At 50.3% G+C, this 115,343-nt stretch carries 102 protein-coding genes, 1 tRNA gene and 3 pseudogenes (2 of these 106 running past the window's edge); 43 read left to right on the top strand and 63 right to left on the bottom strand.

What is annotated here, in order from left to right; genetic code table 11:
- From P4D80_RS05480 to P4D80_RS05465, 4 genes are all read right to left on the bottom strand, one after another.
- Window positions 1-197, bottom strand: the 5' portion of a protein-coding gene (locus P4D80_RS05480; RefSeq protein WP_421657920.1) for a YdcF family protein. The gene continues 595 nt to the left of window position 1, outside the view; only the first 197 of its 792 coding nucleotides appear in the window; its start codon is at window positions 195-197; its stop codon lies off the left edge, out of view.
- Between the two features lie 174 nt (window positions 198-371).
- Window positions 372-1,217: an MBL fold metallo-hydrolase gene (locus tag P4D80_RS05475; RefSeq protein WP_421659488.1), complete on the bottom strand. Its 846-nt coding sequence runs from the start codon at window positions 1,215-1,217 to the stop codon at window positions 372-374.
- A 46-nt stretch (window positions 1,218-1,263) separates the two neighbouring features.
- Window positions 1,264-1,671 (bottom strand): aspartate 1-decarboxylase, encoded by a 408-nt coding sequence (panD, locus tag P4D80_RS05470; protein WP_421657918.1) that lies wholly within the window; start codon window positions 1,669-1,671, stop codon window positions 1,264-1,266.
- Between the two features lie 291 nt (window positions 1,672-1,962).
- The gene (locus P4D80_RS05465; RefSeq protein ID WP_421657917.1) at window positions 1,963-2,475 is read right to left on the bottom strand and encodes an inorganic diphosphatase; all 513 of its coding nucleotides are present in this window, start codon (window positions 2,473-2,475) and stop codon (window positions 1,963-1,965) included.
- Between the two features lie 547 nt (window positions 2,476-3,022).
- Here P4D80_RS05465 and P4D80_RS05460 point away from each other — a divergent pair.
- The 3 genes and pseudogenes from P4D80_RS05460 to P4D80_RS05450 all read left to right on the top strand — a co-directional run bounded on the left by P4D80_RS05460 (window position 3,023) and on the right by P4D80_RS05450 (window position 4,255).
- The gene (locus P4D80_RS05460; protein ID WP_421657916.1) at window positions 3,023-3,265 is read left to right on the top strand and encodes a hypothetical protein; all 243 of its coding nucleotides are present in this window, start codon (window positions 3,023-3,025) and stop codon (window positions 3,263-3,265) included.
- 53 nt (window positions 3,266-3,318) lie between these two features.
- Window positions 3,319-3,479, top strand: a pseudogene (locus tag P4D80_RS05455) (iron uptake porin); the annotation flags it as partial.
- A gap of 59 nt (window positions 3,480-3,538) precedes the next feature.
- Complete coding sequence (locus P4D80_RS05450) at window positions 3,539-4,255, top strand: molybdopterin-dependent oxidoreductase (protein ID WP_421657915.1); 717 nt, start codon at window positions 3,539-3,541, stop codon at window positions 4,253-4,255.
- A 6-nt stretch (window positions 4,256-4,261) separates the two neighbouring features.
- Here P4D80_RS05450 and P4D80_RS05445 read toward each other — a convergent pair whose 3' ends face one another.
- The 3 genes from P4D80_RS05445 to P4D80_RS05435 all read right to left on the bottom strand — a co-directional run bounded on the left by P4D80_RS05445 (window position 4,262) and on the right by P4D80_RS05435 (window position 7,362).
- On the bottom strand, window positions 4,262-4,984 hold the full coding sequence (locus P4D80_RS05445) for a response regulator (RefSeq protein ID WP_421657913.1): 723 nt from the start codon (window positions 4,982-4,984) through the stop codon (window positions 4,262-4,264).
- A gap of 422 nt (window positions 4,985-5,406) precedes the next feature.
- A complete protein-coding gene (locus P4D80_RS05440; RefSeq protein WP_421657912.1) occupies window positions 5,407-6,609 on the bottom strand; it encodes an argininosuccinate synthase in 1,203 nt (400 codons plus the stop codon).
- Window positions 6,610-6,792: 183 nt separating this feature from the next.
- Window positions 6,793-7,362, bottom strand: a complete 570-nt coding sequence (locus tag P4D80_RS05435; RefSeq protein ID WP_421657911.1) for a glyoxalase-like domain protein — start codon at window positions 7,360-7,362, stop codon at window positions 6,793-6,795.
- Window positions 7,363-7,618: 256 nt separating this feature from the next.
- On the opposite strand from P4D80_RS05435, the gene P4D80_RS05430 reads away from it, so the two are divergent.
- The 3 genes from P4D80_RS05430 (at window position 7,619) to P4D80_RS05420 (ending at window position 10,325) form a co-directional block, all read left to right on the top strand.
- A complete protein-coding gene (locus tag P4D80_RS05430; RefSeq protein WP_421657910.1) occupies window positions 7,619-8,296 on the top strand; it encodes an RNA polymerase sigma factor in 678 nt (225 codons plus the stop codon).
- Between the two features lie 87 nt (window positions 8,297-8,383).
- The gene (locus tag P4D80_RS05425; RefSeq protein WP_421657909.1) at window positions 8,384-9,481 is read left to right on the top strand and encodes a tetratricopeptide repeat protein; all 1,098 of its coding nucleotides are present in this window, start codon (window positions 8,384-8,386) and stop codon (window positions 9,479-9,481) included.
- Window positions 9,468-10,325 carry a DNA-methyltransferase gene (locus P4D80_RS05420; RefSeq protein WP_421657908.1) on the top strand — a complete coding sequence of 286 codons (858 nt, stop codon included), beginning with the start codon at window positions 9,468-9,470 and terminating at the stop codon, window positions 10,323-10,325. Before P4D80_RS05425 ends, P4D80_RS05420 begins: the two co-directional genes overlap by 14 nt.
- 8 nt (window positions 10,326-10,333) lie before the next feature.
- On the opposite strand, the gene P4D80_RS05415 is transcribed toward P4D80_RS05420, so the two are convergent.
- From P4D80_RS05415 to P4D80_RS05395, 5 genes are all read right to left on the bottom strand, one after another.
- Complete coding sequence (locus tag P4D80_RS05415) at window positions 10,334-11,476, bottom strand: hemolysin family protein (RefSeq protein WP_421657907.1); 1,143 nt, start codon at window positions 11,474-11,476, stop codon at window positions 10,334-10,336.
- Window positions 11,477-11,996: 520 nt separating this feature from the next.
- The gene (locus tag P4D80_RS05410) at window positions 11,997-14,753 is read right to left on the bottom strand and encodes a hypothetical protein (protein ID WP_421657905.1); all 2,757 of its coding nucleotides are present in this window, start codon (window positions 14,751-14,753) and stop codon (window positions 11,997-11,999) included.
- A 68-nt stretch (window positions 14,754-14,821) separates the two neighbouring features.
- On the bottom strand, window positions 14,822-15,256 hold the full coding sequence (locus P4D80_RS05405; RefSeq protein WP_421657903.1) for a heavy metal-responsive transcriptional regulator: 435 nt from the start codon (window positions 15,254-15,256) through the stop codon (window positions 14,822-14,824).
- A gap of 303 nt (window positions 15,257-15,559) precedes the next feature.
- On the bottom strand, window positions 15,560-15,862 hold the full coding sequence (locus P4D80_RS05400; protein ID WP_421657902.1) for a hypothetical protein: 303 nt from the start codon (window positions 15,860-15,862) through the stop codon (window positions 15,560-15,562).
- A gap of 44 nt (window positions 15,863-15,906) precedes the next feature.
- Window positions 15,907-16,284, bottom strand: coding sequence for a histidine kinase (locus tag P4D80_RS05395; protein ID WP_421657900.1), 378 nt, complete (start codon window positions 16,282-16,284; stop codon window positions 15,907-15,909).
- A gap of 641 nt (window positions 16,285-16,925) precedes the next feature.
- Between P4D80_RS05395 and P4D80_RS05390 the strand changes: the two genes are divergently transcribed.
- Window positions 16,926-17,543 carry a hypothetical protein gene (locus tag P4D80_RS05390; protein WP_421657898.1) on the top strand — a complete coding sequence of 206 codons (618 nt, stop codon included), beginning with the start codon at window positions 16,926-16,928 and terminating at the stop codon, window positions 17,541-17,543.
- A 203-nt stretch (window positions 17,544-17,746) separates the two neighbouring features.
- On the opposite strand, the gene apcB is transcribed toward P4D80_RS05390, so the two are convergent.
- Window positions 17,747-18,259 carry an allophycocyanin subunit beta gene (apcB, locus tag P4D80_RS05385; RefSeq protein ID WP_421657897.1) on the bottom strand — a complete coding sequence of 171 codons (513 nt, stop codon included), beginning with the start codon at window positions 18,257-18,259 and terminating at the stop codon, window positions 17,747-17,749.
- A 393-nt stretch (window positions 18,260-18,652) separates the two neighbouring features.
- On the opposite strand from apcB, the gene glnA reads away from it, so the two are divergent.
- The 4 genes from glnA to P4D80_RS05365 all read left to right on the top strand — a co-directional run bounded on the left by glnA (window position 18,653) and on the right by P4D80_RS05365 (window position 22,840).
- Window positions 18,653-20,071 (top strand): type I glutamate--ammonia ligase, encoded by a 1,419-nt coding sequence (gene glnA, locus P4D80_RS05380; RefSeq protein WP_421657896.1) that lies wholly within the window; start codon window positions 18,653-18,655, stop codon window positions 20,069-20,071.
- 237 nt (window positions 20,072-20,308) lie between these two features.
- A complete protein-coding gene (locus P4D80_RS05375; protein WP_421657895.1) occupies window positions 20,309-21,211 on the top strand; it encodes a ferritin-like domain-containing protein in 903 nt (300 codons plus the stop codon).
- Between the two features lie 135 nt (window positions 21,212-21,346).
- Window positions 21,347-21,835 carry a YbjN domain-containing protein gene (locus P4D80_RS05370; protein ID WP_421657894.1) on the top strand — a complete coding sequence of 163 codons (489 nt, stop codon included), beginning with the start codon at window positions 21,347-21,349 and terminating at the stop codon, window positions 21,833-21,835.
- Between the two features lie 249 nt (window positions 21,836-22,084).
- Complete coding sequence (locus tag P4D80_RS05365) at window positions 22,085-22,840, top strand: lipoate--protein ligase family protein (RefSeq protein WP_421657892.1); 756 nt, start codon at window positions 22,085-22,087, stop codon at window positions 22,838-22,840.
- A gap of 316 nt (window positions 22,841-23,156) precedes the next feature.
- Here the strand turns inward: P4D80_RS05365 and P4D80_RS05360 are convergent.
- The 4 genes from P4D80_RS05360 to P4D80_RS05345 form a co-directional block, all read right to left on the bottom strand.
- Window positions 23,157-23,227, bottom strand: a tRNA-Gly gene (locus P4D80_RS05360).
- 236 nt (window positions 23,228-23,463) lie between these two features.
- Complete coding sequence (locus tag P4D80_RS05355; protein ID WP_421657891.1) at window positions 23,464-23,793, bottom strand: HesB/IscA family protein; 330 nt, start codon at window positions 23,791-23,793, stop codon at window positions 23,464-23,466.
- Between the two features lie 340 nt (window positions 23,794-24,133).
- Window positions 24,134-24,550 carry a phosphomannose isomerase type II C-terminal cupin domain gene (locus tag P4D80_RS05350; protein WP_421657890.1) on the bottom strand — a complete coding sequence of 139 codons (417 nt, stop codon included), beginning with the start codon at window positions 24,548-24,550 and terminating at the stop codon, window positions 24,134-24,136.
- A gap of 392 nt (window positions 24,551-24,942) precedes the next feature.
- Window positions 24,943-26,763 carry a phosphodiester glycosidase family protein gene (locus P4D80_RS05345; protein WP_421657889.1) on the bottom strand — a complete coding sequence of 607 codons (1,821 nt, stop codon included), beginning with the start codon at window positions 26,761-26,763 and terminating at the stop codon, window positions 24,943-24,945.
- 681 nt (window positions 26,764-27,444) lie between these two features.
- Between P4D80_RS05345 and P4D80_RS05340 the strand changes: the two genes are divergently transcribed.
- On the top strand, window positions 27,445-32,118 hold the full coding sequence (locus tag P4D80_RS05340; RefSeq protein ID WP_421657888.1) for a glutamate synthase-related protein: 4,674 nt from the start codon (window positions 27,445-27,447) through the stop codon (window positions 32,116-32,118).
- Window positions 32,119-32,709: 591 nt separating this feature from the next.
- On the top strand, window positions 32,710-36,699 hold the full coding sequence (locus P4D80_RS05335) for a magnesium chelatase subunit H (protein WP_421657886.1): 3,990 nt from the start codon (window positions 32,710-32,712) through the stop codon (window positions 36,697-36,699).
- Window positions 36,700-37,211: 512 nt separating this feature from the next.
- On the opposite strand, the gene P4D80_RS05330 is transcribed toward P4D80_RS05335, so the two are convergent.
- The 3 genes from P4D80_RS05330 to P4D80_RS05320 all read right to left on the bottom strand — a co-directional run bounded on the left by P4D80_RS05330 (window position 37,212) and on the right by P4D80_RS05320 (window position 40,961).
- Window positions 37,212-37,715, bottom strand: coding sequence for a hypothetical protein (locus P4D80_RS05330; protein ID WP_421657885.1), 504 nt, complete (start codon window positions 37,713-37,715; stop codon window positions 37,212-37,214).
- 507 nt (window positions 37,716-38,222) lie between these two features.
- Window positions 38,223-39,491: a hypothetical protein gene (locus P4D80_RS05325; protein WP_421657884.1), complete on the bottom strand. Its 1,269-nt coding sequence runs from the start codon at window positions 39,489-39,491 to the stop codon at window positions 38,223-38,225.
- 378 nt (window positions 39,492-39,869) lie between these two features.
- The gene (locus P4D80_RS05320; RefSeq protein WP_421657882.1) at window positions 39,870-40,961 is read right to left on the bottom strand and encodes a tetratricopeptide repeat protein; all 1,092 of its coding nucleotides are present in this window, start codon (window positions 40,959-40,961) and stop codon (window positions 39,870-39,872) included.
- A 443-nt stretch (window positions 40,962-41,404) separates the two neighbouring features.
- Between P4D80_RS05320 and ggt the strand changes: the two genes are divergently transcribed.
- The gene (ggt, locus tag P4D80_RS05315; RefSeq protein WP_421657881.1) at window positions 41,405-43,258 is read left to right on the top strand and encodes a gamma-glutamyltransferase; all 1,854 of its coding nucleotides are present in this window, start codon (window positions 41,405-41,407) and stop codon (window positions 43,256-43,258) included.
- Between the two features lie 117 nt (window positions 43,259-43,375).
- Here ggt and P4D80_RS05310 read toward each other — a convergent pair whose 3' ends face one another.
- Both P4D80_RS05310 and P4D80_RS05305 read right to left on the bottom strand, forming a co-directional pair.
- The gene (locus tag P4D80_RS05310) at window positions 43,376-43,558 is read right to left on the bottom strand and encodes a hypothetical protein (protein ID WP_421657880.1); all 183 of its coding nucleotides are present in this window, start codon (window positions 43,556-43,558) and stop codon (window positions 43,376-43,378) included.
- A 112-nt stretch (window positions 43,559-43,670) separates the two neighbouring features.
- Window positions 43,671-44,702 (bottom strand): M28 family peptidase, encoded by a 1,032-nt coding sequence (locus tag P4D80_RS05305; protein ID WP_421657879.1) that lies wholly within the window; start codon window positions 44,700-44,702, stop codon window positions 43,671-43,673.
- Between the two features lie 7 nt (window positions 44,703-44,709).
- Here P4D80_RS05305 and P4D80_RS05300 point away from each other — a divergent pair, with 7 nt between their 5' ends.
- A complete protein-coding gene (locus tag P4D80_RS05300; RefSeq protein WP_421657878.1) occupies window positions 44,710-44,883 on the top strand; it encodes a hypothetical protein in 174 nt (57 codons plus the stop codon).
- A 36-nt stretch (window positions 44,884-44,919) separates the two neighbouring features.
- On the opposite strand, the gene P4D80_RS05295 is transcribed toward P4D80_RS05300, so the two are convergent.
- Together P4D80_RS05295 and P4D80_RS05290 are read right to left on the bottom strand one after the other, a co-directional pair.
- Window positions 44,920-45,771 (bottom strand): Npun_R2479 family HD domain-containing metalloprotein, encoded by an 852-nt coding sequence (locus P4D80_RS05295; protein WP_421657876.1) that lies wholly within the window; start codon window positions 45,769-45,771, stop codon window positions 44,920-44,922.
- A 369-nt stretch (window positions 45,772-46,140) separates the two neighbouring features.
- Window positions 46,141-48,390 (bottom strand): SUMF1/EgtB/PvdO family nonheme iron enzyme, encoded by a 2,250-nt coding sequence (locus P4D80_RS05290; RefSeq protein ID WP_421657875.1) that lies wholly within the window; start codon window positions 48,388-48,390, stop codon window positions 46,141-46,143.
- A gap of 130 nt (window positions 48,391-48,520) precedes the next feature.
- Between P4D80_RS05290 and P4D80_RS05285 the strand changes: the two genes are divergently transcribed.
- Together P4D80_RS05285 and P4D80_RS05280 are read left to right on the top strand one after the other, a co-directional pair.
- Window positions 48,521-48,748: a hypothetical protein gene (locus tag P4D80_RS05285; protein ID WP_421657874.1), complete on the top strand. Its 228-nt coding sequence runs from the start codon at window positions 48,521-48,523 to the stop codon at window positions 48,746-48,748.
- The gene (locus P4D80_RS05280) at window positions 48,702-49,724 is read left to right on the top strand and encodes an IS630 family transposase (RefSeq protein ID WP_421657872.1); all 1,023 of its coding nucleotides are present in this window, start codon (window positions 48,702-48,704) and stop codon (window positions 49,722-49,724) included. The genes P4D80_RS05285 and P4D80_RS05280 overlap by 47 nt, the downstream gene beginning before the upstream one ends.
- 345 nt (window positions 49,725-50,069) lie before the next feature.
- Here P4D80_RS05280 and P4D80_RS05275 read toward each other — a convergent pair whose 3' ends face one another.
- The 8 genes from P4D80_RS05275 to P4D80_RS05240 all read right to left on the bottom strand — a co-directional run bounded on the left by P4D80_RS05275 (window position 50,070) and on the right by P4D80_RS05240 (window position 58,443).
- Entirely contained in the window at window positions 50,070-51,062 is a 993-nt protein-coding gene (locus P4D80_RS05275; RefSeq protein ID WP_421657871.1) for an aldo/keto reductase, read from the bottom strand.
- 226 nt (window positions 51,063-51,288) lie between these two features.
- On the bottom strand, window positions 51,289-52,449 hold the full coding sequence (locus P4D80_RS05270) for a cob(I)yrinic acid a,c-diamide adenosyltransferase (protein ID WP_421657869.1): 1,161 nt from the start codon (window positions 52,447-52,449) through the stop codon (window positions 51,289-51,291).
- 117 nt (window positions 52,450-52,566) lie between these two features.
- On the bottom strand, window positions 52,567-52,986 hold the full coding sequence (locus P4D80_RS05265; RefSeq protein ID WP_421657867.1) for a hypothetical protein: 420 nt from the start codon (window positions 52,984-52,986) through the stop codon (window positions 52,567-52,569).
- Window positions 52,987-53,079: 93 nt separating this feature from the next.
- Window positions 53,080-54,561, bottom strand: a complete 1,482-nt coding sequence (locus P4D80_RS05260) for a hypothetical protein (RefSeq protein WP_421657866.1) — start codon at window positions 54,559-54,561, stop codon at window positions 53,080-53,082.
- 600 nt (window positions 54,562-55,161) lie between these two features.
- A complete protein-coding gene (gene glmM, locus P4D80_RS05255; RefSeq protein ID WP_421657865.1) occupies window positions 55,162-56,724 on the bottom strand; it encodes a phosphoglucosamine mutase in 1,563 nt (520 codons plus the stop codon).
- A gap of 351 nt (window positions 56,725-57,075) precedes the next feature.
- Window positions 57,076-57,369, bottom strand: a complete 294-nt coding sequence (locus P4D80_RS05250; protein WP_421657863.1) for a hypothetical protein — start codon at window positions 57,367-57,369, stop codon at window positions 57,076-57,078.
- 45 nt (window positions 57,370-57,414) lie between these two features.
- On the bottom strand, window positions 57,415-58,017 hold the full coding sequence (locus P4D80_RS05245; protein ID WP_421657862.1) for a DUF3177 family protein: 603 nt from the start codon (window positions 58,015-58,017) through the stop codon (window positions 57,415-57,417).
- 204 nt (window positions 58,018-58,221) lie between these two features.
- The gene (locus P4D80_RS05240; protein ID WP_421657861.1) at window positions 58,222-58,443 is read right to left on the bottom strand and encodes a Calvin cycle protein CP12; all 222 of its coding nucleotides are present in this window, start codon (window positions 58,441-58,443) and stop codon (window positions 58,222-58,224) included.
- A 489-nt stretch (window positions 58,444-58,932) separates the two neighbouring features.
- On the opposite strand from P4D80_RS05240, the gene P4D80_RS05235 reads away from it, so the two are divergent.
- The gene (locus tag P4D80_RS05235; RefSeq protein WP_421657859.1) at window positions 58,933-60,180 is read left to right on the top strand and encodes an FIST signal transduction protein; all 1,248 of its coding nucleotides are present in this window, start codon (window positions 58,933-58,935) and stop codon (window positions 60,178-60,180) included.
- A gap of 5 nt (window positions 60,181-60,185) precedes the next feature.
- On the opposite strand, the gene P4D80_RS05230 is transcribed toward P4D80_RS05235, so the two are convergent.
- Together P4D80_RS05230 and P4D80_RS05225 are read right to left on the bottom strand one after the other, a co-directional pair.
- On the bottom strand, window positions 60,186-60,527 hold the full coding sequence (locus tag P4D80_RS05230) for a Dethiobiotin synthetase (RefSeq protein ID WP_421657858.1): 342 nt from the start codon (window positions 60,525-60,527) through the stop codon (window positions 60,186-60,188).
- A gap of 42 nt (window positions 60,528-60,569) precedes the next feature.
- Complete coding sequence (locus P4D80_RS05225; protein ID WP_421657857.1) at window positions 60,570-62,234, bottom strand: C39 family peptidase; 1,665 nt, start codon at window positions 62,232-62,234, stop codon at window positions 60,570-60,572.
- A 334-nt stretch (window positions 62,235-62,568) separates the two neighbouring features.
- On the opposite strand from P4D80_RS05225, the gene P4D80_RS05220 reads away from it, so the two are divergent.
- Both P4D80_RS05220 and P4D80_RS05215 read left to right on the top strand, forming a co-directional pair.
- Window positions 62,569-62,991 carry a VOC family protein gene (locus P4D80_RS05220; protein WP_421657856.1) on the top strand — a complete coding sequence of 141 codons (423 nt, stop codon included), beginning with the start codon at window positions 62,569-62,571 and terminating at the stop codon, window positions 62,989-62,991.
- Window positions 62,992-63,049: 58 nt separating this feature from the next.
- On the top strand, window positions 63,050-63,448 hold the full coding sequence (locus P4D80_RS05215; protein WP_421657855.1) for a cupin domain-containing protein: 399 nt from the start codon (window positions 63,050-63,052) through the stop codon (window positions 63,446-63,448).
- Here the strand turns inward: P4D80_RS05215 and P4D80_RS05210 are convergent.
- Window positions 63,430-63,609: a hypothetical protein gene (locus P4D80_RS05210; protein ID WP_421657854.1), complete on the bottom strand. Its 180-nt coding sequence runs from the start codon at window positions 63,607-63,609 to the stop codon at window positions 63,430-63,432. The two genes, P4D80_RS05215 and P4D80_RS05210, sit on opposite strands and share 19 nt — an antisense overlap.
- Window positions 63,610-63,701: 92 nt before the next feature.
- Window positions 63,702-64,142, bottom strand: a complete 441-nt coding sequence (locus P4D80_RS05205) for a secondary thiamine-phosphate synthase enzyme YjbQ (RefSeq protein ID WP_421657853.1) — start codon at window positions 64,140-64,142, stop codon at window positions 63,702-63,704.
- 265 nt (window positions 64,143-64,407) lie between these two features.
- On the opposite strand from P4D80_RS05205, the gene P4D80_RS05200 reads away from it, so the two are divergent.
- From P4D80_RS05200 to P4D80_RS05190, 3 genes are all read left to right on the top strand, one after another.
- Complete coding sequence (locus tag P4D80_RS05200) at window positions 64,408-64,899, top strand: ABA4-like family protein (protein WP_421657852.1); 492 nt, start codon at window positions 64,408-64,410, stop codon at window positions 64,897-64,899.
- A gap of 174 nt (window positions 64,900-65,073) precedes the next feature.
- On the top strand, window positions 65,074-68,490 hold the full coding sequence (locus tag P4D80_RS05195; protein ID WP_421657850.1) for a PAS domain S-box protein: 3,417 nt from the start codon (window positions 65,074-65,076) through the stop codon (window positions 68,488-68,490).
- A 40-nt stretch (window positions 68,491-68,530) separates the two neighbouring features.
- The gene (locus P4D80_RS05190) at window positions 68,531-69,679 is read left to right on the top strand and encodes an alanine--glyoxylate aminotransferase family protein (RefSeq protein ID WP_421657849.1); all 1,149 of its coding nucleotides are present in this window, start codon (window positions 68,531-68,533) and stop codon (window positions 69,677-69,679) included.
- Between the two features lie 117 nt (window positions 69,680-69,796).
- Here the strand turns inward: P4D80_RS05190 and P4D80_RS05185 are convergent, their stop codons facing one another.
- Window positions 69,797-70,297, bottom strand: coding sequence for a pentapeptide repeat-containing protein (locus tag P4D80_RS05185; RefSeq protein WP_421657848.1), 501 nt, complete (start codon window positions 70,295-70,297; stop codon window positions 69,797-69,799).
- Window positions 70,298-70,374: 77 nt separating this feature from the next.
- Between P4D80_RS05185 and P4D80_RS05180 the strand changes: the two genes are divergently transcribed.
- The 3 genes and pseudogenes from P4D80_RS05180 to recG all read left to right on the top strand — a co-directional run bounded on the left by P4D80_RS05180 (window position 70,375) and on the right by recG (window position 74,899).
- On the top strand, window positions 70,375-71,358 hold the full coding sequence (locus P4D80_RS05180; protein ID WP_421657846.1) for a 2-hydroxyacid dehydrogenase: 984 nt from the start codon (window positions 70,375-70,377) through the stop codon (window positions 71,356-71,358).
- Window positions 71,359-71,426: 68 nt separating this feature from the next.
- Complete coding sequence (locus P4D80_RS05175) at window positions 71,427-72,296, top strand: hypothetical protein (protein ID WP_421657845.1); 870 nt, start codon at window positions 71,427-71,429, stop codon at window positions 72,294-72,296.
- Between the two features lie 42 nt (window positions 72,297-72,338).
- Window positions 72,339-74,899: pseudogene (gene recG, locus P4D80_RS05170) on the top strand (ATP-dependent DNA helicase RecG).
- Here recG and P4D80_RS05165 read toward each other — a convergent pair.
- Complete coding sequence (locus P4D80_RS05165; RefSeq protein ID WP_421657843.1) at window positions 74,896-76,581, bottom strand: ATP-binding protein; 1,686 nt, start codon at window positions 76,579-76,581, stop codon at window positions 74,896-74,898. The pseudogene recG and the gene P4D80_RS05165 overlap by 4 nt on opposite strands.
- Window positions 76,582-76,930: 349 nt before the next feature.
- Window positions 76,931-79,978 (bottom strand): PAS domain S-box protein, encoded by a 3,048-nt coding sequence (locus P4D80_RS05160; RefSeq protein WP_421657842.1) that lies wholly within the window; start codon window positions 79,976-79,978, stop codon window positions 76,931-76,933.
- Window positions 79,979-80,317: 339 nt separating this feature from the next.
- Between P4D80_RS05160 and P4D80_RS05155 the strand changes: the two genes are divergently transcribed.
- Window positions 80,318-80,707 carry a hypothetical protein gene (locus P4D80_RS05155; RefSeq protein ID WP_421657841.1) on the top strand — a complete coding sequence of 130 codons (390 nt, stop codon included), beginning with the start codon at window positions 80,318-80,320 and terminating at the stop codon, window positions 80,705-80,707.
- Between the two features lie 568 nt (window positions 80,708-81,275).
- Here the strand turns inward: P4D80_RS05155 and P4D80_RS05150 are convergent.
- The 4 genes from P4D80_RS05150 to P4D80_RS05135 form a co-directional block, all read right to left on the bottom strand.
- Window positions 81,276-81,740, bottom strand: coding sequence for an RNA recognition motif domain-containing protein (locus P4D80_RS05150; RefSeq protein WP_421657840.1), 465 nt, complete (start codon window positions 81,738-81,740; stop codon window positions 81,276-81,278).
- A 48-nt stretch (window positions 81,741-81,788) separates the two neighbouring features.
- Complete coding sequence (locus P4D80_RS05145) at window positions 81,789-81,980, bottom strand: hypothetical protein (RefSeq protein WP_421657839.1); 192 nt, start codon at window positions 81,978-81,980, stop codon at window positions 81,789-81,791.
- Window positions 81,981-82,451: 471 nt separating this feature from the next.
- Window positions 82,452-83,999, bottom strand: a complete 1,548-nt coding sequence (gene trpE / locus P4D80_RS05140) for an anthranilate synthase component I (protein WP_421657838.1) — start codon at window positions 83,997-83,999, stop codon at window positions 82,452-82,454.
- Window positions 84,000-84,141: 142 nt separating this feature from the next.
- Window positions 84,142-84,462, bottom strand: coding sequence for a DUF6464 family protein (locus P4D80_RS05135; RefSeq protein WP_421657837.1), 321 nt, complete (start codon window positions 84,460-84,462; stop codon window positions 84,142-84,144).
- A gap of 204 nt (window positions 84,463-84,666) precedes the next feature.
- On the opposite strand from P4D80_RS05135, the gene miaE (P4D80_RS05130) reads away from it, so the two are divergent.
- The 4 genes from miaE (P4D80_RS05130) to P4D80_RS05115 all read left to right on the top strand — a co-directional run bounded on the left by miaE (P4D80_RS05130) (window position 84,667) and on the right by P4D80_RS05115 (window position 87,229).
- Complete coding sequence (miaE, locus tag P4D80_RS05130) at window positions 84,667-85,140, top strand: tRNA isopentenyl-2-thiomethyl-A-37 hydroxylase MiaE (protein ID WP_421657836.1); 474 nt, start codon at window positions 84,667-84,669, stop codon at window positions 85,138-85,140.
- Window positions 85,082-85,234: a tRNA isopentenyl-2-thiomethyl-A-37 hydroxylase MiaE gene (miaE, locus tag P4D80_RS05125; RefSeq protein ID WP_421657835.1), complete on the top strand. Its 153-nt coding sequence runs from the start codon at window positions 85,082-85,084 to the stop codon at window positions 85,232-85,234. Before miaE (P4D80_RS05130) ends, miaE (P4D80_RS05125) begins: the two co-directional genes overlap by 59 nt.
- A gap of 125 nt (window positions 85,235-85,359) precedes the next feature.
- A complete protein-coding gene (locus tag P4D80_RS05120; protein WP_421657834.1) occupies window positions 85,360-85,854 on the top strand; it encodes a GNAT family N-acetyltransferase in 495 nt (164 codons plus the stop codon).
- A 763-nt stretch (window positions 85,855-86,617) separates the two neighbouring features.
- On the top strand, window positions 86,618-87,229 hold the full coding sequence (locus P4D80_RS05115; protein WP_421657833.1) for a glutathione binding-like protein: 612 nt from the start codon (window positions 86,618-86,620) through the stop codon (window positions 87,227-87,229).
- Between the two features lie 126 nt (window positions 87,230-87,355).
- Here P4D80_RS05115 and P4D80_RS05110 read toward each other — a convergent pair whose 3' ends face one another.
- Together P4D80_RS05110 and P4D80_RS05105 are read right to left on the bottom strand one after the other, a co-directional pair.
- A complete protein-coding gene (locus P4D80_RS05110; RefSeq protein WP_421657832.1) occupies window positions 87,356-87,565 on the bottom strand; it encodes a hypothetical protein in 210 nt (69 codons plus the stop codon).
- 501 nt (window positions 87,566-88,066) lie between these two features.
- Complete coding sequence (locus P4D80_RS05105) at window positions 88,067-88,882, bottom strand: hypothetical protein (RefSeq protein WP_421657830.1); 816 nt, start codon at window positions 88,880-88,882, stop codon at window positions 88,067-88,069.
- A 375-nt stretch (window positions 88,883-89,257) separates the two neighbouring features.
- Here P4D80_RS05105 and coaD point away from each other — a divergent pair, with 375 nt between their 5' ends.
- Window positions 89,258-89,821, top strand: coding sequence for a pantetheine-phosphate adenylyltransferase (coaD, locus tag P4D80_RS05100; RefSeq protein ID WP_421657828.1), 564 nt, complete (start codon window positions 89,258-89,260; stop codon window positions 89,819-89,821).
- A gap of 5 nt (window positions 89,822-89,826) precedes the next feature.
- Window positions 89,827-90,456, top strand: a complete 630-nt coding sequence (locus P4D80_RS05095; protein WP_421657827.1) for a hypothetical protein — start codon at window positions 89,827-89,829, stop codon at window positions 90,454-90,456.
- A 6-nt stretch (window positions 90,457-90,462) separates the two neighbouring features.
- Here P4D80_RS05095 and P4D80_RS05090 read toward each other — a convergent pair whose 3' ends face one another.
- Both P4D80_RS05090 and P4D80_RS05085 read right to left on the bottom strand, forming a co-directional pair.
- Window positions 90,463-90,672 carry a hypothetical protein gene (locus tag P4D80_RS05090; RefSeq protein ID WP_421657825.1) on the bottom strand — a complete coding sequence of 70 codons (210 nt, stop codon included), beginning with the start codon at window positions 90,670-90,672 and terminating at the stop codon, window positions 90,463-90,465.
- A gap of 403 nt (window positions 90,673-91,075) precedes the next feature.
- Window positions 91,076-92,464: a glutamine synthetase family protein gene (locus P4D80_RS05085; RefSeq protein ID WP_421657824.1), complete on the bottom strand. Its 1,389-nt coding sequence runs from the start codon at window positions 92,462-92,464 to the stop codon at window positions 91,076-91,078.
- Between the two features lie 423 nt (window positions 92,465-92,887).
- Between P4D80_RS05085 and P4D80_RS05080 the strand changes: the two genes are divergently transcribed.
- Window positions 92,888-93,193, top strand: a complete 306-nt coding sequence (locus P4D80_RS05080) for a GNAT family N-acetyltransferase (protein WP_421657822.1) — start codon at window positions 92,888-92,890, stop codon at window positions 93,191-93,193.
- Window positions 93,194-93,285: 92 nt separating this feature from the next.
- On the opposite strand, the gene P4D80_RS05075 is transcribed toward P4D80_RS05080, so the two are convergent.
- The 3 genes from P4D80_RS05075 to P4D80_RS05065 all read right to left on the bottom strand — a co-directional run bounded on the left by P4D80_RS05075 (window position 93,286) and on the right by P4D80_RS05065 (window position 95,194).
- Window positions 93,286-93,828: a zinc-ribbon domain-containing protein gene (locus tag P4D80_RS05075; protein WP_421657820.1), complete on the bottom strand. Its 543-nt coding sequence runs from the start codon at window positions 93,826-93,828 to the stop codon at window positions 93,286-93,288.
- A gap of 288 nt (window positions 93,829-94,116) precedes the next feature.
- Window positions 94,117-94,863 carry a helix-turn-helix transcriptional regulator gene (locus P4D80_RS05070; protein ID WP_421657818.1) on the bottom strand — a complete coding sequence of 249 codons (747 nt, stop codon included), beginning with the start codon at window positions 94,861-94,863 and terminating at the stop codon, window positions 94,117-94,119.
- 169 nt (window positions 94,864-95,032) lie between these two features.
- Window positions 95,033-95,194: a hypothetical protein gene (locus P4D80_RS05065; protein ID WP_421657817.1), complete on the bottom strand. Its 162-nt coding sequence runs from the start codon at window positions 95,192-95,194 to the stop codon at window positions 95,033-95,035.
- 530 nt (window positions 95,195-95,724) lie between these two features.
- Here P4D80_RS05065 and P4D80_RS05060 point away from each other — a divergent pair.
- The 3 genes from P4D80_RS05060 (at window position 95,725) to msrB (ending at window position 97,740) form a co-directional block, all read left to right on the top strand.
- On the top strand, window positions 95,725-96,258 hold the full coding sequence (locus tag P4D80_RS05060; RefSeq protein ID WP_421657816.1) for an AI-2E family transporter: 534 nt from the start codon (window positions 95,725-95,727) through the stop codon (window positions 96,256-96,258).
- Window positions 96,255-96,785, top strand: a complete 531-nt coding sequence (locus P4D80_RS05055) for an AI-2E family transporter (protein WP_421657815.1) — start codon at window positions 96,255-96,257, stop codon at window positions 96,783-96,785. Before P4D80_RS05060 ends, P4D80_RS05055 begins: the two co-directional genes overlap by 4 nt.
- A gap of 460 nt (window positions 96,786-97,245) precedes the next feature.
- Complete coding sequence (gene msrB, locus P4D80_RS05050; RefSeq protein ID WP_421657813.1) at window positions 97,246-97,740, top strand: peptide-methionine (R)-S-oxide reductase MsrB; 495 nt, start codon at window positions 97,246-97,248, stop codon at window positions 97,738-97,740.
- Between the two features lie 304 nt (window positions 97,741-98,044).
- Here msrB and P4D80_RS05045 read toward each other — a convergent pair whose 3' ends face one another.
- The 6 genes from P4D80_RS05045 to P4D80_RS05020 all read right to left on the bottom strand — a co-directional run bounded on the left by P4D80_RS05045 (window position 98,045) and on the right by P4D80_RS05020 (window position 102,417).
- Window positions 98,045-100,465, bottom strand: a complete 2,421-nt coding sequence (locus P4D80_RS05045; protein WP_421657812.1) for a ligase-associated DNA damage response DEXH box helicase — start codon at window positions 100,463-100,465, stop codon at window positions 98,045-98,047.
- Window positions 100,466-100,497: 32 nt separating this feature from the next.
- Window positions 100,498-100,647 carry a hypothetical protein gene (locus tag P4D80_RS05040; RefSeq protein WP_421657811.1) on the bottom strand — a complete coding sequence of 50 codons (150 nt, stop codon included), beginning with the start codon at window positions 100,645-100,647 and terminating at the stop codon, window positions 100,498-100,500.
- A gap of 96 nt (window positions 100,648-100,743) precedes the next feature.
- Window positions 100,744-101,103 (bottom strand): hypothetical protein, encoded by a 360-nt coding sequence (locus tag P4D80_RS05035; protein WP_421657810.1) that lies wholly within the window; start codon window positions 101,101-101,103, stop codon window positions 100,744-100,746.
- Between the two features lie 222 nt (window positions 101,104-101,325).
- Entirely contained in the window at window positions 101,326-101,511 is a 186-nt protein-coding gene (locus P4D80_RS05030; protein WP_421657809.1) for a hypothetical protein, read from the bottom strand.
- A gap of 14 nt (window positions 101,512-101,525) precedes the next feature.
- Window positions 101,526-101,831, bottom strand: coding sequence for a Uma2 family endonuclease (locus tag P4D80_RS05025; protein WP_421657807.1), 306 nt, complete (start codon window positions 101,829-101,831; stop codon window positions 101,526-101,528).
- 280 nt (window positions 101,832-102,111) lie between these two features.
- Window positions 102,112-102,417, bottom strand: a complete 306-nt coding sequence (locus P4D80_RS05020) for an HNH endonuclease (RefSeq protein ID WP_421657806.1) — start codon at window positions 102,415-102,417, stop codon at window positions 102,112-102,114.
- A gap of 50 nt (window positions 102,418-102,467) precedes the next feature.
- On the opposite strand from P4D80_RS05020, the gene P4D80_RS05015 reads away from it, so the two are divergent.
- From P4D80_RS05015 to P4D80_RS05000, 4 genes and pseudogenes are all read left to right on the top strand, one after another.
- Window positions 102,468-102,668 (top strand): hypothetical protein, encoded by a 201-nt coding sequence (locus P4D80_RS05015; RefSeq protein WP_421657805.1) that lies wholly within the window; start codon window positions 102,468-102,470, stop codon window positions 102,666-102,668.
- Between the two features lie 199 nt (window positions 102,669-102,867).
- Window positions 102,868-103,110 carry an AbrB/MazE/SpoVT family DNA-binding domain-containing protein gene (locus P4D80_RS05010; protein WP_421657804.1) on the top strand — a complete coding sequence of 81 codons (243 nt, stop codon included), beginning with the start codon at window positions 102,868-102,870 and terminating at the stop codon, window positions 103,108-103,110.
- Window positions 103,104-103,451, top strand: a complete 348-nt coding sequence (gene mazF / locus P4D80_RS05005) for an endoribonuclease MazF (protein ID WP_421657803.1) — start codon at window positions 103,104-103,106, stop codon at window positions 103,449-103,451. The genes P4D80_RS05010 and mazF overlap by 7 nt, the downstream gene beginning before the upstream one ends.
- 331 nt (window positions 103,452-103,782) lie before the next feature.
- Window positions 103,783-104,754, top strand: a pseudogene (locus P4D80_RS05000) (SMP-30/gluconolactonase/LRE family protein).
- Here P4D80_RS05000 and cydB read toward each other — a convergent pair.
- Window positions 104,729-105,742, bottom strand: a complete 1,014-nt coding sequence (cydB, locus tag P4D80_RS04995) for a cytochrome d ubiquinol oxidase subunit II (RefSeq protein WP_421657802.1) — start codon at window positions 105,740-105,742, stop codon at window positions 104,729-104,731. The pseudogene P4D80_RS05000 and the gene cydB overlap by 26 nt on opposite strands.
- A gap of 3 nt (window positions 105,743-105,745) precedes the next feature.
- Window positions 105,746-107,191 carry a cytochrome ubiquinol oxidase subunit I gene (locus P4D80_RS04990; protein ID WP_421657801.1) on the bottom strand — a complete coding sequence of 482 codons (1,446 nt, stop codon included), beginning with the start codon at window positions 107,189-107,191 and terminating at the stop codon, window positions 105,746-105,748.
- A 451-nt stretch (window positions 107,192-107,642) separates the two neighbouring features.
- Between P4D80_RS04990 and trmFO the strand changes: the two genes are divergently transcribed.
- A complete protein-coding gene (trmFO, locus tag P4D80_RS04985; RefSeq protein WP_421657800.1) occupies window positions 107,643-109,001 on the top strand; it encodes an FADH(2)-oxidizing methylenetetrahydrofolate--tRNA-(uracil(54)-C(5))-methyltransferase TrmFO in 1,359 nt (452 codons plus the stop codon).
- 38 nt (window positions 109,002-109,039) lie between these two features.
- On the opposite strand, the gene P4D80_RS04980 is transcribed toward trmFO, so the two are convergent.
- On the bottom strand, window positions 109,040-109,279 hold the full coding sequence (locus P4D80_RS04980) for a hypothetical protein (protein WP_421657798.1): 240 nt from the start codon (window positions 109,277-109,279) through the stop codon (window positions 109,040-109,042).
- Between the two features lie 557 nt (window positions 109,280-109,836).
- Here P4D80_RS04980 and P4D80_RS04975 point away from each other — a divergent pair.
- On the top strand, window positions 109,837-110,091 hold the full coding sequence (locus P4D80_RS04975) for a hypothetical protein (protein ID WP_421657797.1): 255 nt from the start codon (window positions 109,837-109,839) through the stop codon (window positions 110,089-110,091).
- On the opposite strand, the gene P4D80_RS04970 is transcribed toward P4D80_RS04975, so the two are convergent.
- The 4 genes from P4D80_RS04970 to hpsA all read right to left on the bottom strand — a co-directional run.
- The gene (locus P4D80_RS04970) at window positions 110,057-110,650 is read right to left on the bottom strand and encodes a pilus assembly FimT family protein (RefSeq protein ID WP_421657796.1); all 594 of its coding nucleotides are present in this window, start codon (window positions 110,648-110,650) and stop codon (window positions 110,057-110,059) included. The genes P4D80_RS04975 and P4D80_RS04970 overlap by 35 nt on opposite strands.
- 38 nt (window positions 110,651-110,688) lie before the next feature.
- Window positions 110,689-111,765: a prepilin-type N-terminal cleavage/methylation domain-containing protein gene (locus tag P4D80_RS04965; RefSeq protein ID WP_421657794.1), complete on the bottom strand. Its 1,077-nt coding sequence runs from the start codon at window positions 111,763-111,765 to the stop codon at window positions 110,689-110,691.
- Between the two features lie 73 nt (window positions 111,766-111,838).
- A complete protein-coding gene (locus P4D80_RS04960; RefSeq protein WP_421657793.1) occupies window positions 111,839-112,672 on the bottom strand; it encodes a prepilin-type N-terminal cleavage/methylation domain-containing protein in 834 nt (277 codons plus the stop codon).
- Window positions 112,673-112,704: 32 nt separating this feature from the next.
- Window positions 112,705-115,343 carry the 3' end of a hormogonium polysaccharide biosynthesis protein HpsA gene (gene hpsA, locus P4D80_RS04955; protein WP_421657792.1) on the bottom strand. 3,112 nt of this gene lie beyond the right edge of the window, so only the last 2,639 of its 5,751 coding nucleotides appear in the window; the start codon falls outside the window, past its right edge; it ends in the stop codon at window positions 112,705-112,707.

The raw sequence follows: 115,343 nt of genomic DNA, 5'->3' as shown, positions 1-115,343 counted from the left end.
AATTCGAGCGATCGCACCAGCCAACTACTCACCCAACCATTACTTCCCCCCAACAGAATGACCAACCCCAGCAAAATAGGAATCACGGCCAGGCGGGGATGTTTCCAAATGACAACCAGTGCCAGAATGAACAGTAAGCACGCCAGCCCCAGGGGATAGAGAAAGAGGGGGAGAAGTTTTGAGAGGAAAAGAAACATAGTAGTCTGCCAAGCAGATTTTGAAAGGTTTGCAACCCTTCAAAACCCCCTTAAATTGGTTTTTTCAGGTTTAGATACCAGGCCAAATTCCTTTGGTGAACCAATAGTTTAGGAGCTGGAAGTTAAGAATGGCGAATTAAGAGTTCAATCTTCCAACTCATAACTCATAACTTCTCAAACCACTGGCAAAATCATCCCTTCCCTTGCCAGGATACTGTTTGGAAACACAGCCTGTACCTGGGCTTCTACCTCATCTAAAAAGTCATCCGTATGATTGGGGTCATGGTGGAAGATGACAGCCTTCCTGACCCTGGCTGCCTTCGCTAACTTCACCGCTTCCTGCCAGGTGGAGTGTCCCCAGCCAACTTTAGGAGACTTGGGATCGTGATACTCTTCATCGGTGTAGCAGGCATCGTAAATCAGGATGTTGGCGTCACGGGCAAGATGCAGCAGGTTTTCATCCATGCGATCGGGGAAGTGTTCCGTATCGGTGGCATAAACAACGGTACGCCCCTGCCAGGTAACCCGGTAGCCCATGGCGGTGTTCGGGTGGTTGAGCGGGCCCGTTTCGATGGTGATGTCATCAATATTCATGACATCGCCGGGGAACAAATCGTAAAATTTAAGGTCAGATTGCATAACCTGCATCGGAACCGGGAAGTTGGGATGCAGCATCTGGTCATGCAAGCGCTGCTTCATCGTTGCCCCATTGGGGGCGATCGCCCCATAGATATGGAAACAGTTCCCTCGAATAAATGCCGGTTTGAAGAAAGGGAAGCCCTGAATATGATCCCAGTGAGAGTGGGTGAAAAACATGTAGGCTTCAATCGGCAGGTGCTTCATCAGATGCTCACCCAGAACCCGCAAACCCGTACCGCCATCGAAGATCAGCCGTTTCCCTGCTACCCGCATCTCAACACAGGAGGTATTGCCGCCGTAGCGCACCGTTTCGCTGCTGGGAGCCGGTATACTGCCGCGCACGCCCCAAAATTGGACGACAAAATCGGGGGGGTGGCTCATCTCTTCGGTTCCTCCATATTCACCCCCTGTATTTGGTGCAGGTGAGTCAAGCTTTGACATTGTTGGTCAGGTGTTCTTCTGTTAAGAGGTCTGTATACTGCCGAACTTCTATTAGACGGTTGTGGCTGTCTACCAAAACAACGCTTGGAGAATGGGTTGCCAGCTCCTGGGGCGAAAGCTGAGCATAGGTCATAATGATGACGCGATCGCCAGGCATTCCTAAACGGGCAGCCGCCCCATTTAGCTCAACGGCCCCTGAACCCGCAGGGGCCGCGATCGCGTAGGTAATTAAACGCTCACCATTCGCCACGTTCACAACCTGAACTTGCTCGTAGGGAAGAATTCCCGCCGCGTTTAATATCGTCTCATCAATACTTATGCTACCCACATAGTTTAGGTTGGCAGCAGTCAGCGTGCAATTATGTATTTTGGAGAGTAGGAGCGTTCGCTGCATAGTAGAAAGGGTTTCGGTCAAGAGATGCACAAGCCTGGCTGTTGGATTCGTCTATCGGTGTGTTGACGCAACTTGCTATTTTGTGTATACCAGCTTTGTTGGAACAGTCAGGAATTGTGATTAATTTATGAAAGAATAAGAAACTCCTTCATAACCAATTTATCGAGTTGAGGCTGAAAACGGAAAAAACAGTGTGTCCGTAGCCATAAGCCGATGGCAAAGTCCAACAGATGGCTAACTACGGACACACAAGCGAGAAATGTCAATCAAGCTGACAGCGCTAGTTCCAGCTTATTTACTGCCTGCTTTGATACATTTCTCTACCAGGGGCATAACCTGATCTACATCTTTCCAGCCTAAGATTTCAGTTACTTTCTTCTCCAGGTTCTTGTAAGACCGAAAGAATTCCGCAATTTCATCCAGCCGGTGAGGGGCAACATCAGACAGGTTCTTAACCTGGGTGTACCGGGGGTCTTTGTCGGGAACACAAAAGATTTTCTCATCGCGATCGCCCCCATCAATCATCTCCAGCATGCCGATGGGACGAGCTGCAATGATGCATCCGGGAAAGGTGGGCTGATCCATCAACACCATGCCATCTAAAGGATCACCGTCATCTGCCAGCGTGTTGGGCACAAAGCCGTAGTCATAGGGATATTGCACAGAGGAATAGAGAACGCGATCGAGGGCAAATGCGTTCAGATCTTTGTCGAACTCATACTTATTTTTACTCCCGGCAGGGATCTCGATCAGGACATTTATCAAACCGGGTTTGGGTTGGGCAGGAATACGGGTTAAGTCCACAGACAGTTCTCCAAACTAGCGAGGGATTCGGGGACAGGGGAAATAGCCACCTCTGCTCCCCGAATAGCATTTTACGGGAAGACGGAATCAAGCGGTGTTTTGCCGCAGCCACTGGGACCGACGAATGAAACGAATTCCCCTCAGCAATTGAGAAGGTGATCTCATCAATAATTCGTCGAACTCCACCTTCAACTGGATATTCCAGCCCAATTCGATCAAATTCCAAAATGGAAGGCTTCTCGACTTCAACTGTTCTATCCAGTGATTGCGGTTGAACCATGACCGTTGTTCTCCTTACTCAAACTGCACAGAAATAAAACAAGTAAATATATCGGAAGGAACAACCTCACTTAAAAAACTCGCGAATGATACTGAGTAATTCAGTTACCAGCCTGGACTTGTGGAATCCAAAAATATTTTTGGGGGTGGAGGGGGTGAAACCCCCTGCCTGGGGGCACAGCCCCCACTCTCCCGTTTACAAATTAATGATGACTACCTACTTACATCAAGAAAGCAATATATTCGTGTTGTGCTCTGTGGTGTGAGGATGATGAAAATCAATTCTGGAATAGCAAACTTGCTCAAGGCATTTCTGGTTGCACCTCCAATGGCAGTTGTCTGTTTATGCCTATCGACAAAAGAATTAGCTTTAGACACTGAAACAATCGATTCAGACCCCCTCAATTCCATTGCGGTTTCAAGCCTGAGTAGCGAAGAGGACTATGCGACCGAGAGCATGCTGCAACTAACATCGGTTTCTCAATTAACGGATGTCAGACCAACGGATTGAGCATTGCAGGCATTGCAATTTTATTTATTAGAATTAGAGAATCTTGATAATTTACGGATGTCAGACCAACGGATTGGGCATTCCAGGCATTGCAATCTCTAGTTGAGCGGTATGGTTGCATTGTTAGGTTATCCTGACAAAAACCTATCGGGGAAACCGGGCCCTCAGTCGTTATGAATTTGCTGCCGGTTTGAGTGCCCGCTGCGTCCGCCGACAATCATGCGTTTACTCTTGCCCTCCAAAGCACCCGTCGATTGTAACACCCTGACCCCAATGTCCCCTGACTCTCCCCAATCTTCCTCACGCCGAAGCTTCCTCCGTATTGCTGGGATGACTGGAGCGGGCTGGCTTCTGGGCACCTCCGGGCTGACCTTACTGGAAAATCCGATTGGTAAGATCTTCACGCCCTTGAATGACCGATTGGACGCATTGCTGCTGAATCCCCAGAAACCTGTGCCGGAATTTTCAATCCGCGAGATCGAGCCGGATGCGTTAATAGTGAATACCTTCCGATTTACACCCACGATTGATCCGGAGACGTTTCGGCTGGTTGTGGGTGGAGAAGTTCACAATCCGCTTCAGCTCGACCTGAAATTCGTCCAGAGCATGCCCTTCACTTCAATGGTGATTCGCCATGTGTGTGTGGAAGGGTGGGCGGCGATCGTCCAGTGGGGAGGGGTACCCATGCGAGAAATTATTCGTCTGGCGCAACCCAGGAATGGAGTCCGCTATGTCTACTTTGAGTCGGCAGATGGCTACTACGAAAGCTGGGACCTGGCCTCTGTAATGCATCCTCAGACACTGCTGGCCTATCAGAAAAATGGGGAGCCTTTGCCAGTTGAAAACGGGGCTCCCCTGAGGCTGGCAGCACCGATTAAGCTGGGTTACAAGCAGAGCAAGTGGGTAACTCGAATCATGCTGACCAGCCGGCTATTGCCCCAAGTCGGTTACTGGGAAGACCAGGGGTACGAGTGGTTCGCAGGACTGTAAGCAGGACTACCCGACTAAACCAGCCCGCAGAGCCCGAACGGCAGCCTGAGTGCGGTCATCAGCACAGAGCTTGTTGAGGATGTTGCGGACATGGGTTTTGACTGTGCCGACGGTGATATAGAGCTTTTCAGCGATCGCCGCGTTGCTGTGCCCATCCACAATCAATTGCAACACTTCCAACTCCCGTTCAGTCAAGGGGTAAGCCTCCAGCATCTGGCTATACTCTGGTTCAGCTGCGCTGATGGTAACCGTATCTGCCTCCACGTGATCGCTAGGAGTTGACTGACGAGCTTGTTGAAGGACAATTTTGGCGATCGCCGGGTCAATCCAGGAGTTGCCCTCGCTGGTCACTCTCAAAGCTTCTGCCAGACTATCCAGGCTCACATCCTTCATACAGTAAGAATCCGCTCCGGCAGCAAATGCCGCCATGACGACCTCTTCACTGTCCTGCAAAGTCAGGATCAGCACCTTTGTCGCTGTCTTTGCTGGGTCATCAGCCTCTGCCTGAAATTTTCTGAAGCGACGAGTTAACTCCACCCCATCCATATCAGGCAGACCAATATCGACGATCGCAACATTCGGCGTTGTTGTTTCCAGCAATTTCAATCCGTCTGTTGCATTCGCTGCTTCGCCAATCACCTGGAACCCTTCTCTTTGTTGGAGGGCCGTTCGCATTCCAACCCGGGTCAGGTCGTGGTCTTCAATTATAGCGATGCGAATATCTTCCATAAACTGGATTCCTCAGATCCAAAAACTTGCAGAGTCAGGGCACGCCATATTGAAATTCTAGTAAGCATAAACCTATTTAGTTTTTGCTTATAGCCATACCTGAATTTTTTGCTGATATAGAAAATCTCAGACATCCATCTTTATGGCATCTATCCCAAGTTAGGGGCTAAATTATCTACCTGTAGCGGGATAGAAACTTTTAACCACAGGGAGTAAGCGCGGGGGAGAGGGAAGCAAGAAGAAGAGAAGACGAAAGGGGAAGGGAGTGTGTAAATAATAGAGTGATGGAGTGAAGAAGTGAGGGGGAGGGAAATACCTTATTACTTCATTACTCGACTACTCGATTACTCCTTCACACCCCTACCCTCCCACTCATTCGCCCATCCACTCAGCCACTCATCCAGCTCTCAACCTCTTACCATTTACTGTCGCAGCTTTTGGGACCAGACACGAGTGGGCAGCCCCCAAACGTAGATGAAACCCTCGGCGGCTTTGTGATCAAAGGTATCTTCTGCACCATAGGTTGCCAGATCGGGTGTGTAAATGGAGTAGGCAGATTTGCGCCCAACCACGATCGCATGCCCTTTGAATAACTTCAGGCGAACAGTTCCAGAAACACGCTCCTGGCTCTTTTTCACAAACCCATCCAGGGCATCTCTCAGCGGGCTGTACCAGAGACCGTTGTAGATAATCTGGGAATAGGTTTCTTCGATGCCACGTTTGTAATGGAGTAAATCGGCTGTCAGGGTCAAGCTCTCCAAGTCGCGGTGGGCCTGAATCAGGACTGATAAGGCGGGTGTTTCGTAGACCTCCCGTGACTTGATGCCAACCAGGCGGTTCTCAATCATGTCAATGCGACCGACGCTGTGTCTTCCAGCGATTTCGTTCAGTTCGGTGATGAGGGCAACGGGATTCAGGGTTTTGCCGTTGAGGGTTGTAGGAATTCCCTGTTCAAAGCCAATTTCCACGTATTCGGGCTGGTCGGGGGTCTGGGCGATCGCAGCCGTCATCTCATACACTTCTTCAGGCGGTTCTGTCCAGGGGTCTTCCAGAGGGCCAGCCTCAATTGCCCTGCCCAACAAGTTCTTATCAATGCTGTAGGGAGAAGACTTTTTGACAGGAGCCGGAATCCCAAATCGCTCACCGTAGGCAATGGTTTCCTCCCGACTCATGCCCCACTCCCGGGCCGGAGCCAGCACTTTTAGATTTGGATTGAGGGCAGAAATGGAAACGTCAAACCGCACCTGGTCATTTCCCTTGCCGGTGCAGCCGTGGGCTACGGCATCGGCACCATACTCCTCAGCTGCCTCAACCAACAGCTTGGCAATCAGGGGACGAGCCAGCGCAGTTGAGAGGGGATATTGATTTTCATAAAGAGCATTGGCCTGAATAGCAGGGAAGGCATAGTCCTTTACAAAGCTTTCTGTTGCATCAATAACCAGCGAAACTTCGGCTCCCGATTTCAAAGCCTTTTCCTTAACGGGGCCCAGTTCGGCTCCTTGTCCCAGATCGGCGGCTAGGGTGATGACCTCCTCCACTCCCCATTCGTGCTTGAGATAAGGGATACAGACAGATGTATCCACTCCGCCAGAGTATGCCAGTACAACTTTTTTGGCGCGTCCCATGACTTTTTCGGTCCTGTCAAAACAACTGAATCCTCATTATGCAGCGAACGATCGCCAATTCTTGTCAGAGAGCGTACAGAACCGAAGTCTTACAATGGTTTTCCCGTTAAGTTAGCACCGTTGTAAAGAGGCTAGGGGCTGGAGGTTAGGGGTGAAGTGGATTATTTGAAAACGACCTTTAATTTAGTTTGAGACTTCTGCCATCTCAACCACATTACCTGCATAGTCCTTGACGAGAAAGTTGAGCGGCTTTTCACGTAAAATTTTGTACTTCATACCTCGCATCTGGATCCTCAACAGAATTTGCTCCAGGCAATCCCGGTCAAAGCAAACATGCCTCTGGCGATTTTTCTCGCCCAGGCTGGCGCCGGAGATGACGTGGAGTTGGCTGTTCTTCTTTAGCTTGTACCAGAGGCCATCGGAGGTATTGGCCGCTCCAATCGTTGAACGACTAACGGCGGGTGAGGCATAGAGGGGGTCAATCGCCGCTGTCCCTAGGCTCTGTTCATAGTTGTAGTAATAGTGCAGAGGGACATCTGCTACGGGCAGTTCTAGCTCGCCTTCGTAGAGCTGGCGGGCAAGCTCCATATCTGACACCATGACGGTATAAACTTTGGGCGCACTGGTCAGAAACATCCACATAGCAACGGCATAAGCGCCCAGCAACATCACCATGATTCCCTGGGTCGAGAATAGGGAATCCAGTCCTGGAATAAATGCGCCAAAAAGCGAGGATGAGGTCAGGAGAGTCATGCCGCTGAAATTAAACATTTGTCGATGAGTCGTTAGGATGAATGGCTACCAATAGGAATGAGTATATGGCAGAGCAATATTGTTAAGCACTTTAGCCTATTCTATCAAGAGGGTTTTGGAGAAGAGGGATTAGTGAAGAGATAGTAAAGGCGTTTCGTTACCATTTTTTGAAGAAATCGTACCAATTTAGGAAAACCGCCTATATATTTTTTTTAAAGGTCATTCTTTCCTGAAAACCCTACGCTGGTGACTGGCTGTGTCAATCCCACCATTTCCTGCGATTCCAACGTTTCCTGAATGCAATCATCCGATTGTAAAGTCACTGGTTCACTACAGCGATCAGGAGCTATTGACGCTGTTTCAGCGCCACCCCGATGCAGGGCAATATTTTGCCGCTATCTTCTGCCGCTATAGCCCGATGATTTATACTCTGATCCGGCATTCGGCGCGATCGCCCGTCCAGGCAGATTACCTGTTCGCCACCACCTGGCGGCATATCTTTCATGAACTGGGTGGTTTGGATTTGCGCCGTGGTGAAAGTGCCGGAATGACGCTTCAGAGCTGGCTGCTAAATGTAACTGCAATTTGCATCAATCGCTCAGAGTTACCCCCAGTTGAGGCGATTCATTATGACCTGAAGGCGGCTTCTCCACCCCTCTGGTGCTACATTGAGCGGGCTCTCGACCAGCTTCCGCCCACCCTGCGACTGATTGTTTTGATGGCCCAAACCTTTAACTGGAGTGAGACTCGCATCTCGGCTTATCTGCGGGCTGAGGGTGAGGTGATGCCGCCTGCGGAGGTGAGAGCCCAACTTCAGGAGGGCTATCGCCAGCTAGAAGCGGCGTTGCCAGAGGATGTGCGCACAATTTACCTGTTCACTGGTTTGGGTGGGGCAGATCGACATCTGGATGCGGATGCCGCAAATCGGGTATAGGAAGAGTGGGAGGAGGGTGGGGAGTTTTGAGTTCTAAGTTTTGAGTTTTGAGTTCGGCTAGAGGCAATAGGGTAAGGTGTGAGTGCGATGGATCGGCAAAGTGGGGAAAGGTCGTATTGGCGGCGGGGGTTGATTGGGCATCGGTTGTGGGCGATCGCTCTTGGGATTGCTGTGTTACCACCCTTTGCAACAGGGACTGCCCTGGGTTGGAGCAGTCCGGTAATGGCATCTGATCTCAATCAGCAACTCACCATTCGGCTCAACAATGGCACCTACGGGCGATCGCGCAGTACGGCTGACCAACTGTTGCAGGTAGGCAAGACTCTGGAGATGGATGGGCGGCTCCAGGAGGCGGTCAAGTCCTGGCAGACGGCACTGGCAATTTACCAGGGCCTGGGTGATCAGGAAGCTGAAACCGTCGCCTACAGTTACCTAGCCTCTGCCTACGGCAAATTGGGGCAATATCCGGCATTGGAAGATGTACTACGGCGGCAGTTAGCCCTTGTCCGCGATCGCCAGGACTTCGAAACTCAAATTTATGTTCTCAACAATCTGGGTCGAAGTCTTTACCCACGGGGCGGCACGGAAGGCGCAGAACAACTATTTGTGGAAGCGTTGACGATCTCCAATAGCATTTATAGCCTCGACGGACAGGCGCTTTCTCACGATAGCCTTGGCTTACTGGCCTTCAGCACTGGTAATCACGATCGCGCCGTAGCTGAGTTTGAGCAGTCCTTGCTTGCCAGCCGCAAAGCGGCCAATACCCATGCCCAGGCAACCACGCTCAACAATCTGGGGGATGTGTACCGGGTGACCGGACGCTACCCGGAGTCAATGAAGTACTATGCACTGGCATTTCGGCTGGCGGATATAAACCGCGATCGCCCCAACCAGTACCGGGCAATTGACGGTATGGTAACCGCCTTTAACATCTCTGGCTCCTACCAGCAATCCGTTGAGATGCTGAACAAACGCCTGGAGATTGCACAGTTTCAGGAAAACCTGCGTCAGGAGCTGACCTCGCTACATGCCCTTGCCCAACTTTACCAGCGGGCGGGCGACTACCCAAACGCAAAGGCAACCTATGAGCGGGCGATCGCTGTGGCTCGCGACCTGCAAGACATTGACCAGGAAACTATATTAATCGAGCGGTTGGTCAGTCTCACAGAAGATGGTGACAAGTGATTTTCAGAACGCGAACGGCACTCTGTTCTTAGGAAATTCTCTGGAATGGCTGCCCACTCTTGCCGATGAGTCCATTGATCTTGTTTTTGCAGACCCCCCCTACAATCTGAAAAAGGCGGAGTGGGATACCTTTGAGTCTCAAGAAGACTACATCCACTGGTCCATGCAGTGGATTCAGGAAGCGGCCAGAGTTTTAAAGCCTACTGGATCGCTTTACATTATGGGCTTTTCAGAAATTCTGGCAGATCTCAAGCATCCCTCCTGCCGCTACTTCAAGGAATGCCGCTGGCTCATCTGGCACTACAAAAATAAAGCTAATCTGGGCAACGACTGGGGTCGTTCCCACGAGAGCATCCTGCACCTGCGTAAAACGGCTCATACCAAAATCAACATCGATCGCGTCCGTATTCCCTACAGCAACCATACCCTCCGCTATCCCGCCCATCCCCAGGCTGCCACCAGCCAATATGGCAACGGCAAACAGCGGGAAAACTGGACTCCCCATCCCAATGGAGCCAAACCTAAAGATGTGATTGAGATCCCCACCACCTGCAACGGAATGCAGGAAAAAACCCGACACCCCACCCAAAAACCCGAAGAACTGATCCGACGGTTAGTGTTTGCCGCTGCCGATCGAGGGGATACGGTTTTAGATCCCTTTTCTGGTTCTGGCACGACCCTGGTGGTGGCGGAACAATCTGGCCGCAGGTGGCTGGGCTGCGAAATCAACCCGGAATACAACCAGTGGGCCATTCAACGCATCCAGGCTACTCCCCATCTCAGCGACGAGAAGTGGGGACTCATTGATCGCAAAAACGAAGAGCGCCGTAGACGTATCCGGTAACCATTTGTCTACCGCAACCTGCGGCTGACCCGTTCGCGATCGCCCACAGACGTTCCCCTGGTGGAAAAGCCACGGCTGGGAAAGTCGCTTTCGTCGTAGATCTCTCCCACCAATTCCTCTAGGATATCTTCCAGCGTCACCAGACCTACTGTTCCGCCATACTCATCCACCACGATCGCAATATGAATGCGCCGCTGCAACATTTCCTTTAGCAAATCTGCCACCTGCTTGGTATCGGGTACGTACACCGGCGGATCCATTGCTTCAGTAACCAGTCCGGTGGTTTTACCCTCATTTTTCAAGTGATATAGCTGCTGAAGGGCACGCTTCAGGTGAACAATCCCCACAATTTCATCCTTGGACTCTTCCTGCACCGGAATTCGGGAATAGCCCGTCTCCAGGCATAGGTCAATCAGTTCTTGCAGGGTTGCCTCGCGCGAAATGGTTCGCATCTCAATCCGGGGCTTCACCACTTCCCTGGCACTGAGTTTATCCAGCATCAATGCTTTGTTCAGCAACTGGTGCTTATCCAGGTCGAGGTGCCCCTTCCCACCCAAGATTTCAATCAACAACTGCAAGTCCTTGACCGATTCATCCTGCTGCACCACCCCACTCTGAAAGGTACGAATCGCCGATTGAGTAATCTTTTCAAAGAGCCAGATCACCCCGATCGCTGAAAGAATCTGGGACAGCAGGTAAATGGGGCGTACCACCAACCGGAATAGCGGCATTGCATTATTAATGGCCAGCGACTTTGGCACAATTTCCCCAAACGTGAGGGTGAGAAACGTGATCACAAACGTGGCAATTCCCAGCGCCTGATTACCACCAAACCAAAACGAGAACAGGTTGCCAGTCAAAATGCTGGAAAAGTTGTTGACCAGGGTATTACCCACCAGCAGAGTAGTAATGAACCTACGTCGATTGTTAAGCGCCAGAGTAAAAATTCGGGTTGGGTCCCCCTGTTCCTTGATCAATGCTTTGAGTTTCAAGTTATCCAGTGCGGTAATTGCCGTCTCTGACCCAGAGAAAAAGGCCGAAAGTGCCAGCATCAGAACCAGCACTGTAACATCGAGCGCAACATCTCCAAATAGCGGGCGCGAACCGACATCCGTAGCAGCCAACAAGAGAGAGGGTATGGGTAAATTCACAAGATGCCCTGAGGCGACGGAAAGTTCAACTAAATTTAACAGTTATTTGTTGATGATAACTTTCCTGCCCTGCGGCTTTCATTAGATTTTCTAAATCATTGCCTCTCGTAGGGTCGGTGATAGGTAATAAGTTGGAAGGAAAGTTATTAGTTGTTATATAGCGATAGCCACCAGGTTTAAGATGGGGTGCAGGGGGGGTGGAACCCCTGGCTGGGGCGCAACCCCCACACCCCCTTAAAACCAAAGTCCTAAGCAACCTGGTGACAGCTATACCTATCACTTTATTAAGTGCTACACATTCAACCCCTCCCATTCTCCCCATGCCAGGGGGAGGTGCTATAGGCGGTGGAATTTTGATCGGTAGCCTTGATTGAGAAAACTGGTATTAGTTGCTGGGGAGGAGTGGGGAGTAGGGTAAAGGAGTGATGAGGCAGGGAGTTTTGAGCGCTGAGTGCTGAGAACTAGGGACTGAGAACTGACCGCTACCCCCTCTACTCCCGACTCCCTTCCTGCCTCGGTTCTATTTTTCAATCAGATAATAGAAAGCGTTGGGGCGTAAATCGAACTGGGCTGCATTTCCCACATTGGTAACTGAATAACCATTGGCATCTAGAGCCTTCACGGTCAAACTTCCGGCGTCGTTTCGCTTAAGAGAAATCCGTCCAGAAAGATTGCGTACCAGAATGGGGGGATTGCCCACGCTCTCAATCGTTTTCTGGGATGAGCCAGTTGTTCTCCAGCCAAAGTTCTGTTCCTCAGACATGACCTGGAGCAACATCCGACGGGATTGGGTAATGGGTTGGTCATCCAGGGCAACCAGAAGGATGGTGCCGTAGTCCAGACCTGAATTGAGCGTGATATCACTCAGTTGCAGACTACCTGCCTGTTTCAAGAAACCTGTCGCCCCTTGAGCCTGGGGAGCGTTGACTGTGACCAGTCCTTTGCGGTAGTCCCAGGAAAGCTGTCCGGTAGAGCTGCGCACCGTCTTGGCTTTGCGGTCGATGAAACTGGATAGCTCAACCTGACTGGCGGAGGCTTTGTCTTTCGAGAAGCGGAGATTGACTTTTCCAACCAGAAAGGCGAGGGGATCAATGCTACTGGCGCGATCGCTCTGCAACACCTGTCCCGCTGGAATATCCTTTGCCCGAAACTCATCCAGATTTTGGGGAGCCGTGACAGGAGCCCCTCGCAAGGCGTAGAGGTCATCCAGCTTGAGGGTGACATCGATTACATCCCTGCCCTCCGCTAACAAACCTTTGCGATACATCCAGGCAAGGGCTGGAAACTGACCCAGAGTGACGGGTGAGGCGATCGCAAATTTGCCCAGAGAGGCATCCCAGGAGTAGCCCATGACAAAGAAGAAGAACCCATCTGAGCCTTGCAACAAACCGTAGGCAGAGGCCAGCAGCGGAAAATCAGCCCGGAAACGGTTGGGCATGTTGGCGTTGATTTCGGTGATGATTGAAGGCATCCCGTTGTAGCGGATGTCCATAATCGGCAGGCTGAAGTTATGCTCCTGCTCCCTGTCAAAGGACGTAAACAAGAGGGCAGAACGGTCATAGTAAGTATCACCCCGACTCAGAGCATAGGCGGATCGCTCCCCCTTATGGGGCGAGCCAAAATAGCCGTGACGGTCCATCAAGTCAGCAACCGTGTTGCTGTATTTATCCAGGGGACCCAGGATGTGGGAATCTGCCGTAACCCAGTTAGAGGCATAAATCAACCCCTGATATTTGAAGTCTTGCCGCAGGCGACGGCTGGCTTCCTGGAAAAACTGCTTCTGGCTCTCGGTCAAAAACGTGGCGGTGTCCTGCGCTCGCAGCGAATCCGGGTTAGAAAACACGTCGTAGAGTTTCAGAAAACTGATCCGACCCGACTGAGGTTGATCGGCCTGGGGAGGTTTGGGATTGTTTTTTCCTGGTGAAGTTGACCAGGTGCGGAGAGCCTGATCGAGGGAACCATACTTATCGGTCAACCAGGTGCCAAACTGCTTTTCCAGAATTTCCATCTGTGCCTCTGGAATGGTTTTGTAGGGCTCAAAGGTCCAGAACAGGTAGGAGTCTTCGTTGACCAGCTCTACCATGGCGACGGCTGGATCAGCGGCCAGGGTTTGACCTGTGTAGGGGTTGACTTTTGTTAGGAGCGAGCGCCACCAATCGTAGTAAATCTTTTGAAAGTCCTGGTTGAAAAACAGCAGTGAGAAGGGGTGCTGTTTGCTATACCCCGCAAAGCCATCAGCCTGATCCAGCTCCAGCCAGAGGGGAAAGTAGATCGATAAACAGGTATAAATGCCTTCCTGCTTCATTGCGGCGACAAACGCAAACAATCGGTCAATGTCGGCTGGATCAATTTTGCGAAAATCCTTTGACCAGATTTCCCCATGCAAGCGCACCATATTCACTCCCCGCTTTGCCAGCGAGCGAGCCATATACTCCATCAGCGTCCTGTCCATCTGGATGCTTTGCATGGAGGTGTTTACTGCCCAAAAGCGGACAGGTTGTCCATTTCTTTCGTGGACAAATTTTTCTCCCTTTACCCGGATGCGTCCGTTTTCTCCAGCAAAGGATTCGTTTAGCGATCGCAAATCCAAGGCGCTGGCCTGAAAGGAATCCACCTCCGGGTCAAAAATGAACCAGCCGGAAAGGTTTTTTGCGGCATAACGCTGATCAGGTTTGAGCTTGCCACGGGGTTGAAACAGCGTTTTGGTCAGCATAAAACAGTCAAACGCAGCAGCCCCCTTATCCCGCGTCAACTCAACCCGGAATCGATGGCTTCCTGCCGCGAGCTCCACCTTTCCCAGGCTAACCCAGTTTGCCCCCACAAACTGGCGCATAGCAACCTCATCCATCAGGTAAGGTTTTGCCCCTACCTCTTGCCAGGGTTGGTCATCCCAACGCCAGCGGAATGGACCATGCTGCCAGAATTTGCGACTGTAGAAGAAATAGGAGCCTGCGCTGGGAACCTGGACAGTGTACTCCAGAAAAGGGGGGGCATCATATTGACCGTCTATCCCAATCCATTGCCCCGCTGACAGCACCTCCGACTCCTTCTCATTGGCAGGAGAAAAGGGATTGCGATCGGGGGAAGGAAAGTTCGTTTTTGTTGGAGTTTCTGCTTCCCACCAGATGAAAGGAGCAGAGGACTGAACCTGGCGTGACGTTAAAACAGCAGACACAGGTTCTAACTCGGCAGTCACACCGTCTGGTATTGAACGATCTGCATGACAGGAGACAAGACAGATTAACGTCAGCAGCACTGTGGCGAGAAAGCGAAGCATGGGAGAGGCAAGAGAGACGACATCACGCTCCAATCTAGCCCATCATCTACCATCCTTCAGCAATGCCTTCATTCTTTAACGTCCTGGATATTTGGACAAATGGTTTGGGAAATGAGGTGGGCGGGAGGGCTCTCCTGCCAACCCGACAGCAAGCCCTGAAGTTCAGAGCGAAGAGTTTCCAGGGCTTCAATTTGTTGAGTAATAGCAGTTAATTTGTCTTGAAGATGCTGCTTGACTTCGCCGCAGGGCAACTGTCCCTGGTCATGGACATTCAAAATGTTCCTGATTTCATCCAGAGTCAGCCCCAGGGACTGTGCTCGTTTAATAAATGCCAGCCGATTGATGATTTGCCCATCAAACAGACGGTAGCCTGCCTGCGATCGCTCCACCATTGGAGCCAGCAACCCAATCTCTTCGTAGTAGCGCACCGTTTTTACAGGTAACCCACTCAGGCTGGCGACCTCTCCAATTTTTAGCAGTGATTTAGTAACCGGTAAATTCATTGCCCAAGAACAGTTCTATAAACCTAAACCTTTTGGTTCTCCCGGCTTGCCGGCGAAAGAGTAACTTACGCTACTCTTTCGCCCCAAACAAAACTCATGGAATATTGATTTTGTTTTGGTGATAAGCTTCGCTTATCACCAAACTCCCAGGAGAGCCAACCTTTTGAGAGGAGTGAGGGGTGAATAGATGAATAGGGACTAGCAGTCTGCCAGGCAGATTTTAAAGGGTTTGCAACCCTTCAAAACCCCCTAAATTGGTTTTTCCGGGTTTAGATAACCAGGCAAAGTTCCTTTGGTGAACCACTAGAGCCCTCTGGGGGGAGATTTTTTGGAAGCCGTTAATGTGGGTAAGCTGGGACGCGAAGATTGAGGCGGAAGAATATGGGCTGGGTGATCACCCACTGGCTCAGTCGCACTACGGCGTTGAACTTGCCACAGGCGAAGCGCGATCGCTGTACCTACCGTTCCCAGTCCAACCGCTAGCAAAGACCAGTGTCCACTCAACCCGCCTATCGCCGCATCCACAACTCCAACCGTTGCCACGAAACCAACAATGGGTTCCTTGCGATAAATTGACCTCAAAAAGCGTGACCACAAAACATTCATAAATGAGTGCCCTATGCCTCCTATCCCAATTTTAGAGCGTTCACTCAAACATTCTGCGATGTCAGGCTCTGACATCCCTCTAATCCCAACTCAGGATTTTTCCGATAAGCGTCTTCGGGTACCCAAACACTAATTTTGCGGTCAGGCGATATGAGGTAAAGATATTCCACCTGCGGGTCATAACGTACCCCCACCCGTAAATTTGAAAAGTCGTCTTCACAAATCTCAAACCCAAATCGAACAACTATCTGAGCTAGCAGGCATTCAGGAGTATCACTGGTTTCTCCTAAGGCATCTCGTTCTTGCCAGAATTTGTTCAGAAACCGTTTAAGAGTGGGCAGGATTTTATCAGGAGTGCCGCCCCGACTGGCAAAGATAATGGCGGGGTTACCCGCAACAATAATGTGACAAGAGTGAGCCATTTTGTTGGAAAGCGAATGTGAATAGATGTTTTACTCACCCTGGCTGGTGGTCTGTCAAGACTTATCTTTTGAGTTTTCAACTCACCAAATAGCCACTCTGACTCAATCCAGGACACAAAATGAAGACTGACAAACCACTAGTAAGTAGGTAGGTGGAATCAAATGTAGGATGGGTTAGCGATAGCGTAACCCATGCGGGCGTTGGGTTTCGTGCCTCAACCCAACCTACGCAGGTCTTATAACCTACACAGGTCTTATATAATTAGTCCCACCTGCTCACAGCAAAACGAAAGTTTTGTTGGGGTGCAGGAGTTTTGTTGGGGTGCAGGGGTGGAACCCTCGCTTGGGAGCGAAGCCCCCCAAACCCGCATATTGCAAAATTTAGTGTTTGCAACACTAGAGATAAGGAGCAGCAAGGGGGAGTGGCAGCAGAGTCAGATGTTCATAACAATTAATCGCTCTCCGCTCTTTTCATTCCTAATGAGCAAGTTTCTTCTTAAAGTCTAATCGACGAATGAACCTCAAAATGCGCATTATCACGGTTTTAGCGGAAGTCCCTTCTATGGAAGATAGACATAAAGAAAGTTAACTTTCTTTGAGGTTTTTTAAGAACTCAATTTTCCTTCCTGTTTGAGGCGCCTATGCTATCCCCGACTTTCCCCCAGTCTGCCGAAAAATCTCTCACCTTAGAGCCTAAGGTTCTGGAATCCCGTGAGCAGTATTGCTGTTGCCATATTCAATTGCCAGGGGATGAACAGCGGACTGCTGCCATCCGGGTTTCGGGGAAATATTACAGTCTGGTCAAAGTCGTTAAGGAGTACCCGCAAGCGATTGAAATTTGTCGTCGTTTGCTAGCAAAGGGAAGAGAAACTCTGATTACTAAAATCGCCAAAGGGAATGCTATTTGGATGTTTGAGCCAGACGCTTCATTCGATGTATTAGCTCATGCAGATTTTCGGCCTATCCAATCCTCCTTTCCTGCCCCCACCTGCAAGATTTTGGGAACACAACCTCGCTATCAGCTTTGCCAAATCTATTTGCCTGACCTGGATGACCGGATAGAAGCCATTCTGCTTGATGGTAAGTACTACGGACTTTTTAAGGTTGTAGAGACTCGCCAGCAGGCACTGGAGCTTGCCGCCAGGTTGGGGCGCAGGGGCGATGAAACGGTGATTACCCAAACGGAGCAGGGCAAGGATGCGATCTGGGTACTGGAGCCCGATGCTCGGTTAGCGCACTTAGAAGACGAGGCGGGGTGAAGGGGTAGGAGGCAGAAGCCAGGAGCCAGGAGGTAGGAGTCAGGAGTCAGGGGAAAGCGGTGGATGGGTGGATGGGTTGGGATGACTGTTACCGTCCAACTTGATCGTTACGTCCACCACTTTTCTACTTGAAATAAAACAGGAGACAGGAGCGATCGCCCCTGTCTCCTCAGTTCAGAAGCCCATTTTGGATTAGCAGCAACTTAACCCAGGTCTTTCTCGCTCAGTTCGCGAGTCATGTAATCGAAGGGTTGATCCACGATACCCTCAGCGTTAATGCCCGCGTCTGCAACTAATTCCTTCACAATATCTTTCATGATCTGGATGCCAAAAACGGTAGGACCAATGGGTACCCCTAGAGAATTATAGGTTTCGCGCAACCCTTCTAGAACCCGTTCATCAAGAACGTCCGTATCTCCAGCTACCAGAGCGTAGCTTGCGTAGCGAAGGTAGTAGTCCATATCTCGCAGGCAAGCGGCATAACGTCGAGTTGTGTAGGCATAGCCACCTGGACGAATCAGCTCAGGTTGTTCTTCAAATAGCTGTAAGCCTGCCCGTTTCACGATGTCTGCAGCATTAGCATTGATAATTGCAGCCGCTTGAACCCGGGCCATGCCTGAATTGAAATAGGACTTCAGGCTATCCATCGCATCACGATCCAGGTAGCGACCTGTAACGTCGTAGTTTCTAATCAGGCTTGTTACTGCATCCCGCATGGAACTCTTCTCCCACTCGTCCTCATTAAATAGGTTTATCTATTTCTGCTGATCTGTAGGCGAAGCCAAATCGCAGGGCCGGGAATCTGTCGCCTCCAGTCGCAAGAGTCAGTTTACCACGTAGTGATGGATGGATTACGGCTTTTGCCACCTTAACTATGGTTAAGTCTAATCAAGCGGAGGGAAAATTTGTAATCTTTGATACAAAATGTGCCTAGGTCAATCTCTAGGATGATTCAGATACAACCAGGCTACAACTCTCAGGAGTATTTTTACTGAGGTGGTTATTTCCTCAACAAAGGTGCCCAAAAGGGTTGGAAGGCTCAGGGAAAGATTCTTTTGTCTCACCACCTGTTATTTAGCTTTGAGACCGTACAGCACAAGGAGTAATTCATGGCAACCCCGCAGGAAATTTTGGAATGGATCAAAAGAGATAACATCCAGATGATCGATCTGAAGTTTATTGATATGCCGGGCATCTGGCAGCATCTGACGTTGTACCACAACCAGATCGACGAAAGCAGCTTTACCAGTGGTGTCCCCTTTGATGGTTCCAGTATCCGGGGTTGGAAAGCCATCAACGAATCGGACATGGCGATGGTTCCCGATCCCGATACGGCCTGGATCGATCCATTCATGGAAGAGCCCACTTTAAGCATGATTTGCACCATCAAGGAACCCCGGACTGGTGAACTTTACAGCCGCTGTCCGCGGGCGATCGCTCAAAAAGCGCTTGAATACCTGGCATCTACTGGGATTGGAGACACCGCTTACTTTGGGCCTGAAGCTGAATTCTTTGTATTTGAAGATGTTCGCTTTGACCAGACTCAGAACTCTGGTTACTACTACGTAGACACTGTCGAAGGACGCTGGAACTCTGGTAAGGAAGAGCCCGGTGGCAACCTGGGTTACAAGCCCCGCTACAAAGAGGGCTATTTCCCTGTTGCACCCACTGATACGTTGCAAGATATCCGGACTGAGATGTTACTGACCATGGCGAAGTGCGGTGTGCCTATCGAAAAGCACCACCACGAAGTCGCCACGGGTGGACAGTGCGAGTTGGGTTTTCGCTTTGCTGAACTGGTCAAAGCGGCTGACTACCTGATGACCTATAAGTACTGTATTAAAAACACTGCGAAGAAGTATGGCAAGAGCGTGACCTTCATGCCCAAGCCCGTTTTTAACGATAATGGTTCTGGAATGCACTGCCACCAGTCCATCTGGTCTAATGGTCAGCCCACATTCTTTGGAGATGGCTATGCCAACCTGAGTGAAACCGCGCTGCACTATATCGGTGGATTGCTCAAGCATGCTCCGGCACTGCTGGCATTCACCAACCCCACCACCAACTCCTACAAGCGGTTGGTACCCGGTTTTGAGGCTCCGGTAAACCTGGCTTACTCCCAGGGCAACCGTTCCGCCTCGGTGCGCATTCCTCTGTCGGGTAGCAATCCCAAAGCCAAGCGGCTAGAGTTCCGCTGTCCCGATGCATCTTGTAATCCCTATCTGGCTTTTGCTGCGATGCTGTGTGCAGGTATTGATGGGATCAAAAATAAGATCGATCCGGGTGATCCGCTGGATGTGGACATTTACGATCTCAGCCCAGAGGAGTTGGCAAAGGTGCCGTCCACTCCCGGTTCACTGATGGATGCCCTCAAAAATCTGGAAGCGGATCACGAATTTCTCACGGCTGGTGGGGTCTTTACCGAAGATTTCATCAATACCTGGATCAGCTACAAGCTTGACAACGAAGTGATTCCTATGAGCATTCGTCCTCATCCTTACGAATTTGCTCTTTACTATGATGTCTAAAAGTTAGCCCTTCTTAAGTTAAGTAGCTAGACGCAATTAAATTAAGGCTAATTTGGGAGGGGAAGGGGTGAAACTCCTTGTCTGGGGTCTGCGCTCCCACTCCCCATTTATAGTTAGTGATGATGGCTACCTACTTAGCGAATTAGCCGTCCAGCAATGGGCGGCTTTTGTCATGATCCGCCCCCGGAAACTGCGCTACCATTTAAAGGGTTTAGTTACAAAAAGACATATAAAGTTATGACGGTTGCTTACCCCCGCAAGTTTCAACAAAGTTTAGGCGCACGGGAGATTATGAGCCAGGTCGTGCGCGATCGCGAAATTCATTTAATCACTTTGAATCGCTACCGTTTCAGTGAACAGCGTAGCTGTAAAGATTTGACTGATTTGATTGAGCGACTGGATGGCACCCCCCCTGAACTGGTAAGGAATCTCTCTCGCCATGTTTCGGATGAAGCGCGCCATGCCATGTGGTTAACCGACCTGCTAGTGGATCTGGGAGCCAACATTGGTAAACCCCCCGGAGCACTTTATATTGACGAATTTGAACGCCTGCTTGATCAAGACTCCTTCAGTGAAAAGAACCTGGAAGACGGAATTATTGCCTCCCTGGCAGCCATTAATGTCACCGAAAAACGTGGCTGTGAGTATTTCTCTGCTCATATCTATGCTTTGAAGCAAGCCCCTCAAACGGAAGAAAACATTCGCATTCGTGAAACGATTGAGCGCATTTTCCCTGAAGAAGCTGGTCACGTTCGTTGGGGAAACCGTTGGCTGGCTCAACTCGCTGACAAGAGCCCAGAGCATCGGCAGAAGGTAGAAACCGCCAAGCGGAAGTATGCGGCGATCGAACAGGCCGCTTACGAAGCCGGGATGGATATCACTCTGGGTGCGGAACTGCGTCGAGTTAGTAAGTTATTGGATATTGCAGAAACCATGCCTTTATGGGAACGTCCCCAGTACCTGATTGAACGATTGCCTCAATCCCTCCTAGCACCTGACCTTCAGATTACTCGCTTCAACATTGCCCAACGTGCCTGGAACCGGGATCCAAAAGCATTTATGGAAAAATTTGTACCAATGTTTTTGAACGGGCTAAATCGTAATCGTAACAGTCTGGATAAGACGAAGAAGTCAGCGTAGTGAAAATGTGCTGAAAATAAAGAAATCAGGACACCCGGAGCGACATTCAAAAATCAGCGGTAGGTTAAACTCAGAGCAGCATGATGCTTTGCTGTTCGATTTTTATATTATTAGTGCTACTGAGCAGAGTTTCCTATGGCTATTCTTCAATCAAATCCAGACGGCGTTTCAAGTGGTGATGAGCTGGTTAGCAATCTAATCGAAGAAACGACGGTTAACAATCCGGTAGAAGTGATTGAAACGGTGATCGCTAGCCTGGACAGTGATCAAACAGCAATGGTTAACCGCAGTGAAGAAGGATATCTTTGGAAATTCAAGTACGGAACGGTTGAGGTACTTGTTCAACTGACTGGTCTGGCGGATGAGGATTCAATAACTGTCTGGTCGTCGGTCTTAAAACTGCCTGCCAAAAATGAGCCCCAGTTGATGCGAAAGCTTCTTGAGATGAATTGGGCAAGTACACTTGAAGCACGCTTCGCTATTTTGAACGGTGAAGTCGTCGTGGTTTCAACGCGATCGCTCACCGATGTTTCTCCTAGCGAAATTTCTCGCGCAATTACCATTGTTGCAACACTAGCTGATGATAACGACGAACTCCTGCAGGCTGAATTTGGAGCAACCTGATATAGCAGAAGGCAATGGGGTGAGGGTGGATGGGTGGATGAGTGATGGGGTAAAGATTCAGTTGTTGGTCGTTAGTTGTTAGAGAGGAGTGAGGGGGTTTGTCAAATTTTTTGTGGCAATCTTAAAGGGGGTCGAGGGAATCAGGGTTTCAAGGAGCCAGAGCCCCATTTCTAGAACAACCTCGAGTGAGGTGAAAACTCAAAACTCAAAATTCCCCACCCATCCACCCATCCACTCCCTCCCCCTCCCATGCAAACCTGGCGTCTAATTCCCCTACTGGAAACGTCGGGAGTGTTTCAGATGGCGCTAGATGCCTGGCTGTTGGCTCAGCATCAGCAAGGAAAACACCCATCCACCCTGCGCTTTTACACCTGGAACCCTCCCACCATTTCTTTGGGTTATCATCAACGCCGATGGCCTGAGCATTGGCAAAACCTGTCCTGGCAGGGACACCCTGTGGAATTGGTGCGACGACCGACGGGTGGACGGGCTGTGCTGCATTACGGAGATTTGACCTATGCTGTGATTACCTCAGGTTTGAGAGGTAACCGGATGCAGGTATACCAGACTCTCTGTGAGTTTTTACTGGAGGGGTGGCGATCGCTCGGTGTTGACCTCCACTACGGGCAGGCAGGACGTGGGTATATCCAAAATCCGAACTGTTTTGGTACAGCCACCAGTGCAGATCTGGTAATGAAAGACGGTGCAAAACTGATTGGCAGTGCCCAGGTGTACCAGAAGAATGCTGTTTTACAGCATGGTTCAATCCAGCTACAGCCCAGTTCAGACCTGTTTATGCAGGTATTTGGAGTCGAACCGCAGTTTCCCAATCTGCCTTTACAGCAAACGGGTAAAGCCCAAATTGAAACGGTCATCAATGCCCTGGTAGAAGCAGCTGGCAGGTGCTTTGCAGCAAGTTTCGAGGTGCAGCCCCTGTCTGAAGCAGAGTGGCAGGCTATCCTTTCTAAGGTGAAAGGAACTAGTGGTCTGTCAAGACTGTTTTAATGGGTTGAAAACCCTCAAAACACCTGAGAATTGGGTTTTGTAGATTTGAGTTATCCCTCAAATCTATCCTGACGGACTACTAGTAGCGCATCCAGCTTAATTTGTTGAGTAAGTCAATCGCTGAGTTTGCTTCTGAGACTGCTTTCACTAGATTTGATAAACCCAATGTTTTAGGCTTGCCGCGCTACTAGTAAGTAGCTAGGAGCAATTAAATTAAGGATAATTTCGGGGTGGAGGGGGTGAAACCCCCTGCCCATCCCCATCACAACTGAGCAGTTATTTCTGTCATCCTACATTAGTGTGATAGTACCTTGGAAGCGGGCAGCGGGAATCGAACCCGCATCAATAGCTTGGAAGGCTATGGTTTTACCACTAAACTATGCCCGCAAAAACTTTTATTTGCGAAAAATGTATACCTGAAAGCTATTTACGAAAAATGCATACCTGAAAGCGCTGTTCGAGCAAACAGGCATAGACCAGGATAGCACGTTTTGAGTGAGAAATGGAAAAGAACTTACGGGACACAAAGAGTTGGTGACGTAAAGTTTATCGCTTGAAATGGTAACTTATAGGGAACTAAAGCGTTGTCCATGCTACGACAGCCAACGTTGGGGAATCTGATGTTAGCTTGCGATCGCAAACGAGGTGCCACAGCTACAGCTCTGTTCCGAATTTGGGTTGCGGAAACGAAAGCCTCCGCCCATCAAATCTTCCGAATAGTCCAGAGATAGCCCATCAAGGTAGGCAAGACTTTCGGCATTGATGACGACTCGAATCCCATTACAATCATAGACCTGATCGCCCGGTCTCACTGCTTCGTCAAAACCCATAACATAGGACAGCCCTAAACAACCTTTGGGCTGGACTCCCAGACGAAGAAGGAGGTCGGCTTTGTTGCGTTTTGTCCGTAAACGCAGAATCTCATTGGCTGCAGTACTGCTGAGATGAATCATTTCAAAGCTTCAATCTTCAACTTCTATCCTACCGCAGGAAGGAATGGCTCTCCTGGGAGTTTGGTGATAAGTTCGCTTATCACCAAAACAAAATCAATATTCCAGGGACTTTGTTTGAGATGAAAGAGTAGCATAAGCTACTCTTTCACCGGCAAGCCAGAAGAACCGAAGGAATCAGGAAGTTAGGATGTGGTCAGTATCAGGTGTCAGAGCTAGAAGGGACTGGGCACTGGGGGCTAAGTAAAGTTGTTAGTCGTTGGCTGTCAGTGAGGTAAGGGGTAAGGAGCGGATGGGTAGATGGGTGCTCTTCCACTCCCCAACTTATCCACCCTATTACCCCTTACTGAGCACGAGCATAATCATCCTGATAGCGGACGATGTCATCTTCTCCCAGGTATTCCCCGTTTTGAACTTCGATGAGGACAAGGGGAATAACTCCTGGATTCTCCAACCGATGAGTTGTGCACTGGGGGACATAGGTTGACTGATTGCTGGTGAGGATGCGTTCATCACTACCGCAGGTCACTTTTGCTGTGCCCGAAACCACAATCCAATGCTCACTCCGATGGTGATGCATTTGCAGGCTAAGGCGATGACCTGGCTTTACCTCTATTCTCTTAATTTTGTAGCCTCGACCTTCTTCTAAAACTGTGAAAGAACCCCAGGGACGCAGTTCGGTTGCAGCGACGAGCCGCTGGTTAGCTGAGACCGATACAGCAAGGGCAGGAGTTTGGGTGGTTTCTTGAGGTTGAGCCAAGGGTCTATCTCCTTACTAAGCGAGTTCGTTCACTGAGTGAGTTTGTTGCAACCTCTTATAGCTCTACGCGGGTGCATTAGGACATTGGAATTAGAGAGGGAGTGGGGGTTGCGCTCCCAGCGAGGGGTTCCACCCCCGCACCCCGTCCTAATCATAATGACTACCGCTATATCATCCAAAAAGATTGCCGAAGTCAAGATAGCAAATTTGTAACCGCATATTCAGGCTTAGCCCTCCCTCTAGAACCAGATCTATACCAAGACTTTACAAACCGTGAGCCCGGTTTAAGGCAGGTTCATTTTAGTGAGGTCAGATGGTAAGGGCAAGGGGGCAGGGGAGTGGAGGTGTGAGTGAGTGGGGTTAGACGAGTTTTTGAGTTTTCATCTCCCCCCTTACTCTTCACTTCTCATCAACTGACGTGTGGGTTGCACAAAAATGCCAATACCATTGTGGACACGAGCCACGGTTCGAGGGGGGCGATCGAGGATTTGGCCGCCCAGATAGAGGGTTGTGGAGCTGCCACCATCCAGATTCAGGGCGTTGATGGCTCCAAGCTGCTGCATAATTTGGGCGATATCCGTTAAGGTCGCTCCGACTCCACGGATGTCAGTGTGGACGGCAGCAATGAGCAGGTGACCATTTGCAGCTTGCCCGATCGCGCTTCGGCTTGCTTTTTCAGTTGCAAATGCCCGACTGAATTTTTCGGCTGGGGCATCCAGAACAATCTGGCGGTTTTGTAAAAGGAGCGGTCCGGCAGCCACGATTTGGGGGTAGGAGCTGAAATCAGGTGGGTTGGTGACGCTTTCGAGCCTCAAGGAAGACCCAACCGCGAGACTGGTGGCTGCCGTGCGGTTAGAACGCAGCACCAGGAGGTAGCCATTGGCTGGAATTGGAATTGGCTGGCTGCCAGCGGTAGGAATCGTTTGTTGGTTGATAATCCGATTGTTTTGAACGAGGACAAGAATTTCGTTATCCGAAAGGGGGGTATAGGTCGGTCCCCAATCGGAGGTGTAGCGGGCGATACCAGCCTGAATATAGCCGCTGTTGAGATGAGTCAGCGGGAGGCGTTGACCCGTTGAAGTAATCAGGGTTTCTTGTAGGGCGAGACGGTCGATTTTGAATGCTCCTGAAGAATTCCAGGCGATCGCTCCCCGGTTGAGAATGGGGCCGGAGAGCCAGCGCCCATCCAGCCGAATCGCTCCCAGTGGAAGTTGGTTGTTACGGTTGAAGAAGCCACCGTTAATGGCAGCCGCGGCCTGTGCCAGCCGAACAGTCTGAGGCAGGGAAGCGATGCCCGTCATAGTACCAGGATTTGGCAGGATGGGTTTGAGTCTGATACCCGGTTGGAGAGGATTCACAGCCAGCCACACCACTGGAAAGCGATTGCCACCCAGATCCAGAATTTGGGAACGCCAGCGCAGACCGGGTGCCCAGACAATGTTGCGCTCTACCAGCGAATCGGGGCGGACATCTACGATTAAGCGATTGGGGTTGGGCAAACTCCAGACGCGGGGGCGGAGGCTGAGGGGAATGCTCAGTCGGAGTTGGGTTTGATTGGGAGCTGGCTGGGATAGGAGAAAAGCAAGCTGGCTCCCCGGACTGCGAGTGATGGGGGTGGTGGTGGGATTGGTTTGGGGACTGAGCAGGGATGGATCGAGTTGGGCGTTGAGGGTGAGCACAAATTCCTGGTTTTGCTGGTCAACCTGCCAGGTTGCAGGCTGGTCGAGTTCAATCACGATGCGATCGCCCCAGGATTGTTTTCCCAACCGGACAGATTGCACCCTAGCAATGGCTGAGGCAATTTGCAGCGTTGTACCGTTAACCTGCATCTGCCAGCCCATCTGGCGAGCAAAGTCGGTAATATCCAGATAGCGAATGGAGCCTATCAGGCGGGTTGGCAACAGGAGTGGGTTAATTCTGGGATCGGAGAACCATTGCACGGGTTGATGGCTGGCATCCTCAGTATTCAAAAGTTCTACCCCCAACGCCTGCATCAATCCAGCATCACTGATGCCTGTGCGAGTGGAACCGGCTATTTGCCATTGACTCCAGACTGCCGGGAGGGTGCGGCCATTGAAGAGAATCTGAGTTCCTTCAGATGCAGCGGATGGGGAAGCCTGGCTCAGGACGAGTGGCCTGGAAAGGGCGATCGCTGGTTTCATCGTGCCTGCTTCGGGTGCGACCCAATGAACTGTAACCGCTGCCAATGGCATGCTGATGGCTAGTAGATCAAAACAAAAGTTTTGAAGGGGGTGGAGGAGGTGGCCCTCCCTTCTGGGGGCGAAGCCCCTAAGCTTCCATGTTGCAAAATTTAGTGTTTGCAACACTAGCCTGACAAGTTTTGTCTGAGAGTACTGCAAACCCTTCTCTTTCAACCATCCCCGCATACCGGTTCGAATCACGACCATATTCTTACTGCCACTCAAAGTTTGTTCAGCGGATCTGTCAATGCCGATCTGGCCTTCCATAATTTGCCAGAAATTGGTGTGGAAGGTTGATCGGAAATCAGTAACGCTAGGATAGAAGAGGTGCTTAGTTGGCAACCAGATAGGTGGGCGGGCAGGCCATCCCTTTTGCGATCAATGATTACCACGAAAACTGCGATAGTGGTAAAACCCAAGAAACGGGGATTGTCAGGAGAAGGCTTTTTTTAATAAGATTTGATTCACCCGTTGCAGTGCCTCGGTAGTCAATTGGTAATGGCAGATCCAGTTGCTACGGCTGTATCAGGTTAGACAGATTTCTTACTAAGATTGTCTGCTTTTCAGGAATTTATCCTAATTATTCAGCCTCCAATGGGGCTGAATAATAATCTGGACATGAATCAACAATGCTTAATTAAGAATGCTTAATTAAGACCTGACCTTAAATAGATAGATCAACAAGTTTCTCTCATGGGTAGGACAACTGTGAATCAAGATGGACATCAGAATCCAGAATCGGATGCGGGGTATGGGGGGCAGCGCTGGCTGGTGGAAGAGCGAGATGCCTGCGGCGTTGGCTTTATTGCTGATCAGAAGAGCCGGGCGAGCCATGTGCTGATTGAACAGGCGCTATCTGCCCTTGCCTGTATGGAACACCGGGGGGGATGTAGTGCCGACTACGACTCTGGTGATGGTGCTGGTTTGATGACGGCTATTCCGTGGGAGCTGTTTAAACCCTGGCTGGCGGCTAAAGGAATTGATGCTCTACCGGGCGATCGCATCGGGGTTGGCATGATTTTTCTGCCCAACCAGCCAGAAGCCGCCGCGATCGCCCGTCGGATTATTGAGCAGACGGTTCACGAAGAAGGGATGACTGTCCTGGGCTGGCGGGAGGTTCCTGTCAGGCCAGAAATGCTGGGAATTCAGGCACGGGAAAACCAGCCCCAGATCGAGCAAATTTTAGTCGAGTCTAAACATGCGACGGGTGATGAGCTAGAGCGCTTACTGTATCTGGTGCGTAAGCGAGTTTTGCGGGCGGCTGCTAGCGAAGTTCGGGGTTCTGCCCTGGAAGATGCCTTCCGGGATTTCTACATGTGTTCCTTCTCCTGCCGCACGATTGTCTACAAGGGCATGGTGCGATCGGCAATTCTGAGTGAGTTCTATGTGGATTTGAAGCAACCAGAGTACACCAGTGCTTTTGCCATTTACCATCGCCGCTTCAGCACAAATACAATGCCAAGATGGCCTCTGGCGCAACCCATGCGACTAGTGGGGCACAATGGCGAAATTAACACTCTGCTGGGCAATATTAATTGGATGGTGGCCCGCGAGGCCGAACTGGCCCATCCCTACTGGGGCGATCGCTTGCAGGATCTCAAACCTACTGTCAACGCTGAAAATAGCGACTCCGCCAATCTGGATAATGTGATGGAGTTGCTGGTGCGCTCTGGACGCAGCCCCCAGGAAGCACTGATGATCATGGTGCCGGAGGCGTATCAGAACCAGCCGGATCTACTCAGCTATCCAGAAATTATCGATTTCTATGAATACTACAGCGGCATCCAGGAACCCTGGGATGGTCCGGCACTATTGGTCTTTAGTGATGGCAAAACAATTGGCGCCACTCTGGACCGCAATGGGCTGCGTCCTGCCCGCTACAGCATCACCCGCGATGGCTATGTGGTGGTGGCCTCCGAGGCGGGGGTAGTGGATTTACCCGAAGCCGAAATTGTAGAAAAGGGGCGGTTGGGTCCTGGTCAGATGATTATCGTCAACCTGGAGAAGCACGAGATTCTCAAAAACTGGGAGATTAAGCAACGAGTGGCCAGCGCCCAACCCTACAGTGAGTGGCTACGGCAAAACCGGGTGACGATTACCCCCCAACCCTTTGCAGATGAGGCTCCCCGGATGGATGCTCATGAGGTGTTGCGGTACCAGACCGCCTTTGGCTATACCGCCGAAGATGTGGAGATGATCATCGAGGAGATGGCGGCTCAGGGCAAGGAGCCAACCTTCTGCATGGGGGATGACATTCCCCTGGCGGTGCTGTCTGAGAAGCCCCACCTGCTGTATGACTACTTCAAGCAGCGGTTTGCCCAGGTGACGAACCCGGCCATTGATCCCCTGCGAGAAAGGCTGGTAATGTCGCTGACGATGCAGTTGGGCGATCGCGGCAATCTGCTGGAGGAAAAGCCCGAATTTGCCCGCCTGCTGAAGCTGGAATCTCCCGTTCTGGGAGATATTGAGTTAGAGCAAATCCGCCAGTCTGGGTTTGAAACGGCGGATCTGTCTACCTTATTTGAAGTAGCTACAGGCCCTGAAGGGTTACAGCGAGCCGTGACCCATCTGTGCCAGCAGGCTGCCGAAGCGGTGCAGTCGGGCCAGAAGATTCTGATTTTGAGCGATCGCATCAACCATAAGGGCGAGTTGGGTGGACTCCAGGCAGAGTGTAGCTACATCCCACCCCTGTTAGCCGTTGGAGCTGTGCATCACCACCTGATTCGTCAGGGTTTGCGGATGAAGGCTTCCTTGATTGTGGATACAGCCCAGTGCTGGAGTACCCATCACTTTGCCTGCCTGATTGGTTATGGAGCCAGTGCTGTGTGCCCTTACCTGGCTCTGGAAACCGTGCGCCAGTGGTGGGCAGACTCCAAGACGCAGAACATGATGGCGCGGGGCAAGCTCAAATCCATTCCATTAGCGGCGGCCCAGGCCAACTACCGCAAGGCGATCGAAGATGGGTTACTCAAAATCCTTTCCAAGATGGGGATCTCGTTGCTGTCCAGCTATCACGGGGCTCAAATTTTTGAAGCAATCGGCATTGGTCCTGATCTGCTGCACCTGGGCTTTGCGGGTACCACCTCCCGTGTCGGTGGCATCAGCATTGCTGACCTGGCTCAGGAAGTGATGTCTTTCCACTGCCGTGCTTTCCCTGAACTGACGATCAAAAAGCTGGAGAACTTTGGGTACGTTAACTACCGTCCGGGTGGGGAATACCATATGAACAGCCCGGAAATGGCGAAGTACCTCCATAAGGCAGTCGAGAACCAGAGCTATGACCACTACGCACTCTACATGAAGTATCTGGAGGAGCGTCCTCTGACCGCCCTGCGTGACTTGCTGGACTTTAAGAGCGATCGCCCCGCCATTCCGATAGAAGAGGTGGAGCCAGCCTCCGAGATTGTGAAGCGGTTCTGCACTGGAGGAATGTCGCTGGGTGCCCTGTCGCGGGAGGCGCACGAAACCCTGGCGATCGCAATGAACCGAATTGGTGGCAAATCTAATTCGGGGGAAGGGGGAGAAGACCCCATCCGTTTCCGAGTGCTGGACGATGTGGATGAAAATGGTCTCTCCTCCGTGCTGCCTCACCTGAAGGGATTGCGAAATGGTGATACGGCCAGTTCGGCGATTAAGCAGGTGGCATCCGGTCGGTTTGGGGTCACGCCCGAATATCTGATGAGCGCCAGGCAGGTGGAAATTAAGATCGCCCAGGGGGCCAAACCAGGAGAGGGAGGGCAACTGCCCGGCACCAAGGTCAGTCCTTACATTGCCATGCTGCGGCGTTCCAAACCGGGCGTAACGCTAATTTCTCCCCCTCCCCACCACGATATTTATTCCATCGAAGACCTGGCCCAACTAATCTTTGATCTGCATCAGATCAACCCAACCGCTCAGGTATCTGTGAAACTGGTGGCTGAAATTGGGATTGGCACCATTGCGGCTGGGGTTGCCAAAGCCAATGCAGACATCATCCAGATCTCCGGGCATGATGGCGGCACCGGGGCCTCCCCCCTCAGTTCCATCAAGCATGCTGGAAGCCCCTGGGAACTGGGTCTGACTGAGGTTCACCGCGTCCTGCTGGAAAACCAACTGCGCGATCGCGTCATTTTGCGAGTTGACGGCGGCATCAAAACTGGCTGGGACGTGGTGATGGCTGCCCTGATGGGCGGGGAAGAATTCGGGTTTGGCTCCATCGCCATGATTGCCGAGGGCTGCATTATGGCCCGCATCTGTCACACTAATAATTGCCCGGTGGGGGTTGCCAGCCAGAAAGAGGAGCTACGCAAGCGATTTACGGGCATCCCTGAACATGTAGTCAACTTCTTCCTCTTTATTGCGGAAGAAGCGCGATCGCTGATGGCACGGTTGGGCTACCGTTCATTGAATGAACTGGTTGGACGGGCTGATCTGTTGAAGCTGCGCGAAGGTGTGAAGCCGACCAAAACTCAGGCGCTCAACTTAAATTGCCTGACTCATCTGCCTAATACCCGTGAAGACCGCTCCTGGTTGAATCACGAAGAGGTTCATAGTAACGGCCCGGTACTGGATGATAAAATCCTCAGTGATCCGGACATTCAGGCCGCCATTCAAAATCAAACCAATATCAGCAAAACCTACACCATTGTCAACACAGACCGGACAGTGGGGGCTCGACTGGTAGGGGCGATCGCCAAACGATATGGCAATAATGGCTTTGGCGGTCAAATTACCCTTCATTTCAAAGGGACAGCCGGTCAGAGCTTTGGCGCATTCAATATCCCCAATGTGATTCTGAAACTAGAAGGCGAGGCCAACGATTACGTGGGCAAGGGCATGCATGGAGGTGAAATCATCATCACCCCACCCCAGGAGGCCACTTACGATCCAGCTAGAAACGTGATTATTGGCAATACCTGCCTCTACGGGGCAACGGGCGGCTTTTTGTATGCCAATGGTCAGGCTGGAGAACGGTTTGCCGTCCGCAACTCCCAGGCTCAAGCCGTAGTGGAAGGAGCCGGGGATCACTGCTGCGAGTACATGACCGGTGGGGTCATCGTTGTTCTGGGCAATACTGGACGCAACGTAGGTGCTGGGATGACGGGTGGATTGGCCTACTTCCTAGATGAAGATGGCAGCTTTCCAGCCAAAGTCAACCCGGAAATTGTCAAAACTCAGCGGGTAATTACATCTGCGGGTGAGCGCCAGTTGAAGGAGCTCATTGAAGCCCACGGCGATCGCACCGGCAGTCCCAAAGCTAAAGCGATCCTGGCGAACTGGTCGGAATACCTGCCCAGGTTTTGGCAGGTAGTGCCCCCGTCAGAGAAAGATTCTCCTGAAGCCAACCCGGATGCAGTTGAAGAGAAGGTGCTGAGTTCGGTGCAGTAAGAGTAGTGTAAGGGGGATTGGGGGATGGAGTAGAGAACCTTACCCTATCACGCTATTCCTCTATCACTCATCACTATCACACTTTTCCCCTCGCTCTGTTGTCTAATTGAGAGGCAGTTTTAGGTTAAAACCTCCGAGGTTTGCGTAAGCCTTGAGGCGTCTGAATAATATAGCTATAACCACCAGGCTTAGGACAGGGTGGGGTTCCACCCTGCTGGGGACGAGGCCCCACCCCCCCTTTGAAGCCAATGTCCTAAGCAACCTGGCGATAGCTATAAAAGTATCTTTTTGGAAAGATAAGCTTGAGTAAATACTCGAAAGTTTGCTAACTTTTGCAAAGAGATCTTCAGATATTTTTATCAAATTGTGTCGGATGGCGGCTGAAATGCCCATCTGGTGCTGCTTTTTTGATACAAACATTCATGGGCTGGTAACTGTCAGTTTATTTATAGATGTACTGATTTGTCACTGGTCATTTGTCATTCGTTATTTGCCTTAACTCATTCGCAGCTGAACCAATGACCCGTGACTGATGAGTCGTGACCTGTGACAGCCCCAATCGCCGATTCACCGAGAAGGAGCCATTACCGCATGTTCACACACGTTAAGCCCACGGTCAGACACATCGCCCCAGACGATTTGCGTGGGCGTTTTCTGATCAAGGTGGTCTACGTTGTGCTGGAGCCTCAGTATCAAAGTTCTCTTTCAGCAGCGGTTCGCTCCATCAACCAGAACCACCCCCATCTGGCTGTTGAAATCAGTGGATATTTGATTGAGGAACTCCGCGATCGCCAGAACTACGAAGACTTCAAACGGGATGTTTCTGAGGCAAACATCTTTATCGCATCGCTCATTTTCCTGGAAGACCTGGCTGATAAGCTGGTTGCGGCTGTGGAACCGTACCGCGATCGCCTTGATGTGGCCGTAGTTTTCCCGTCCATGCCCCAGGTGATGCGCCTGAACAAAATGGGCAGTTTTTCTCTGGCTCAAATCGGGCAATCCAAAAGCGTGATTTCCCAGTTCATGAAGAAGCGCAAGGAGAATTCCGGGGCAGGCTTCCAGGATGCCATGCTGAAGTTGCTGCGGACATTGCCCCAGGTGCTGAAGTACCTGCCGATGGACAAAGCGCAGGACGCTCGTAATTTCATGCTTAGCTTCCAGTACTGGCTAGGGGGAAACCAGGAAAACCTGGAGAACTTTTTGCTGATGCTGGCCGATAAATACGTCGTAGGGGTGAACAGTAGTTCCCCTCTGCAATACCGTGAACCCCAGACCTACCCTGATCTAGGAATCTGGCACCCTCTAGCTCCCTGTATGTATGAGGATGTCAAAGAATATTTCAACTGGTTCAACTCTCGCACTGATATTTCCCAGGACATGAAGGATCCGCTGGCTCCTACTGTTGGCCTGGTCTTGCAGCGGACACATCTGGTCACGGGCGATGATGCTCACTATGTAGCGATGGTATCCGAACTGGAAGCCATGGGAGCGCGGGTGATTCCTGTTTTTGCAGGTGGTTTAGACTTCTCTAAACCGGTAGATGCATTCTTCTACGATCCGCTTTCCAAAGGCGAGAAACCCATTGTTGATGTGGTTGTCTCCCTGACCGGATTTGCCCTGGTGGGTGGCCCAGCCCGCCAGGATCATCCAAAGGCGATCGAAGCGCTCAAACGGTTAAATCGCCCTTATATGGTGGCGCTACCACTCGTATTCCAGACCACCGAAGAATGGCAAAATAGCGAACTGGGGCTTCATCCAATTCAGGTGGCGCTGCAAGTTGCCTTGCCAGAACTTGATGGTGGTATTGAACCGATTATTTTGTCGGGTCGGGATGGGGCGACAGGTAAAGCGATCGCCCTGCAAGACCGGGTTGAAGTGATCGCCCAGCGGGCTATGAAATGGGCCAACCTGCGCCGCAAGCCCAAGCTGTATAAGCGCGTTGCCATTACCGTTTTTAGCTTTCCCCCAGACAAGGGCAACGTTGGAACGGCGGCCTACCTGGATGTATTTGGTTCCATTTACAAGGTGATGGAATCCCTGAAGTTGAACGGTTACGATGTGCAGGGACTTCCAGAATCTCCCGAACAGTTGATGCTGGAAGTACTACATGATGCACGGGCCCAGTACAACAGCCCCGAACTCAATATCGCTTACCGCATGTCTGTTCAGGAGTATGAGCAACTAACGCCCTACTACGAGCGGTTGATTCCCTCCTGGGGTGAACCACCTGGGCACCTGAATACGGACGGGCAAAACCTGCTGATCTATGGAAAATCCTTCGGCAATATTTTCATTGGAGTACAGCCTACCTTTGGCTACGAAGGTGATCCGATGCGCCTGCTGTTTTCCCGCTCTGCCAGTCCCCACCACGGTTTTGCGGCGTACTACACCTACCTGGAAAAAGTCTGGAAAGCCGATGCGGTGCTCCATTTTGGCACCCACGGTTCACTAGAGTTTATGCCGGGCAAGCAAATTGGCATGTCCGATGAGTGCTTCCCGGATAGTCTGATTGGCACCATCCCCAATCTCTACTATTACGCTGCCAATAATCCCAGTGAGGCAACAATCGCCAAGCGCCGCTCCTATGCCGAAACCATCAGCTACCTCACGCCGCCTGCTGAAAATGCCGGACTTTACAAAGGCTTGAAGGAACTAAGCGACCTGATCGCCTCTTACCAGACCCTGAAAGACACCGGACGGGGTGAGTCTATTACCAACACCATCATGGACAAGTGCCGAATGGTGAACCTGGATAAGGACATCGACCTGCCGGAGAAAGACGCGAAGGATATGACCTCGGAGGAGCGAGACACGATCGTCGGCAAGGTCTATATCAAGCTGATGGAGATTGAGTCGCGTTTGCTGCCCTGCGGGTTGCATGTGATTGGAAAGCCACCCAGCGCTGAGGAGGCGATCGCTACGCTAGTCAACATCGCCGGGCTGGATCGGGAAGAGGAAGGCATCCTCAGCCTGCAACGGATTATCGCCAACAGCATTGGGCGGAACATTGATGAGGTGTATGAAAGGAGTGATCGCGGCATCCTTAACGATGTTCAACTCCTGAACGACATTAATCAGGCCGTCCGTGCCGCTGTTGCCGCCATGGTTCACGCCCAGGTAGACGAAGAAGGCCGCGTCTCCAAAATGTCCATGCTGACTAATCTCTTCAGTCTGGGTGGCAAGAAGGAACCCTGGGTCGAATCCCTCTACAATGCAGGCTATCCGAACGTCGATACCGAAGCTCTGAAGCCCCTTTTTGAGTATCTACAATTCTGCCTCAAGCAGGTCGTTGCCGATAACGAATTGGGTGCCCTGCTCCTGGCACTGGATGGGCAGTATATTCTTCCTGGTCCTGGGGGAGACCCCATCCGCAACCCGGACGTGCTACCCACAGGTAAAAATATCCATGCCCTTGATCCCCAGGCAATTCCCACAACAGCGGCGGTGAAGTCAGCCAAAGTAGTGGTCGATCGCCTCCTGGCTCGTCAAGCTGCCGAAAACGGTGGGAAATACCCCGAAACCATTGCCTCCGTCCTTTGGGGTACCGACAACATCAAAACCTACGGCGAATCCCTAGCTCAAATTCTCTGGATGGTGGGTGTTCGCCCCCTGCCCGACTCCCTGGGACGCGTCAACAAGCTAGAGTTGATTCCCCTGGAAGAACTGGGCCGTCCCCGGATTGATGTGGTCGTCAACTGCTCCGGCGTTTTCCGCGATCTGTTCATCAACCAGATGAGCCTGCTTGATCGCGCCATTAAAATGGCCGCCGAAGCGAACGAACCCCTGGAAATGAACTTCGTCCGCAAACATGCGCTGCAACAGGCCAAAGACCTGGGCATCGAACTGCGTCAGGCTGCCACTCGTGTCTTTTCCAACGCCTCCGGTTCCTACTCCAGCAACATTAATCTGGCTGTGGAAAACGGCACCTGGGAGCAGGAGTCAGAGCTTCAGGACATGTACCTGGCACGGAAGTCCTTCGCTTTCTCGTCTGATAATCCCGGTACGATGGAACAGAGCCGCGAACTGTTTGAGTCAGCTCTAAAGACGGCAGAAGTTACCTTCCAGAATCTCGACTCTTCGGAAATTTCACTCACTGATGTTTCTCACTACTACGACTCTGACCCGACGAAGATTGTCGCTCGCCTTCGGGATGACGGCAAAATGCCTGCTTCCTATATGGCAGACACCACCACCGCCAACGCTCAAATTCGCACCCTATCAGAAACCGTGCGTCTGGATGCCCGCACCAAGCTGCTCAATCCCAAGTGGTACGAGGGTATGTTGAGCCACGGCTATGAAGGAGTCCGCGAATTGTCGAAGCGGCTGGTTAATACGATGGGCTGGTCAGCAACCGCCGGGGCCGTTGACAACTGGGTTTACGAAGATACGAACACCACCTTCTTCAAAGACCCAGAAATGTGCAAGCGGTTGATTGATATGAACCCCAACTCCTTCCGCAAGATGGTGACAACCCTGCTAGAGGCGAACGGTCGCGGTTATTGGGAAACCAGCGAAGAAAACCTGGAACGCCTGCGCCAGCTATATCAAGAAGTGGAAGACCGAATTGAAGGGGTTGATTAACCTGTTTTGAAACCTGCTTTGATCGGTTGGACAAAGTGTTTACCGGGATTCTCCATTAAGATGGAGGGGCCAGGAGCGAGAAGCTAGAATACAAGAGCGAGAAGCCAGAATAAATCTTACTTCTGGCTTCTCGCTCCTGGCTTTTCAAATCCTTATTAGATGATACGATTAGACGACATGTGCTTTTATAGCTGTCGCCAGGTTGCATAACCTGCATTATTCATGAGCAGTGGCAAGAGGGGGCAGATTCAGCCAGCTAAGGAGTGCCATCAAGAATGTGAGCGCACTTAACAAAACACCTTAACTATGCTCGCAAACGGCAGAAATAGCTCTTAAAAAAAACCTTAACAGACACACTAATCTATCCAGGTTCAAAAACAGTCCAACGCCAGAATGTCCTAAGTCTGGTGACAGCTATACAGAATAATGAGTGGAGAAGTTACCCATCGACCCATCCACTCATCATGCTTTAACTGAATTTAACTTCTGCATTTAACTTCTGCGAGTTTGCCTTAGCCTTGATTGGGTACTCTCACTTTGCGAGCCATATCCAGGTAAGAGGCCATATTGGCACCGGGGCGACGGCGGCCATTGCTACTATTGGTCAAAAGGTAATCGGTTGCGAAGGTAGTGACGGTGGGTTGGGGCAAGTTCAAACCCTTGGCAACGGCAACAGGCTCTGATGCCTTCATAGGCTCAGCAGGCTTAGTTGCTCCAGATTCAGCTTTTGCCGCAGCCAGTTGAGCTGCCCGCTTTGAGGGCTTTTTCTCGCTCTTCCCGGCAGTGGCAGAATCTGCAACGGATTCAGCCGGTTTGCTGGTGGCAGAAGAACTGCCACTACCCTTTGCATCATCAAGCTCTAAATAAAACCCATTGGAGCTTTTATTCGGCTTAGAGCTAGATTGCTCACCAGCGGCTTTCAAACTGGTGTCCTTTTTCTTTAAACCGAACAGTCCACCCAAAAAACCAAAAATTCCAGAAAACAAACCCTTGATGAAATTAATCAAACCGCTCATTACAACTGCTCCTGAAGTTCGTACCGATGTGCTGGCGCAAAGTTGGGGAAAAGATAATGCTAAAGATACTTAAAGGCTCTACGCTGACTCAGGTAGGCCACCAAGTTAAGATCGCTGTGTACGCTTCGCGCGATCACAGATCACGCTCCGGCAAATGGAACCCAAACATTTATCGTCACCGATTATGAGATTCTGTCGGGGATCATTGCAAGATTTATCCATACTTCTTCGCAAAAGTTAATCCTTGCAAAAAAGCGTTTATACCTATGATTCTAGGGGTGATTGACTCCTTGAGGCACAACCAAAGTTATTTTTATTGACTATTGACTGGTCCGTCCATCCTGGCTTCTCCCTTCTGCCCTTCCTCTTTCCTTTAATAAAAGATTCTCCCAGCTTGCCGATAAAAGAGTCGCTTACGCGATTCTTTTATCTCAAACAAAACTCCTGAAATCTTAATTTTATTTTAGTGATAAGCATCACTTATCACCAAACTCCCAGGAGAGCCCTCTAAAACAAATTAACCCAGGAAAAATCTGCCCTGCCAAAGTGAACACTAAAGGCAACCATCAAGTTTTCCAGGCACTCAACCAACCACTCAATTTCGCCCCTCACCTTAGTTTCATAATGTTTCAGCATGACAGCAAAACGCCTCGCCATGTGGGCTTTGATCATTTCCAGATTCGGCTTTACCTCACGGCAAAGCAACACAATCTTGAGTAGCAGACCAATTGTAAAAGTAGAACCCAAAATGTTATTCAGATCTACAAAAACAACGTGATGGTTAGGGCGGGTTGGACTGGCAACCAAAAAGTCAAGCAATTGCCCACAGGTTTGCACTAGCAGTGAGTTGCTGGGTCGGAGGTTGTCACTCTGCGGCAGAGTGGTTTCTAGTTGTTCTGCCAGCCAGCGATTAAAGTGGTGTTTGCCGTAGTCCGGCTTTTCGGAGTGCAGAATTGATGCCGTCAGGTAATCATACATCTCCCGCTTCACGTCCCGGTAGGAGGGGGCTTCTTTGCTGTAAGCCACAAATTGCCTTGCCAGATCACGGTAAGTGTGGGGACCTTCTGCTTTACCCACAAACTTTCTGACGGCGGTCTCAACCTGTTTAGGGCTAAGCAGTGTGGGATTTTTGACCTCGCCTTCCTGAGAAGAGGACTTTCGCAGCATATGGGTCATGTAGAGATTGAGGTCTTGCTCAAATTGCCGCTCCCTGGCTTCTTGCATTCGCCTGACGGCTTGTTGCCCTATTTCGCTGGTATCCCAGTTCAAAACACAGTAGGGATAGAGGTAGGGATAGCGAGGAATCAGGTTGCGGATTGGTTCGTTCTTCGGTTCGCTTGCCGCATCGGGAATTTTATCAACGATGCGGGCCCGGTCTTGAAGTTCGGTGTACTGCTCAGTCTGGTTAAACTGACGGATTAGATCCCGCAGGCGTCGGGTAAGGGGGGAGTTTTTTGCCACTGCGTAGGGAGGGCTGAACAGGTTAACCAGTTCAACTGTTGCCTGCCTCAGTTCGGGATGCAACCACCAATAGTTAATCAGAATATAACAGCAGCGGTTCAAGATCAGGGTAAATTCCTGTTCTGCCCAGGGAGAGGTGACAATCCGATGCAGCGCTTCAAGAATCTCTAGGTCGGGGTAATCTTGCCCATCAATGAAGAGATAGCGAAATCGTTCAACTAGGTCCGCTGGAGATTCTTTTTTTCTCAGCTCCAGAAGATGGTTATATAGATATTCGGAGTCGAACCTGAAGTGCCGATAAGAGTAGTTTGACATGGGGAATGCCATTGGAGATGCCTGTCTTGGGTCGTAGCCGTGTAGAGGTTTAGAGCAAACAAAAGCAGATGAGTGATGACAAACGATGAACCAGCAAGGAAATTGACCCTAATTCTGAGCAAATTCTAATTTCGTGTTGCGAGAATTATAAGGTTTCTGTTGTTCGAGAATTAGTAAAATCAGGGACAGTTGCTGAAGTGACCACCCTTAATTAATAAGATAAATTAATTAATAAGAAATTAATAAGATAAAAGTAGGTAAGTGTAATTAAACTAGCTATCCTCTATGGTCCCCTCTGGCACGGGGGATGGCAGCAGCTGGGGGGCTTGCCAGAGATGCCATGTTCAATAATGACTACCGCTATAACTAACAACTTTCCTACTCAAAGTTTTGTAGAAAAATCATGCCGCTATATAGTTGAAATGCTGAATCCCAATGGCTGTCAGTAGCACGGGGAAGGCGGATGTGGGATTTCAACTTTCTCAGTGGAGTTGCAAAGTCTGCGGTTGTTTCGGCAAAGGCTGTAAATTCTGACCAAACGGGTTTACCAGACAATTGCTGGTTCAGCAGGGCAAGCAAATTGTTCCAGTTTGTCCGGATAGTGGTTTGATCCAGTTTTGCGATCGCCGCCTGTTTGGAAATCACCTGAATCCCTTGATGAAATTCGTATCGGGTGTCATGCAGACGCAAAATACTACGTCTGCCAGGCAAATGCAGGTCACAGAAGTGGGTGTAGTCCTGGGTGGCTTCTTTTCGTTCCAGGCGATCGCGGTAACCCAGGGTCAAAACTTGTTCAAAAACAGGGATGATTCCCTCAACCCGCTGGCTCACCTCAGCCCAGTCAAAGGTCAGAGAACCTAACTGATCCTGTTCATTACGGCAAACCACCATAGCCTGCGGTGAGACGGTCTGGAAAAACTGAACCTGAAACACCTGAATCTTTTGGAGTTGGGCCAAGGATGTCCAAAATACTGGTACTCCTGCCTCCTTCAAGTCCTGACCATAGACCGTCAATTCGCCCATGGTTCCGCTGCGGTAGAGCCGCCAGCCCCGGTTAGGTAACAGAAGCCGCGCAGTGTAGGTATCCAGCTTCATGACACGGGCAAGATTTTGGATGGCTACATTTCTGGCGTCTCCTGTAACCGACTCCAGCACCATGAAGCCAGGTTCATTGTTAGAAGGATGGCTGGTTGCCTGGGCGATCGCCCGTCGCCGCTGTTCTTGCTGAAGCGTCTCAACCCGCTGAATCCCCCGCCGCGCTTGAGTGGCTAATTTTGGATTTGTTGCATTGCGCAACAGTTGGCGGTAGGTTTCTTCTGCCGTGTCAAACTTACCGGAAACTTCCTGCAACCTTGCAACATAGAGCTGCACCCAGGGGTTGTCAGGCGATCGCTTCAACAGCTCTTTCAATAAATGGGAAGCCGTTTGATAGTCTCGGCGATCAAAGGCGGCAGCAACTTGGTCGAGCATGGGAATGGGAAGTGAGAGGTGATCTTGCTATTCTTTTGTATCGTATTAGCCTGTTTGATAACAGTTGCTCGACGCATAATTTCAAACAATGCAGTTCAGTTGGTTATAGCCATAGCCACCAGGCTTAGGACGGGGTGCAGGGGTTCCACCCCTGCTTGGGGACTCCGCCCTCACCCCCCATGTTGCAAAATTTAGTGTTTGCAGCATCTGTAGCTCGTCAAGGCTGTTTTGAGGGGTTGAAAACCCTTCAAAACACTCAGGAAATGGATTTTATAGATTTGAGGGGTAGCTCAAATCTATTCTGACGGACTACTAATTTGTAAGAATTTGGCGGCGGAAGCGTACAGCCGGTTCAGCAATTTTATAAGTTTCTCCTTGGTTGTGTGCGGAAATACCCTCTGGCATTAAGCTAGAGGGGTTTTTATTGGAACAGCTCTTCTGCCATGACCTCACTGCATCGAATTCGTCATTTTTCTCGCTCTTTCGTTGTGTTATGGCTACTAATTCTGTGGCCTACTCGCCAGCCGTCTCAGGCAATGCCCTACTCGGATCGGGGCAAGCGGGGCATGGTGGTTTCTGCCCATCCACTGGCAAGCGAAACGGGATTACATATTCTCAAAAAGGGCGGCAATGCTATTGATGCAGCGGTCTCCACAACCTTAGCGATATCGGTGGTTGAGCCCTTTTCGGCTGGAATTGGTGGTGGTGGTTTCTTGTTGCTGCGGTTGGGCCAGACGGGCGAAGTCCAGGCACTGGACTTTCGGGAAAGGGCACCGTTGAAAGCGACTCGAAACCTGTATCTGGATGCCCAGGGAAAGGTGCGCCCCAATGCCAGCACCAGTGGTTACCTGGCAGTAGCCGTACCTGGCACCATTGCAGGACTCCATGAAGTCCATCGGCGTTACGGAAAGCTTTCCTGGAAGGAGGTAGTGGCTCCCTCTATTCGGTTGGCAAGGGATGGATTTCCGGTCAGTCGGCGGTTGTCGGCGGCGATCGCCCGTCAAACAACTCTGCGTCAGAATCCCGCTGCCCAAAAGCTCTTTACCTCCAATGGCGATCCTTTAGAACCTGGAGGAATTCTGATCCAGAAAGATCTGGCGCAGACACTCCAGGAAATTGCTCAAAATCCTCAAAGTTTTTATACCGGCAAGATTGGGGCCGCGATCGCCCGCGATATGGCTGTGAATGGAGGCTTGATTAGTCTGGAAGACCTGAAGCGTTACCGTCCCATCTGGCGTGATCCGGTATGCGGCTCCTTTCGCGTCTATCAGGTCTGCTCTATGCCGCCCCCCTCTTCGGGCGGTATTCTCCTGCTGCAAATTCTCAACATGATTGGCGATACGGACTTAAAGTCCATGGGCTGGCACCATCCAGACGCCTTACATCTCCTGGTGGAAGCGATGAAAATGGCCTACGCCGATCGCGCCACCTATCTGGGAGATCCCGATTTTACTAATGTCCCAGTCCAGGCATTAATCAGTCCAACCTATGCCAGGCAGCGGCGACAGGAAATTGATGGGCAGAAAGCCCGTCCCTCCAGCCAGGTGAAACCAGGCAACCCTGCCCAGTTGCAAAATCTTTTAATAACCAGAGCACTTCACAGTGAACATCCCTCTGCATTCCCTCCACCCCCTCACCCTTCTACTCCCTTACCCCTCTACCCTCCCACTCTCCCCCTCCCCACCCTTGCCTATGGGCTGTTCCCAACACGAGAATCCCCAGAGACGAGCCACCTCAGTGTTGCGGATCAGGATGGTAATGCAGTCAGCCTTACCTTTACAGTGAATTTAGGATTTGGGGCAGGAGTCGTGGTTCCCGGTACAGGTATTGTTTTGAATAACGAAATGGATGATTTTGCGATCGCCCCCAATGTTCCCAATGCCTTTGGTCTGGTGGGCGGTGAGGCTAATGCGATCGCTCCCGGTAAAACGCCCCTTTCCAGCATGACACCAACCATCGTGACCGAAAATGGAGCGCTGCGAATGGTGGTTGGTGCTCCGGGTGGCAGCACGATTATTACTACAGTGTTGCAAGCTATCTTGAATGTACTGGTGTACGAGATGGATGTAAAACCGGCGATCGCCGCTCCCCGATTGCATCACCAGTGGCTTCCCGACCAACTAAGAATGGAACGCTGGGGCTTTGACTATCTCACCCTGGCAGACCTGCACCGCCGTGGGCATCAACTTTCCGAAAGCGCCCCCTGGGGTAATGCTCAGGCGATCGTCCGCACTTCCGATGGTTGGCTGGAAGGAGCCGCCGACCCACGTGGCGAAGGAGCAGCCTACGGGTTTTAAATTATAGCTCTACGCGGGTGCGTTAGGACATTGGAATTAGAGAGGGAGTGGGGGCTTCGCCCCCAGCCAGGGGTGGAACCCCTGCACCCCGTCCTGACCATAATGACTACCGCTATATCAATCAACTTTGAGTAGTCCCCGGTGGAGGCGATCGAATACCTGGTTGATCAGTGTCTTTTCTTCCGTCGTCAGAGTTGTCAGCGACAGGAATAACCGCTGGTCGGCACGGGTAATGCGACGGGAGGCAAAAATTCGGTCAACGGTTTCCATCAAAAGGCAAGAGGGAACTGGGGCTTGCATAGGTTTAAGAGGGCAACTCAACTGTCTTCAGTATGCGCCTCTCCTTCAATCAACTGAGTGATGGTTGGATGTCGTTTGGTGTGACAATTCAGTTGATTTTTCGTGATCTCAGTCAAGGAGCAATTGGAGTTGCCAGTGATTCCTGACTATTCAACAAGTGGTTGATGGTGTTGACTACCCGTTGGGCAGAACCAGTCAGGAACGGGCGATCGAGCGTATCGGGTGTATCGCTGGGCTGGTGATAGTGGGGATTGCGAAAGTTAGCGGTGTCTGTCACCATGACGGCACCGATGTTGGCATACCAGAAGGGAGCATGGTCGCTACGCAGCAAATCGGGGGTCAGTAATCCTTTCAAGGGGACAGGCAAGGTTAAAACGGGTGGCAGAGAGGATGGGTTGTTGGTTGGAAAAGAGTCGATTTGAAACGCATTTAACAATGGCAAATGCTCCTGATCGCCAATGATGGCTAGAAAATCTCCACGATTGGTGGAAGGTTTTTCGGGCAATCCTTCTGGGTAGCTCTGGCAACCTTCTGCGTGACAGGCATAGCCCAACATCTCCAGGTTGATGACTCCACTTAAATTAACCAGATTGGCCGATTCTGATGTAAAGGCGAAACTTCCTAAAAGTCCCTGCTCTTCTTGATCAAAGAAAGCTATTTGGAGCGATCGCACCGTCTTTTGGGGACCCAATAACCGGGCAATTTCGAGAGCTGTGGCGATCGCGCTGGCATTATCGTCTGCACCGGGAGAATCCCGAACCGTGTCGTAATGGGCCGTCACCAGAAGAGTTCCGGCCTTGGCGTCGGTTCCCGGTCTGTTAGCAACCAGATTAACTCCCCCTGCAAACGATTGGCTCTGGGGTTGCCATCCATACGCTTTCAATATTTGAGTCAGATAGTCACGGGCACGGGTGCGATCGCGGGATTGATACCGTTCAAAATTCAACGCCTGAATATGCTGAAACAATCGCTCTGGCTCAACCATAGGAGAAGGGGAAGGAACCGGAGTAGACAATCTGGGAGGAACAACAGGGGGCGCAGAAGGGGCAGGTGTACCAGAAGTTGCCGGGGTTGAAGTTGGAGTGCAGGCGGCGATCGCCACCAGAACACAACCGAATAAAACCTGAAGGAAACGATACCTCAACGCTTCTATGACCAACCTTTCCAGAAGTTTGAAGAAAGTCATGCCAAACATAGAGCGATCCTATAGCGATCGCCACCAGGCTGAGGACGGGGTGCAGGGGTGGAATCCCTGGCTTGGGGCTTCGCCCCAACCCCCCTTTAAAGCCAATGTCCTGAGCAAACTGGCTACAGCTATAACTTAAACCTCCGAGATTTGGCAGAATGCTTAAATCCTGATTCTAAGTCGTAACCGCCTCATGCTCAATCATGAATACATTGGCATAAAGGCTGGCTATAATTTGCTGCCCCTGCTGAGTCAGGGAAAGATAGCGCAGCGCATCTTGAATGTAGGGGTACACACCCTTCCAGTAAAACTGGGGGTAATTCCGGCGCAAATCTCCGGGGTTGCGGTATCCCAGCGCTTTGTTGACTCCCGTTTCTTCAAATTCATAGAATAGGGCTGGGATTTTTCTTAAATAACGCAGGTCGCTGAGCTGACCGATCAGATCAGAAGCTCTGACCAGCCCTGGAAAATGAACGGTATCCTGATGATCCTCGACTGAAGGAACCGGAAATCGGGTTAGCTCCATATTTTTCTTGATAATTTCGGGGTCAATCAGTTTGTGGCCTCCGAATCGCTCCTGGATAAAGAGTTTTCCGCGATCAACGTGGTAAGGTGTGAGGCTGGCATCCGTTGAACCGGGCGGAAGTGAAATCAATGCTCCGTCCAGCCCGGTTGCACAGAGGTTGTCCCGGTCTTCCCGGCATACTCCCCGAACATAGCCAATATCGTGACAAACGAGGGAAATAATGAAGTGCAGCCAATCTTCCGGGCTGATTCCCCCCTCTCGAATGTGTTTACCATGTAAAATTTCTTGCCCAACCAGCGTGACTAGAATCGTGTGTTCAACGTCGTGATACAGGGCATCGCTGTTGGCAATGTTCTCTAACGCCATGTTGCCTGCCCAGGCGAGGATGTCGGCATAGTCAGATTTGAGGCTGCCGTAAGTGCGGCTGTAACCTGCTTTCAGTTGCTGCACAAAGGCGTTGATGAGAATTTCGGTGGCGTTGAACATTGTCAGATACTCCATGCAATCCACCAACAGCAGATTGAATCAGGGTTCATATTCTTACTATGCCTTGCACTTTTAGCGAGTGAGGTGATAGTGCAGGTAGAAATTGGTGATTGCCCTCCAGGAAATCAGTGATGGCAACAGGTACATCGAGTGATTCGCGAATCATTAATCTGTGATCTGTTAGGATGGGCACGCAAGCTTTGCCCATCCAGGGGGTTCAATCAACCATGGGATGGGCAAGCTTTGCTTTGTCTCTGTGGATGAACTAGACAGGTCTTCGGTGAGCCTACCAAACTATCTAGTTCGGTTTGATTTTTGGATACCGTTTTCAGTATCTCAGGAATAGATCTGGACTCTTCTTTGGCACACTCGGTGAATTCTCATTCACTGACTCTGGCACTGAAGAGTGCAGGAAGAAACACAGACAACCCGAAAACCGATGTTATTGTTTCTGTTACCGGGCACGTTCCTGTTGCGGTTGGCAGAGCGGCAGTTTCCAGGATTGTTGTACCAGGAGCCGCCCCGCAGCACACGATAGCGATCGTCACCATTGGTCAACCAGGCGCTGCCGTCGGCGGGTGCGCCCTTATAGGAGGGATGCCAGTGATCCAGACACCATTCCCAAACGTTGCCATGCATATCAGACAGACCAAAGGTGTTGACCACGCCAAAACTGCCGACTTCGGTGGTCTTCTGGCGATATTCACCCGTGTTCCCTTCGCCATAGGTGTAGGTGCCGTTGTAGTTTGCCAGTTCTGGGTCAAGGGTCTCGCCAAAGTGGAAGGGAGTTGTGGTTCCAGCTCGACAGGCATACTCCCACTCGGCTTCGGAGGGCAGTCGATACTCTTTTCCAGTGTGTTTGGACAGGCGATCGCAGAATTCCATCGCCTCAATCCAGGACACGATTTCTACCGGGCGGTTGTCGCCTTTGAAGTTGGCTGGGTCAGGGCTTAGATAGTGGTTGATCTGAGGCAGGGTTGACACAAAACGCCACTGGGTCTGGGTAATGGGGAACTGGCTGATGGTAAAAGGCGGTACGGTGACGGAGTGCTGCGCTTCCACATCCACCCCTTCCAGTTCGGGATAGGCGTACCTGTACCAGTCTCGCCCTTCTTCATCGGAGGGTGACCCCATGGGAAACGTGCCCCCCGGAATTGCCACTAGATCCAGGGTTAAATCTTCAGTCAGCGGTTCTTTCCAGACAGGGATAGATTTTACCTGGGGCAACACCTGTCCTGCTTTCAATTCCACGATCAGCATGGGGACTGGCTCGCCGCTGAGGGCACCAATCAGGCTCAGGGCTCTGGCCACCCCCTGGCGAATCGGTAAGGGTTGGGCATCGTTTTCCAGGATTTTCAATAATTCTGCTTTTCCAGTTTGCATCCAGCCCAGGGCTTCCGCTGCACTGCGCCGCACAGCCAGTTCTTCATTGGGGTCAGTCAGGAGGGCCAGGAGAGCCTGGCTGCCGATTCTCAGTTTTCCTAATGCCTGAGCCGCTGCCTGTCGGGCTTGCAGGGTCTGGTTCTGGTTTTCTAACATGCCTACCAGACTGGGCTCTGCCATGCAGGCGGAGTTGCCCCGGTTGCCTAAATCCTCAGCGGCACGAATTCGGTACTCCAGCTCCGGGGCTGAAAGTTCTGAAATCAGCAGACGAATCCGGCGTTTCTCCTGGGCCAGCCGCAGTTCTTCGGGGTCTAATCCGGCTTTGCAGGCGAGTTCCTCTGGTACAAAGGCTGGAATTCGGTCTGAAGTTTGGGACTCCTGTTGCTTCACCAGACAGCAGTCCCGCACTGCCAGCAAAAATCCTTGAATGGCTTCTGGAGTTTCGTTGCCCGCCTGCTGTTTCTGATCAATGGATGCCAGGAACTGACGCCACTTTTCGGCGGGGGCAGCCCGGTTGGATTGGGATTCCACCAGAAAATCAGGTGCAGTCTGGCGGGAGGGAGAAAGGAACCATTCCACTAACCAGATGGCAGCCAGATACTCTGCCAGCGGATCGAGAATCATGCGGAGTTTGTTGCCTGGCTCCCTGGTCTGGAGCAGACGGAGCCGTTGTTCCAGGTATTGCAACCGCTTTTCTGCTTCTACCGCAGTTGACTGGGTCGCTAAGGCGGCGATCGCGGTCTTTCTTTCTGCATCGATGGGACGATAGGTTCGTTGCAAGCATTGCCAGGCGATCGCCTGAGCATCGCGTTGAACCTGGCGGTCATCCAGCCGAGTGTCTGGCTCAATGGTCCGATTCAACTGATTCAGATAACTGAGCATCAGGTCGGGAACAGAGTCGGGTAGGGTTCCACTCGCTCCCTCCTGTTGTTGAATGGTTTGATCGGCATAGAGCCGGGCCAGCAGAATGGTGATATTGCGTTGCCCTACCATGCGAGACAGGCGGCGACAGATATCAAAGTAGTCTTCATCTTCAAACAGGTGCCGTTTCCCTTTTGCCGTCAGATAGGCATTGATAAATTCGGAGAGGCGATTTCCTTCGACGCGTAATGGTTCCAAGATCACGGTGGCACTGCCCAGCGGCTCTTGCAATCGAGATGTGACCAGCAGGGCATGGATGGGAAATTCCTGGATCGGCAGGACGGATTTTATGGCGGGTTGGTTCAGACATTTCCGACAGGTGATCGACAATCACCAGCAATCGCCTCTTGCGCAACAGGGCTGTCACCAGAGGTTGATCGAGTGGCTCTGCGGCAGCAATGAGAACCTGCAGCGGAAATGGGCATATCCTGAAGGAGTCGGTGTTGGAGGATTGAGTCTGATGCCTGGTCCTGCCCTTCCCGCCCTGATTGTGAGTGAATCCGAGCGTCGCGAACTAGAGCGGTTGGTGAAGCGACCGAGTACACCCCAACAACTGGCATTGCGAGCGCAGATCATTCTGCGTGCCAGCCAGGGGAGACAGCCAAGGTCAGATTGCTCGAGAGCTCGGCATCGGGGAGCAGATGAGTCGCTGTTGGCGGCGGTGCTGGCAAGCGCTACAGACCTGTGAGTTGCCAGTGTCGGAGCGCTTAGCCGATGCCCCCCGTCCCGGTGCCCCCGCCACGTTTACCTTGGAGCAAATCACTCAACTCTATGCCCTCGCTTGTACCCCGCCCGAGCACTCTGGACGCCCCATCAGTCACTGGACCCCTCCAGAGTTAGCCGATGAACTGGTCAAACAAGGCCTTGTAGCGCGGATCAGTGGTCGCCATGTCAGGCGTTTGTTAGCCGAAGCCGAACTGAAACCGTACCAGAGTCCCTACTGGCTTCATCCCCCCCCCGACCCGGACTTTGCCACCAAAGTCCAAGACATCTGCCAGGTCTACGAACAAGTGGCTGCGCGGGCCGAACGTGGGGAGATGACCTACAGTCTTGATGAAATGACGGGCATCCAAGCCTTGGAGCGCGTGATGCCGGATATTGAGATGAAACCCGGACGCTGTGTGCGGGTGGAATTTGAGTACCAGCGTCATGGCACCCAAAGCCTGATTGCCACCTTGAATGTCGCCACTGGACGCATTGACCAGGCGACTGTGGGCGACACCCGAACCGAGCAAGATTTAGCGGCTCATCTCGACGCCCTACTCGCCCAAGTCACCGATGCCCCTAAAATTCATCTGGTCATGGACTGTCTCAACACCCACCAATCGGTAGCTCTGGTGCCACTGGCGGTCGCCCTGGAACCCGAACCACCGCCGTTAGGGTGCAAAGGCAAATCCGGCATCCTGAAATCGATGGCCACCCGGGCTGCTTTCTTGAGCAATCCACAGCACCGCCTGGTCATACATTTCACCCCAAAGCATTGCTCCTGGCTCAACCCAATCGAAATCTGGTTCTCCATTCTCAGGCGCAAGTGGCTGCGACGGGCCAGTTTCACTAGTCAAGCTCAGCTCAGCGCCAAGATTCTTGACTTCATCGACTACTTCAATCGCACCATGGCCAAACCTTTCAAGTGGAACTATACGGGCAAGCCTCTGACCTCATGACAGCTATGTGTTGTTATGCCGCTGGGTAATAGCTTTGATAACCACGTCGAATCGCCGTGCCCATAGCCTTTGCACAGAAAAAATCGCAATACGTCCAGTCTATTGCAGTTAGTAATTCTTTCAATCCCTACTTGTATTCTCTTGACCGTTCCTTGCCTGTCTTCCGAATGGTTCTGGCGGAAGAGGAGTGGTGCTGAATATAGCCCTTTTCAAGCGTGTGAAGTATAGTGAGGGGGCCAGAGTACCCTCACTGTACCTGAGCTCCCGTACCTCATTCAAATGAAAACCGCTATAGCAGTAGGATGTGCATTGCCGACCCTGTCTGGATTGAAGCTCTCTACCTGTTTAAACTGCTGTAGCTTGATCAATCTGATGCACTTCGGTACTGGATAGGGAAATTTTCAGAGCTTGGAGCGAATCTGTAATACTCTGGGGTCTACTGGCTCCGGGAATGGGAAGAATGCAAGCGGACTTTGCCCGTAGCCATGCCAGTGCGATGCAATAAACCGAAACGCCCTTTTCTTGAGCCAGTTGGGCGATCGCTCCAATTTCCTGTAACTGTCCAACTCTCCGGCTTCCACCCAGCGGGCTCCAGGGGAAAAACGTCAACCCTTCCTGTTCACAGTATTCCAGCACACCATCAAACTCTGGCTGGCGGTTCCAGGGGTTGTACTGATTCTGTACAGACACAATTTCTACAACCTGGCGGGCACGCTTAATTTGCTCAACAGAGAAGTTGGAAACTCCCAAGAAGCGAACGATGCCCTGCTCAACGGCTTCCTTGGCTGGTGCCAGAGCTTCTTCAATCGTGTATTCCGGGTCAGGTGCGTGATATTGCCAGACATCGATCGGTTTCTCACCCCCCAGCGCTTCAAAGCTGAGGCGAATTGTCTCTCGCAAATGCTGGGGATTGCCATTGCGAGTCCAGGCTCCATGAGGACGCATTAGCCCCCCTTTGGTGGCAATCACAACCTGGTCGGTGTTTCCCTTATACTGCTGAAGCGCTTTGTGGATCAGGCGTTCATTATGGTGTTTGTCTGATTCATCGAGACAGTAAGAATCCGCTGTGTCAATCAGGGTAACGCCCAGGTCGAGGGCACAATGGATGGTTGCGATCGCCTGCGCTTCTGGGGGACGGTTGCTCAATGACATTGGCATCCCGCCTAATCCAATTGCACTGACCTGAACATCGGTATTTCCTAAATTTCTGGTTTCCATTTCACTTTCTGCCTTCGCCCCTGCGCTATCGCCTGCTGTATCTTCAACTTTATAGCGATAACCACTAGGTTTAGAACGGGGTGCAGGGGTGGAACCCCTGGCTGGGGGCGCAGCCCCCACTCCCTCTCTAATTCCAACGTCCTAACGCACCCGCCTAGAGCTATAATGTTCGTACACATCCCCTCCAACTTTTATGGGGCGTTGCTGAATTTGGGTATGAAATAGGTGCTGTATGCTCGAAACTTCGTCTCGATTCATATTGCTTTTCAGCAACGCGTTTTATGGTTTGTGTGCCCACGCTTGCCCATAAGAATGGGGCTGCAAAAGGTAGACCGATTGCTACACGTCAGAAATCAACACCACGTTTAAGGTCAACTCCCTTTTCCGCATAGTGCTTGTGGCAGATCATTTCTGAGTGAATGCTGGCGAGGTCGAAATAGGCGGGGGAATTTTTGCAGCGGCCAGTAATAATAATTTCAGTGTCGCGGGGTTTACGCAGAAGTGCCTGAACAATTGGTTCTTCGGGTAGTAGCTCCAGATCCACGGTAGGGTTTAGTTCATCCAGAATGATGGTTTTGTAGAGCCCGGAAGCGATCGCGGCTCTGGCAATTTCCCAGCCCCGCTCGGCTTCCACATAGTCCAGCTCTTGCTGCTGCCCACGCCAGACGATGGCATCCCGCCCACAGCGCTGGTGATCCACCAGATTGGGATAGCTTTGACTCAAGGCTGCGATCGCCGCATCTTCCGTGTAACCCGAACCACCTTTGAGCCATTGCATAATCAGTACCCGGTGAGATTTATCCTGGCTGATGCCCCTCCCAATAGCCTGCAAAGCTTTGCCCAGGGCACTGGTCGATTTACCCTTTCCGGCTCCTGTATAAATTTCAATGCCTTCAATGCCCTGTTCTTTTGCCGTTGGGTGATAGTGGGGGCGCATTTCAGAGTGCAGATCTGCAATATCCAGCAATGCCTGAGGAGCTGCCCGACCTGTGGCAATGATTTCCATATGCTCTGGTTTGCGTTTGAGGGTGGCAACAACCTCATCCACCGGCAACAGACCAAGATCAAGCACCGGGTTCAATTCATCCAGCACCACGACTGAGTAAAGACCGGAAGCGATCGCCCCCTTTGCCACATCCCAGCCACGCTCAGCTTCCATTTTGTCGAATCGAGTGATATCCCCCGGCCCAAAAAACTCAGCCCGACCGGTCCGTACCTGGTCAATCAGATGGGGAAAACCCAGTTGCAGAGCTTCAATCGCCGCGTCCTCATCATAGGTCCGTCCTGGACCTTTCAGAAAGCGTAATAACAGAACCCGTGTCTGCCAGTCGGAGTGAATTCCCAGACCAATCGAACGCAGCACAACACCCAGCGCTGCCTGAGATTTTCCCTTTCCAGCACCGTCATAGACATGGATCTGACCTGTAATGCGCTCAGACCGCATCATAGCCGTGCGGATTCCAATGCCGGTTCGTACCATAGACTTGAATGCGTACTGCTGTTTCATCCTAACGAAAATAGCTCTCAATCGGTGATTCCGACTGAGAGTTTACGCTATATCTAGCGCCTTGAGTCGTTAAAACCCTGGATCTTTTCTACATATACTGCAATGTCTTGTAATCTGCTAAGCGATCGCCGCTGTTACAACCTTGCTATATCTACGCTTTAGACGAATCGATGCGTTGTAAGCCTTGAACTCCAAAAAAGATTCCGGATCAATTGAGGGGTTGTTGAGCCTGATCTGGCTGGCTGTAGTGTGGGGATTGAGCCTGCCAATCGCTAAAACCTGTTCGTAGGCTTCGATGAAGGTAAAGCCTTCTCTTACCAGGTACTGAACGATGAGTTCAACTAACCTTTTATAAAGCTGCATCTGGGCTGCCTTGGCTTTCCCCTTTGGATAGTGCTTTTGAGTCAAGCCCATTGAGGTGTGTGACTCTGGTACTGCTTCAAGGGTGGAAGTAAATCGGTTATCTGTACAGGCACGCGCAGCAGAATATTGAGAAGCGCACGGAGCAGACCTATGGGGGCGAGTAGGAACTGACATAACAAAGACCTTAATGTTCACGTGTTCATAGAGTGAACATCAAAGTTGTGTGTATCAATTCCCCATGGAGCTGGTACCCAATATGGGTGATTCTTACACAGTACTCCGTAGATTCAGCCCACGCATAGCAGCCTTGCGGCTTTCAAAAACTTGCAAAACTGCGTGGGTAATCGTTTCAATAACGGTGCGATCGCAAGAGGCCAGAAATTCTTCCGCTGCCCGAACTCCGTTATAAAATTCCTTCGTCAGTAAGGCTTCATCCATCATTTTCCAGGCTTCATCGGCGGCCTTGCGGGCTGCATCTGCCTGTTTAAAGAACTCCTTCGCCTGAACCAGAAGCCGACGTGCCTCATTAAACCCAATGGATTTGATCATGAAGGTAGCAACCGGAGAGTTCTTAATGTCATAGGAAGATGACTCACTCCGACCCTTCTCCAGCAGTCCCAGCACTTCCCACTCTAAATCGGTTTCAGGCGGATGGGGCATCACTTCAACCGTCGGCAGAAAGTTTTCCAACTGGGCTACGGTCAAACCCCGGAAAGGCAGTTCTCCCATCATGGTTGCCAGGGGGATGTCGCGCCCAATCCGCCAGGATAGAGCTTCGATTACCGCAATGGACAGTAGCTTGCTACCCAGATAAAGGCGAGCAATTTCGAGGTTTTTTCCCGTTCGGGCAATCAATTGCCGGAAAGTAGCCTCATCGGGTTCATTCTGGAACCGTTGAAATACAAGCTCTGGTCTCAGGAAGTGCATGAAGCCTTCCATCTTCTTGAGCGAGTCCCGGTAACCATTAACCGTGTAAGAGTTCGTATTCGTCAGGTCGTGATTGGTTTCTGGTAACAGGTTCCAGGTGTTGTTCAAGAAATCAGCGGAGGAGGGGTAGGCAAAATTTTCCACATCTCGATTGGCCAGACGAACGGAGCGCTTCACAATTGTGATGATATCGTCTTCGCTCCAGTTAAAGCCAAACATCTGGCTGGTTTGGAGGAGACGCCCAAAGAGGCGATCGCTGGCACTCGATCCAGCCTCTGACCTCTCCCGAAATGGAATGGTTGCTTCAACACAGGCCACAATCTGTGCAATTGTCTCAGGAGAGAGGGAGTGTTCCAGGCATTTGGCTGCAATCAGCGCACTGAGAAACTCATTCTGTCCAGCCGTGGGGATTAGTGCCTGACCGACGGTTAACCCGAAAATTTGAACCACCATTTCAAACATCGTATCGCTCGGAAGTTCCAGGCGATCGCGAATAATTAGTTGTCCGTTGATTTCCTTTATAAAGGGAGAAATATAAGCACTGATGTTAACACTGACTCCCTGATCGACCTGGACGTAAACCAGGTCATGAAACAGCGCCGCCAGCACCTCGATCGCATCTCCCGTCTCTCCCACTTCAAAAATGTGTTCAGGAGTGTGAAAGTAGCGCCAAGGCCCCGTCATCGTCTGAATGATGAGTTCAGCCGTTCTGGCAATACGGACGGGATCGGCTTTACCACCAAGCTGCTGAATTGCCCAATTCAATCGCTCCAGGCATCGCTCCTGGTCTTGCTCTAATCCCTGATGCCTTTCAAGCTCCATAAAATTGCTCCACTTTTAGAGATGAGCGTAATGGATGAAATTCCCCGCATGGTACTGGGAAAGACTCAAGACATGCGGTTATTTTTAATAGCACTAAACAAATTCTGTCTAGTCAACGAGTCAAGCGTTTGGCTCTCCTGAGAGTTTAGTAAGTCGATAGGCGCGATTATAGCGATAGCCACCAGACTAAGGACGAGGTGCAGGGGTGGACTCCTTGGTTAGAGGCGCAGATCCCAACTCCCCATGTTGCAAAATTTAGTACTTGAAACACTAAATCAAGAATTCCCCATTCGAAGGGGGAATTCCTATTTCTAGTTTGCTGAAAGCAAAGACAGAGTTGTTTGCTTATATTTTTTATATAGCGATCCGATTTGGATTGCGAGAAAGGATTCCTGCGGAGTCCTTTCTCGCAAAGCCTCTCAATCTCACGACTGATTTAGGATTGCTACAAAGATTAAAGAGGGAGTTAAGCAATTGATCAGGAGGGGCGACACCCCTTTATTAGATTTCTACAACAGGTAATCGGGGTTGGGAAGTTTTGAGTTTTGATGGAGGCTACAGGCAAAAGGGTGGATGGGTAGATGGGTGGATGAGAGGAGGTCAGGCTTCAGCCAAATGCTGCTGAACAATCGATGCTAGCCTTTCCGCCCAGTAGTTGACTAAATCTGAGGTAACAGCTTCCACCATCACCCGAATTACAGGTTCTGTACCAGAAGCACGTACCAGGATTCTTCCCTGATTACCCATCGCTGCCTCTGCCTGGGCGATCGCGTTCTGTAATGGCTCGCAATCCCTCCAGTTCAGCCGACGGGAACGGTCTTTAACTCGCACGTTTTTGAGTAACTGGGGATAGGTCTGAAAACTCTGGTCAATCAGCTCCGTCAAGGTTGCCCCTGATTGTTGAACCAGGGTTGCCAGGTGGAGGGCTGTCAACAGCCCATCACCACTCACACCATAGTGCCGACACAGGATATGTCCAGATTGCTCACCCCCCAGCATCGAACCGGAGCGGAGCATTTCTGCATGGACATATTGATCCCCAACGGCAGCACGAATCAGCCTACCACCCTGTTTTTCCCAGGCACGCTCAAAACCCAGATTGGACATAACCGTCGCTACAATCGTGTTTCCGGGCAATTGCTTTACCTGCTGAAGCGTTCTTCCCCACAGATAAAGAATGTAGTCTCCATCAACGGTGCGTCCCTGGGTATCAACGGCCAGGACTCTGTCTGCATCGCCATCAAAGGCAAAGCCGATGTTAGCCTGATGCTCTTTAACCGCCACTTTCAGGGGCTCCAGGTGGGTAGAGCCGCAATTGACATTGATGCGATCGCCATTGGGTTGATCGTGCAGACAGATCACCTCTGCTCCAAGGGCCTGAAATGCCTGAGGTGCAAGCCACACTGCGGCTCCCCAGGCCAGATCCAGCACCACACGCATTCCCTTCAGGGGAGCAGCATGAATTACCCCTTCTGGCAGCAGAGGTTGCTGAAGAGCGGTGAGGTAGGTTTGAGTGAGCTCAGGCCGGTAATGGTGATGCCCGCAACGCCCCAGTTCAATGGCACCAAGTTCTTTAGTACTCCCCCTGAGGGCGGCTTCGATTTTTTCTTGTAATGCCAGCGAGAGCTTACTACCTTCAGGGCCAAAAAACTTAATGCCATTGTCCTCTGGCGGATTATGGCTAGCGGAAATCATCACTCCGCCAATCGCTTCGGATTGGCTGGTTAGATGGGCTACACCTGGAGTGGGACACAACCCCAGATCCCATACTTCAAGTCCTGCTGCCGTCAGTCCAGCAGACAGTGCCATTGCCAGCATACTGCTAGAGTTTCGCGAGTCCTGCCCAATGATGATTGGCCCAGACGTGGCTGCATTCGCTTGCAACATATGCCCGGCCCAGAAACCGAGCTGCAATGCCAGGGGGGCAGTTAATAATTCTCCAGCCCGTCCCCGAATACCATCGGTACCGAACAGGCGGCTCTCTGGCAGATGGAGCCCACCCCACCCCGCACTGGCCACTGTCAGATCAATTCCAGATTCCCTGAAGACTCCAGGCGAAACTTGTTTTGAGGAAATGCCAGTTGCCCTGGCAGGAGGAGCCTGATTTTCATTAGATACAGAGCCTACACCAAGCTTTTCAGTCGAGGCAGGAGATAGAACCATAGTTAAACCCCACACAACACACTCAAAGTGGAGAATAGCACTTTCTTCAGTAAAGAAACTTAATTATTTGTGTGAGAGCGAGCCTTAATTTGCGTGAGAGCGAGCCTTAAGGAATTCCCTTTGTTCCAGGTAGACAGCAGAAGACTCCAGGGAAGATACAACCACTCTATAGACTGAAGCAAAACTTCGAATCAGACTGAAGCAAAACTCCGAATCCGAATCAGTCTAAAGAAGTAGGGCAACCTGATAGATCATCGCCAGCCTATATCAGAGACATCGCATCTGTGTTGTGCGATCGCTCTCCTTCAGAAAAGCTTCATCTTAGCCGCTTCCACTACAGAGCAGCGTTTTTCAAACCCCCGCCTCTACTAGAAGCGGCTGCACCGTTTCCCAGGTTAACCCCTGCTGAAGGTACTGGGGATTAGCGGGATCGTAGGGACCCAACAACCGATCAACCGTCAAAATCGTTGCATCATCAGGCAACACAGGCACATCTGGGTCAAAAGCTGTTGATCGCATCAATGAGCTCGAAAAACCCCTAAAAACAACAATTTGATCCGGCTCACCATTCACTTCAGCCGTTACTAATAGCACTTCCTGACGGCGTTTTTCTGTATATTTCTCCAACCTGGAGAGCTTATTCACGGGAGGAAACCGAAGACTGAATTTTGACTATCGACCATACCTTAATTACTGTCCAGTCGCCGATCTCCCCTGCTTGCCCAGCCGCACTAACACGAAATAGGTTAAATAAATGACATAAATCGCCAGTCCAACCAGTCCAACCCCGCCTAAAAACCAGGGTTTTGTGGTCGCATGGAACAATTCCCTGAATAACCAGGGAGCCTGCAACCATACATTGCAGAGAGGAGTTTTTAGCAAATCACTGTGGCCCACAAATGCACAGGATAGAACCGGAAGTTGTGCTAAAACCCCCAAAAAGCAATAAATAGATACAGCCCAGCGCCAGGAAGTAAACGTCAGTTTAAGGGGGCTGGGGGATTGCTCTGAAATTTCTTCGTTGAGGTCAACCCAAAACCAGAGGGAAATGGGAATCAGAATACGGGCAAGCCAACCAGAGATAAACCCCAGAGGCATAGCAGCAATCAGTAAATAAACGGTGATTGCCAGTAGACTAGAGACTCGCCAATAGATGATGAGCAATTTTTGGATAGCTTCTGCTTTACTGACAAATGCCCAGATGGACAGCACCAGTGGAAACAGAACAGTAAATACGATGGCCAGCCGATAGTCTGTCCAGACAAGAGGTTGTAACCAGGAGGGATTTGGCATGGGGAAGAAGAGTTGGCAATCACATAAAAACAAGTAGCTGGAATGCGACTAAGCATTCTAGCTACTCATGGGCTCAAAAAGTGTTAAGAATCACTACCTGACCAATGACTGTGCACTAATCGCCAGATAGCACCCAAATCATCATAATTTTTAAGTTGCTAATGGTGGCGGCAAGCGTCGCTCACATTACCCTGTCAGGTCTACCTAATCATCGTAGATCCGACATTCTGCGGCTTCGGGATTGTCGTCGCAGTATTGTTCGAGGGAATTTTTGGGTTTTGTCTGCCGCTGATGGGAAGCTTCAGCTTGCAGCTCTTCTACTGCATCCCATGCAGCTGCGCACTTAGGGGATTCACTACCATTCGCATCGCAGACAGCGCGGGCTTCTGCTAGCTCCTGTTCGATTTTGGCTTTGATGTCACTCATGGATTGCTATCTCAGTCACGCTTGTGGTTATGGGCAAACTTCATCAATGATATTGGGCTTTCCAGCAAGAACTCTGCCTTATGTAGCCATAGTTGCCAGCGTTAGAACAGGTGCAGAAGTTTTACCTCTGGTAGAGGTTGAAGCCCCACACACCCTCAAAATCTGTGTCCTAACTAATCTGGCGACAGTTGTAACTCGACTAGCGAGTCCTCACTTGTATATTAAGTATGCAGGAATAAGTCGCACTGGATGCGATTTTGCCTAATCTTTTAAGGATAATCCCACTCCGGCGAAGGGAGGGAATATCTCCCGAGGCATTATTCCTACATATATCTTAACGCGAACAATCGGTGAGTGGATCCGTACAAGTTGTGTCAAGCTCTGTTTATTCGGCTTAGACTGGTTTAACGATTGTCTAATAAAGGGATGTATTTCCGGTTATAGCCTGTTGGTAATCCTTCAAAGGGGGTCCTATTGATGGTAGAACCCATGACTACTTCAATGAAGTGGGTTAGCACTCTATCGACTCGCCCTTCGCTGGAAGCGGCGATCGCGGAGGTTGTGCAGCAGGCAAAGAAATCTTTACAAAGATCTCCTGACCTGGGGCTAGTCTTTATCTCTTCAGCATTTGCAAGTGAATATTCTCGCCTGATGCCTCTGTTGCAAGAACATCTACCTGGATTACCTCTCATCGGTTGTGGGGGAGGCGGCGTAATTGGGATGAATTCCTACGGAGAGACCCAGGAGGTTGAAGGGGAACCTGCCCTGACCCTGACTCTGGCAACGCTACCAGGAGTTGAGGTTCATCCTTTTCACCTTGCCGCAGAGGATTTGCCAGACATGGACAGCCCTCCCGATTCCTGGGTGGAAATGGTTGGAGCACCCGTCACCGAACAACCCCACTTTATTTTGTTAGCGGACCCATTTTCTTCAAAGATTAATGACCTGCTGCAAGGGTTGGATTTTGCCTATCCAGGAGCGGTGAAGGTGGGTGGGCTGGCCAGTGGCAGTGGAGGTGGAAATACGGGCTTGTTCTGCAATTACCGCCTCTATCGGGAAGGAACCGTTGGGGTTGCCCTGAGTGGAAACATTGTCCTGGAAACGATTGTGGCTCAGGGGTGTCGCCCAATTGGGCAACCCTATTGGGTAACCGAGGGTGAGCGAAACATTTTATTTGGGCTGGAGGAACAGGGGAATTCCAGTTCCACTCCTTACGGTGGAGGGCCATTGGTTTCCCAGAAACGCACGCCTCTGGAAGTTTTGCAGGAGTTGCTCCAGAACCTGAGCGATGAAGACCGGGCACTGGCCCAACATTCCCTGTTTGTTGGGGTAGCTCAGAATGAGTTTAAGCAAAACCTGGAGCAGGGGGATTTCCTAATCCGCCAGCTCCTGGGGGTAGATCCGCGGGTGGGGGCAATCGCGATTGGCGATCGCATCCGTCCTGGGCAGCGCATCCAGTTTCATCTACGAGATGCCCAAGCTTCCGCTGAAGACCTGGACACGCTACTAGTCAGATACCAACCACCAAAGGAAGTCGCTGGCGCCCTGATGTTCTCTTGCCTGGGACGAGGAGAAGGACTATACGGCGAACCCAATTTTGACTCCCGCCTGTTTCATCGGTACCATCCCAACACACCTCTCAGCGGGTTCTTTTGCAACGGCGAGATTGGCCCCGTTGGCGGCAGTACCTTCCTCCATGGCTACACATCTGTATTTGGAATCTGCCGCCAACCCTGATGGGTTTATCCCTGCCAGGTACCGACAAAAATACTCTTCACGGCAGTGGCAATGCGAGTCAGGTCTTCGTCTAGTAAAGGGGGCCAGGCAACTCCACGCTTGCGCCCAAGGTCAAACTGGTAGCGGCTCTCAGTTGATAGTAAATAGAGCGCACAGGCAAGTTCCCGGTCAAATTCCCTGGCATCTCGCAATGCTTCAAACACCACTTTCAACGCCAGCAAAATGGAAGTGATCTGACCAGGAATGGGGGGTTGCCCCTGAGTCAAATGAGTCAACAATGCGTCTGAATGCTCCTCGGTTGCCATTCCCTGGTTAACCAAAAGGCTACGGGCAGTCTCGTAATCCACAGGCAGACTCTCTGAATGGTTGACTCATGTATGTTACTCGCTCTAACGCGAAATGAAGTGTGCCCATACCTTTCCATCGGGTCCGGCAACGCGATCTATATAGGAGTAGGGGTAGATGAGCTTGCGACCTTCAGTATCCGTATAGCCAGTAAGGGCATCACCCCAGGGGTCGTTAACAATGTAGCCCTGGGGTGTGAAACCAATCAGACAAACGATATGTCCACTTGCAGTGAAATCACCTCCTAATATGACCGGACGGCGATTGATCAATTCCGACTTTACCTCTACCCACTGGCGCGTGGTGGAAAAACTAGTCTGAAATCCATAAGCCTTAATTAGTTGAGAAAGGATATTGTGGTCGGTCTGAGAACCCTCACCGGCTTTATTGATGCACCATTGCAAAAGTTCGTCTTCTAGCTGACCACCGTTCCTGGCGCGAACGCCATAGTAGTAGAAAGCCATGGCAATGGAGGTCACGTTGCAAGTTGACCAGGAATAGCGGGGATTATCGCGCTGGGAGAAGTAGGGCACGCTGAGTTCAACCTGGGGGGGCACCGGATTAAAGGGTCTACCCCCTCGCTTCATCAACACAAAGCTGGGAAACAGGAAGCCTGTATTGCCAAATCCGGGCAGTTCTTCGGTCAGGGCAACTTTAAGGTGACCTGCTTCTACCGTATAGCTGGAAACCCCATAAAACTTGTTGACTGGAAAATCGAATTTTTCTTCGGGTTTGAGTGCAGCGGAATCCACTGGACGTTTCTTAAAAAGAGTGGGCTTTATAGCGGCGACGGTGAGAGCATAGGGGTCGTAAATGACTGTGCTGTTGCCCTTTTTAATCTGGACGTGTTTCCAGTAAATGTAGCCGGTGGTTCCAAACCCCTGAATCGGTTGGGCAAGGGTAATTCGGTAGTGCCCTGCCACAGAGGCGTACCCCACAATTTGAAAGTTCTGTCCCTGAAGTAGCTCTGCTTTCTGCTTCACTGGGAGAGTTGCCGCATCGGCGGGCTTACTTTTGATGAAAGTGGTGGTGGTGACTAACAGTTGGGCATTGAGAGGAGTTGTGGGAACATCATCGATCGCAAAACGAAGAATTTCCTCGCCCTTACTGAGTTGAACATGGGGTTCATAAAAGTAACCAAAGTTGCCGACCGGGGCGATCGCTTGTGCCAACTCCACCTTCAAATGCCCGTCTACGTAACCATAGCGAGCTACTTGCAACATCGTTCCAGCCGCAACATTCACCTTTTGCTGGGCTTTGAGTTTACTGGAATCCGTTGGAGAGGTTTTGAATAAAGTGTCTTGCATTATCTTCAGGCTGAGCGATCGCCCCGTCGTCAGTGGATTGGTGCTGACATTGAGATAAATCACCTGGCTATTTACTGCCTTTCCGGCACTGTTCAGACCTCTTAGCCGCAGCCAGCGTGTACCGGGAGTTTGAAATCCACTGGCAAGATCAACCTGCCATGACTTTGCTGTAGGGTTCAGGCTAACGGTGAGGGGGTACTTATCTTCAGCAACCAGAGAAACCTTGGAAATCTGCTGAGGGTTGTAGTTACCCTTTAACACCACCGCTTTCTTTACTAACACCTCTCTGGGGCCAGAGTAGGAAAGCACTGAAGAGGATGCCGCAGGTGCTGTCAAAAGCGCAAAATCTTGAATTTGCGTGTCCAACTGCTGGGTTTCAGAAAACTGAGCTGTATCTGTCATGGTGAACTCCTGGATGCCTGGTAAACCCTGATGGGACTGACGGTTTCCACCAACATCAAACTGCCGGTAGCGAAAACTGAGCGTCTTACCTAGTCAGCCCATTCTGGTTACACTTGCATCAGGTATTCATCAAGAGTTATAGCAGTTTCCTCAATCAAGGCTACCGATCAAACCCCCACCGCCTACGGCACCTTCCCTTGGCAAGAGGATGATGGGAGGGGTCGAATGGGTAGCACTTAAAATGCGCCTGGCTACTGACTGGCCTTTTAGCGATCGCGGGTAGAAGCCTTATGCCAGTAGGATAGAGATTTTTAAGACAAAGGAGGACAAGTCAATGGATGATAATCCAAGCATTCTGTCCCATGTGTCAGTTGGGACTAACCAGTTTGAACGGGCAGTTGCTTTTTATGACGCTGTGCTGTCAACGCTAGGGTGCAAACGGATTATGGAGCATCCGGGTGCAGTAGCCTATGGTAAGCAGTATCCAGAGTTTTGGGTACAAACACCCATTAATGGCCAACCCGCAACGATCGGAAATGGAACCCATATTGGGTTTATTGCTCCTACTAAAGAAGCGGTGCATGCATTTTATGAAGCCTCATTAGCCGCAGGTGGAGTCGATGACGGGGCTCCAGGTCCCAGACCCGATTACGGCGAACCATACTATGGGTGTTTCGTTCGAGATCCAGACGGCCACAAGATCGAAGCGTCTTATTGGGATATGCAATTGATTCAGGAACTTTACATTGACCAGTGAGGATCACATTCCATATCCGATTTTTCAACTCAATGTCCTAACTCGATACCCTAACCCAATGTCAAACGAGTTAACGCCTTTTAACATCTATTCCACCTACGTCGTTTGTGACTCATTTGGTATTGCGACGCCGATCGCAGTTAGTGCCACCTTCTGGCAGGATCTCGAGCACCAGTTTGGTAATTTTTCGGGGAAGAGCTTAATTTCATGCTTTACCTTAGAGCGAGATTGGGATACCTGGGAGATGCATCCTGCAGGCGATGAGTTTGTCTGTCTCCTGTCAGGAGACGTTGAACTGATTTTGGAGCAGGAGAGTACTGTCAACACCATCCGACTCGATGAACCAGGTTCCTTTGCCCTGGTGCCACGGGGAACCTGGCATACTGCAAAGGCACGATCGCCCAGTTCAATGCTATTTGTCACTCCAGGGGGAGGAACTCAAAACAAGCCGGTATAGTAACAACTATTGGCTGCATCAGGCTGGGTGTCTTTACCATCCTGCTGTGGCGACTCATTTACCATCAAACAACCCATTCGTACGATGTCATTACAAATCAGGTTCAAGCCATTGGGTGCAGGCTTCCCAGGCATCAGGCGATCGCGTGAATAACACTGCAAGGGCAAATTGGGATCTCTACAATCGTGAATTAACAAATTGATAACCTCCGGCGTGCAGTTCTCTATTGCTCACCAGCTCTTAATCCTAACAATCATTCCCCCGAAATTTGGCAAAACACAGTTCTTTTGCGAGGGCCGTCTAATTCAAAAAACAGGATGGATTGGTAAGTTCCCAACCCCAGGCTGCCATCAACGATGGGGACTATCTCACTTGTCGTAAGCATCATCGCCATCAGATGGGAATGGGCATTCATGGGTTCATCGTCGGGAATGCCCACTCGCAGGTGGATATCGTTGTGCAGGTAGCGGTTTTCTTCTGGAGCAAGCTTTCTCAAAAAGACTTTGACATCTTCCAGAAGCCGCTCCTCGTACTCATTAATTGTCAGCGCGGTCGTAGTGTGCCGTGAAAAAATGAGAACCTGTCCATTTTGAATGGATGTCGCAGCAAGCAGGTCTTTGATTTGAGATGTGATGTTGTAAATACCAATTCCGGTATCCGTTTCAACTTCAATAATTTGATTGACGATTGGCATTGCTTTTTCTGCTAACTAGCTTCACCCAATTGATTATAAGAAGAGGGAATGGCAGCTTCGCCCCCAGGCAGGGGTTCCACCCCCTCCACCCCCGAATCTATCGTCAATTTAGTTTTGTCCAGTTACTTAGCGGTGATTCTGGACTTCATTTTCCTTCAGAACAGCTTTTAGAGAGCATCCCAGAACCCGATGAAGTGGGAGAATGACTCTGTAAGGATCTCAATTTCCTTGAAATCCTCCCATTCACTGACCTGGTACCTCTCCTATGCTAATTTCCCAACTCTTTGACCTTGCCAACCTGTTCGTTCTGCCTTTTTGGGCACTGATGATCTTTCTGCCCAACTGGAAAATTACTCAGCGCGTCATGGAATCTCTTGTTCCGTTTGTAGTGCTGGCCGGACTTTACCTCTACCTGCTTTCAGGCACCATTACAGCGGAGGCGGCTCAGGCCCTGGCCAATCCTAAACTGGCAGACATCGCCCGCTTCTTTGGCGATGAGCGGGCGGCTGCCACTGGATGGACCCATTTTCTGGTAATGGATCTATTCGTGGGTCGGTGGATTTATTGGGAAGGGCAACGTACAGGAGTATGGACAGTTCATTCGATCGCCCTTAGTTTGTTCGCTGGACCGTTAGGATTGCTTTCCCATATTGTGACCCGTTGGATCAGCCAAAAATTTTTGAGCCAAAAGCCAGAAGCCGGGAGCCAGAAATCAGAAGTCAGGAGTCAGGAGCCAGAAGGGGAAGGGAGTGGATGAGTAGATGGGTGGATGGGTGGTCATCCAATTGGGGGAAGCAGGGACCTGAACAAACCGCCAAGCTGGTAATAAGAACAGTAGGTCGATAGCCGAGCGATCGCCATGCAATTTTTTATATCCAGGATTTTTTATATCCAGGAAAGTACCATTGGTGGCGTGTCAGATTAATGTTCTATGGAATTGAACTCAGACGTTTCTCGACATTCCATTCTGACTGCTGGCGTGATTGCTCTGGTTTGTTTTTTGTCTGCCAGGATTGCGGATGATTTGTTGGATTTTGGAGCAGCCGCATCTCCAGTGTGGCCCCCGGCGGGAGTTGCGTTAGCGGCACTGTTGCTATTTGGGCGCAGGCAATGGGTTGGGGTGGCACTGGGGATGCTGCTGTTTGATCTATCGTTGCAGGTGCCCTGGGTATCGGCGGGGTTTATGGCAGCCGGGCAAACGCTGGGAGCGATCGCAGCAGATGAACTACTCCGCCGCATAAGATTCCACCCATCTTTCATCAGCTTGCAAGATGTGTTGGGTTTCATTGCCTTTGCGGTTGTCCTTTCTCCCGTAGTCAATGCCACCATCAGCACACTTAATGCTTGCCTGGTAGGAATAACTCCCTGGCAGAACTTTGGGCTCCACTGGGGAACGATCTGGTTGGGAGACGGGATCGGAATTCTGGTCGTTACGCCCCTCCTGTTAACCTGGCTTGCTAAAGCTTACCCAGAACAGTGGTCGTGGCGATCGCTGCTAACCCAATGGCAGCAAAATCTCAGATTTCGGCAGCGGGCGATCGAGGGCTTGATCTGGACAGTTTCACTCCTCGTCATCAGTTGGGCGGTGTTTCAATCACCGTCTGATACCAGAATTGCCCATTACCCACTGGAGTATTTACCCTTCCCCCTCATCATCTGGGCTGCTCTACGGCTGGGGCAACGGGGTGCTGTGCTGGGGAGTTCAATTATCTCCAGTGACGCAATTTTAGGAACCGTGCGGGGTAACGGTCCTTTTATAACCGAGACCAACGGTCATGTCTGGGAAGCTATTTTTCTGCTACAGGCATTTGTGGGCATCATCATGGCAACATCCCTGGTTCTCGCAACGGTTGTGACTGAGCGGCAGCAGGTGGAGGAGCGGTTGCGCGCCAATGAGGAGCACCTGCGGGGCATGTTTGAGGGATCGACGATCGGGATCGGGCTTGATGACCTGGATGGGCGAGTTGTCAAAAGCAACCCAGCTCTCCAGCGCATGCTGGGCTATAGCGGAGAAGAGTTGAGCCGCATGAACTTTGCTGATTTCACCCATCCAGATGACCTATCTGCCGATATTGAGCTGTTCCAGGAAATGATTGCCGGACAGCGCAATGCTTACCAGTTGGAAAAGCGCCATATCCGTAAGGATGGGGAAACGATTTGGGTCCGCTTGACCAACTCTCTCGTGCGGGATGAGGCAGGCAATCCCAGGTTCACCATCGGCATGGTTGAAGACATTAGCGAATTAAAACGAGCCGAGGAAAGCATTCACCTCTATGCCAACATTGTCCAGAATATGCAGATTGGGCTGATCGTCTGGCATCTGCAAGACCTGCACGACGTGCGCAGCTTCCGGTTAGTGGATATTAACCCGGCTGCCCGCCAGATCCTGCAAATCACAGCCTGTCCACGAGACTTGATTGGGCAACGCATGGAAGAGGTGTTTCCCAGTTTGATGGAAAGTGCTTTTCCAGGCATCTATGCCAGTGTAATTCGCTCTGGCAAGGTGCGGGATTTGGGAGAAATCCGTTATGGTGACGAGGTTGTGCCTGAGGGCATTTACGCAACTAAAGCATTTCCCTTACCTAATCAATGTTTGGGATTAATGTTTGAAGATATTACCGATCGCAAACAGGCAGAGGATGCTTTGCAGCAGAGTGAAGCCCGATTCCGGGTCATTGCCGAAACCGCCGCCTGCGCCGTTTTGGTTTACCAGGGCACCCGCCTGCGCTATGCAAACCCAGCAACTGAACGAATTACCGGCTACAGTGGCGATGAACTCCTATCAATCGACTTTTGGAATCTAGCTCACCCGGAGTTTCGGGAATTGGTGCAACAAAGAGGGCTGGCCCGGCAGCGGGGGGAATCCACTCCTTCCCGCTATGAGATTAAGCTTTTGACCAAATCGGGCCAGGAACGCTGGGTAGATTTCACGGCTGGCGTGGTTATGTATGAGGGCAAACCAGCTGGAATTGCAACGGCCTATGACATTACTGATCGCAAACAAGCTGAGGAAAAACTCCTCTGGGCCGCGAACCGGGAACGATTGCTGGCAGAAATGGCATCCCGCATTCGGAGTTCTTTAAAGCTAGAAGAGATCCTGCAAACGACCGTCGATGAAGTTCGGAGATTTTTGAAAGCGGACCGGGTTTTCATCAGCTATTTTGATGAGGCGGGCGGTTGCCAGGCGGTATCGGAATCAGTTGATCCGCAGTGGGGTTCAATCCTGGGTTGGGAAGTGACTGATGAGAAGGTATTGGAGTTCAAAACTCGAATTCAGTCCAGCCGGATTCGGGTGGTGAATGACACAAGTGCGATCGAGGAAGCTCCCTTCCTGCGCGAGTGTTACCAGCGGGGTAAAGTTCGGGCTCTGGTCAGCGTCTCTCTCATGTTAAAAGACCGCATGTTCGGAGTGTTGATTGCCAATCAGTGTTCTGGACCGCGAGAGTGGCAATCGTTTGAAATTGAATTGTTGGAACAATTGGCAACAGGCGTTGAGATTGCCATTCAACAGGGGCAGTACTATCGTCAGGTGCAAACACTAGCTGCCAGCCTGGAACGCCAGGTGGAGGAGCGGACTGCCGAATTGCAACAACGGATGCAGGAGTTGCAAAACCTGAACCAGGTCAAGGATTTGCTGCTGCATGCCGTTTCCCATGACTTGCGTACTCCCGTTCAGGGGATGTTGATGGTTCTGAATCGCCTGCGTGGAAAGTGTTGTGATTGCGAAACCGTTTCAGTTTCTCGTTTCATGCTGGATTGCATGATTCAGAGCAGCGAAGATCAACTGCGGCTGCTCAATGTTCTGCGTGACGACCAGTCTACCGATGAGCCTAAACTTCACCTGGAGCGTCAACCCATCCGGTTCAGTCAAGTGCTGCGGGCGGCACTCATTACGGTTGAACCTCTGCTAAACCAGAGCAAGGCCGTGCTGACCAATCAGATTACCGATGAACTGCCAACCGTTTTTGCAGATCCCAACCAACTTCGGCAGGTGCTAGAAAGTCTGTTGTGTAATGCGGTGAAACATAATCTGCCCGGTGTGGCGATCGCCCTGCGTGCGGCAGTCATTGACCCGGATTCACCCTCACCCGTTCCTCTGCCAGCCTGCGATTCAAAATCCAAAATTCTTTACATTACCGTTGAGGATGCGGGCGTCGGCATGAGCCGGGAACAGTGCGATCGCCTCTTCAAACCCTACGTTCGCAGTCTGGATAACCCCAACCGTACCGGAATTGGCTCCAGTCTGTACCGCTGCCGCCAGATCATCACTGCTCATGGGGGGCAAATTGATGTCATCAGCCAGCCCGGAAAAGGGTCAAAGTTCTGGTTTACCCTACCGTTGGTCTAAATTAGACCATAGACCTTTTTCCGCACACCTGGAATAGCTCATGACCCAAACGCTTTCAATCAACAATAGCCAGCGGCTCCAACTCGCTCCCCTTAACGTTCCTAATCGGCTTCTGCTGGGGCCTGGGCCCTCCAACGCCCACCCCGCCATCCTCCAGGCAATGGATACTCCCCCAGTGGGTCACCTCGATCCCGCTTTCCTGGCTCTGATGGATGAGATTCAATCCCTACTTCGTTATGTCTGGCAAACCGAAAACCCGATGACGATCGCCGTCAGCGGCACTGGTTCGGCTGCGATGGAAGCCGCGATCGCCAACGCTGTCGAGCCAGGAGATATTGTTCTCATCGGTGTCATGGGCTACTTTGGCAATCGCCTGGTGGATATGGCCGGACGCTATGGTGCCGACGTGCGCACCATCACTAAACCCTGGGGCCAGGTCTTTTCCCTGGAAGAACTGCGAACCGCCCTGGAAACCCATCGGCCTGCAATTCTGGCTTTGGTTCATGCCGAAACCTCAACCGGAGCCCGGCAACCCTTGGAAGGAGTCGGTGAGCTGTGCCGGGAATTTGGCTGTTTGCTGTTGATTGATACCGTCACGAGTCTGGGTGGCGTTCCCCTCTTTCTAGACGCCTGGGGGGTTGACCTGGCCTATAGCTGTAGCCAAAAAGGATTGGGTTGCCCGCCCGGTGCTTCCCCCTTCACTATGAGCCCACGGGCAATGGAAAAACTTCAGAAACGCCCCTCAAAGGTTTCCAACTGGTACCTCGATATGGTTCTGCTGGGCAAATACTGGGGAGCTGAAAGAGTTTACCATCACACTGCTCCGATCAATCTCTACTACGCTCTGCGCGAGGCCCTGCGCCTGATTGCAGAAGAAGGACTGGAGAACTGCTGGCAGCGACATCAAAAGAATGCAGAATACCTCTGGCAACGCCTGGAAGAGATTGGACTCACGCTCCACGTTGAACGCGAATTTCGCCTGCCCACTTTAACCACGGTTCGTATTCCAGAGGAGGTGGATGGCAAAGCGATCGCCCGTAAGCTGCTGACCGAATACAACATTGAAGTAGGTGGTGGCCTGGGTGAACTCGCCGGAAAAGTCTGGCGGGTGGGCTTAATGGGTTACAACAGCCGTCCAGAAAATGTAGACAGGTTAGTAGAAACGTTGAAAGAGGTGTTGCAACGGTAGGCGACAGAAGTGGATGGTTGGGGAGTGATGGAGTAACGGTGTGATGGGTTAGGGGTTAGAGGAGTTTTGAGTTCTCACCTTATCCCCTCACCCCGTCGCCTGTTGCCTGCTGCCTACTTACGGACATCCCAGCGAGTCCCTGGTATCAACCCCAGTTTTGGGATTGACACCGCTGGCTGTTTTACACAGTTCCAATATCTGCACTTTGTCCAGGGTGGCATTGCTAAAGTCCGTTCCAGTCACCGTAGCTCCCTTAAAATCGGACTTCAAGAGCATGGCTGAATCAAAAATGGCACCGCTTAAGTCGGCGTCTGAGAAATTGGTGATGTAGGCAATGCCATCACTGAAGTCCACATTTTGCAGATTTGCGTGGGTTAGATTAGCACCATTAAATACCGCGCCGCGCAGGTTTGCACCGCTGAAATTGGCGTTGGTCAGTTCCGCATTGCCAAATTCTGCCCGGATCAAGCTCTGTCCAGCAAAATCTTTGCCGGTGACTTGCACATCATCATAGGCGCGGATCAGGGAAGAACTGGCCGCGAAGGCGGGAAGAGAAAAATGACTGGTTAGCAGGAATAAGGTGGTGAAGAATACAAATAAGGACTGAAGTACGCGCATGTTCTACTGAAGTTTAACGATCTGCTGTCATTAAAATTAACATTTGCTGACAGGGAATTTTTATCGCCTGGATCACCATGCCCCCATTCCGTGTTCTGATTACTCGCCGACTGCCAATTGAGTTGGACGAACTTGAAGCGATCGCCTCTGTTGAAGTGTGGCAGGAACGGCAACCACCCCCCTACGAGTGGCTGTTAGAAAAAGTTAAAACCATAGACGGTCTGTTGTGTTTGCTCACGGATCCCATCAATCGCCCCCTAATTGAAGCAGGAACTTCCCTTAAGGTCATCAGTCAGATGGCTGTAGGCTGCGACAATATCGACATTCCAGCCGCCACCGTCCGGAAAATCCCTGTAGGGCATACCCCTGGCGTGTTAACCGATGCCACGGCTGACCTGACCTGGGCCCTGGTGATGGCGGCAGCACGGCGGGTGGTGGAGGGCGATCGCTTTACCCGCTCTGGACAATGGAAAACTTGGGAGCCTGACCTGCTGCTGGGACCAAATGTATCGGGTGCCACTTTGGGAATCGTTGGCATGGGGCGTATTGGTCAGGCTGTAGCGCAGCGGGCAAAAGGGTTTGACATGCGCATTCTGTATCACAGCCGTACTCGCTGCCATCTGGAACTGGAGCAGTCTTTAGGCGTGGAGTGTGTATCCTTTGATCGCCTCCTGCAAGAATCCGATTTCATCACCATCCATACTCCCCTGTCTGAGGACACGCATCATTTGTTCGGTGATGCCCAATTTGAGCAGATGAAATCCTCAGCAATTCTGATCAACACCGCCCGCGGCCCCATTATCGACCCGGATGCACTCTATCGGGCTCTGAGCCAGGGTGAAATTGCTGGTGCTGCCCTGGATGTGACCGAACCAGAACCTATCCCTATGGACAGCCCCCTGTTAACCCTGGATAACCTGATCATCACTCCCCATATCGGCAGTGCCAGTGTGCAAACACGGCGAAAGATGGCAAAAATGGCGATCGCAAATCTGACTGCTGGATTGAATGGCCGTTTCCTTCCCCACTGCATCAATCTGGAAGTTTATAGCGCTCATTAGAACAGGCAGGTCAGAGCAACCAAGAGAGAGGCTAGAATCATGTCTGATTCAATCTATTCGATACGGCTATGGTTGGTTCAGTGGAGCGTATAGAACAGGATCTTGCAGCAATACAGGGGGCGATCGCATCCCTTGCCGGTGAATTTTACAACGCCTACACCGATTACCTGAACCTGTTAGGGAAAACGGTTCGCCAGCAGTTGATCCTTGCCAGCTACCACGTCTGTACCCAGGGCTATCCCGAACGCTTCCTCAGCCTCTCCTACAATCAGCGGTACGAGTTGCAACAAACTCTGCGGCGTTTGGCCTATCAAACTCAGGAAGAACTGTTAGCCCAGCTACATCCCATCGTTGTACCTGCCGACATTAAAGCTTCCGCTTTACCGGATTCCCTTCCTTTGTCAGAGGCATCGGTCAATCACGGGATCGCAGTTCCTGAATCGGCACCTCCAAAAGCACAAAAGCCTCCACTGACTCCTATGCATCTGGTGCAGTGGCAACAAGACCTGGAGCAGGCGATCACCCAGGAACTGCAAACGGCTTCCCATGCGGCTAATCGCTTGCTACAGCAGGCCAATGTTCTGCCGCCAAAGTTGCCAGAACCCATTTTGGAGGCAGCTGCCAAAGCGGATGCAGCTGAAATGGGTGGACGGACTCCCAACTTGATGAACTTGTTAATTGAAACAACTCGGGATGATTCTGGCAGCAAGGAAGGGGCTGAGGAATCCCGCGGGCAGGTGGTGATGCATATTGTTGCGATTCATCTGCGCCTGACAGAACTTGAATTTTCAGAGCCTGCTCTCAACGCTGCCCGCACCCGCATTCGTAGCCTTCAGGCCCAACTCAAAACCCTGGGGCGAGACTATCAGAAAAAACAACGAGAACGAGCGATCGCTGAAGCCCAGCTCGCCTGGCGTGCCAGTTGGATCGAAGAATAGGTCAAGGTGATGAACGATTCCCAATCAGAGCCCAACTCCGATCTGGACTCTGCACCCACTTCTCCCCCGGCCTCCCCCCGGTCTTCCCCCGATTGGATTCGCCTGCAAAAAGCCCTCTCTTTCGAGGCAGAACACGGCTTCAATGACATTGAAGGGAAACAGCACCGTTTCAGCGAATTCCTCAGCCTTGCCCTCAGCCAACCACCCGCTGAACTGGCCAAAACCGACCAGCATCACTGGCAGGAACTCGGTACCCAATTCACCACCTACTCAGAACTCACCTTTGCCCAGCGACAACACCTGGTCGCAGATACCCGTCGGTTTCTGTATCAAATGCGGAAGGTCTGTGAGCAGAAGGGAGGAGGGGAAGAGGAAGAAGCTAGGAGCCAGGAGCCAGGAACCAGGAACCAGGAGCCAGGAGCCAGGGAGCGGCGATTGGGGAAAACTTCAAACTCCAAACTCCAAACTTCCTTCCCTTCTCCCGCTCACTCTTCATCCATTTCCCTGGATCAATCCCTCACCTATCTGCCCAAGGTGGGACCTAAAAGTGCAGAGAAGCTGGCAAAGTTGGGGCTTTACACGGTGCGGGGATTTGCTCTTTTATTATCCCCGTGACCACATTGACTATGCCCGCCAGGTGGATATTCGTAGTCTGGTGGAGGGAGAAACCGTTACCCTGATTGCAAAAGTTAAGCGCTGCACCTGCTTTACCAGTCCTCGTAACCCTAAACTGACCATTCTGGAACTGGTGGTCAGGGATTACAGCGGACAAATTAAGCTGAGCCGCTTTTATGCTGGAAGCCGCTACAGCAACCGGGCCTGGCAAGAACAGCAAAAACGACTCTATCTGCCGGGGGCGACGATCGCCGCTTCTGGTCTGGTCAAGCGCAGTAAGTATGGGGTTACGCTGGAAGACCCGGAAATTGAAGTGTTGCAGCACGAAGAGGATTCCATCGACTCCCTTAAAGTAGGGCGGGTTGTGCCTGTCTATCCCTTAACGGAGGGGGGTTCCTGCCGATCTGGTGAGGCGGGCGGTGATTTCAGCGTTGCCAGCAGTGCAGCAGATTCGCGAAGCCCTGCCCGACGGTTTGCGGGAACAATACGGACTGGTGGGAATTCGGGATGCAATCGCCCATATCCACTTTCCGCCCCATTCCGAAGCGCTTGAAGCCGCCCGTCATCGCCTGGTTTTTGACGAATTCTTTTACCTGCAACTGGGCTTGCTCAAACGCCGCAAAGCACAACAGCAAATTCAGGCAAGTGCAGTTCTGGCTCCCACCGGGAAACTGATTGACCAGTTCTATGCCATCCTGCCCTTCCAACTCACCCAGGCTCAACAGCGGGTCATTAATGATATTTTGAATGATTTGCAACAGCCAACCCCTATGAATCGCCTGGTGCAGGGAGATGTGGGTTCTGGGAAAACGGTTGTTGCTGTCGTTGCCTGTCTGGCTGCGATTCAGTCTGGTTACCAAACGGCAATTATGGCTCCCACGGAGGTTTTGGCAGAGCAGCACTACCGCAAAATGGTGCAGTGGTTTAACCTGCTGCACTTGCCTATAGAGTTGCTAACAGGTTCGACCAGAGCAGCTAAACGACGGGAAATCCATGCCCAGCTTGAAACTGGAGAACTGCCGCTGCTGGTAGGTACCCATGCCCTGATTCAGGATACAGTCAACTTCCAGCAGTTAGGACTGGTAGTGATTGACGAACAACATCGCTTTGGTGTCCAGCAGCGGGCACGATTGCAGCAGAAAGGGCAAAATCCCCACGTTTTAACCATGACCGCAACGCCCATTCCCCGCACCCTTGCGCTCACCCTCCATGGTGATCTGGATGTGAGTCAGATTGACGAATTGCCCCCTGGACGTAAACCAATTCAAACCACTGTACTTGCCGGGCGGGAGCGAATGCAGGCCTATGACCTGATCCGGCGCGAAATTGCCCAGGGACGACAGGCTTATGTAGTGTTGCCACTGGTGGAAGAGTCTGAAAAGCTGGACTTGAAATCGGCAATTGAAGAGTATCAAGAGCTTCAGGAGCGCGTGTTTCCTGAATTTCAGGTCGGTTTACTGCACGGGCGCATGACCTCTGCTGAAAAGGATGATGCCATTAACCGCTTCCGCGCCAACGAAACCCAGATTTTAGTCTCGACAACGGTGGTAGAGGTGGGGGTGGATGTCCCCAATGCTACCGTGATGCTGATTGAGCACGCTGAACGATTTGGCCTTTCCCAGTTACACCAGCTTCGGGGTCGGGTTGGGCGCGGAGGTTCCCAATCTTTTTGTCTGTTGATGAGCAGTTCTAAAACAGAAACCGCCCGTCAGCGACTCAAAGTATTGGAACAGTCTCAGGACGGATTCTTTATTGCAGAAATGGATATGCGCTTCCGGGGGCCGGGTGAGGTGTTGGGCACCCGCCAATCGGGCTTACCCGATTTTGCCCTGGCGAGTCTGGTGGAAGACCAGGAAGTGTTGGAACTGGCACGCCAGGCGGCTGAAAGAGCGATCGCCAGGGATGAAACTTTAAGCCGCTGGCCCCTGATGAAAGAGGAGTTAGAATACCGCTACCGCAGACTCATGGGCGGCACGATTTTGACTTAAATTGGTAGCGTCACCCCAAAGCAGGTGGACTCATTGCCACTTTCTACCCAAACATCGCCTCCAAGCTGTAGTGCCAGCTTTTTGACCAGTGCCAAACCTAATCCAGTGCCTGTTAAATTCCAGGGGTTGGGGCGATCAATGCGGTAAAAGGGTTGAAAGATTCGCTCTTTTTCTTCGGGTGGAATAGTCACGCCGGTATTAGTGACGGTGATTTGCAGGCGTGAAAGGGTGGAAAGATAGGGTGACAGTGGGACGCTATCCTGAATTTGCGATCGCCCCCCTTCCCCATCTATTTCCACAATACCCACCTCAACAGTTATCACTTCCCCTGAGGGAGTGTATTTCAGGGCATTGCTGAGTAGTTCAGTAATGAGTCGCTCTAAGCTTGCAGGGCGAGTGGTAATTGGTGGCAGATTGAGGGCAATTTGACAGGTCAGGGTTTGCCCCTGCTCAGTTGCCTGGGAGGTAAAGCGGTTGACAATTTCGGGCAACCATTGCTGAAGTTCCAGTGAAACCAGAGATAGGGCTTCGGTTGAGCTTTCTACCGTTTGCAAGTCTAGAAGATCAGTGATCAGGTTAAACTCTTGCCGCCACTCTTCATACAAGATCTGGAGGTATTGCTCCATGCGCTGCCAGAGGAACTGATTATCTTGCTCAGTTTTTGAATCGTCTTCAGCTTTTTTTAACACACTAACGATACGCCGCAGCATCTCTACGGCCATACGCATATTGGTCAGGGGAGTCCGCAATTCATGGGAAATCGAATTCACAAAGTCTTCTTTAAGCCGATTTAACAGTTCCATTTCCTGTCTCAGGCGAGTTTCATCATACACAAATTGAGTTTGAGACTGGATTGGAGCCAATGAGTCTCTTTCCTGGGTTTGTTCTTGAGCGCTTTCTTCCTTTTCAGTCTCAGTAGGGGTGGGAGTGCGATCGCTCACCTCTTGAAACAACATCACACCTCCAATCACTTCCCCTTCACTGGTTCTGATGGGAGCAGCACTGTCACCAACGGGTCTTTCTGTACCATCCCGCATCAGCAATAGCGATCGCTCCACCAGTCGGATCCGGCTGCCCAGTTGCATGGCTTTTAGCAGAGGATTTTCCAACCGTTCTCGAGTTTCTTGGTGAATCAAATTCACCACATTTGTCACGGGCTGTCCGATCGCCTCCTGCTGCTGCCAGCCAGTGAGCGCTTCAGCGATTGGATTGATAAAAGTAATCGTGCCACTGAGATCGGTTACGATCGCCCCATCCCCAAGGCTGCTTAGAGTCGTTGCCAGTAACTTTTCATTTGCCCGCCAGCCACGTTCTTGCTCATGCCGATACAGCGCAATTTCTACCGTGGTTTGAAGATCTTGCTCCCGTAGAGGCTTGACCAAATACCCAAATGGACAGGAAAGCTTCGCCCGCTGGACAGTCGTGGGATCTGTGTAGGCAGTGAGGTAGATTATGGGAATATCAAACCGACGATAAATTTCTTCCGCTGCAGTAACTCCATCCATACTACCCTTGAGGCAGATATCCATTAAAACAAGCTCAGGCTGTTCTTTTTCAGCAATTTCGATTGCTTCTGCACCGTAAGCGGAAATAGCCACGACTTTATGATCCAGATTTTCCAATGTTTCCTGAATATGCCAGGCAACTACCTGGTTATCTTCAACAATCAGTATGCGTGCCATGATCAGTATCTTGCTCCTTCTGAGCCGCAGCATAGATGACTGGGTTTAGCACTACTCCTAATCCAACGTATGAACCTATCAAACGTATGAACATTTGAGGTTTAAAGTGCTGCTCAGAAGGAGATCTCCTTTAATATTTCTTTAATAGTTAAAAATTTTTTATAAATTTCTCTAGCTAGAGAAATTTATAAAAAATTTAGCAGAAAGAATATAGGTGCAAATCCGGAAAAATATAAACCGGAAAACTAAATCAGTAGACCACCCATATGACAGGTGAAAAAACTTCAGGATTGATAGTTAGATATTACGCAGGAGATTATATCAGACATCTTTGCCATTACGGAATGGCTCAGAGATCAAATGACTCAAAGGTGACTTTAAATACTGTTGAATTGCCCCTAGTGACTTCTAGGGTTCCCTCCAGTTGTTTCACCAAACCCATGACCAGTTGCAGCCCCATGGATCGAATCTGGTTTAAGTCAAAATCAGGTGGCAACGTATCTCCGCTGTTACCAACTGCAATTGTAATTTGCTGATCTGCCTTATCCAGGTTGACAAACAGTTCTCCTGTTTGCTTCTTGCGAAAACCATGCTTCAATGCGTTGGAAAGCAATTCATTCAAAATCAACCCACAGGGGACTGCCTGGTCAATTTGGAGGGAAATTGCTGGATTAATGACAAGATGAAGGGTAACCATTTGAGGTTGAATGTTGTAGACTCGAGACAGATTATTGACCAGGGTTGGCACGTAGACAGTAAAGTTAACGCCTGAAAGATCAGAAGATCGGTAAAGGTTCTCATGCACCAGCGCCATCGAATCAACCCGATTCCAGCTATTTTCCAAGGCAGAACGTAACTGGGGATCATCAACTCGGTTTGCTTGCAGATGAAGCAGGCTAGAAACTATTTGAAGGTTATTTTTGACGCGGTGGTGGATTTCTCTTAAAAGAACTTCTTTTTCACGTAGAGATTTCTGGAGCTGAACTTCTGCCTGTTTACGTTCGTTTTCCATGTGTTTGCGATCGCTGATATCAATGGAAACCCCAACGTACCCAATATATTGTCCTTGCTTATTCTGCAAAGCAGACGTTGCTGCTAGGACTGGGAACGTACTCCCATCCTTGCGTTGCAAAAGAAACTCCCCTTCGGTACATTGGTTTTGCTGCAGTTTGGCAAAGGCCGCTGCAATAACCTCCTGTTGATCAGCTAGAACAATCACCTCAAACAGCGATCGGCCAATCACCTCATCCGCCGTCCACTGATACAAAGTTTCAGCAAAGCGGTTCCAGTAAATAATGGTTCCCTCAAGATCAGTACAAATGACCGCATTGCGTACCTGATTCAGCAAATTAGCCTGAAACCAGATCTCCTGTTCGACCCGTTTGCGATCACTGATATCCAAAATCACACCATCGTAAACCACATCACTGCTGGGTTGGCGTTCAGGACGGGCAATGGCCTGAATCCATTTAACCTGCCCTGAGGGAGAAAGCAACCGAAACTCGGTGGAAAAAGGCTGCAAATTTTTGATTGAAGCAGAAATGGAATCCTGGAGAAGTTGAACATCTTCTGGGTGAACAATAGACCACAGAACGGAAGCCTGTAGCGCTGCCTCAGTCGTAAGCTCACAAATTGCGCAGAATTGGGGACTGACATAGGTCATGAGGTAACTTCCATCCGAATGCACCACTCCTCGAAAGATGCCCCCTGGAACATTTTCGGTTAGGCGGCGAAACTTGGCCTCACTCTGGCGTAGGGCGGTTTCAGCAATCTTGCGTTTGGTAATGTCTTCGATCATGCAGATAGCCATCTGAATCTGTCTGGCTGCATTGATAACCACTGAACAGATCAAATTTCCCCAAACAATGTGCCCACTTTTGTGGATATACCGTTTCTCCAGCCTGTAAGCCTGCCTCTTCCCTTCCAGAATTTCTTGAATGAATGGTTGCTCAATCGCAATGTCTTCCGGATGAGTAATCTGGTGGTAATCCAGATGCATCAGTTCCGCTGCACTGTAGCCCAGTATGTTGTGTAGCGCCGGGTTGGTTTGGGCCAGCAGAAAATGGGGTGGAAACATGACCGCAATGCCAATTTCTGCGTGTTCGAAAATGGCGCGGAACTGTTCTTCGCTCTGCCTCAAAGCATTTTCAATCTGTTTGAATTCTGTAATATTGGTGCTAGTACCCACAATCCGGTAAATACGAGAATGCTGATCCCGCAGCGGGGTCAGGTGGGTCAGCCACCAGAGATCCTGTCCTAAAAAGGGCATATATTCTACATAGGAAATGGTCGCTCCCGCGTCTACACAACTTTGATAATTCCTGCGGGCAGATGCGGCGTCTTCAGTAGGCAACACCTGTTCTGGAGTTTTGCCCTGGATGTCTTCCGTTGAAAGCCCTGTTACTTTTGAATGAGCGGGGTTCAATCCAACGTAGCGAAAGTCGCCATTTTCCAGAACATCGATTACAAAAACTCCTTCCTCAACCGTTTCATAGATGCTGCGGAGAAATTGCTCTTTTTCTTGCAAAGCCAGTTCCAGATTTTTGCGCTCCGTAATGTCTCGATGAACAACCGCATAGCGATAAATTTGTCCTGCCCGGTTGTAAATTGGAAAACTCCAATCCCACAACCAGCGAATGGAACCATCCGGTCGAACAATGCGATATTCATCATCGAAAAATTCTTCGCCTTTCAGCTCTTGTTCAAACTTGCTCTGAATGCGATCGCGATCGTCCGGGTGCAGCCTATCCAGCCAGGAAGCAGGGTTCTCATACAGAGCCTCGCAGGAATGTTGATACACCTGCTCATAGAGCTGGTTGACGTATAGCAATTTCCCCGTGCCAACTTCCTTTAGAAGGAAAATATCCTCAATGTTTTCGATAATCTGATGGAGTTGTTCTTCGGTTTGTCGGAGTGCTTCTTCAACCTGTTGCGGTTCCGCATCACTTTTGCGATCGCTCATTGTGGTATTGGGGGCGATCGTCGCTTGCAAATGTTCAATGAAGGCGCACTGTAATTTTTCAACTGGAATGATCCCGGTTACTTGTCCCTGCTGATTAAGGACTGGCAGATAGCGAATGGAGGATTGCCGAAATTTCTGCCAGATGACCCCCAGATCACCCATTTCTGACTCATCTAACGTGACCACTGGCCGGGTCATGAACGCCGAGATGGGTGTACTGTCTAAATCGATCCGGTGGGCGATCGCCCGCATCACATCCTGCTCTGTAACCAGTCCAATCAATTGCTCCTGCTCCAATACCAGAGCGCAGCCCACCTCCATCTGACTCATGCACTGAACCACCTCCATCACTGGAGTATCAAATGCAACTATCAACAGACGGCTTTGGGCATTTTGAATCAGAGAGTCTCGACCAGGAAAACCTGCCTGAACCACGATTTCCTCTTTTGCACAAGAATCAAAAACCCGATGATTCTATGATGACCAGATTTAGACTGGTATGGCGATAGGTAAGCTCACGAGTAGAGCAGAGATAGGGGCTGGGGTAGGGGCTGAGGGGTTGTTAGTCGTTAGTTGTTGGTTGCTATAACGATCCTATCTGGATTGTGAAAAGGGCGCAGGAATCCCTTTTCACAAAGCCCTTTCATTTCACGAACCATTTAGGACTGCTAAAGAGAGGAGGGGTAACTAAAGAGAGGAGGGGTAAAGAGTAGAAGATGGATCAATCAGTGACCATTTCGTATTAATCTTTGGGTTGGATCAGGCATCGGTATTATGCAGCTTGAATTTATTACAGTTGAAGAATTTTATTTTGCACTGACACTGGCAGTGCGCACGCTAGAAGAATTAACCACTCCCGGTTTGTCAGAACAGGTTCGCAAGCGGTTAGAAGAGAAGTGCGGGCAGCCTTCTACGGTAGTCGCTGCCAGCCAGAACACTTACAACTACGTATTTCGGGTGAAAGAAGTAGACAATAGCCCTGCTCCCCAGCTTATCCTTTCAATCGCAGATTGGCAGGGTCACCTGCGTCTGAGTAGCGACTATGGCTGGACCTTAGACTCCGATCGCAAACCCATTCGTACCGAAAAATTTGCCCAACGAGGTGCCTTTTCCCAGCAGGTACGATCCCATCTACAAGATTGGCTCCAAATTCCTTTGCTGTAAGTAGGTAGTCATCATTAATTTGTATAGTCATCATTAATTTGTAAAGGTTGTAAAGGGGGGAGTGGGGGCTGCGCCCCCAGGCAGGGGGTTTCACCCCCTCCACCCCCGAAATTATCCTGAATTTAATTGCGCCTAACTACTTAGTGAGAGGGGCGAGAAGAAAAAATGAAAAGTATGGTTCTAGAAAATTTCCCAGAACCAAGTGGCGATCCTATCTAGTACAGCAAGACGAAAGTTTTGTTGGGGTGCAGGGTTCCACCCTGCACCCCGTCCTAACCATAATGACTACCGCTATAGCATTTGTAACACTAGTAGTCTGCCAGGCAGATTTTGAAGGTTTGCAACCCTTCAAAACTCCGTAAATTGGTTTTTCTGGGTTTAGATAACCCGGCAAAGTTCCTTTAGTGAACCACTAGGTTGTGGAAAGGAATTCCTGTGGAATCCTTTTTCACAAAACCCTTTCACGAGTCATTCAGGACTGCTATCCTAAACTAAACTAAACCGAAATATGAGAATACCGTAGCTTCCCATCCTTCTGCTAATCCTCAAATAGCTGTGAAGCAGATGTTCAGGAATTGGTAGCCTGGGCCGCCAGAAGTTGCTTCAGTTTTTCCAGCTCCTGGGCCCAGCGGGGATCGGGTTGAACATCCTGCTCAACTTGAGTACTGGTACCCGTGTTGCGCCGAGATTTATTATTGTTGTTCTTGCGTCGATTGCCACCATTTGAACCACCCGAATTTTCGGTTGTTTCGTTGGGCTGGTCTTCGCCTTTGTCCTTATCTTTAGTTCGAGGTTGAGCACGTTCGACCTTGAGCGAGTTTTCCTTCAACAGGTAGCCATTGAATTTCTCAATAATCTCATCAGCTTGCTCGTCATTTTTGACGGTGACAAAACCAAAACCGCGACACTTATTGGTCTTTCGGTCAGTGATGATTTTGGTAGAAATTGACTCACCTGCGTCAGCAAAAACGGCCTCTAACTCCTGGCGACTAAGCTCTTCAGGTAAATTGCCTACATAGAGACGGACGGACATGGAAATGGTACCTCCAGACTGTGATTCAACTAGACGTGCTTAAGCACATTAACCCAATACGGCTGTCGCCAGCCGAGTATTAAAGTCTGTGTTTGATAACAACCAGCATTCCTCCCCTGCCAGGTTTGACAATAAACCTGCTATCCAAGAAACTCTTGCCCCTGCTCCCCTCACTTGTCCTTTCATGCCAAATTGCAGAAAGCCCGGAGTTGAGTGGTTACTTTGCGGATTCTTCGTCATCACAGCAAGGTTGAAAATAAGCATTTTGCTTCTGTTTTGTGATGTCAGAATTTTTATGCCATCCATTAAGGTATCACGGTGAGTAGGGCGCAAGCAGAGGTAAATCAGGATTTCTGGTTTCAGTTAACACTCAGTTTCTAGATGTAATTCAAATTCCAACGTTTTGTACCAATTTGGCAAACCTAAAACCACTAAAACCCATTTCAACAACTTATATGTAGATAAAGCGGCACTTTGAGATAGAACCAGGACGACCAGTCGTAATGCTCTGCATACTTTCTGCCCAGCATTAACTACTCATTTACATTAGAAGTGAATTGCGGCGACTCACATTGTAAAGAAATCTAACACTTCTCAGGATAGGGATGCAAGGGAGGAGCTAATGCAGGCCGGCAGAAATAATTGTTCAATGCCGTCGGGTGGGTGGATGGGTAGATGGGTAGATGAGTGGATGGGTAATGGGTGCTTATTCTAGCTGAGGCAGCGAATGGCTTCTAGCATTCCCCTTGCTTTATTAAGGGTTTCCTCATACTCCTTTTCGGGAACCGAGTCGGCAACCAACCCAGCCCCCGCCTGTACACTGACTGTGTGTTTACCGCCTGCTTGAGAGCGAACAACCATTGTGCGGATGGCGATCGCAGTATTCAACTGCCCCTCAAAATCGTAATAACCGTAGGCACCGGAGTAAGGTCCCCGGCGGCAGGGTTCTAAATCATGGATGATTTCCATCGCCCGAATTTTAGGTGCGCCGCTGACAGTCCCTGCAGGAAAGGAAGCTTTTAGCAAATCCCAGGCAGTTTTGTCAGAAGCAAGCTCTCCCACAACATTGCTGACGATATGCATGACATGAGAGTAGCGCTCAATCACCATTAATTCATCGACCCTGACCGTACCATTGACGCAAACTCTACCCAAATCGTTTCGACCTAGGTCTACCAGCATAACGTGCTCGGCTATTTCTTTGGGGTCTTGCAAAAGATCTGCTGCCAGTTCGGCGTCTTCCAAAGCAGTTTTGCCCCGGCGACGGGTGCCCGCAATAGGGCGCACAACGGCTACCATTGGCCCATCTGGAGCAGGTCGTTCTGCTTTCACCATAACCTCAGGGCTGGAGCCAATGATCTGCCAGTTGCCGAAGTGGAAATAGGCCATGTAAGGTGACGGATTGATCAGCCTTAAGGAGCGATAGAGAGCAAAGGGTTCCCCCTCGTATTCCGCTGTCAGTCGTTGGGATAAAACTACCTGGAAAATGTCTCCTGCTCGAATATGAGCTTTGGCTTTCTCGACATTGGCACAGAATTGTTCTTTAGAAGTGTTGCTGGTAAAGGCAAGGGTAGAGGGCGCGCGCGTGCTTTCTGCTTCCTTTGACGTTTCAGGAGGTTTCCAGGCCAGCATCCGGGCCTGTTCAGATAGGGGCGATCGCAGCTTGTTGACCAGTTGGGTGACGCGATCGCATGCCTGCTGATAGGCCGTTTCCAGATCCGGGCTCTCTTGCAAGTTGGCATAGGCGATCGCCCAGATTTTGCGCTTCACCTGGTCAAAAATCAGCAAATTGTCTACCTGCATCCATAACCCATCCGGCAAATCCTCTTTTGTAGAGGGATAAACCGGAACGCGGGGTTCAATCCAATGAATGAGTTCATATCCCCAGAAACCGAACAATCCCCCAATCCCTGGTGGAAGTTGAGGCAACTTGACCGGATGATAGGGTTCTAGGCAGCGGGCCAGGGCATCAAACGGGTTGCCTTCAAAAAACTGAGTCGAACCATCTCGAAAAGTTTGAGTGGTTCGGTTTCCCTGCGTTTCCAAAACCCACAGCGGATCGCACCCCAGCAGGCTGTAACGCCCTAACTTCTCACCCCCTTCTACCGATTCCAGCAAAAAACTGTAGGGCTGCCCTGCACAAACCCGGTACCAGGCAGACACCGGAGTATCCAGGTCTGCTATCCACTCCTGATAAACAGGAACAAAATTACCTTGACTCGCCAGACTGGAGAATTCAGAGAAGGAAGGGAAGATCATGTCAGGGGCTAAGAGAGTTGTTGGTTGTTAGTCAAGTGAGGGGTAAGGGGTGATGGGGTAACGGGGTGATCGGGCGATTTGGTAAGGGGGTGAAGTTTCTTTACTCCATCACCCCTCCTCATCCACCCATCCCCCATCCAACTTATCCATCCTCACTTCCCAAATCAATTGACTCATAATGTGGACAGTCTTTACAGGGGCCGGCAGGATTAACGGCGCAGCGGATGTAGGGCGATCGCGCATTAAAGCGGCAGGTCAGGTCTCCAAAAATATAGCCAACTCCTTCAACATAGCGGTGGTCAGAGGCAAGCGGATAACCATAGAATCTACCCAGTCGATGACTAACAGATGGGTTCATCGCCGCCCGAAACTGCGCCCGCGCCCGCACTTCTGCCTTTCTCATCAATAGTAATGAGAGGACTGCTGGAATGAGGGCAGTCAGAATCAAAAGCGCTTCTACCATAGCCTGCCAACCCCACAATCATCGTGACTCGGTTACAACTTCATGTAATAGAACGATCAAAAGCCTGTCTACCTAACTCTCCTCAAATTCACAGTTTATTCAGAAATAGAATGGATACGCAGTGTACGGCTAGCATGAGGATGGGTACACTTCCTACTTCAACTTTAGACCGTGATTTCTTCAATCCCAGCAACGATCAGGTTTTTGCAACAACCTACATCCCAGGCGTGGCTTGACCAGGCACTCACTCACCTGGATATAATTTTGCTCGATCACTCTCACTGTGAGCGAAAAGCGGCAGGAGTGGCGTTGAATCTGATGTTTCGCTATCCCTCCAGTGAGAAATTGGTGCGATCGCTCACTGCGATCGCCAGAGAAGAACTGGACCATTTCGAACAGGTCAACCAGATTCTGGAAGCGCGGGGGATTGCTCTCCGCCCTTTGCCACCACCACCCTATGGTGCAGGCTTGAACAAGCACATTCGCATCCAGGAACCCGATCGCATGCTGGATTCCCTGCTGGTGTCTGCTCTGATCGAAGCCCGCAGCCATGAACGCCTCAGTCTTTTTGGGCACCTACTGCCCCGATCCGAAGCTGGCAAAATTTTATCGCGGGTTAATGGCTTCCGAAGCCCGTCACTACGGAGCTTACTGGATTCTGGCCATCACTTACTTTGATCGTTCAACAGTGGACCAGCGACTAGAAGAATTGGCAACTGTTGAGAGTAATCTACTGGCAACCCTGCATCCTGAGCCCAGAATTCATAGCTAGGGGGAGGGGGAGGGAGGGGGATGAGGGGATGAGCAGAGAATGATGAAGTGATAGAGTAAAGAAATCTCACCCGCCCTACCCCATCACCCTATCCACCCTTCACTAACAACCACTAACAATTATCAATGAATCTCTTCTACCGCGATTTCCTGATTCGTGACTGGCAATCAGGCGATCGCACTGCTGCAGCTGAAATGATTGGCTCTATTCTGGCGGAGTATGGTTTGGGCTGGGAACCGACTGGAGCGGATCGGGATGTGCTGCATGTGGAGGAGTGTTATCAATCTACAGGCGGTGAGTTTTGGGTGGTGGAGCAACATGGGAAGCTGATTGGCACTGCTGCCTACCATCCCATCCAGCGAGGCACTAATGCGGTCGAAATTCGCAAAATGTATCTACGGCCTATAGCTAGAAGACAGGGACTGGGGCGGTTTTTACTGGAGCAATTGGAAGCGGCGATCGCAGCCCGTGGCTTTGAGCAAATCTGGATTGAGACAGTTAGCATTTTGCAAGAAGCCGTCAAGCTCTACGAGAGCAGTGGCTACCAGCCAGCCAGTAGAGTGGAGACAGAAAGGTGCGATCGGGTTTACGTAAAATTTCTGGTTAATCCTTCTCTCTAAAATTACCCTTAACAGTATTTTTATGATCTTTATCTCAGCTTCAAAATCTTTCTTCGCCGTAAAAACACTGTGAGGTTTCCAGTAATAAAAACACTAAAAGTACTAGAAACTGTATTCCTAGACACAAATACTCGGAAATTGGGTTACCGAGAGGCGATCAATAGTGCTTTTATAGTTATAGTCATTGCCAAGTTGCTTAGGACATTAGCTTGGGGCACCCATTCCTACACCTGCTTTGTTATTGCAGTAGTCATTATGGTTAGGACGGGGTGCAGAGGTGGGCCCCCTGGCTGGGGGCTAAGCCCCCACTCCCTCTCTAATTCCAATGTCTTAACGCACCCGCGTAGAACTATACCTGGTCTAACTGGCATAGGGCTGACTGCTTTGCGGAAGCGGAAAGGTGAGACAACTGAAACAATGTCCGAACAGTAATTTGCCTACTTATTAACTTATTAAGCAGAATTAAAACAGTATCAAGTTTGAATACTCCAACGTTTTCGTTGGGGTGTTTTCTTTTAGAAAGTTTACTTTCACCCAATGCTGTTAGCATTGCAGCACAGCCCTAAACATGCTGGCTACAATCACCACTTCAGTAAATAGGTGCACCCTGCCAGATTAGATGAACCAAGGACCAACAATAGTTCGGCAGTGAATCCTGGAGCCCATCAAGTTGCTGAAGAAAGTATATTAGTGAACTCAACAAAGTTTGTTGCAATATGTGACAGTAGGATTGCCGGAACACTTTTATACTTTCTCACTTGCCATGATTGACCTCTATACTTTCACGACTCCTAATGGGCGTAAAGCTTCCATTATGTTGGAGGAAATTGAACTGCCTTATGCCGTTCATATCATTGACATAACGAAGGGTGATCAGTTTACGCCAGAGTTCGTTGCCATTAACCCTAACAGTAAAATTCCGGCCATTGTTGACCGAGAAACCGATATAACAGTGTTCGAGTCTGGGGCAATACTGATTTATCTTGCAGAAAAGGCTGGTAAGTTATTGCCCACCGACCCAAAAAACCGCTTTTGGGTGCTGGAATGGCTGATGTTTCAAATGGGGAATGTGGGGCCAATGTTCGGACAACTCAACCACTTCAAACGATTTGCACCAGAAAAAATTCCCTATGCCATTGATCGCTATGAAAAAGAAACCCTACGACTCTATGGCGTTCTCGATCACCAGCTAGAAAAGCATGAATTTATCTGCGGTGATTACTCTATTGCAGACATTGCCACCTTTCCCTGGGTCGCAGCCTATGAATTCCAGGGACTGACATTGAACAACCATCCTCACCTGAAGCGCTGGTTTGAAACGGTTGCAGCCCGTACCCCTGTTCAAAAAGGAATGAACGTCCCATTGAGAAGTTAGCTGATGAGCCGCTAGAGATTGACTGGATCAAATCATATGAACCCTGCTTCCTTTGAACGGCATCCAGAGCGGGAATGATTATTTCTGTGATGAGGGCATCAGAAAAATTACATTGATGCTTTGCCTTTATAAGGCAGTCTCTACTGCAAGAATGGCTCCATTTGGGGGCAAAGATTCCTTCTGCCAGAAGTCAGTAACCCAGTTTGCGATCGCTTTAGGTAAGGGTAGACCTGTTTGCAGAGTAATGTTTTCGTATTGGATGGTTCCCAGATATTTCCCGATGGTGTTATTGCCCTCCATCATGGTGTTATTGCCCTCCATTCTTTTGTTAATCACTTCTTGTTAATCACTTCAGCACATTGATCACCTCAGCAACAGTATCTCCTCTCTGAGCAGAGTGAATAAAGTCAGCACTAGTTCCATTCAGTCGGAACCCAAAATGTTTTTGGGTGAGTGACCGACTCAGGTTAACCATTCTCTAAGCCTCCCAATATAGCTCTACACAGGTGCGCTAGGACATTGGAATTAGAGAGGGAATAGGGGCTTCGCCCCCAGCCAGGGGTGGAACCCCTGCACCCCGTCTTAACCATAATGATTACCGCTATATTCTACTTGTAAGGGTTTTCTCAAACTTGATGAGCCTCTTCAAGACTTTTCTATTCCTGATTCCCCTAGAGTTTGGTAATAAGCTTTGCTTATTACCAAAACAAAGTCGATATTCTGGGGGTTTTGTTTGGGGTGAAAGAGTGGCGTAAGCTACTCTTTCACCAGCAAACCGTGAGAACTTTATTCCTCCTTAGGAGTGCACTATAAATTAGAAACAAATCTCTTCACTTCTTAAGGAGTTCCAGTCACAGTTGCCCACAGGTATTTCTTAAAGGAACCTGCGTCCATTTTTAAGCGCATCTGTTTACACCAGGTATAAATGTCGAATGTGACAGGATCTCCCTGAACAGAAATATTGCCCAGGAGTGCCACCCAATGACTGGGGAATGGAACCGCAGGGGGGCGATCGCTCAGCATCCCTTCGGCGGTAATGAGCGCAAAAGCTGCTCCACCCGCTTTGAGGGCAGCAGTGGCGTCGTTCATTGCGCTGATATCGTTCGTCAAATAGGCGTGGTTATATTTGACCTTTTTATAGCCCAGAATTTCCTGCATCCAGCCCTTCATTTCCCAGGATTTGGTCATGCCTGCCAGATTCCGGATGAGATCGGGGGCATTGGGTTCTACTGGAAACAGCACATTTTCCACATCTCGCAGGGTTGCCAGAATCATCCAGTCGGTTTGGGGCATGCGCAGGTTGCCATAGCTGGAGCGCCGTAGTTCATCCGATGAGGCAATATATCGGGTTGTGCCCTGAAAGCCACCCACCAGATATAGACTGCGGCAGATTTCCACGTAGCGCAGGGGTTGCTTCCAAACCAGTTCTACCAGGACAGAAGCTGGACCACAGAAGGGTTGGCCACCCTGATTGACCTGAAAGGGGTCGCGTACCCGCGATCGCATCTCGGCAATCAGAGTGGTTTTATTCAGGTGAAGCCACGCGCCGGGGGCAAAGGACTTTTCAAAGTCGGCGATCGCTGCTTCTGCCTCCTGCACCCGTGTTGGGTCAGGAGTATAGACATTGGTTAATGTTTCTCTGATAATCGCCATTTGCCCCCTTGAAAGATAATCCTGATCACCTGCTAGCTTAGATCTTGACTGATCTACCGTCGAAAGACTGTATTCGTTAAAGACTCTTGACAGAGCAATTTATCCAGGATCCTCTCGCCCTTCAAAATCCTCGGACTGCTTCTATTTTTAAGGATGCTTAAACTCGTGACTTTTCTTTTGCGAAACCGTATCTGTCTGGTAAAGTAATGAAATCTTTGGAGTTCGGAGCTATCTGAACCTCCTTTCCCTTTACCTGTTTGAGATTCAAGTTTTCTCAGTGTCTTCTGATTTGTGCCTTATATTGACCTGTTTAAAGAAGGATTTTCCTGAGAGCAATTGCTTTTATAATCGCCTCAGTAGCTTTGGTTCCAACCCGTGCTTGCAATTTATCCAGGCAGTTTTGATCCCATTACGCTGGGGCATCTCGATATCATTGAGCGGGGTTGTAGGCTCTTTGACCGGGTGGTAGTGGCGGTTTTGCGCAATCCAAACAAAACTCCCCTATTTACGGTTGCAGAGCGAATTGAACAGATTCGGCGATCGACGCGCCACCTCCACAACCTGGAAGTGGATAGCTTCGACGGTTTAACCGTAAACTATGCCAGGATGCGGCAGGCTACGGTATTACTTCGAGGGTTAAGGGTGCTTTCCGACTTTGAGATGGAGCTTCAGATGGCTCATACTAATAAAACCCTTTCAGATCAGATTGAAACCGTTTTTTTGGCAACTTCCAATGAATACAGCTTTTTAAGCAGTAGTCTAGTGAAGGAAATTGCCAGGTTTGGTGGTCCTATCGACCATCTTGTTCCCCAACAAGTTGCTCCAGATATTTACAAATGTTACGCCAAGATTCATCCAGCATCAGCCCAAATCCCGGATTCAACGCCAGTACCGGAGCTTCCCCAAATGGAACCCCCAGCCGAGACACGACGCGAATAGGGAGTGTGAACATTCAACAGGAGCTTAACCGGTTAGAAGAAATGATCCTCGACAGCCCAAGGATTCCCTTGAGCCGTCGGACGTTGATTGACGAAGAGCAACTGCTGGAACAACTTGATTTAGTGCGCCTGAGTCTACCAGAGGCTTTCCACGAGGCAGAAGAAGTTGTTCGCCACAAGGAAGAAATTCTACTTCAAGCCGAGCAGTACGCCCAGGAAATTATTGAGGCCGCTGAGCGGCGTGCAGCCCAGATCTTGAATGAAATGGGGATTTTGCGGCAAGCAGAAATTGAGGCACAGCAGATCCGCCAGCGGGTACAGCAGGAATGTGAGGCCGCTAAGGAACAGACTATTTTAGAACTGGAGCGAATGCGCCGCCAGGCTCAACAAGAACTGGAGGAAATGCACCGCCTAGCAATGGAAGAGTGCGAAGAGATTCAGGCAGGGGCAGATGAATATGCCGATCGCGTCCTGAAGGAAATGGAACTTCAACTGGGTGAAATGCTACGGGTAGTACGCAACGGTCGCCAGCAACTTCAACCAGAACCACCTCCCCCAAGAAGCCGAGAAATGGGTTCTGGCAGTTCTTCAGCCCGCCCCCCTTCCGGTTCAAAAGGTGATCGCTCCAAGAACTAAAGAGATTTAGCCCCTACGCTTGGCTTGCCAGGTTGCGCCAAGTGCAGCTCCGATTCCGGCAACCAATCCAAACCCCATACCTTCCAGAGTTCTGGTCGTTGGATCTTTGGTTAAACATTCCTGGGTAGGAGATTCTGATTGAAAGCAGGTATTACTTTCTGCCCAGCCAGCAGTCCCAAATAGAACAGCACCAGCCACACTACATACTGAAACCATAATCAGAAAAGAGCGGTCTTTTTTTCTACCCATATCCAAAAACGTGTCTCGGAATATTTACAAATGTACATTCAGTCTGCCCTCAGACATAAGCAAAACTGACAAATTTCTGCAAGATCTCATGGGCATTTAAAGACTTTGCAGGAAGTTTATAAGGGTTGTTAGTTTTTAGTTATAGCGATAGCCGCCAGGCTCAGGACAGGGTGCAGGGGTGGAACCCCTGGCTGAGGGCGCAGCCCCCACCCTCCCTTAAAATCAATGTCTTAAGCAACCTGGCGACAGCTATAAGTAAGGGGGGAGGGAGTGATAGGGTAACGGGGTGATAGGGGGAGTAAAGAACTCCCCCTATCACTCACTCCCTTTCCCTGGCACCCGCTGCCATATAGGGTAGAAGCAGCGATAGTCAGGCTCGCTCAAAATAGCGCTCTCGTTCCCAACTGGTGACGACTTCATCAAACTTACGTTGCTCAGTGCGGAAAAAGTGCAGGTAATGTTCGACAACGTCAGCACCCAACACGCTGCGTGCCCACTGACTCTGGTCTAACTGATGAATTGCTTCGTTCAGGCTGAAGGGAACATGGGGCAAATCCCGTGCTTCATAGACATCGCCTTCAAACATGGGGGGTGGCTCGATCTGGTTTTTGATACCGTCTAGCCCAGCTGCCAGGGTGACGGCAAACGCCAGGTAGGGGTTGGCATCAGCACCAGGGGCGCGGCACTCTAATCGCAAGGAAGGGCCATGACCCAAAATGCGGAAGCCTGCTGTGCGGTTGTCGTAGGACCAGGCAATGCCTGTGGGGGCGAAGGAACCTGCGACATAGCGCTTGTAGGAGGTAGGGTAGGGGGCATAGAAGGGGAAGATTTCGCGGATATGGGTCATCCACCCGCCCAGAAACCAGCGGAACAGGGGTGAGCTATGAACCGGGCCAAAGGTTTCTTCACCGCAAAAAAGGGGTTTACCGTTGGCATCCCAGAGGCTGGCGTGTAAATGCATGCTGGAACCTGCGTAGCGTTCATCCCACTTGGCCATGAAGGTAATGGCAACATTGTTTTGCCAGGCAACTTCTTTGGCAAGGTGCTTGTAGAGAGTATGGCGATCGCACATCTCTAAAAAGTCGGTATACCGCAGGTTGATTTCCTGCTGCCCTGGTCCCCATTCCCCTTTAGAAAACTCTACTGGAATTCCAGAGCGTTCTAAATGTTTACGGATAGCTCCAATCACAAATTCTTCTTTGGTGCCCTGGAAGATGTGGTAGTCCTCGATGTAACCGCCTATGGGCTCCAGGTCTTGATAGCGCTTGTGTCGGGCTGTTTCATAGGAATCAGTGAAGACATAGAGTTCCAGTTCAGAGGCTCCCATAGGGGTATAGCCGAGCGATCGCGCAATTTCTACCTGCTTCTTCAAAATGTTGCGGGGAGCCACCTCAACAGGAATGTCTTCTTCTTCATTGAGAAGATCGCACAGGACAATCGCCGTTTTCTCCAACCAGGACGCAATTCGTAACGTACTCAAATCGGGAATCAGACGAAAGTCACCATAACCACTGGCCCAACTGGTAAAGGAGTAGCCGGGAACCGGATCCATTTCCATATCGCAGGCAAGCAGGTAATCGCACGCGTGTACCCCCTTCCCCAGAACATCATTGACAAAGAAATCTCCAGTAATCCGTTTTCCCATCAACCGCCCGTAGATGTCAGGAAAAACAGTGAGGATGGTTTCAATTTCTTCGTCTTTGACTAACTGCTTAAGAGCCTCTACATCCAACATACCGCGCACGGGGGACTTAGCCATGACTGATCCTTAAATAGCCTGTAAAAATAGGCTATGCCGTTCTCCTGCAAAGCGTTGGATTACTCAAACAGACTTAATGTGAAGTGTAATCAACAATTACTGATCTTCTGGCAATTCTCCGAACTGTTGTCGATTTGCACACCAAACGTACAAAGTTTGTAGGATATATGGCAGTAGTCATTATGGTTAGGACAGGGTGCAGGGGTGGAACCCCTGGCTGGGGGCGCAGCCCCCACTCCCTCTCTAATTCAGTGTCCTAACGCACCCGCGTAGAGCTATAAAATTCAAATCGAACCATATGCCCCTCTCCAACTTAATGCTGTTATTCGCCTTTCGCTTCGGGCATGGGCTCCAGTCTTTGATTCGATTCAGAATATGATGAACGCCGATGTGTATCAGGCATTCTAGCCGGATCATTGGTGTGTGAGCCAGCAAAAAGCTGTTGAGGATATCTGCGCTGCGGAAGACACCAATTTATGGGTTGCCATCGATGCAGATTCTACTGTGGGCTTTGTAGCCATGAAACTACACTCAGAAGACAGCATGGGTGAAATCTACATGGTTGCTGTCGATCCAGACTTTCAATGTCGTGGAATCGGCAGCGCCTTTGATGAGCATTGCGCGCAACCGTTGAACCTGTGCGGTGGCAAAGTGGGTATCCGTTGCGGCGTGTCGAATCGTCAGCAGGAGAATGTCAAACGAAGTTTCGAGCATACAGTACCTATTTGATACCCAAATTCAGCAACGTCGAAGAAAAGATTGCCTATCGCCTGTCGCCGTTGCCTGTGGTCTCCATCAAATACTCAAAACTCAAAACTCTCTTAATCAAGCTGATGCCCGCAACTGGAGCAAAAGCGATCGCCCAGTTTCACAGACGCTCCACACTGGCTGCAAAATCGGCGGGTTGTTGCAGCAGAGGGGCTAGTAGAGGTTGTCGGGTTACCCATCCGCATTTCCATATTGCCCATCCGCATTTCCATTGGGTCTAGACTCATCTGCATGTTGCCCATTTTCATCGGCTCCATTGGCTTCATCGGTTCCATTGGGGGCATGGACGAAAAAGAGGGACTGGCGGCAGTTTGCATTTGCTGGAAACGACTGGGGGATACCATTCCACTGGTCATGCTGACGCTACTTCCCTGCACCTGAATAAAATGTTCTCCCTGTGCTGTCGTAATTTTAATTACAACACCCATCGCCGACTGAGAAAATTCGGGTGGTGAAGTCCAACTTCCCGTTTGAAAGCCACAGCTAGATTGCTGCTGCTGGCCAGGGTCAGAGGTGGAGATCGTCACCATTGTTTGATTTCCCTGGTTTTCCAGGTACACCCGTCGCCCATCGCCCAATTCGTGAATGTAAGCCATGAGACTCCTTGCAACATTGAGCAACATTGATGCCTGGGAACAGTCGACTGCTTCAAGAATTTCATCCTATCGTTTCAAACTCCTCCCTGTCCATTGTTAGACCAGATTCGCAATGAAGTTATTGCTGGCTCTTTTCCTCCTAATGCTATAGCGTCCTAAAGCGTTTGTAAACGATCTGGATTGCTATACCCGCTGTAGCCTGAACCCTAATAGGTTTCCCAGCGTGGAAGAAGCTGGGAAACCGGTCAGGATCTCCGAAATCTTAAAAATTTCGGAGATCTTGGAGATCTAAAATTCCTGCTGATGTTCAGTTGTGAGTGTAGCTAACTGTTGTTTCACATGGATATCTTTAATGTGTTTTTTGACTGTGTTGAGGCTGATGTACAGCTTTTTTGCAATGTCTTGATAACTGTAGCCTATACGATGCAAAACCCAGACCTCTGCCTGGCGCGGGGTTAAACCGTACTGCTGAATTTCAGCGATCGCCCGACTCTGAAGAGACTGGCAACAGTCTTCCATCAACACAACCAGATGGGGATGTTGGGCATCTTCCAGTGGCAACCAGCGGACTCGGATACGGAATAGATCTGATTTACTCAGGGCAATTTCAGATTCAATCACAACTGAACGGTTGGAATATAAACTCAAACTTTCAATTAGTGCTTCACAGGCACGCCAGATTTCCCTCGGAACACCAGTCGCCTGTCCTGGATTAAGCCGCTGACAGATGTGGAGAGCCGCATCATTGATGTAAATCTGTTTTCCCTGAGAAGTGAGAATCAAAATGCCATCCAGTAGACTTTCGATCACACCCTGTAGTAGGGTTGTTTTTTCAGTTGCAGGAAATTGGAATCGTTCTGATTGAGTCAACATAGGTAAAAGGGGGCTGAATAAAGATTTGTAAATTGATGGGTCAATACTTTTGTCATCACTAAAGGCAATAGCTTGAAGCAATGAATCAATCTGTGAAACATGAACGAGAGTGGCTAAGAAGTTCATGCGAACTCGAACAATGGGATAGAGTGAATCATTCATAGGGAAGCGGTTCGATGCACATTTATGAAATTGCTGAATAGCCTTAAACCGTTGAGTTGAGAACGGTATCAACTTCTTTCCTGGCGGGCTGTTCTTTTTCAATGCTTTGTTTGCGCAAGTGCCAGAACAGCTTTTGTGATTATCATGCACTGCTCCGCAATTGCATGACCTAATAGGGGAGGTACTGTCCGCTACGGCTTTGTCCCAGTGCCCAGCGAATAAATGCTCTTAAACGAGCCTCTCGATCTTGCAGGGTGTCTACAGGTTTGCAAGGCTCGATCGCAGACGGCAAAAAAATCGGCGGCATCAAAGTCAGGTTTTGGGGCTTCATGGCTTCTGTCCTTTTGAAGGGGCTTATGAAACGGGCAGAAACAGACGTTTTGGTGGACATTCAGGATTGCAATGGCTCAATCCATTTTGGTTAAAATTTTGATCGCATCAGGGGAAGGCGGGAGGCAGGGGCCAGGAGCTAGAAGTTGCGTTCATCGCTATTTCCTCAGGGAACATTGAGTTGTAATGATCTATCGGGCGATCGCTCAAAAGTTATGCAAACTTGTGAAGAAATTGCCCCCAAAATTCAGAAAGCTCTGAACTCTGAGGGCAAACGATGAACATTTAGGTCTCATTGGTATCTATCTCCCGCAGTAGGGGAGGTTATGCAAAATGACAGCAGCCTTTACCTCTTCAAGCGTTGCTGAAAAGCAGTATGAATTGAAACGAAGTTTCGAGCATACAGCACCCATTTCATACCCAAATTCAACAACGTCCCTCTTCAAACAACCTTGTGAAGACGATGGCGCCAATCGATAATTTGCTCCATACAAGTATCCTCCGAGATACTTAGCTTATTCATCCATCGCAATGACCATGCGCCCGTCGCCATCACCCTCGCCAGCAGCCCATTTGTGGCAAACCCTGAGTAACTCTACTCTCCTGCGCTATCTGCTGCTATTTGGCTGTGGCTGGGCCACTGTGTTACTGATCAATTATTTCTACGGTACGATCGCCCTCTTTACCGCCGCTGGTATCTTTGCTGCCCTGTTAAATTATCCGGTGGCCTGGCTATCACGTTATATTCCCAGAGGACTGGCAATTGCACTGACCTTTATTGGAGCGCTTACCTTACTGGTTGGCATGATCACGCTGATCGGATTGGAAGTGCTCAATCAGGGGCAGGGGTTGTTAACCAGTCTTAAAGCTGCTTTGAGTCAGCAAACCTTCCTGCCATTCCAGGATCTCCTCACCCAACTCGATATTGGCAAAGTAATTGAAACGCTACAAATGGGTTTAGCCTCTGGTTTAGGCATTGTGCAGAGTGTTTTTTCCAGTGTCTTTACAGGAGTTTTTGGGGCAGTCATTACCCTATATATGTTGATTGACGGTGAAAAACTGTGACACCTATTCTATTTATCAGGCTTGTGCCCGTTGCTTCCCGCAATCGCTTTGCAAAAACCTTTCAGCGAAGTTTTCTGGGATTTTTACGCGGTCAACTGCTGTTGATGCTGTTTTTATCAATCCTCAGTTTTGCTGTTTTTTCAATTTTGGGGGTTAATTATTCCCTGATTCTGTCCGTCATCATTGGTGTACTCGATGCGATTCCTGGGATCGGAGCTACCCTGGGAGTTCTGATTGTGACTCTACTGGTTCTGGCATCGCAGGGAGGTGCGATCGCCCTTAAGGTAGTAATCGCCTGCATTCTGCTTCAACAAATCCAGGATAATTTTATCCATCCCAAAGTCATGGGAGATGCATTGGAATTAAATCCAGTGCTTTTGTTCCTGGCTCTATTTATCGGTGAACGGGTGGCTGGATTGTTGGGAATTTTTCTTGCCATTCCGCTCGCGGGCATGATCGCCGCCTGGATAAGGTCAGTCAGAGAGGACGCATCGCCCCCCCCTGCAACAAGAAATCGAAGATGTTGAACAATCAGAGGTATTCTGATTGATACTTCGTGTATCGCTCCATACCCTGGCGCAATGCAGCGCGTAGGCGATCAATGGATTCAATGCGACGCAATCAGGAAGGTTTATCGCCAGAAAAGAGCGCTCAAGCATACCATATAGCTCTACGCAAACGCGTTAGGACATTGGGATTAAAAGAGGTGGGGGGGTGGTGCCTCCAGCCAGGGGTGGAACCCCTACACTCCGTCCTAACTACAATAAATATCGTTATACCATCTACTTTCCAGCGCAAAAAATTCACTTTGCCCAGGATGATCCACAGTCCACAGCCGATAGGATTTACGTAAATGATTCAGAATAGATCTCATAGCGTTCACAAATGGTTTGTCAACAAAAGGGGGTGGGGGCGAGGCCCCCACGCAGGGGGGAACCCCTGCACCCTGTTCAAATTTCAAGCAGGATCGCTATAGAAGAACAAATTATGAAAAAGCGTCAGCTTTTGTACACAGGCACAGCTGCAATTGGCACAGCCTGGTTATCACGCTACTTTCCCTGGAGGTCTGAACTCATGGCAACGGCAAATAACAAATTTGAAGTCACCAAAACCGAGGAAGAGTGGCGTCAAATCCTGACCCCAGAGCAATTTCATGTTCTGCGGAAACACGGAACTGAGCGTGCTGGCACCAGCCCTCTCGATAAAAACTATGCCAAAGGCACATATCGATGTGCAGGATGTGGGCTTCCTCTGTTTTCCTCGGAAACCAAGTTCAACAGTGGCACTGGATGGCCCAGCTTTTATGCGCCACTTGAAGGGGCAGTGGAAACATCCATCGATCGCTCATTCTTCATGACCCGCGTCGAAGTCCATTGCCGCCGCTGTGGTGGGCATCTAGGTCACGTATTTGATGATGGCCCCAAACCCACTGGGAAACGCTACTGCATGAACGGCGTGGCTCTGGAGTTTGTAGCAGAGTAGAAGGGAACGGGAAGAGGCTGGAGCTCTGTCAAGCGCTATTTTGTGAGTTCCCTGGTTGCTAAACTCCGGTGTAGTAACCCTCTGTAAACTCCGGCTTCCCATATCTGTTGGAAGCCAGAGCTTCCGGTTCGATGACCAAGCTGGAGCCTGGTTACAAGAGTATAGCTCTATGCGGGAGCGTTAGGACACTGAATTAGAGAGGGAGTGGGGGCTGCGCCCCCAGCCAGGGGTTCCACCCCTGCACCCTGTCCTAACCATAATGACTACCGCTATAACTCATTCACTCATCTACCCATCCCACTTCCTAACGGCTCCACTGTTGTTTCATCCGCTCGATTCGCTCTAGCAGGCTTTCGTTGGACATGCGAGAGTTCAAACGCTCTACCAACAATGGAAAGGCAAAGGGGGAGGGGCGTCTGGTTGCTTTCCAAACCGTTGTTAACTGACGGATGCGGTCAAGGGTTCTGGCTAATCGGTGAACTTCCAACTGTTCATCGAGGGCTTCCCTTTCTGCCTGCTTGAGCAAGAGATTTTCTGGTTCATATTTTGAAAATACGTCGTAGAGTAGCGAGGAACTGACCTGTAGCTGATTCGCTGTTTTTTTGGCAGAGGGATAGCCCTTAAACACCAAACCTGCAACTTGGGCGATTCCTCGAAACTTTCTACTCGTCAGTTCTGAAATATTGAGACTGGCTTTAATGTCTTCGTGAAGGTTTTGGGTATCAAAAAACTGTTCAGAAAAAAGTTCTTGAAAGGGATAATCCTTTGGAGCAAGAATTTCAAACCCATAATCATTAACTGAAATGGTGAACGTTGCATTCTTCTGGTTTGCAAAGCGGTAGCCCCAGAGAAACCCTAACCCTTCATGCACAAACCGCCCCTCAAAGGGAAACACATAAAGATGCTGTCCCTCACGGGTCTTACACACTTCAATCAGCAGTTCATTTGTGGCAGGAAGGTGGGAGATACGTTTCTGAGCCGATAAAATTGGCAGAACGCACTTCAACTCTTGGTTCAGGTTCCCACCCTCCCGGCTGATTTCAATTTCATGCCTCAAATGAGCACTCAGCGAGTCAGAAATGGCCAGGTTACCACCCGCCCAGGTGGGGGTCACAGTTGATTTTTTGTGGGCTGCTTTGACATAAACAACCATGTCCTTCATCATAAGGAACTCCAGTTGTTTCCCAGCAAAAAAGAACACGTCCCCCTTTTGCATTTTTGAAACAAAACTTTCTTCAACGGTTCCGATTTTGGTCTGATTCATGTAGCGAATTTGCACAGCCTGATTCGAGGTAATAGTACCAATGCCCATGCGGTGCATACGGGCAATTTGCGGATCAGATATTTGATAAATTCCATTCTCTAAAACCACCTTCTTGAACCGGGGGTAAGAACTCAGGCACTTACCACCCTGGGTAATGAATTCCAGAATCCAGGTAAATTCTTCATTGGTCAGGTTGGCATAGGAAACGGTTGATCGGAGATTTTGAAGGGTTTCTTTGGCTTCAAACCCATCCCCGCAGGCCAGGCTAACCAGATGTTGAATCAATACATCATAGGGTCTGTTGAGTGGTCGCCTGACTTCCATATCTCCGGCTTCCAGTCCCTTGCGAAAGGCAGAAATCTCCAGGAGTTCCAGGGCGTTAGTGGGTAGAAAGAAGATTTCAGAGGTGCCCTGGGGGACGTGTGCCGATCGCCCCGCCCGCTGCAAAAGTCGAGCCAGATTTTTGGCACTGCCGATTTGCACCACCCGCTCAACGGGCTGAAAATCCACTCCCAAATCCAGCGACGAGGTACAGACAACCCACTTGATGACACCAGATTTCAGTCCAGCTTCGATCGCTTCCCGTTCCTTCACATCAATGGAACCGTGGTGAAGCGCAATCCGGTGCGTATGCTCTGGCATGGCGTAGGATAGCGCCTGAAACCATCGTTCTGACTGGAACCGGGTGTTGGTAAAAATCAGCGTCGATTTTTCGATGTCGAGGGCGTTTACCAACTCATCCAGCATATGCAAACCCAGATGCCCTGCCCACGGGAAGGAATCGACGGATTCCGGCAAAATGCTTTTGATCACAGTTTTTCGCTGAATATCGGTCTGGATGATGACGGGATCGGCATTGAGCCCTACCGCAACCTGAGCAGCTTCCTGCACATTGCCGAGCGTTGCTGACACAGCCCAGGTTTGTAAATTGGGACAAATCCCCCGCAGGTGTGACAGGCTCAATTCGGCCTGAGTGCCCCGCTTGGAACTCATTAACTCGTGCCATTCATCCAAAATCACTCCCCGCAGAAATTTGAATAGTTCCTTTGCACCGGGATAAGCCAGCATCAGGGAGAGGGATTCTGGCGTGGTGATCAAAATATCCGGCATGTGCTTGAGCTGGCGCGTTTTTTTCGATGAACTGGTATCGCCTGTTCTGGATTCGACGCGTAAATTCCAGCCCATTTCCAGAATGGGTCGCTGAATCGATTGCTCAATGTCCCGTGAAAGGGCACGCAAGGGTGTGATGTAGAGGAGTTGGAGCCCACGACTGGGGGCTTGCAGCATGGTGGCGATCGCGCCCATCACAGCCGCATAGGTCTTTCCCGAACCCGTTGGCACCTGAATCATGCCGCTTTTCCCGGCCAAGTAGGCTCGCCAGGTTTCTAGTTGAAATGGCAACGGATTCCAGCCCTGCTTGTCAAACCAATCGAAAATGGGCTTTAGCGCCGTGTCTTCCACAGGTGGAGTCTCCAAATGAAGCAATTGAGCATTTACCTGGAGAGATCAGGTTCTACAACTTGCGGAAAACTCTCAAAGTTATGCCGCACCCAATCCATGCCAACTTCGTTGTTGAGTTTAATCTTCTGCCGAGTATTTGGATAAATCTTGCCCAAAATATCGGCATCCTGATCAATTACCACCTTACTGAATTTGAGATAAGTTCTACCCAATACTTTGAAAGCAAGGTGTTTGGGCTGACCAAAGAGCAAGATATACGTTCGAGTCTGGTTCTCAGCTTATGGCACAAAGAAATGGCACTGTGCTAATTTACCAAGTGTTGATTCGCCATGGAAAATAATTAGAGAAGGAAAATGATTTTCCAGATGCGCTTTAAGCTTGTCAGGCAGTAAAAATAAATCTGTTTTTCGCAATTTCTCAACGAATGTATAAGGAGCCGTGGGCATTTCACAAAAGGCTTGGGAATGAAGCCCATTGTCAACAAATTGATGAAAGGAGATATCGATGATGCGAAATAACTCCCGATGGGTGCCGTTCTGATGGTTATAATCATGCATATTCAGCAGCATGGTCAGTAGATCAACAATTTGTAGATCAACAATTTGTTGCTCAATAGCCTGATAGCAATCGACAGCCACTAATCACAGTGTCAATTTGTTGGGCGATCGCCAATCGCTCCATTTCTTTCTACTGTTTACCAAGTGCCTCATTCTAACCTCACTTATCCGTCTGTACAGGCAGTGACATTTCCAGAATCTTCATCAGCAGTTCCAGACAAGAAGAGCGTGTCAGCAGGGGAACAAAGTGAGGCAAGCTGTAGTAGTTTGCCGCGGAAGTGAAGATTTTACAGGTGCCTACTTCTAAAACCTTAACCAGCTAAATAAAAGCCTTAACCAGCTAAATATATCATTAACAGTGAGTTGTAAGTCAGTGACTAATTTTGGGACAGGTAAAACATCTTGTGATTCCTGTAAGAGTTCAGGTTGTTGTCCTGATGGATAATAAATGAGGATCGATCGCTCTTCCGGATCAATCAACCAACCCATCTGACAACCATTTTTCAAACAATGCAGAATATTACTAGTTTACTAGTTACTTTTGTAGGGCTTTGGTCAGGAGACAGGATCTCAATTGTCCAGTCTGGGCAAATGGGAAAGACGTTTGTGAATTCGCCGTTATCATCTACTGGAATTCGATCCCAGGCAAAGACGGAAACATCAGGTACGATCAATCTCCCACCAAACGTACATCGCAATTCTGGAAAAGCCAGAGCGATTTTTCGATCTTCAACAATCTGATTGATTGCCGTGACCAATTTCCCTTGTAATTTGCTGTGCTTTCCCTGCGGCGTGGGCTTCTGAATCACCTGTCCATTGATATACTCACTCGCTGGTGATATACTCACTCGCTGGTTTTGTCTCTGGTAACTTCAGAAGTGATAAGTCATGACTTATTCTAACCTCACTTATCCGTCCGCACAGGCAGCGGTGTGTCTAGAATCCCCATCAGCAATTTCGGGTAAGAAGGGCGTGTCAACAGGGTGCTGTTCTTTCTAGAACTGCTCAGCGAACGCAATGGCAGGATGCATTGGTGCTTTGGGTTTGGTCTTCAGCACCATTGGGGTTTCGTACAGGAGGCGATCGCCCTTAGCCGAGTTGCACGTCTCGCAGGCAATTACCACGTTTGTCCCAGGTATGGGTTCCACCCTTCGAACGAGGAATGGCGTGATCCAGCATCAGATGCCGGGTGCTGCCGCAGTACTGACAGGTATGGTTGTCGCGGCGAAGAACTTCCCGCCGATTCACAAGAGATACTTTCCAATGCCGCTTTGGATTACCGCTCGTCAACCGGATGTGGTCAGGAATGTGTAGTACGACGCTGGGGGAGCGCACTTCCCATGGCTGCGTGCTACTAAACTCCAGAGTCTCTGCCTGTCCAGTAACCAGAAGCACAATCGCCCGTTTAGGGTTGATGCGCGCCAGGGGCAGGTAGTTCTTGGATTATGAATACACCTAAACGAGGTAGCACTTCGGAAATGCAGGTCACCTGTATCCGACTGGAACCGGAACTGAAAGAGCGATCGCGGGAGCTCTCCGGAGAGCAAGAGTATCAGACCCTCATCCGAGATGTGCTCTGGCGATTTGTAGAACGACAGGCGAGACCAGACGAGTTACTGCATGATGGAAACCGACAATTACCCTAAAGGGAGAACGGCTTCGCATTGCCCTCTTATCCCTCGATGTTTGCTATATCAGATATTCGAGCGACGTTCAAGGCGTGCATCGTTTCCCGCTCTTGCCAAAGGTTCTACCCGATCACTAAAATGTAGATACGTTGTGTCTACATCTCCTTTAAGGGAATTAGATTCAGTGGTTCAACTAGCCTAGATGCAAGGACAACCTATGGTTGCGACAGTTGCTAAGTGGGGTAATAGTTTGGCTGTTCGGATTCCCCAACATATTGCTAAAGAGATTCAGCTAACTGAAGGCACTGAAGTCGAGCTAATGGTAATTGATGGTAATTTGGTGATCAAACCTAGACCTCGTAGGCGCTATTCCTTGGAGGAGTTAGTTGCCTCCATTACACCAGAGAATTTGCATTCTGAGGTGGAGAGCGGAATTGCTGTGGGGAATGAAACTTGGTAAATCTAACAGACCCCTACATTCCTGATAGAGGGCACATTGTTTATCTAGACTTTGATCCAACTAAAGGTCATGAACAGCGAGGACACCGACCTGCGTTTGTACTTTCACCTCGTAGTTATAACGCAAAAAGCTCTTTAGCACTGTTTATGCCTATCACTAGGCAACAAAAGGGATATCCCTTTGAAGTCCTTTTGCCACCTGAGCTACAGATTCAAGGGGTAATACTTGCTGATCAAATCAAATGCCTGGATTGGACAGCCCGTAACGTTCAGTTTATCGAGACTATTCCAGAAAGGTTAGTTGAAGAGGTGCAGGCAAAAATTGAGCCATTGATCTTGTAGAGGAGGTAGACCAATTTTGTCGTTGCCAGCAGCCCAACACCGCGTTGGTGTAGACGGAACAGAAGTTGTGGGTAAGTGTTCAAGGTTGTTTGCCGCCGCACAACTTTGCTGTTAGGGTGGTGATAGGCGAGAGGGGGTGGATGGGTAGATGAGTAGAGAAGGTGAGGGAGTTTTGAGATTAACAGGAGTCATCGCAGGATGGGCAAAAGGTCTTGTCAGTACCCATCCAGATTAACAATCCAGATTAACAGAAGATGGGCACGCATTGCTTTGCCCATCCTACTAATGAATTCTTTCTCCTTTTCTCTTTTCTCTTTCTTCTTCCCCTTAAATGTCCTCACCTTCTAAAATTCAAACCCACGACAAAACCTCACACCCTTCGCCCCAGCCGATCGTCCCTACCAGAGCAAGGCTAGGGGAGGGGCCCTGCTGGCATACGGTAACCCAGATGCTGTATTGGGTTGATGTGTATAACCACCGGGTGCATCAGTTTGATCCAGTAACTAAACATACCCACTACTTTGAAATTGATGACGTGGTGAGCTGTGCGGTTCCGGCAGACTTGCATCGACTGATCATTGCAAACCGGCATAGCCTGGCGTTTTTAGATACCCGTGATGGCAGCGTTACTCCAATTCTGACAATTGAAGCGGAAGCTCGCCATCCCAGAAATCGATTAAATGATGGCAAGTGTGATTCTGCCGGACGCTTTTAGATTGGAGCGATGCATCCAGAAGATCCGGTATGTGGTTTGTACCGCTATGACCCGGATGGATCGTTGCACAAAATGGAGTCGGGGTTGACCATTTCTAATGGATTGGGTTGGAGCCCGGATGAGCGCACGTTTTACCTGACCGATACTCCTCAACAAAGGATTTATGCTTATGATTTTGAACCTCAAAGTGGGTCAATCAGTAATCGGCGTGTATTCATTGATTTAAGTAACGAGCCATTTTTTCCCGATGGCATGACAATCGATCGCGACGGTTGTATCTGGTCGGCCATGTGGGATGGCTGGTGTGTGATCCAATTTGATCCCGATGGCAAGGAAATGCAACGCATTCCGATGCCGGTGCAGTGTCCAACCTCCTGTACTTTTGGTGGATCAGAGTTGAATATGCTCTACATCACTTCGGCATCCGTAGGGTTGAGCCAGGAGGCAATTGAAAAAGAACTTCCATGCCGGAGATCGGTTTTGTGTACCCATTTGTTGACCCACGGATTTGTTGACCCACGGAATCGGTCGGCTTACCCACCCGTACCTTTGGACACAACCTTCAATCGCTGTAGCCGTCGCTTGTGACCTTGCCACGAAACACAATGTACTGGTACAGGTTATAAAACAGCATCACCGGAATCAAAAAGCCAATGAAAATAATCATAATCACGAGCGAACTGGGATCGGCAGCAGCTTCGTAAATAGTGATCTGTGGCGGAATAATGTAAGGAAATACAATCAACCCCAATCCAATAAACGATAGTACGAATAAGAAAATCGTCCAGATGAAAGGGGCACGCTCTTGCCTAAGCCTGAGGCTTTTGAGCAGCTGAAAAATCAGAAAAACGCCAACCACGGGAATCACAGCGAAGATATAAACCAGGGGCTGTTGAAATAGGCGCGATCGCGCGCTTTCGTAAAAAATTGGCGTTGTAATAGTAATCACAATTGCTCCCAGCAGTGTTGTCCAGGCAGCAATCTGGGCTGTTCGATAGTGAGTTTCCTGCAATTCCCCCTCGGTTTTCCAGATCAGGTAGGTGGAGCCAATCAACACATACCCCTGAATCAGCGTCAGTGCCGCTACCACCGACTGCCAGCTTAACCAGTCCCATGTACTACCAATAAAATGCCCTGCTTCATCCACTGAAATGCCCTTCAACACTGCTCCCAAAGCAAACCCTTGACCCAAGGCGGCCACAAAACTTCCAGCCCCAAAAGCAACATTCCAGAACAATTTTCGGTTGGCCTGCTCCCGGAACTCAAACGCAACCGCCCGGAAAATAAAGCCAAAAATCATGATGAAAATTGGAATATACAAAGCATTCAAGATAGTGCCGTAGGCAAGGGGAAAAGCCCCAAACAACCCACCACCCATCAAAACCAGCCAGGTTTCATTGGCGTCCCAAATGTTACTCAAACTCGTCATCAAAATGCCCCGGCGCTCTTCGTCATCGGAGGTTAATGAGAGGATGCCAACCCCCAGGTCAAACCCATCCAGCATGACATAGAGAAAAAGAAACAGGGCCAGGATCACAAACCAGACCTGGGGTAGAAAATAGCGGAGTGTTTCCATAAATCACTGTTGAGTTTCAACCGGACGTTCATCTGGAACAAACTGCCCTGGACTGGTTTCTACCGCAGGTTGGGCAGGCTCAGTTCCAGGCACGGGCAGATCAAAATTGGGGCCTTTCCGAATAATGCGGCTACCAAAGTAGAGAAAGGCAACAAACAGTATCGTGTAAACTGTTGCAAATCCAATGAGTGAGGTCAAAACATGACTAGCGGGTAGATTGGAAGCAGAATCAATGGTGCGGATCTGGCCGTAAAGTGTCCAGGGTTGGCGTCCGACGCAACGTACAATCCATCCTGAATCGACAGCAATGTAACCCAAGGGAGCCGCCAGAACCCAACCCACCAAAAGCCAGCGCTGATGGAAAATTCTGTCTGGAGAAAGTCTACCCAGCAACCACAGAATCACACTTAAAAGCATTAACCCTGCAAAGAAAAATCCGATCGCAACCATAATCCGAAAAGTATAGTAAATCAGCCCTACCAGGTGGGGGCGATCTTCGGGTTGCCATTCCTTTAACCCATACACTGGCTCAGAAAGATTCTTTTTGAGTTCCAGAATGTAGCCTAGACCGTTGGGAATTGTAATTTGCCAGTCATTCTTTTCCGCCTTTTCATTCGGAATCGCCAGCAAGCTCCAATCGGCAGGTTGCCCGGCAGGAGTGGTTTCCCACTGAGCTTCCATAGCGGCCAGTTTGGTTGGCTGGTAGTGATAAACCTGTTCCGCACTCAAATGTCCAACATAAATTTGCAGCGGTGCGACAGCGATCGCTGCTGCTAAAACAATCTTGAATGATTTAGTAAAAAAAGCTTCGTGTCGCCGTTTCAGAATGTACCAGGCACTAATGCCGCCAATTACAAACAGAGATGTTTCCAGCGTTGCAAAAAACATGTGGAGAATGCTGTTCACCATAAAGGGGTTAAACATCGCTTGAAAGTAATCGTGGACGATGAATTTACCATCAACCAGTTCTCCCCCTGATGGAGTCTGCATCCAGGAGTTGGCGGTCAAAATCCAGACCGTTGAGAGGTTAGCACCCACTGCCACCAAAATTGTTGACAGAAAGTGAATGGCAGGATTCACCCGTTCCCAGCCAAACAGCATAATGCCCAGAAACGCCGCTTCTAGCATAAATGCCCACGAAGCTTCAAATCCGATGACGCTACCAAAAAAATTACCCACTGCTTCCGAGAATGGTGCCCAGTTAGCCCCGAACTGAAATTCCATGGGAATTCCCGTCGCAACCCCAATTCCAAAATTGAGTACATAAAATTTTGACCAGAAGCGAGCATGGTAGTAGTAATCGGAATTTTTGGTTTTCAGCCAGAATCCCTCAACCATGACCAGGTAAATTCCCATTCCTGTAGTCAGCACAGGAAACAGCATATGAAAAATAGCCGTCAGTGCAAACTGCATCCGCGACAGAGTGACAGTGTCGGATAAAAAATCCATTACGCTCTCCTTTGAGTTCAGCGGCTACCGATGATCAGGATAGTGAATACACGTGGGGAGCGTAACGATTTGTCAGAAAGTCTAAAGAATTAAGGAGGAGAGGGGCAAGAGGAAAGAAGAGCTAAGGGACAGGAGGTAGGGTTAATGGAGTGATAGGGTGGGGTTTCTTTCCGGGATTGTAAATTAAAGTGTGACAAAGGTCAGAGGTTGAGATTTAATGAACGCCTGAACCAGGGCGTTGCTGAAAAGCAGTATGAATCGAAACGAAGTTTCGAGCATACAGCACCTATTTCAAACTCAGATTCAGCAATACCTGCTGAGGAGCAGATGGGTAGACGAGTGGATGAGTGGCGGAGTGATGGGTCAGGGATGCCTTTTTTCTCCGCTCCCCTGCCCCTCTGCTTCTCCATCCACTCTTATCCTGGAAACAGGTTAATGTTCCGAGGCACTCATGGTAAACATTCAACCCGTTCAAGTCGTTGGTGGAGGATTAGCTGGTACCGAAGCGGCGTGGCAAATCGCCCAGGCGGGGATTCCAGTCATTCTCTACGAAATGCGTCCGCAACGATTAAGCCCGGCGCACCATAGTGAGCATCTGGCAGAGCTGGTGTGCAGTAATTCTTTTGGGGCGCAGTCCAGCGATCGCGCATCGGGTCTTCTTCATGAAGAACTGCGGCGCTTAGGCTCAATCATTATTCGCAAAGCAGATGAACATCAAGTTCCAGCCGGAGGCGCTCTGGCGGTTGACCGCGCCATTTTTAGTCAGGATTTAACCAAAACGCTAACCCAGCACCCGCTCATCGATTTACGTCGAGAAGAAATTCATCAAATTCCAGCTGAAGGGATTGTTGTGCTGGCCACTGGACCTCTGACCAGCCCTGCCTTAGCGGAGAATCTGCGCCATTTTACTGGCCTGGAATATATGAGCTTTTTCGACGCTGCCAGTCCTATCGTGGTGGGCGAATCGATTAATTTTGACATTGCCTTTCTTGCCTCCCGGTACGATCGCGGCGAAGCGGCCTACCTCAACTGCCCCTTAAACAAGGAACAATACCTCCACTTCTGGCAGGAGTTGTGCAACGCTGAACAGGCAGAGCTGAAGGACTTCGAACGGGAGACAGCAAAATTTTTTGAGGGCTGCCTGCCCATTGAAGAAATGGCCCGTCGAGGCGAAGATACTATGCGCTACGGCCCCCTAAAGCCAGTAGGAATTTTTGACCCACGGTTAGGGGATCACCGTGACCCTGAAAATCGTGCTAAACGCCCTTATGCAGTGGTGCAGCTACGGCAAGAAGACCGGGCGGGTCAACTCTGGAATATGGTTGGCTTTCAAACCAATCTGCGTTGGGGCGAGCAAAAGCGAGTTTTTCGCCTGATTCCCGGTCTGGAAGAGGCGGAATTTGTCCGCATGGGCGTGATGCACCGCAATATCTTCATCAATGCGCCCGAACTTCTGTACCCGACCTTACAGTTTAAGAAGCGCCTGACGCTGCTGGCAGCCGGGCAACTGATTGGGACCGAAGGTTATACTGCCGCCGCCGCTGGAGGCTGGCTGGCTGGCACCAATGCAGCCCGCCTGGTCTGGGGGCGATCGCCCCTGGTTTTGCCGTCAACCACGATGAGTGGGGCACTATTTGACTTCATCAGTTCTACATCGCCGAGACACTTCCAGCCCATGCCACCTAATTTTGGCATTCTGCCAGAACTGCCCCAGCGAATCCGAAATAAGCAAGAACGGTATGGTCTGTATCGAGATCGCGCCCTTATCGATTTGGCAAACTGGCTGGCAAAGTCGGGAGTCAGAAGTTAGGAGTCAGAAGTTGGGACTCAGGAGTCAAGAGTCAGAGGTTAAGAGCCAGGAGCGGAAAGGTGAAAGGAGTCCTTCATCGCGGTCACTGTCCACTTCTTATACCGCTTTGGGCTGTAGCATCCCCGGCTATAGGTGACCTCCTGCCCACCTGTGGAGGTGAATTGCACACACCACTGACGTTGGAGATGTTGCCAGTAGGCAAAGGCCGTACCCGCTGTCAGTAAACTGATGCCCGCAGCGATCGCAATCAGTTTCTTTGTGAGGTTCAATGATTTCATGGATCAATCATGCCTGATAGCATTGGCTATCTCATTAGTCTCAGAGAAAGTCACTCTCTTGAAGAATAGCCTATTTAGTGTAGGAGACGGGCGGTAATATCAAATCTGGCTGCATTGATTTAACCAATGTTGACGACGGATCGCTTAAATGGAGGAAGTCAGGAGCCAGAAGGCAGGAGCCAAGAGCCAGAAGGCAGAATAAATTTGGCTTCTGGCTTCTGACTTCTTGTTACTAGTGCTAGTGCAGGATGGCAGAAATAACTGCTCGGTTGTGATGGGAATAGGGAATGGGGAGATAGTGGGATGGGGGGCATCCAAACAACTGGCGAGAAACTTCTGCCATGAAACACTATAGCGGTAGTCATTGTGGTTGGGACGGGGTGCAGGGGTGGACCCCCTGGCTAGGGGCGAAGCCCCCACTTCCTCTCTAATTCCAATGTCCTAACGCACTTGCGTAGAGCTATAGCATTCCATCAGATATGATGCAAATGGCCGTTCGTTCGTAAACAGAGGAGTGAATCGCCTTTTGCCCGTAAAATTATTCAAACGGATTTTGTATGAGTAGCCAATTCCCCTGGTATTTTGTGATCAACGACCGTCCTGTTAAAGTAGTTGCAACCCCCGATGGCGGCATGGATGTGTTGATCCTGAATCTGACCACCGGAACTCTGGAACGGAATACGGCCTATCTTTCTCGCTGTTTTGAGCCAGGGCAGGATGTAGTGAGAATTTCAGAGGAGGAGTTTAGCAGACTGGTTGATGTGATTAGAGCGTCGCTCAAGGACAAGCCGCCCCTTCCGCCGACCGGGTAGCACCTAGTAAGGTGGCGATAATTACACAGCGATTAGTGGCGTTGCCGGAAGTGTTGGCTCTAGCAACGGTTACGGCAAATCCCGGTTCGGTAGAGTTAGGAATTGCCCTGAACTGATTTCCGGGAACAATTGGAGGCTGGGCAACTGCACCATTTCCATCAAAGATGATCTGATTATTGGGATGGTTAGTCCGCAGACTGATGACATTCCGGGAGTTGCTACCGCCTGCAAGAGGTTGCCAATTTGTTACAGTGCTAAGGTTGATTGGATAACCACCCGTTCCATTAAAGGGGAGGATGGCTACCCTGGGAGCCCCATCTGACGGGTTGGGGTCAAACACCACTGCCCGATAGGAATGAGTGCTTCTGGCTTCGCTTTGGGCCTGCCGAAGAACCTGAAGCACCTGTTCGCGAGCAGTGGAAACTCGCTGGCGGCTCAACAGAGCATCCCAGCCAGGGGCTGCGATTGCAAACATAACCCCGATAATGACAATAATGACAAGCAGCTCAATTAAAGTAAAGCCTGCGGTTGAACGTTTAGAGCGAAGACGCAGTTTCATAATCCTCCAGGGAAGGGGCTCCAATCAGGCATGGACAGTTATCTTGGGTTCTTATTTACGATTCCTCGGGTGAGGACTCGTGTCTGCAAGGGGGCCAGGCGAGTTGAGACACTGTTATCTCCTACCGTGTTAACCGGAATCCCTGCTCGACCTGCCGCATTTCCAGTAAGGACAACCAGTACCTCCTGGTTCACGCCTAAATCGTTGGGGTCGGGAGCAATACCCGCTGCCGTATTACCTACCTGGGCCAGACGGGTATTCCCTCGAACACAAGCATAAAAACTGGGAACCGGAGTAATATTGGGAGTCCTGACGCTGGGAGTAGTGCAGGCAGCCTGGGCTGGTGCATCATCCACAAAATCTACTAAAACATCAGCGTTACCAGTGGGGCGTATGTAGCCAGTTGGAAGGGCTGGTATACCACTAACGAGTCGATAGGGCCATTGCTGGAAGTTAGAACCTGAATCAGGAAGGGGGTCAACCCAGCCAGGGTTGGCATTACCGTTTGAATCAAATTGGGACAACTGATAGCGAACAATTCTTCCTTTCCCTTGCCAGATGTCGGTCGTACTGGTGTCGTCTACAAAGGCATAAACGACCAGGGTGTAGCTTCTACCCGATACGCAGGGAATACCATTGTTAACCAATGTATTCAATTGAGTTTGAGAGGCCCTGGCAGCATTTTCGCACTGTTGTCGTAACGGTTCTGGGAGTGGATCAACCCGCCAGAAGGCCAGGACGGGTGTTGAAGTTCCAGTAGATAGGTTGGTGGGAATATGGTTGACGATACCGGGACAAGAAGTGGCAAACTGTTGGGCATCGGTGATGGCTCCTGCCCCCTGGAGACAGTCCCCATCGTAAACATACACAGCTTCCCGCAATTCCTGGCTGATATAGTTCATAGCAAGCTGCATGTCCCGTTGGGTCTCACTACGAGCCGTGTCCCTCTGATTATTTTCGGTCAGGTCTACCACGAGGGACAACAGGGCACCGGTAATAATGGCCCCAATCAGCAAGGACACCAGCAATTCAATTAGGGTGAAACCTGCGAAACGACGATTTCTGCGATCGCGCAGCCATCGCCTCAACCCCTGAATGAAGTAGAGTTTAGCCATGATTTTCACCCCAATAGAACCTCGTCAAACCAACACATGCAATGGATTGAATCCTCAAAACAGAAAGCATCGCTTAGTAGTTACAGCTGCCAGCCCCATTTCTGGCGGCTTGCTGGTTACAGATTTGCCCCAGCGATCGGCTCTGGTCATTGCGGGCCAAGGTGGAAAAGAGAACCGCCAGTGGTTTTTGAGCGTTACCGGCCTGACGATCGCGGGTACTGGTTCCGGCTACCAGGGAAGCCCGCTCTCTTAAGAGTAGGGGGAAGGGTTGGTCAGGTAAGTAATGATAAACCCGCACTCCCACGTCAAAGGTCAGGGGCGGTGGAGGTGGGCTTCCCTGTAAGGGAGGACCATCGTTGCGGAACACCTGCATCACGTATTCCGGTTTGCAGTCGCCATTGACATCTACCTGTACCAAGTTTGTCCGTGGCATCAGGGTGGGAGTTTTAAATGGATAACGGGCGGTATCGGCTACTCCCGGACAGGTTTGGGCGGGGGACTGTAAAGGGCTGGAAGCAGAGGGTGTTCCTGTAGGGGGGACGGTAGCTACAGGAACATTTATTAAAGGAGCTTGATTTCCCGTAGAGTCGGGCAACTCATTTAGCGTATATCCCCCCCGTTCGACCAGGAATCGAATGCGGTCAATCTCACCTTGAGCAATCTGGTTTGCCTGCTCCGCCCGGCGAGACTGGATGCGCGTCCCTGTTGCCAGCATGATGGGCGGCGTAATTGCCAGGATAGTCAGGGCAACAATGACAATGGCAACCAGGCACTCAATCAGCGTTAGCCCCTGTTTGTTGTCGGTTGGATGTAAACCATGTTGTTTCCTGGAGCGGACTGAAGGCAGCCCCACTAACAAATGCAGTGTCAGTTTGGAGGATAGAGAGCAGGTTTGGCTGACTCGCATAGAAGGTTTTCACAGAGAAGGTAGACGATGAATCAGGAGGGGCAGCGGTTATCAGGGATAACACTGTCGGGCAGAGCACGGCAGAGGTTTTGAATGTAAGGATCGTTGGCAGCGGGTTCGCTGTAGAACTCGTTACGTTCCCGGCTGGGGGTAACAAAACGAGCAGCGGCGGGACCTGCAGGGGCGAGCTGGAGCGCCACGTCATAACCCCAGAGACGGTTGGGTGGGCTATAGTAAGCAATTTGCTCGTTATTGGAAGTTGGATTGACACCGGGTTCCCAAACCTGCTGGTCAAAGGGGGCGGTGGCGTAGTTGCTGAAGTTGAGCTGGAGAAAGGAACCGGAGAACCAGAGGCGAGTCCAGCGCTCCAGGAAGCGGGGGAAGTTGTGGAGACCACCGTAGGACTGATTCTGGCGGGAGGGCACCAGACCACTGACAATGATGGTGTTTACCCGTGTGTCCTGAGCTGTTTGAACAGAGCGGCCGTTAGTGATGGCGTAATACTGACCATTGACTGGGTTGGCGGTATACGGAACAGCAGGGCGTGGCTTGCTGGGTTCTGTGGCGGGGTTGTTGTTTACGGCAAGACTTGGCGGATCATACAGCGTAGGAGGACTTATGCTTGGTGGATTCTGTAATGGAGGTAAGAGCAACCCTTCACCGTTACGCGAGATCTTAACAGGAGAAAAAATATCGTATGGATTTTCTCGCATCCAGGCATAACCAGTGTTGGTCAGGAGAGTATTAGTTCTTGGGCGGTTCTGGTTCAAAAATGTAGTACGGCCATTATTTCCAGCACAACCAGGCCCAAATAAACCAGCAGCGCGGTTATCGTAAACTTTCACACCACCACTGGTAGGAGGATTGGCATATTTGCGGTTATATGGAAAGAAACCGTTAGGTAAAGATAGGCTTTGATTAGAATCCACTCGCCGCCGACCGGAGTAGGTGGTTTCATTAATGTTTGCACCACTACCATTCCCTGTAGTGGTAAAGGTGTCTATAGAACTACCATCGCAGAGGGTGTCTGAAACAACACTAATTGCATCCGCTAAAATTTCCGAAGGCCTCCATCGGTCCTGGGCAGGATCTGCAAAGCGGTTATCCCGATTGGTACGTCCGTAAAATTGTGCTTCACTGTAGTTGCCAGTGTCAGGCAGCAGATCGGTAAACTCCTCTAATCTCTGAATGCCAGTTACCTGGTCATCAGTGCCATTCTGGTGCAGATTGTAGTTGCCCATGATGAACACTGGATTATCGGTAAAGAAGGATAATCCTCGAATATTGTCTTGAGCGGGAATGTTCATCGAAGCATGGCGAGCCAGTTGAGAACCGTTGCGGAGGCGGAAGCCATGGGGGCGACGGTCTGGATCAGCTACCCCATCTACAGGCTTGATCGAAATTCTAGGTTCGGTACTGGACGGGTATGCCTGCTGAAGGGGTGGGTCAGTAGGCTGAGATGGGTTAGTTGCATTTGTGAAAGTTGCAGTACCTGCAGGACGATTGATCGCATCTTCTCGTACTGCATCTTCGCGGAAAGCGTAGACAATACCGCTTACTGGTAACCAGACATCATTCTTAGCCGTACTACCAGGAGGGTAGGCTTCTGGACTAGAGTTTGGACCACCTTGAATGGAGGGACGTGGGCGAGTGCGGCGGAGCAGCCCAATGTCAATATCCATGACTCGCAGCGGCATCCATTCCCGTCCACTAAACATAACCCGATCCAAGAATGGTATGACTGCTACAGCGCCGCGAGTCTGATCGTTATTAGGTGCCAGGATACGGTTGGGTGGTCTGTATTGAGCGTTTTCACCTGCAACGTTTCCATTAGCGTCTGTTGTGAGAACTGGCAGTTCCCACTCTGGGTTGTCTAAAAGTGGGAAGGGATTGTTAAAGCCAGTCGGTAACTTACGAGGTCGCAAAGCAACGTTAAATACAGGGCGATCGTCTACTGGAATACCAAATGTGCGATAAGTGAATTCTACGGTTCCACTGAATGGATCTGTAAAACTGACTGGATTGGCTATATAGTTTGTGTTGTTTGGATCGGTCGCATTAAAGATGGGTGGAGCACCTGGAAGCACCTCCTGATAAGTGGCAGTAGAGTTAAGGGTTTTAATGTAGTCATCTGTGATGTACGGTTCTGCCCAGGGTTGGAAAGCGGCAGGAATTGGCTGCCCAGTGTCAGTGCAGGTAGTAGGATCGATGTGAGTCAGTGCCCCATTGGGTTGGCGATGATCAAAGCATTCACCACTTGGAAGCCTTCCAAAACCACCATCGTGATCATGATTGAATTCTGGGAATAAGTAGTACAGAGATGGCCACTTGGGCGCAACGGTTGCCTGAAGATAGACTCCTGTATTGAAAGGTTCTTCAGCGAGAATACCAGTTTCAAAGCCTGGAGGGCTTTTAGTATCTAATCTCGCTAAATTTGTCTGTGGAGCAAGGTTACCTGCTTTGGGAAGGTATTTAGTTGTTGGAGTACTAGTTGGAGTACTAAGATTAGTCGAGCCTCTATTACTTGCGTTTCTTTGAGGAAGCCCTGTATCTCCTGGATAATCTCGCACTGCTCCTGGAGGAATCACAGTTCCACAAAGGCGAGACAAGCCCAACCTGACAAAATTTATATCAACCCGTACGGGATCAAACGCATTGGCAGCAGCCTGTC

This window comes from Leptothermofonsia sp. ETS-13 (assembly GCF_049200465.1).
Taxonomy (GTDB): Bacteria; Cyanobacteriota; Cyanobacteriia; order Leptolyngbyales; family Leptolyngbyaceae; genus Leptothermofonsia.
Note: the sequence above shows the minus strand (reverse complement) of the source record. Positions and strands in the feature narration are given on the sequence as shown.

Coding starts and splice junctions, on each gene's coding strand:
- P4D80_RS05435 (WP_421657911.1), bottom strand. CDS start 7,362: ATGACTCTCCTGACCTCATCCTCGCTTTTTGGCGCATTTATTCCAGGA.
- P4D80_RS04980 (WP_421657798.1), bottom strand. CDS start 109,279: ATGAAATCATTGAACCTCACAAAGAAACTGATTGCGATCGCTGCGGGC.
- P4D80_RS05355 (WP_421657891.1), bottom strand. CDS start 23,793: ATGATTCATCTCAGCAGTACTGCAGCCAATGAGATTCTGCGTTTACGG.
- P4D80_RS05280 (WP_421657872.1), top strand. CDS start 48,702: ATGAGTCGCTGTTGGCGGCGGTGCTGGCAAGCGCTACAGACCTGTGAG.
- panD (WP_421657918.1), bottom strand. CDS start 1,671: ATGCAGCGAACGCTCCTACTCTCCAAAATACATAATTGCACGCTGACT.
- P4D80_RS05240 (WP_421657861.1), bottom strand. CDS start 58,443: ATGAGTGACATCAAAGCCAAAATCGAACAGGAGCTAGCAGAAGCCCGC.
- P4D80_RS05070 (WP_421657818.1), bottom strand. CDS start 94,863: ATGAATGATTCACTCTATCCCATTGTTCGAGTTCGCATGAACTTCTTA.
- P4D80_RS05220 (WP_421657856.1), top strand. CDS start 62,569: ATGGATGATAATCCAAGCATTCTGTCCCATGTGTCAGTTGGGACTAAC.
- P4D80_RS05425 (WP_421657909.1), top strand. CDS start 8,384: ATGGATCGGCAAAGTGGGGAAAGGTCGTATTGGCGGCGGGGGTTGATT.
- P4D80_RS05265 (WP_421657867.1), bottom strand. CDS start 52,986: ATGTCAGTTCCTACTCGCCCCCATAGGTCTGCTCCGTGCGCTTCTCAA.
- P4D80_RS05205 (WP_421657853.1), bottom strand. CDS start 64,142: ATGCCAATCGTCAATCAAATTATTGAAGTTGAAACGGATACCGGAATT.
- P4D80_RS05370 (WP_421657894.1), top strand. CDS start 21,347: ATGGCTATTCTTCAATCAAATCCAGACGGCGTTTCAAGTGGTGATGAG.
- P4D80_RS05285 (WP_421657874.1), top strand. CDS start 48,521: ATGCCTGGTCCTGCCCTTCCCGCCCTGATTGTGAGTGAATCCGAGCGT.
- P4D80_RS05185 (WP_421657848.1), bottom strand. CDS start 70,297: ATGCGCGTACTTCAGTCCTTATTTGTATTCTTCACCACCTTATTCCTG.
- P4D80_RS05150 (WP_421657840.1), bottom strand. CDS start 81,740: ATGTCCGTCCGTCTCTATGTAGGCAATTTACCTGAAGAGCTTAGTCGC.
- ggt (WP_421657881.1), top strand. CDS start 41,405: ATGACCTCACTGCATCGAATTCGTCATTTTTCTCGCTCTTTCGTTGTG.
- trpE (WP_421657838.1), bottom strand. CDS start 83,999: ATGATCTTCCCTTCCTTCTCTGAATTCTCCAGTCTGGCGAGTCAAGGT.
- P4D80_RS05310 (WP_421657880.1), bottom strand. CDS start 43,558: ATGCAAGCCCCAGTTCCCTCTTGCCTTTTGATGGAAACCGTTGACCGA.
- P4D80_RS05235 (WP_421657859.1), top strand. CDS start 58,933: ATGACTACTTCAATGAAGTGGGTTAGCACTCTATCGACTCGCCCTTCG.
- P4D80_RS05030 (WP_421657809.1), bottom strand. CDS start 101,511: ATGGGTTGGTTGATTGATCCGGAAGAGCGATCGATCCTCATTTATTAT.
- apcB (WP_421657897.1), bottom strand. CDS start 18,259: ATGCGGGATGCAGTAACAAGCCTGATTAGAAACTACGACGTTACAGGT.
- P4D80_RS05135 (WP_421657837.1), bottom strand. CDS start 84,462: ATGGTAGAAGCGCTTTTGATTCTGACTGCCCTCATTCCAGCAGTCCTC.
- trmFO (WP_421657800.1), top strand. CDS start 107,643: ATGGTAAACATTCAACCCGTTCAAGTCGTTGGTGGAGGATTAGCTGGT.
- P4D80_RS05190 (WP_421657849.1), top strand. CDS start 68,531: ATGACCCAAACGCTTTCAATCAACAATAGCCAGCGGCTCCAACTCGCT.
- P4D80_RS05075 (WP_421657820.1), bottom strand. CDS start 93,828: ATGGCTTACATTCACGAATTGGGCGATGGGCGACGGGTGTACCTGGAA.
- P4D80_RS05015 (WP_421657805.1), top strand. CDS start 102,468: ATGAATACACCTAAACGAGGTAGCACTTCGGAAATGCAGGTCACCTGT.
- P4D80_RS04960 (WP_421657793.1), bottom strand. CDS start 112,672: ATGCGAGTCAGCCAAACCTGCTCTCTATCCTCCAAACTGACACTGCAT.
- msrB (WP_421657813.1), top strand. CDS start 97,246: ATGAAAAAGCGTCAGCTTTTGTACACAGGCACAGCTGCAATTGGCACA.
- P4D80_RS05060 (WP_421657816.1), top strand. CDS start 95,725: ATGACCATGCGCCCGTCGCCATCACCCTCGCCAGCAGCCCATTTGTGG.
- P4D80_RS05085 (WP_421657824.1), bottom strand. CDS start 92,464: ATGGCTAAGTCCCCCGTGCGCGGTATGTTGGATGTAGAGGCTCTTAAG.
- P4D80_RS05365 (WP_421657892.1), top strand. CDS start 22,085: ATGCAAACCTGGCGTCTAATTCCCCTACTGGAAACGTCGGGAGTGTTT.
- P4D80_RS05390 (WP_421657898.1), top strand. CDS start 16,926: ATGCTATCCCCGACTTTCCCCCAGTCTGCCGAAAAATCTCTCACCTTA.
- P4D80_RS04970 (WP_421657796.1), bottom strand. CDS start 110,650: ATGAAACTGCGTCTTCGCTCTAAACGTTCAACCGCAGGCTTTACTTTA.
- P4D80_RS05450 (WP_421657915.1), top strand. CDS start 3,539: ATGTCCCCTGACTCTCCCCAATCTTCCTCACGCCGAAGCTTCCTCCGT.
- P4D80_RS05115 (WP_421657833.1), top strand. CDS start 86,618: ATGATTGACCTCTATACTTTCACGACTCCTAATGGGCGTAAAGCTTCC.
- P4D80_RS05245 (WP_421657862.1), bottom strand. CDS start 58,017: ATGCCAAATCCCTCCTGGTTACAACCTCTTGTCTGGACAGACTATCGG.
- P4D80_RS05375 (WP_421657895.1), top strand. CDS start 20,309: ATGACGGTTGCTTACCCCCGCAAGTTTCAACAAAGTTTAGGCGCACGG.
- P4D80_RS05395 (WP_421657900.1), bottom strand. CDS start 16,284: ATGGCTCACTCTTGTCACATTATTGTTGCGGGTAACCCCGCCATTATC.
- P4D80_RS05325 (WP_421657884.1), bottom strand. CDS start 39,491: ATGTCAAACTACTCTTATCGGCACTTCAGGTTCGACTCCGAATATCTA.
- P4D80_RS04990 (WP_421657801.1), bottom strand. CDS start 107,191: ATGGATTTTTTATCCGACACTGTCACTCTGTCGCGGATGCAGTTTGCA.
- P4D80_RS05155 (WP_421657841.1), top strand. CDS start 80,318: ATGCAGCTTGAATTTATTACAGTTGAAGAATTTTATTTTGCACTGACA.
- P4D80_RS04965 (WP_421657794.1), bottom strand. CDS start 111,765: ATGGCTAAACTCTACTTCATTCAGGGGTTGAGGCGATGGCTGCGCGAT.
- P4D80_RS05165 (WP_421657843.1), bottom strand. CDS start 76,581: ATGGCACGCATACTGATTGTTGAAGATAACCAGGTAGTTGCCTGGCAT.
- P4D80_RS05195 (WP_421657850.1), top strand. CDS start 65,074: ATGGAATTGAACTCAGACGTTTCTCGACATTCCATTCTGACTGCTGGC.
- cydB (WP_421657802.1), bottom strand. CDS start 105,742: ATGGAAACACTCCGCTATTTTCTACCCCAGGTCTGGTTTGTGATCCTG.
- P4D80_RS05215 (WP_421657855.1), top strand. CDS start 63,050: ATGTCAAACGAGTTAACGCCTTTTAACATCTATTCCACCTACGTCGTT.
- P4D80_RS05300 (WP_421657878.1), top strand. CDS start 44,710: ATGACCAACCTTTCCAGAAGTTTGAAGAAAGTCATGCCAAACATAGAG.
- P4D80_RS05445 (WP_421657913.1), bottom strand. CDS start 4,984: ATGGAAGATATTCGCATCGCTATAATTGAAGACCACGACCTGACCCGG.
- P4D80_RS05270 (WP_421657869.1), bottom strand. CDS start 52,449: ATGAAACAGCAGTACGCATTCAAGTCTATGGTACGAACCGGCATTGGA.
- P4D80_RS05440 (WP_421657912.1), bottom strand. CDS start 6,609: ATGGGACGCGCCAAAAAAGTTGTACTGGCATACTCTGGCGGAGTGGAT.
- P4D80_RS05335 (WP_421657886.1), top strand. CDS start 32,710: ATGTTCACACACGTTAAGCCCACGGTCAGACACATCGCCCCAGACGAT.
- glnA (WP_421657896.1), top strand. CDS start 18,653: ATGGCAACCCCGCAGGAAATTTTGGAATGGATCAAAAGAGATAACATC.
- P4D80_RS05420 (WP_421657908.1), top strand. CDS start 9,468: ATGGTGACAAGTGATTTTCAGAACGCGAACGGCACTCTGTTCTTAGGA.
- P4D80_RS05330 (WP_421657885.1), bottom strand. CDS start 37,715: ATGAGCGGTTTGATTAATTTCATCAAGGGTTTGTTTTCTGGAATTTTT.
- P4D80_RS05065 (WP_421657817.1), bottom strand. CDS start 95,194: ATGAAGCCCCAAAACCTGACTTTGATGCCGCCGATTTTTTTGCCGTCT.
- P4D80_RS05320 (WP_421657882.1), bottom strand. CDS start 40,961: ATGCTCGACCAAGTTGCTGCCGCCTTTGATCGCCGAGACTATCAAACG.
- P4D80_RS05090 (WP_421657825.1), bottom strand. CDS start 90,672: ATGGTTTCAGTATGTAGTGTGGCTGGTGCTGTTCTATTTGGGACTGCT.
- P4D80_RS05120 (WP_421657834.1), top strand. CDS start 85,360: ATGAATCTCTTCTACCGCGATTTCCTGATTCGTGACTGGCAATCAGGC.
- P4D80_RS04975 (WP_421657797.1), top strand. CDS start 109,837: ATGAGTAGCCAATTCCCCTGGTATTTTGTGATCAACGACCGTCCTGTT.
- P4D80_RS05105 (WP_421657830.1), bottom strand. CDS start 88,882: ATGGCGATTATCAGAGAAACATTAACCAATGTCTATACTCCTGACCCA.
- P4D80_RS05400 (WP_421657902.1), bottom strand. CDS start 15,862: ATGAATGTTTTGTGGTCACGCTTTTTGAGGTCAATTTATCGCAAGGAA.
- glmM (WP_421657865.1), bottom strand. CDS start 56,724: ATGGTTCTATCTCCTGCCTCGACTGAAAAGCTTGGTGTAGGCTCTGTA.
- miaE (WP_421657835.1), top strand. CDS start 85,082: ATGGCTTCCGAAGCCCGTCACTACGGAGCTTACTGGATTCTGGCCATC.
- P4D80_RS05340 (WP_421657888.1), top strand. CDS start 27,445: ATGGGTAGGACAACTGTGAATCAAGATGGACATCAGAATCCAGAATCG.
- P4D80_RS05460 (WP_421657916.1), top strand. CDS start 3,023: ATGATGAAAATCAATTCTGGAATAGCAAACTTGCTCAAGGCATTTCTG.
- P4D80_RS05010 (WP_421657804.1), top strand. CDS start 102,868: ATGGTTGCGACAGTTGCTAAGTGGGGTAATAGTTTGGCTGTTCGGATT.
- P4D80_RS05225 (WP_421657857.1), bottom strand. CDS start 62,234: ATGACAGATACAGCTCAGTTTTCTGAAACCCAGCAGTTGGACACGCAA.
- P4D80_RS05260 (WP_421657866.1), bottom strand. CDS start 54,561: ATGGAGCTTGAAAGGCATCAGGGATTAGAGCAAGACCAGGAGCGATGC.
- P4D80_RS05295 (WP_421657876.1), bottom strand. CDS start 45,771: ATGGAGTATCTGACAATGTTCAACGCCACCGAAATTCTCATCAACGCC.
- P4D80_RS05145 (WP_421657839.1), bottom strand. CDS start 81,980: ATGACGAAGAATCCGCAAAGTAACCACTCAACTCCGGGCTTTCTGCAA.
- P4D80_RS05410 (WP_421657905.1), bottom strand. CDS start 14,753: ATGCTTCGCTTTCTCGCCACAGTGCTGCTGACGTTAATCTGTCTTGTC.
- P4D80_RS05405 (WP_421657903.1), bottom strand. CDS start 15,256: ATGAATTTACCGGTTACTAAATCACTGCTAAAAATTGGAGAGGTCGCC.
- P4D80_RS05180 (WP_421657846.1), top strand. CDS start 70,375: ATGCCCCCATTCCGTGTTCTGATTACTCGCCGACTGCCAATTGAGTTG.
- P4D80_RS05345 (WP_421657889.1), bottom strand. CDS start 26,763: ATGCCATTGGCAGCGGTTACAGTTCATTGGGTCGCACCCGAAGCAGGC.
- P4D80_RS05200 (WP_421657852.1), top strand. CDS start 64,408: ATGCTAATTTCCCAACTCTTTGACCTTGCCAACCTGTTCGTTCTGCCT.
- P4D80_RS05475 (WP_421659488.1), bottom strand. CDS start 1,217: ATGAGCCACCCCCCCGATTTTGTCGTCCAATTTTGGGGCGTGCGCGGC.
- P4D80_RS05175 (WP_421657845.1), top strand. CDS start 71,427: ATGGTTGGTTCAGTGGAGCGTATAGAACAGGATCTTGCAGCAATACAG.